80 protein-coding genes (2 of these 80 running past the window's edge) are annotated in these 115,343 nt (G+C 73.2%); 46 read left to right on the top strand and 34 right to left on the bottom strand.

Going from position 1 to position 115,343, the window contains the following annotated elements; genetic code table 11:
* A protein-coding gene (locus EDD29_RS21910) for a hypothetical protein (RefSeq protein ID WP_123666213.1) crosses the window boundary here: on the top strand, window positions 1-279 show its 3' portion. 45 nt of this gene lie to the left of the window's left edge; only the last 279 of its 324 coding nucleotides appear in the window; the start codon falls outside the window, past its left edge; the stop codon is at window positions 277-279.
* A gap of 37 nt (window positions 280-316) precedes the next feature.
* Here the strand turns inward: EDD29_RS21910 and EDD29_RS21905 are convergent, their stop codons facing one another.
* Window positions 317-910: a TetR/AcrR family transcriptional regulator gene (locus EDD29_RS21905; RefSeq protein WP_123666212.1), complete on the bottom strand. Its 594-nt coding sequence runs from the start codon at window positions 908-910 to the stop codon at window positions 317-319.
* A gap of 118 nt (window positions 911-1,028) precedes the next feature.
* On the opposite strand from EDD29_RS21905, the gene EDD29_RS47755 reads away from it, so the two are divergent.
* The 4 genes from EDD29_RS47755 to EDD29_RS21890 all read left to right on the top strand — a co-directional run bounded on the left by EDD29_RS47755 (window position 1,029) and on the right by EDD29_RS21890 (window position 3,732).
* Window positions 1,029-1,163, top strand: coding sequence for a hypothetical protein (locus tag EDD29_RS47755; protein WP_281280918.1), 135 nt, complete (start codon window positions 1,029-1,031; stop codon window positions 1,161-1,163).
* Window positions 1,160-2,146, top strand: a complete 987-nt coding sequence (locus EDD29_RS21900) for a hypothetical protein (RefSeq protein WP_123666211.1) — start codon at window positions 1,160-1,162, stop codon at window positions 2,144-2,146. Before EDD29_RS47755 ends, EDD29_RS21900 begins: the two co-directional genes overlap by 4 nt.
* 159 nt (window positions 2,147-2,305) lie before the next feature.
* A complete protein-coding gene (locus EDD29_RS21895; protein ID WP_123666210.1) occupies window positions 2,306-2,770 on the top strand; it encodes a MarR family transcriptional regulator in 465 nt (154 codons plus the stop codon).
* Window positions 2,767-3,732 carry a patatin-like phospholipase family protein gene (locus tag EDD29_RS21890; RefSeq protein ID WP_170201505.1) on the top strand — a complete coding sequence of 322 codons (966 nt, stop codon included), beginning with the start codon at window positions 2,767-2,769 and terminating at the stop codon, window positions 3,730-3,732. Before EDD29_RS21895 ends, EDD29_RS21890 begins: the two co-directional genes overlap by 4 nt.
* A gap of 71 nt (window positions 3,733-3,803) precedes the next feature.
* Here the strand turns inward: EDD29_RS21890 and EDD29_RS21885 are convergent, their stop codons facing one another.
* The gene (locus EDD29_RS21885; protein ID WP_123666208.1) at window positions 3,804-7,661 is read right to left on the bottom strand and encodes an nSTAND1 domain-containing NTPase; all 3,858 of its coding nucleotides are present in this window, start codon (window positions 7,659-7,661) and stop codon (window positions 3,804-3,806) included.
* 304 nt (window positions 7,662-7,965) lie between these two features.
* Here EDD29_RS21885 and EDD29_RS21880 point away from each other — a divergent pair, with 304 nt between their 5' ends.
* Window positions 7,966-8,676, top strand: coding sequence for a peptidoglycan-binding domain-containing protein (locus tag EDD29_RS21880; RefSeq protein WP_123666207.1), 711 nt, complete (start codon window positions 7,966-7,968; stop codon window positions 8,674-8,676).
* A 60-nt stretch (window positions 8,677-8,736) separates the two neighbouring features.
* On the opposite strand, the gene EDD29_RS21875 is transcribed toward EDD29_RS21880, so the two are convergent.
* Both EDD29_RS21875 and EDD29_RS21870 read right to left on the bottom strand, forming a co-directional pair.
* The gene (locus EDD29_RS21875) at window positions 8,737-10,740 is read right to left on the bottom strand and encodes a carbamoyltransferase family protein (protein ID WP_123666206.1); all 2,004 of its coding nucleotides are present in this window, start codon (window positions 10,738-10,740) and stop codon (window positions 8,737-8,739) included.
* Complete coding sequence (locus EDD29_RS21870) at window positions 10,734-11,738, bottom strand: class I SAM-dependent methyltransferase (protein WP_123666205.1); 1,005 nt, start codon at window positions 11,736-11,738, stop codon at window positions 10,734-10,736. Before EDD29_RS21870 ends, EDD29_RS21875 begins: the two co-directional genes overlap by 7 nt.
* Window positions 11,739-11,983: 245 nt before the next feature.
* On the opposite strand from EDD29_RS21870, the gene EDD29_RS21865 reads away from it, so the two are divergent.
* The 9 genes from EDD29_RS21865 to EDD29_RS21825 all read left to right on the top strand — a co-directional run bounded on the left by EDD29_RS21865 (window position 11,984) and on the right by EDD29_RS21825 (window position 36,654).
* Window positions 11,984-12,829, top strand: a complete 846-nt coding sequence (locus EDD29_RS21865; protein ID WP_123670611.1) for an SDR family NAD(P)-dependent oxidoreductase — start codon at window positions 11,984-11,986, stop codon at window positions 12,827-12,829.
* Window positions 12,830-12,940: 111 nt separating this feature from the next.
* Window positions 12,941-14,524 carry an aromatic amino acid ammonia-lyase gene (locus EDD29_RS21860; protein ID WP_211359828.1) on the top strand — a complete coding sequence of 528 codons (1,584 nt, stop codon included), beginning with the start codon at window positions 12,941-12,943 and terminating at the stop codon, window positions 14,522-14,524.
* Window positions 14,525-14,627: 103 nt separating this feature from the next.
* A complete protein-coding gene (locus tag EDD29_RS21855) occupies window positions 14,628-15,173 on the top strand; it encodes an EF-hand domain-containing protein (protein ID WP_170201504.1) in 546 nt (181 codons plus the stop codon).
* A gap of 101 nt (window positions 15,174-15,274) precedes the next feature.
* Window positions 15,275-16,294, top strand: a complete 1,020-nt coding sequence (locus EDD29_RS21850; RefSeq protein WP_170201503.1) for an SAM-dependent methyltransferase — start codon at window positions 15,275-15,277, stop codon at window positions 16,292-16,294.
* On the top strand, window positions 16,287-17,207 hold the full coding sequence (locus EDD29_RS21845; protein WP_123666201.1) for an NAD(P)-dependent oxidoreductase: 921 nt from the start codon (window positions 16,287-16,289) through the stop codon (window positions 17,205-17,207). Before EDD29_RS21850 ends, EDD29_RS21845 begins: the two co-directional genes overlap by 8 nt.
* A complete protein-coding gene (locus EDD29_RS21840) occupies window positions 17,204-22,519 on the top strand; it encodes a type I polyketide synthase (RefSeq protein WP_211359827.1) in 5,316 nt (1,771 codons plus the stop codon). Before EDD29_RS21845 ends, EDD29_RS21840 begins: the two co-directional genes overlap by 4 nt.
* Window positions 22,520-22,556: 37 nt before the next feature.
* A complete protein-coding gene (locus tag EDD29_RS21835; RefSeq protein WP_123666200.1) occupies window positions 22,557-28,922 on the top strand; it encodes a type I polyketide synthase in 6,366 nt (2,121 codons plus the stop codon).
* Between the two features lie 35 nt (window positions 28,923-28,957).
* Window positions 28,958-35,032, top strand: coding sequence for a type I polyketide synthase (locus EDD29_RS21830; RefSeq protein WP_170201502.1), 6,075 nt, complete (start codon window positions 28,958-28,960; stop codon window positions 35,030-35,032).
* Window positions 35,033-35,058: 26 nt separating this feature from the next.
* A complete protein-coding gene (locus tag EDD29_RS21825) occupies window positions 35,059-36,654 on the top strand; it encodes an aspartate aminotransferase family protein (protein WP_123666198.1) in 1,596 nt (531 codons plus the stop codon).
* 21 nt (window positions 36,655-36,675) lie between these two features.
* Here EDD29_RS21825 and EDD29_RS21820 read toward each other — a convergent pair whose 3' ends face one another.
* Complete coding sequence (locus EDD29_RS21820; RefSeq protein ID WP_123666197.1) at window positions 36,676-37,413, bottom strand: SDR family NAD(P)-dependent oxidoreductase; 738 nt, start codon at window positions 37,411-37,413, stop codon at window positions 36,676-36,678.
* A 404-nt stretch (window positions 37,414-37,817) separates the two neighbouring features.
* On the opposite strand from EDD29_RS21820, the gene EDD29_RS21815 reads away from it, so the two are divergent.
* Window positions 37,818-38,147 carry a hypothetical protein gene (locus EDD29_RS21815; RefSeq protein WP_148086044.1) on the top strand — a complete coding sequence of 110 codons (330 nt, stop codon included), beginning with the start codon at window positions 37,818-37,820 and terminating at the stop codon, window positions 38,145-38,147.
* Between the two features lie 71 nt (window positions 38,148-38,218).
* Here EDD29_RS21815 and EDD29_RS21810 read toward each other — a convergent pair whose 3' ends face one another.
* Complete coding sequence (locus tag EDD29_RS21810) at window positions 38,219-38,890, bottom strand: EthD domain-containing protein (protein WP_123666195.1); 672 nt, start codon at window positions 38,888-38,890, stop codon at window positions 38,219-38,221.
* A 257-nt stretch (window positions 38,891-39,147) separates the two neighbouring features.
* Here EDD29_RS21810 and EDD29_RS21805 point away from each other — a divergent pair, with 257 nt between their 5' ends.
* Both EDD29_RS21805 and EDD29_RS21800 read left to right on the top strand, forming a co-directional pair.
* On the top strand, window positions 39,148-39,993 hold the full coding sequence (locus tag EDD29_RS21805; protein ID WP_123666194.1) for a thioesterase family protein: 846 nt from the start codon (window positions 39,148-39,150) through the stop codon (window positions 39,991-39,993).
* Window positions 39,994-40,241: 248 nt separating this feature from the next.
* Window positions 40,242-41,585, top strand: a complete 1,344-nt coding sequence (locus tag EDD29_RS21800) for an MBL fold metallo-hydrolase (protein ID WP_123666193.1) — start codon at window positions 40,242-40,244, stop codon at window positions 41,583-41,585.
* 45 nt (window positions 41,586-41,630) lie between these two features.
* Here EDD29_RS21800 and EDD29_RS21795 read toward each other — a convergent pair whose 3' ends face one another.
* The 3 genes from EDD29_RS21795 to EDD29_RS21785 form a co-directional block, all read right to left on the bottom strand.
* A complete protein-coding gene (locus EDD29_RS21795; RefSeq protein ID WP_123666192.1) occupies window positions 41,631-42,716 on the bottom strand; it encodes a winged helix DNA-binding domain-containing protein in 1,086 nt (361 codons plus the stop codon).
* Window positions 42,717-43,046: 330 nt separating this feature from the next.
* Window positions 43,047-44,474: a rifampin monooxygenase gene (gene rox / locus EDD29_RS21790; RefSeq protein ID WP_123666191.1), complete on the bottom strand. Its 1,428-nt coding sequence runs from the start codon at window positions 44,472-44,474 to the stop codon at window positions 43,047-43,049.
* 189 nt (window positions 44,475-44,663) lie between these two features.
* Entirely contained in the window at window positions 44,664-45,113 is a 450-nt protein-coding gene (locus EDD29_RS21785; protein WP_246052916.1) for a winged helix-turn-helix transcriptional regulator, read from the bottom strand.
* Between the two features lie 100 nt (window positions 45,114-45,213).
* Between EDD29_RS21785 and EDD29_RS21780 the strand changes: the two genes are divergently transcribed.
* Window positions 45,214-46,461, top strand: coding sequence for an MFS transporter (locus EDD29_RS21780; RefSeq protein WP_170201501.1), 1,248 nt, complete (start codon window positions 45,214-45,216; stop codon window positions 46,459-46,461).
* Window positions 46,462-46,504: 43 nt separating this feature from the next.
* Here the strand turns inward: EDD29_RS21780 and EDD29_RS21775 are convergent, their stop codons facing one another.
* Complete coding sequence (locus EDD29_RS21775; protein WP_123666188.1) at window positions 46,505-48,016, bottom strand: alpha/beta hydrolase; 1,512 nt, start codon at window positions 48,014-48,016, stop codon at window positions 46,505-46,507.
* A 136-nt stretch (window positions 48,017-48,152) separates the two neighbouring features.
* On the opposite strand from EDD29_RS21775, the gene EDD29_RS21770 reads away from it, so the two are divergent.
* The 3 genes from EDD29_RS21770 to EDD29_RS21760 all read left to right on the top strand — a co-directional run bounded on the left by EDD29_RS21770 (window position 48,153) and on the right by EDD29_RS21760 (window position 50,928).
* Window positions 48,153-49,280 (top strand): sensor histidine kinase, encoded by a 1,128-nt coding sequence (locus tag EDD29_RS21770; RefSeq protein ID WP_123666187.1) that lies wholly within the window; start codon window positions 48,153-48,155, stop codon window positions 49,278-49,280.
* A gap of 16 nt (window positions 49,281-49,296) precedes the next feature.
* Window positions 49,297-49,971, top strand: a complete 675-nt coding sequence (locus EDD29_RS21765; RefSeq protein ID WP_123666186.1) for a response regulator transcription factor — start codon at window positions 49,297-49,299, stop codon at window positions 49,969-49,971.
* Between the two features lie 354 nt (window positions 49,972-50,325).
* Window positions 50,326-50,928 carry a tetratricopeptide repeat protein gene (locus EDD29_RS21760; RefSeq protein WP_170201500.1) on the top strand — a complete coding sequence of 201 codons (603 nt, stop codon included), beginning with the start codon at window positions 50,326-50,328 and terminating at the stop codon, window positions 50,926-50,928.
* Window positions 50,929-51,121: 193 nt separating this feature from the next.
* Here EDD29_RS21760 and EDD29_RS21755 read toward each other — a convergent pair whose 3' ends face one another.
* Window positions 51,122-52,048, bottom strand: a complete 927-nt coding sequence (locus EDD29_RS21755; RefSeq protein ID WP_123666184.1) for an NmrA family NAD(P)-binding protein — start codon at window positions 52,046-52,048, stop codon at window positions 51,122-51,124.
* A 108-nt stretch (window positions 52,049-52,156) separates the two neighbouring features.
* On the opposite strand from EDD29_RS21755, the gene EDD29_RS21750 reads away from it, so the two are divergent.
* Window positions 52,157-52,897 carry a TetR/AcrR family transcriptional regulator gene (locus EDD29_RS21750; RefSeq protein ID WP_123666183.1) on the top strand — a complete coding sequence of 247 codons (741 nt, stop codon included), beginning with the start codon at window positions 52,157-52,159 and terminating at the stop codon, window positions 52,895-52,897.
* A 6-nt stretch (window positions 52,898-52,903) separates the two neighbouring features.
* Here the strand turns inward: EDD29_RS21750 and EDD29_RS21745 are convergent, their stop codons facing one another.
* Both EDD29_RS21745 and EDD29_RS21740 read right to left on the bottom strand, forming a co-directional pair.
* Window positions 52,904-53,227: an ArsR/SmtB family transcription factor gene (locus EDD29_RS21745; RefSeq protein ID WP_123666182.1), complete on the bottom strand. Its 324-nt coding sequence runs from the start codon at window positions 53,225-53,227 to the stop codon at window positions 52,904-52,906.
* A 91-nt stretch (window positions 53,228-53,318) separates the two neighbouring features.
* Window positions 53,319-54,539 (bottom strand): MFS transporter, encoded by a 1,221-nt coding sequence (locus EDD29_RS21740; RefSeq protein ID WP_123666181.1) that lies wholly within the window; start codon window positions 54,537-54,539, stop codon window positions 53,319-53,321.
* Between the two features lie 255 nt (window positions 54,540-54,794).
* Between EDD29_RS21740 and EDD29_RS21735 the strand changes: the two genes are divergently transcribed.
* Together EDD29_RS21735 and EDD29_RS21730 are read left to right on the top strand one after the other, a co-directional pair.
* Window positions 54,795-55,598 carry an acyl-CoA thioesterase gene (locus tag EDD29_RS21735; protein WP_123666180.1) on the top strand — a complete coding sequence of 268 codons (804 nt, stop codon included), beginning with the start codon at window positions 54,795-54,797 and terminating at the stop codon, window positions 55,596-55,598.
* A 101-nt stretch (window positions 55,599-55,699) separates the two neighbouring features.
* Window positions 55,700-57,613, top strand: coding sequence for a protein kinase domain-containing protein (locus EDD29_RS21730; RefSeq protein WP_170201499.1), 1,914 nt, complete (start codon window positions 55,700-55,702; stop codon window positions 57,611-57,613).
* A gap of 300 nt (window positions 57,614-57,913) precedes the next feature.
* Here the strand turns inward: EDD29_RS21730 and EDD29_RS21725 are convergent, their stop codons facing one another.
* The 6 genes from EDD29_RS21725 to EDD29_RS21700 form a co-directional block, all read right to left on the bottom strand.
* Window positions 57,914-58,957: an MBL fold metallo-hydrolase gene (locus tag EDD29_RS21725; protein WP_123666178.1), complete on the bottom strand. Its 1,044-nt coding sequence runs from the start codon at window positions 58,955-58,957 to the stop codon at window positions 57,914-57,916.
* A gap of 30 nt (window positions 58,958-58,987) precedes the next feature.
* Window positions 58,988-60,565, bottom strand: coding sequence for a bifunctional 3-(3-hydroxy-phenyl)propionate/3-hydroxycinnamic acid hydroxylase MhpA (gene mhpA / locus EDD29_RS21720; RefSeq protein ID WP_123666177.1), 1,578 nt, complete (start codon window positions 60,563-60,565; stop codon window positions 58,988-58,990).
* Window positions 60,562-62,436 (bottom strand): acyl-CoA synthetase, encoded by a 1,875-nt coding sequence (locus EDD29_RS21715; RefSeq protein ID WP_123666176.1) that lies wholly within the window; start codon window positions 62,434-62,436, stop codon window positions 60,562-60,564. The genes mhpA and EDD29_RS21715 overlap by 4 nt, the downstream gene beginning before the upstream one ends.
* Before the next feature lie 125 nt (window positions 62,437-62,561).
* A complete protein-coding gene (locus EDD29_RS21710) occupies window positions 62,562-63,668 on the bottom strand; it encodes a VOC family protein (protein WP_123666175.1) in 1,107 nt (368 codons plus the stop codon).
* A 26-nt stretch (window positions 63,669-63,694) separates the two neighbouring features.
* On the bottom strand, window positions 63,695-64,531 hold the full coding sequence (locus EDD29_RS21705; protein ID WP_123666174.1) for a fumarylacetoacetate hydrolase family protein: 837 nt from the start codon (window positions 64,529-64,531) through the stop codon (window positions 63,695-63,697).
* A gap of 101 nt (window positions 64,532-64,632) precedes the next feature.
* Window positions 64,633-65,916, bottom strand: coding sequence for a PucR family transcriptional regulator (locus EDD29_RS21700; RefSeq protein ID WP_148086043.1), 1,284 nt, complete (start codon window positions 65,914-65,916; stop codon window positions 64,633-64,635).
* A gap of 112 nt (window positions 65,917-66,028) precedes the next feature.
* Between EDD29_RS21700 and EDD29_RS21695 the strand changes: the two genes are divergently transcribed.
* Both EDD29_RS21695 and EDD29_RS21690 read left to right on the top strand, forming a co-directional pair.
* On the top strand, window positions 66,029-67,021 hold the full coding sequence (locus tag EDD29_RS21695; protein ID WP_123666172.1) for an amidohydrolase family protein: 993 nt from the start codon (window positions 66,029-66,031) through the stop codon (window positions 67,019-67,021).
* Window positions 67,022-67,061: 40 nt separating this feature from the next.
* Complete coding sequence (locus EDD29_RS21690) at window positions 67,062-67,712, top strand: class I SAM-dependent methyltransferase (RefSeq protein ID WP_246052914.1); 651 nt, start codon at window positions 67,062-67,064, stop codon at window positions 67,710-67,712.
* Here EDD29_RS21690 and EDD29_RS21685 read toward each other — a convergent pair.
* Both EDD29_RS21685 and EDD29_RS21680 read right to left on the bottom strand, forming a co-directional pair.
* Window positions 67,691-67,915 carry a hypothetical protein gene (locus EDD29_RS21685; RefSeq protein WP_211359825.1) on the bottom strand — a complete coding sequence of 75 codons (225 nt, stop codon included), beginning with the start codon at window positions 67,913-67,915 and terminating at the stop codon, window positions 67,691-67,693. The two genes, EDD29_RS21690 and EDD29_RS21685, sit on opposite strands and share 22 nt — an antisense overlap.
* Before the next feature lie 33 nt (window positions 67,916-67,948).
* Window positions 67,949-68,620: a GntR family transcriptional regulator gene (locus EDD29_RS21680; protein WP_123666171.1), complete on the bottom strand. Its 672-nt coding sequence runs from the start codon at window positions 68,618-68,620 to the stop codon at window positions 67,949-67,951.
* A gap of 131 nt (window positions 68,621-68,751) precedes the next feature.
* Here EDD29_RS21680 and EDD29_RS21675 point away from each other — a divergent pair, with 131 nt between their 5' ends.
* Entirely contained in the window at window positions 68,752-69,351 is a 600-nt protein-coding gene (locus EDD29_RS21675; RefSeq protein ID WP_123666170.1) for a TetR/AcrR family transcriptional regulator, read from the top strand.
* Window positions 69,352-69,570: 219 nt separating this feature from the next.
* Here the strand turns inward: EDD29_RS21675 and EDD29_RS21670 are convergent, their stop codons facing one another.
* On the bottom strand, window positions 69,571-70,575 hold the full coding sequence (locus tag EDD29_RS21670) for a HEAT repeat domain-containing protein (RefSeq protein WP_123666169.1): 1,005 nt from the start codon (window positions 70,573-70,575) through the stop codon (window positions 69,571-69,573).
* A 6-nt stretch (window positions 70,576-70,581) separates the two neighbouring features.
* Window positions 70,582-71,250 carry a HEAT repeat domain-containing protein gene (locus EDD29_RS21665; protein ID WP_211359824.1) on the bottom strand — a complete coding sequence of 223 codons (669 nt, stop codon included), beginning with the start codon at window positions 71,248-71,250 and terminating at the stop codon, window positions 70,582-70,584.
* 300 nt (window positions 71,251-71,550) lie between these two features.
* On the opposite strand from EDD29_RS21665, the gene EDD29_RS21660 reads away from it, so the two are divergent.
* From EDD29_RS21660 to EDD29_RS21650, 3 genes are all read left to right on the top strand, one after another.
* Window positions 71,551-71,736 carry a hypothetical protein gene (locus EDD29_RS21660; protein ID WP_123666168.1) on the top strand — a complete coding sequence of 62 codons (186 nt, stop codon included), beginning with the start codon at window positions 71,551-71,553 and terminating at the stop codon, window positions 71,734-71,736.
* Between the two features lie 97 nt (window positions 71,737-71,833).
* Window positions 71,834-73,105 (top strand): FxsB family cyclophane-forming radical SAM/SPASM peptide maturase, encoded by a 1,272-nt coding sequence (locus EDD29_RS21655; protein ID WP_123670607.1) that lies wholly within the window; start codon window positions 71,834-71,836, stop codon window positions 73,103-73,105.
* A gap of 195 nt (window positions 73,106-73,300) precedes the next feature.
* The gene (locus EDD29_RS21650; protein ID WP_123666167.1) at window positions 73,301-74,251 is read left to right on the top strand and encodes a glycoside hydrolase family 113 protein; all 951 of its coding nucleotides are present in this window, start codon (window positions 73,301-73,303) and stop codon (window positions 74,249-74,251) included.
* Here the strand turns inward: EDD29_RS21650 and EDD29_RS48145 are convergent.
* A complete protein-coding gene (locus tag EDD29_RS48145) occupies window positions 74,155-74,676 on the bottom strand; it encodes a glycoside hydrolase family 6 protein (RefSeq protein ID WP_425454981.1) in 522 nt (173 codons plus the stop codon). The two genes, EDD29_RS21650 and EDD29_RS48145, sit on opposite strands and share 97 nt — an antisense overlap.
* Here EDD29_RS48145 and EDD29_RS45560 point away from each other — a divergent pair.
* From EDD29_RS45560 to EDD29_RS21635, 3 genes are all read left to right on the top strand, one after another.
* The gene (locus tag EDD29_RS45560; RefSeq protein ID WP_170201222.1) at window positions 74,641-74,835 is read left to right on the top strand and encodes a hypothetical protein; all 195 of its coding nucleotides are present in this window, start codon (window positions 74,641-74,643) and stop codon (window positions 74,833-74,835) included. The two genes, EDD29_RS48145 and EDD29_RS45560, sit on opposite strands and share 36 nt — an antisense overlap.
* Before the next feature lie 246 nt (window positions 74,836-75,081).
* Window positions 75,082-75,570 (top strand): SigE family RNA polymerase sigma factor, encoded by a 489-nt coding sequence (locus EDD29_RS21640; protein ID WP_123666166.1) that lies wholly within the window; start codon window positions 75,082-75,084, stop codon window positions 75,568-75,570.
* The gene (locus tag EDD29_RS21635) at window positions 75,570-76,196 is read left to right on the top strand and encodes a hypothetical protein (protein WP_123666165.1); all 627 of its coding nucleotides are present in this window, start codon (window positions 75,570-75,572) and stop codon (window positions 76,194-76,196) included. Before EDD29_RS21640 ends, EDD29_RS21635 begins: the two co-directional genes overlap by 1 nt.
* A 125-nt stretch (window positions 76,197-76,321) precedes the next feature.
* Here EDD29_RS21635 and EDD29_RS21630 read toward each other — a convergent pair whose 3' ends face one another.
* Window positions 76,322-77,254, bottom strand: coding sequence for a hypothetical protein (locus EDD29_RS21630; protein ID WP_148086042.1), 933 nt, complete (start codon window positions 77,252-77,254; stop codon window positions 76,322-76,324).
* Between the two features lie 117 nt (window positions 77,255-77,371).
* On the opposite strand from EDD29_RS21630, the gene EDD29_RS21625 reads away from it, so the two are divergent.
* From EDD29_RS21625 to EDD29_RS21610, 4 genes are all read left to right on the top strand, one after another.
* The gene (locus EDD29_RS21625; RefSeq protein WP_148086041.1) at window positions 77,372-78,748 is read left to right on the top strand and encodes a tetratricopeptide repeat protein; all 1,377 of its coding nucleotides are present in this window, start codon (window positions 77,372-77,374) and stop codon (window positions 78,746-78,748) included.
* Window positions 78,749-79,008: 260 nt separating this feature from the next.
* Window positions 79,009-80,838: a glycoside hydrolase family 15 protein gene (locus tag EDD29_RS21620; RefSeq protein WP_123666162.1), complete on the top strand. Its 1,830-nt coding sequence runs from the start codon at window positions 79,009-79,011 to the stop codon at window positions 80,836-80,838.
* A 66-nt stretch (window positions 80,839-80,904) separates the two neighbouring features.
* Window positions 80,905-82,236, top strand: a complete 1,332-nt coding sequence (locus EDD29_RS21615; protein ID WP_123666161.1) for an MFS transporter — start codon at window positions 80,905-80,907, stop codon at window positions 82,234-82,236.
* Between the two features lie 85 nt (window positions 82,237-82,321).
* A complete protein-coding gene (locus EDD29_RS21610; RefSeq protein ID WP_123666160.1) occupies window positions 82,322-83,134 on the top strand; it encodes a crotonase/enoyl-CoA hydratase family protein in 813 nt (270 codons plus the stop codon).
* Between the two features lie 121 nt (window positions 83,135-83,255).
* Here EDD29_RS21610 and EDD29_RS21605 read toward each other — a convergent pair whose 3' ends face one another.
* Both EDD29_RS21605 and EDD29_RS48000 read right to left on the bottom strand, forming a co-directional pair.
* Window positions 83,256-84,083: a TetR/AcrR family transcriptional regulator gene (locus EDD29_RS21605; protein ID WP_342774440.1), complete on the bottom strand. Its 828-nt coding sequence runs from the start codon at window positions 84,081-84,083 to the stop codon at window positions 83,256-83,258.
* 52 nt (window positions 84,084-84,135) lie between these two features.
* Complete coding sequence (locus EDD29_RS48000; RefSeq protein WP_211359822.1) at window positions 84,136-84,537, bottom strand: hypothetical protein; 402 nt, start codon at window positions 84,535-84,537, stop codon at window positions 84,136-84,138.
* Window positions 84,538-84,677: 140 nt separating this feature from the next.
* Between EDD29_RS48000 and EDD29_RS21595 the strand changes: the two genes are divergently transcribed.
* From EDD29_RS21595 to EDD29_RS21585, 3 genes are all read left to right on the top strand, one after another.
* On the top strand, window positions 84,678-85,634 hold the full coding sequence (locus EDD29_RS21595; protein WP_123666158.1) for an ABC transporter ATP-binding protein: 957 nt from the start codon (window positions 84,678-84,680) through the stop codon (window positions 85,632-85,634).
* Window positions 85,631-87,217 (top strand): ABC transporter permease, encoded by a 1,587-nt coding sequence (locus EDD29_RS21590; protein WP_123666157.1) that lies wholly within the window; start codon window positions 85,631-85,633, stop codon window positions 87,215-87,217. The genes EDD29_RS21595 and EDD29_RS21590 overlap by 4 nt, the downstream gene beginning before the upstream one ends.
* A 116-nt stretch (window positions 87,218-87,333) precedes the next feature.
* Window positions 87,334-88,284 carry a zinc-binding dehydrogenase gene (locus EDD29_RS21585; RefSeq protein WP_123666156.1) on the top strand — a complete coding sequence of 317 codons (951 nt, stop codon included), beginning with the start codon at window positions 87,334-87,336 and terminating at the stop codon, window positions 88,282-88,284.
* Window positions 88,285-88,518: 234 nt separating this feature from the next.
* On the opposite strand, the gene EDD29_RS21580 is transcribed toward EDD29_RS21585, so the two are convergent.
* The 3 genes from EDD29_RS21580 to EDD29_RS21570 form a co-directional block, all read right to left on the bottom strand.
* The gene (locus EDD29_RS21580; protein ID WP_123666155.1) at window positions 88,519-88,950 is read right to left on the bottom strand and encodes an MFS transporter; all 432 of its coding nucleotides are present in this window, start codon (window positions 88,948-88,950) and stop codon (window positions 88,519-88,521) included.
* Between the two features lie 239 nt (window positions 88,951-89,189).
* Complete coding sequence (locus EDD29_RS21575; protein WP_123666154.1) at window positions 89,190-90,218, bottom strand: hypothetical protein; 1,029 nt, start codon at window positions 90,216-90,218, stop codon at window positions 89,190-89,192.
* A gap of 61 nt (window positions 90,219-90,279) precedes the next feature.
* Window positions 90,280-91,089 carry a TetR/AcrR family transcriptional regulator gene (locus tag EDD29_RS21570; protein ID WP_123666153.1) on the bottom strand — a complete coding sequence of 270 codons (810 nt, stop codon included), beginning with the start codon at window positions 91,087-91,089 and terminating at the stop codon, window positions 90,280-90,282.
* A 210-nt stretch (window positions 91,090-91,299) separates the two neighbouring features.
* Here EDD29_RS21570 and EDD29_RS21565 point away from each other — a divergent pair, with 210 nt between their 5' ends.
* The 4 genes from EDD29_RS21565 to EDD29_RS21550 all read left to right on the top strand — a co-directional run bounded on the left by EDD29_RS21565 (window position 91,300) and on the right by EDD29_RS21550 (window position 95,937).
* Window positions 91,300-91,623 carry a YciI family protein gene (locus tag EDD29_RS21565; protein WP_123666152.1) on the top strand — a complete coding sequence of 108 codons (324 nt, stop codon included), beginning with the start codon at window positions 91,300-91,302 and terminating at the stop codon, window positions 91,621-91,623.
* A complete protein-coding gene (locus EDD29_RS21560; protein ID WP_123666151.1) occupies window positions 91,620-92,852 on the top strand; it encodes an RNA polymerase sigma factor in 1,233 nt (410 codons plus the stop codon). Before EDD29_RS21565 ends, EDD29_RS21560 begins: the two co-directional genes overlap by 4 nt.
* Window positions 92,853-93,019: 167 nt before the next feature.
* Window positions 93,020-94,570: an adenylate/guanylate cyclase domain-containing protein gene (locus tag EDD29_RS21555; RefSeq protein WP_123666150.1), complete on the top strand. Its 1,551-nt coding sequence runs from the start codon at window positions 93,020-93,022 to the stop codon at window positions 94,568-94,570.
* Window positions 94,571-94,738: 168 nt separating this feature from the next.
* A protein-coding gene (locus EDD29_RS21550) for an IS3 family transposase (protein ID WP_123665178.1) occupies window positions 94,739-95,937 on the top strand; the annotation gives its coding sequence in 2 pieces (ribosomal slippage) (window positions 94,739-94,988 and window positions 94,988-95,937; 1,200 coding nt in all).
* 116 nt (window positions 95,938-96,053) lie between these two features.
* On the opposite strand, the gene EDD29_RS21545 is transcribed toward EDD29_RS21550, so the two are convergent.
* From EDD29_RS21545 to EDD29_RS21530, 4 genes are all read right to left on the bottom strand, one after another.
* Entirely contained in the window at window positions 96,054-96,662 is a 609-nt protein-coding gene (locus EDD29_RS21545; RefSeq protein WP_123666149.1) for a hypothetical protein, read from the bottom strand.
* Between the two features lie 477 nt (window positions 96,663-97,139).
* Window positions 97,140-99,332, bottom strand: a complete 2,193-nt coding sequence (locus EDD29_RS21540) for a PLL family lectin (protein ID WP_123666148.1) — start codon at window positions 99,330-99,332, stop codon at window positions 97,140-97,142.
* Window positions 99,333-99,348: 16 nt separating this feature from the next.
* Window positions 99,349-102,585, bottom strand: a complete 3,237-nt coding sequence (locus EDD29_RS21535; RefSeq protein ID WP_123666147.1) for a Tc toxin subunit A-related protein — start codon at window positions 102,583-102,585, stop codon at window positions 99,349-99,351.
* Window positions 102,586-102,602: 17 nt separating this feature from the next.
* Window positions 102,603-109,004 (bottom strand): neuraminidase-like domain-containing protein, encoded by a 6,402-nt coding sequence (locus EDD29_RS21530; protein WP_148086040.1) that lies wholly within the window; start codon window positions 109,002-109,004, stop codon window positions 102,603-102,605.
* A 187-nt stretch (window positions 109,005-109,191) separates the two neighbouring features.
* Between EDD29_RS21530 and EDD29_RS21525 the strand changes: the two genes are divergently transcribed.
* Window positions 109,192-115,343 carry the 5' portion of a SpvB/TcaC N-terminal domain-containing protein gene (locus EDD29_RS21525; protein WP_123666145.1) on the top strand. It continues 1,324 nt past the right edge of the window, so 6,152 of the gene's 7,476 nt are visible here — the first part of the coding sequence; its start codon is at window positions 109,192-109,194; its stop codon lies off the right edge, out of view.

The following is a 115,343-nucleotide window of genomic DNA, read 5'->3' as shown; positions in this document are numbered from 1 at the left end:
ACCGCGCTGACCGTGTCCGCCTGTGGTGGCGATGATCCCCGCCCCGCCCCGACGCCGGTGGCCGAGGCCCCGTCGGCCCCGCCCCCGCCCACCTACCTCCTGGAGAAGGAACGCGACTTCACCTGGGCCGACACCGCCTACGGCAAGTGCCTCACCGACCACGGCGTCGAGGACCTCCCGGCCCTCGCCGAGCGGCTCGCCCTGGACACCGGGTCTCCCGAGACCGCCGCGGCCCTCACCGCCTGCGCCACCCTGTCCCCGGCGCCGTCACCCTCCTGATCGCCGAGCGCGGCGGAGAGGATCTCCGCCGCGCAGGTCACGGGGGGCCGGGGCGGCCTTCGTCGGTGGGGCCCACCGCGTCCATGAGCCGGTGCATGAAGGCGCGGAAGCGGAGCCGGGCGGGGAGGTCGTCGGCGGTGGTCGGGCCGGGCAGTTCCGCGATGATGCCGCCGCTGACGAATCCGGTGAGGCTCCAGGTGACGACGCTGATCCACATGTCGGGATCGGGCAGCTTCTCGAGTTCGCCGACGACCTCGAAGAGCCGGTGCGCCACCGGGCTGCGGTAGTCCTCCTCCGCCCCGGCGATGTCGGTGGCGTCGGAGAGGCCGCGGTGCTGCCAGATCATCAGTTCGAGCCGGTGGTCCAGGTAGAAGTCGAGGAACAGGTCGAGGACCTTGTGCAGCCCGCCGTCGGTGTGCACGGCGGGTACCTCGTCATAGAGGGCCAGCTGCTCGTCCTGGAACCGCTTGAGGATCGCGTGGTAGGCGCCGCTGCGCCCTCCGGGGACCTCGCCGGGCCGCACCCCCGCCGCGGCCGCGATCATCTCCGTGCTGGTGCCGTCGTACCCGAGGCTCGCGAACAACCTCAGCGCCGCACCCAGCACGGCGCCGCCCCCACCCTCATCAGGCATGCCGCCCGCCTTCCCGAGCAGAAACGATCAGCCCAGCCGACCCCCTCCCCTAGAACGCCCGATTCTCGACGGGCATTTCCGGCCGGGGACCACCGGGTGGGGCTTAGGGTCGGCGAGCATGGGCGACGGGCGTGAGAGTTGCGGGTCTGGGGCGCGGGGAGCGGTTCTCGGCTGGGTGGGTCATCCGGTGACCGTCGGGGCGGTGGTGGGGGAGCTGGCGTCGATCTGCTCGGTGCTGGTGACGGCCGCGTGATCGTCAGCGGCACGCCCACCGTCGCGACGCGGGACGGCGGGGCGACCTGGGAGCTCGTCGAGGAGGTCGGCGAGCGTGACGCCGCGCCGTCGGCGGCGCCGGACCGGCCGGAGCCGCGCCGGGTCGCGAGGTCCGGCGAGTCCGGCGGCGTGTGCGTCGTGTCGGCGCCGGACCGCTGCTACCGGCTCGTCCCGGGCAGGGTCGCCGTGGAGGAGTCCGACGACGGAGCGCGCACCTGGCGCACCGCCTGGGAGATCGCGGGTGGCAGGACGGGTTTCCTGCGCCGCAATGCCGTCGGACGGGGGCTTTCGCCGGAGATCGCCGGGCGGGCGCTGGCCGTCCAAGAGGTCGGCGGGGGCCACGCGGTGATCGTCGCCAACGGCGGTGACGGGATCGCGTTGCGGAGCGTCGACGGCACCTGGCGCAGATCGGGGTTCCCCGAGATCATCGGGAGCGAGGTCGCACCCGTCGGCCAGTGGGACGTCCCCGCACTCGTCTCCCCGGCTTCCGCGACGCCCGCCGCGATTCCCCTGGGTCTCGCGGCGGCCGCGCTCGGTGTGGCGGCGGGGCTGGGCGCGGACCGCAAGTTCGCCTGGGGAGGCGTGATCGCCGCCGTAGGACTCTTCCTCAGCGGGATCTCCCCGGACAGCGGATACAGGTCACCGGAGGTCGAGTTCCTGGTCGCCTTGGCGGCGAGGCCCGTGGCGTTCATCGCCTTGGTCGCCGGGTCGTCGTTCCTCGTGTACGCCGCGCTCTCGGCTCCCGACGGCCGCCGCCTCGCCCAGTGCCTGGCCCTCGCCGTCCTGACGGGCCTCCTCGCCCCCCTGCCCCTGACCGGCTGGACGACGGGGATCATCGACGACCTCAGAACCGCCTCCCTCCTGACGATCGTCCTCACGACCGTCGGCATCGCGGCCTGCTACCTCATCGGACGAAGACCCACCGCACGTCCGGATTCGGAGCGGACCCAACGAACGCCATAGCCGGCCCCGCCCAGGACCGGCACCGAAGCGCCTCGCGCCGCCGGGGCGGCGGGAGCGCTCGGCGGTCCAGGGAGGCGTCTGAGGCGTCGTGCGGGCGGGTCAGGTGGTTCATGGAGATGAATAGTTCATCTTGGTGAAGCTTTGGGTTAGTCTTGGCCGGTGACTGACGCGACTCCCCTGGCGGCCGAGGTGGTCGAGCTCGTGCCCGCGCTGGCGGTGCGGCTGCGGCTGTCGGCGCTGTTCGAGGCGGCGGGCAGCGGGCTGACGCCGAGTCAGCTGCTGTGCGCGCTGCTGGTGGACCAGGCCGAAGGCCGGAAGATGACGACCGGGAGCCTCGCGAAGGAGCTCGCGATGTCCGGGCCGTCCACCACGGCGCTGGTGGACCGGCTGGTGAAGGTGGGCCTGCTCGCGCGGGCGCGGGGCGAGGATCGCCGCGTCGTGTGGGTCAGCCTGACCGAGCGCGGCGCGGGCGCCATGGAACGGCTCCGGCAGGGGCTTCGCGATCGTGTCGTGCATGTGCTGGAGGCCATGGACGCCCCCGCCCGCCGCGCGCTGGTCGAGGCACTCGCCCAGGTGGCGGCGTTCGCCGACCAGGTCGCGCTCCCGCATCCGAGCCCGGCGTGACCGCGCGGCGGCCCAAGCCCGACGGCTGCTCCGGCGACGTCCGGCCGCGGGGCACGGAGCCGGCGCGCCGTGCGCCGAGGGGCGGTGCGCCGGGCGGTCCCGATCAGCGGCCCGCGGCGCGGCAGGGCGCGGACCACACCACGCTCGGGCTCGCCCTGGGCGGTGGCGCGGCGCTCGGCGCGGCGCACGCCGGTGTGCTCCAGGCACTGGAGGAGGCGGGCGTCCGCTTCGACGTGGTCGCGGGGACCAGCGCGGGCGCGATCATCGGCGGCGCGTACGCGGCCGGCTTCGGCGTCGAGCGGATCGCCGAGTTCGTCCAGGGAGCCCGGTTCGCGGACTTCGCCGAGTGGACGGCGCGGGGACGGTGGGGGCTGCTCGACACCGGGGCGCTGGAGCGCAGCCTGCACAACGCGGTGGGCCCGGTCGCCATCGAGGACCTGGCCGTCCGGTTCGGCGCGGTCGCCTTCGACCTGCGGACCAGGACGCCCGTGGTGCTCAGCGACGGCCCTCTCGCGACGGCGCTGCGGGCGTCCAGCGCGGTCCCCGGCCTCTTTCCGCCGGTGGTGCTCGGCGAACGCGTGCTCGTCGACGGGGGAGTGGCCGCGAACCTGCCGGTGGCGGCGGCCGGCGCGCTCGGCGCGGACCGGATCCTCGCGGTGAGCCTCACCGGAGGCTCCCGCCGGATGACCGTTCGGCTCGCGGACCGGGCGCGGGTGCTCGCGTTCGGCGACGGGGGAGCCCCCGCGCTCGGCACCCTGCACCTGCTGTGCCCCGAGACGCGCGGCGCGTCCCGGTGGTCGGCGCGTGATGTCCCGCAGCTCATCGCGGCGGGCCGCGAAGCCGTCGAGGCGGCCTGGGCAGACCTCGAACCGTTCCTCACCTCCCCGGGCCGCCCGGCACCGGCCGCGGCCGACCCGCCCACGAGCGCGAACCGGCCCAGAGGCACCACCGCCCGGCCCTGAGCGGTGCACGGACGAGGCCGAGCCCGGCAGCCGGCCGCCGTGCGGGCCGGGGCCGGACGGGGACGGGCCGGTCAGCGGCAGAGAGGCGCGTAGTCCTCGGCGTCGGGGAGATGGGCGGTCCACTCGGCCGGGGTGAGCGGGCCCAGGGCGCGGCAGGCGGTGGAGGAGGGGGAGCCGGGTGGGGCCAGGGGCCAGCGCCAGGTCCGGTCGGTGGCGACGACGAGTGCGGGACCGGGGGCGAACAGCGCGGCGGCGGGGCCGGGGCCGAGGGGGAGGGGGTCGGTGAGCTCGCGGCGCGCGCGCACGTCCCAGAGACGCACATGGCCGCTGCTCTGGACGATGCCCAGGGTGGCCGAGTCTGCGCTGAAGAAGGCCCCTGCCACGGCATCGGAGGCGGCGGACTTCCCTAGACGGAGGGGAGAGCCGAGCGGGCGGGCGGAGGCGGTGTCCCAAAGGGTGACGGCGCTGTCGTCGGAGGCGTCGGAGACGGCGAGGATGCTTCCGTCAGGGCTCAGGCTCGCGCCGAAGACGTCGTGCGTGTCCGTCACGACAAGGGGGTCGCCCAAGGGGGTTCCGGTGGAGGTGCGCCACCGTGTGACGGTGCCCGCCTCGGCCGTCACGAGGGTGTCGCCGTCCCGGCTGAACTCTGCGGAGCTCAGCGGCCGCTCACCGTGGACCGTCTTCGGGCCGCCTTCCGGCGCTCCCGACGCGGTGTCCCAGACCACCAGCTTCCCGCCCGAGGAGACGAGGGCGAGCGACCGACCCCCGTCAGCGAACGCGAGCGCGGCCGGTCCGGTCGAGAGCGCATCGGCCGGGATCTCCAGGGGCGCGCCGAGCGCGGCCCCGTTCGCAGCCGACCAGCGGGTGATCCGGTCGCCGTCGAGCGCCGCCAGGACGCTCCCGTCGGGGCTGAGCGCCACCGTCACCCCGCTCGTCGCCACCCGGAACGGCCGGGCGAGCGGATCCCCGGAGGCGTCGAAGACCGTGGTGTCGCCCTCTTGGTCGCAGATCGCGAGCACCCGTCCGTCGGCGCTCACCGCCAGATGCGCGGTCCCGCCCAGGACGGTCGGGGCCGCCCACACCCGGAGGACGCCTCCCAGATCGGCGCCGGCGATCGAGCCCCCGTCGGGGGCGAACGCGACGGTCACCACCTCCGACCCGTTCCCGCGCAGCACCCCGCCCGTCTGCAGGCGCCGGGCCACGTCCCACACCCGGACGGTGCCGTCGGCGCCGCCGCTCGCCAGTGCGGTGCCGTCCGGGCCGAAGGCCAGCGCGCGGGCCGCTCCCACGTGCCCGCGCAGCGTGCCGAGAACGCGGTGCGCCGTGGCGTCCCACAGCGTGATGACGCCGTCGTCTCCGCCGATCGCCAGGGTCGCGCCGTCGGGGCTGAAAGCCAGGGCCTGGAAGCGGTCCTTGCTCGCCTGGACGAGGTCGAACGGGGAGCCGAGCGCGCGGCGGGTGTCCACGTCCCAGATCCGTATCCGAGCCGGGCGCGTGTCGCCTCCGCCGTCCGGCGGCGGACCCGCGTACTCGCCGACCGCCAAGCGCCGTCCGTCCCGGCTGAACGCCATCGCCCACGGTTCGGCGGCCACGCGCGACGGCTCGCCCACCCGCCGTCCCGTCGCCACGTCCCACACCTCCACGGCGCCCTTCGCGTCGCCGATCGCCACGCTGCCGTCGGCGCGGAAGGCCACGGCGGCGATGTCGGGTGAACCGGGCTTGAGCCTGCCGCCGACCGGGCTGCGCGTCTTCGCGTCCCAGACCCGGACGGCGCCCGTGTCGTTCTCGCCGCCCTCGCCGGTGGCGAAGCGCGAGCCGTCGGCGGAGAAGACGACGGGCAGCACGCCGCCGCTGAAGTCCGTGAGCGGCTCGCCGAGCGGCCTGCCGGAATCGGGATCCCAGGCCTGGGCGACGCCGTCCAGGCCGCCCGTCACCACCGAGCCGTCCGCGCCGAACGCGACCGCGAGGACCTCGCCGTCTCCCGTGTCCACGGTGAGCCGGGTCGGGGAGGCCGCGGAGGATGCGAGTGAGAAGCGGGCCTCATCGGTGTGCGAGTAGTGCCAGGCGGTGAGCGCCAGGCCGCCCGCGAGGTCGGGGTCGGTCGCCCGCGTCTGGTCCGCCTTTCCGGCCAGCAGCAGCGAGACCGCCTCACGACCGCGCGCGCCTGCTTCGTCCGCCGCGCGGTAGGCGATGGCGCCCGCTCCCGCGAGCAGCATCACGAGGGCGGCCAGGGTCGCGATCGCGGCCATCGACAGACGCTTCCGCCGCTCGGCCGCGCGCGCACGCCCGGCCTCCGAGAGCGCCGACCGCTCCAGGAACTCCGCCGTGACGGCCCCGGACGGATGCCCCGACACGGCCTCCTTCGCCTCGTCGAGACGGGCGCCCCGCAGCAGGCCGTCCGGATCGCGGCCGTACTCGTCCCACTCGCGGGCGCGGGCGTCCAGGCGCTGCCGCGCGAGCAGGGCGGCCCGGTCGGCGTCGAGCCAGCCGCGCAGCCGGGTCCACCAGCGCGGCAGCGACTCGTGCGCGAGCCGGACGGCCCCCTCGTCCGCGGTCACCAGCCGGGCCGTCACCAGGAGGTCGAGCACCGCTGAGGCCGCGCTGTGCTCCGGCGCGTCCGGTGCGGGCAGGAGCCGTGCCCGCGGCACGATGCGCCCGGTGTCCGGGGTGCCGTCTCCGATCCGCACCAGACCGGTCAGCAGCCGCCGGGCGTGCCCGCGCTCGGTCTGGTCGAGGCCGTCCACCAGCGCGTCGGCGGTGCGGGCCAGGGCCCGGGAGACCCCGCCCGTCGCCCGGTAGCCCGCGAGCGTCAGCGTGCCGCGCTCGCGCCGCTCCCAGGTCGCCTTCAGCGCGTGCGACAGCAGCGGCAGGACGCCCGCGTCCGCGGTCCGCCCCGGTGCCTCTCCGAGGTCCTCCAGCAGCAGGTCGGCGAGCCCGGGCTCCAGCGTCAGGCCCGCGCGCCCGGCCGGTCCCTCGATCGCCGCGCGCAGTTCGTCCTCGCGCATCGGCGGGACGACCAGGGGGTGCGCCAGCGCGGGCACCAGTTCCGGATGCGCGGAGCAGTGTCCGAAGAAGTCGGCGCGCAGGCCGAGCACGACCACCGCCGCGGGCCGGTCCCCGCCGCACAGCGCGGCCAGTAGCGCCAGGAGGCGCATCCGCTCCTCTCGCGGGGCGGCGAAGACCCGCTCGAACTGGTCGACGATGACGGCGAGCGGCGGCCCCGGCCGTCCGGCCAACGCGGTCTGGACTGCCGCGGGTTCCACCTCGGACGTCCACGGCGCGAGGGCGTTCAGCAGCGTGCGGACGGGCGACGGTCCCGCGTCGAGGAGGACATGGGCAGGGGCGCCATCGGCGGGCGGACGTCCGCGAAGCAGGAACGGCACGAGTCCCGCCCGCAGCAGCGACGACTTCCCGGCCCCCGACGCGCCCGTGACGAGCAGCGGCTCTGCCTTGCCCGACTGGTCGGCGTACCGGTCGCGCAGCAGCGCCACCAGGTCGTCACGCCCGAAGTAGTCCGCGGCGTCCTGCGGCCGGAACGGGTCGAGGCCGCGGTAGGGGCAGGGCGCGTCCGATGGCGCCGGCGTCGCGGTCTGGACGCCGCGCAGCCGTTCACCGACCTCGCGGTACAGCCGGTCCCACACCTGCCGGTCGGCGAACTCCGGCCGGAGCGTCCGGCCCTTCGCGGCCGCCACCCGCAGGCAGGTGTCCACGAACACCTCGAAGTTGGCGGGCTCGGGCAGCACGGGACGGGTCAGTCCCGTCATGTCGGCGATCGTGCTGCGCTTCAACGCGACGGCGGTCTCACCGGGGCGCCGCGCGGGTGTCCGGGCGCTGGCGATCACCAGCCCCCGCACCGAGAGGCCCGCCTCCTCGCGCAGCTCCCGCAACCGCTCGTTCAGCAGGGTCCGGGGGTCGGTCTCCGCACGCACCGGGGCACTCCCGCGTCGGTTCGGTCCCGCCGGGCGGGAGATCCGTCGAGCCGCTCCCAGGTTAGGCACGGATGATCGCGACAGCGTCACAATCACGACTCTTGCCAGCCTTCCTCGCATAGCTGGCAAAGCACTGCGAAGTGTCCGGAGGCGTCGGACACCCCGCCCGGACGGCCGCGTGCGCACGCTCCCACCTGTGTGAACGGAACGCGATCGGCGGGGTGTCCGGCACCCCCTCGCCGGACACCCCGGCGTGCTCCGACAGTCGGCGGCAGAACACGGCGAACCCGACGAGGAGTCCCGCATGAAGATCAAGAGCATCGTCCTGTCCGTCGCCGCCGGCGTCGTGATCGGCGCGGTCGCCGCACCGCTCCTCGAGGACGGCCCGGCGACCCCTTCCGCTCCCGGTACGAGCAGCACGGACCTGCGTGAATGCCCCGACCTGCGTCGCGGCACCGCGGACCCGGTCGACGGCAAGGACTGCGTCCGGGCGCTCCAAGGCGCCCTGCACGCACTGGGGTACGCCCAGCCCGTCACCGGCGGCTTCCGGGAGACGACCGAACAGAACGTGCTCGCCTTCCAGCGGGCGCAGGGCATCGAGCCGAACAGCGGCGTCGCCGGGCCGAAGACCCGCGCCGCGCTGGCGGACGCGGGCACCGTGCCCGCAGCGATCGGCGAGGCCGACTACTCGCTCGTCACCTGCGGCGGCACGTCCTGCCACCTGTACCTGCGCCGCTCCACCACCAAGACCGTCGCCGACTTCGTCGACGCGCACCCGGCCGCGGTGAGCATCGGGTCCGGACTCCTGACGCAGGGCGCCTGCCGGGTCCTGAAGATGCGCAAGGCCGGGATCGTGTGCGATCTGCTCGCCGGCGGAGGCGCCGATCACCTGCTGGCCCGTCTCGACCGGGCCGCCGAGCGCGGCGCCTGCCTGCACCTGAGGATCGGGTTGCCGTCCGGAGAGGCGCGCCTGGTCTCGGCCACCGCCGAGAACGGTGCCCGCTGCGCCGACTAGGGCCTGCCCGGTGAAGAGGGCGCCGTGGTGTGGCGGGCTTCCGCTCGGCGGCGGCCGTGGTCAGGGGGCCGGTGGGCGCAGGGTGATCAGGCGGGCCTGCCAGAGTCTGTGGAGTTCGGCTCGGAGATCGGCTGTCAGGTCGGCTGCGAAGGCCGACAGCGGGACGGGTTCGGTCACCCGCTTGAGAAGGTCGTACAGCTCGGAAGAGAGGGTCATGCTCGGACCGTCGATGTAGTCCAGGGAGATCTCGTGGACGACGGGGTTCCCGGTCCCCTGCCCCGGTGCCCTGCGTTCGACGAGGCGGGTCGTCGGGCGGAACCGGAGGGCCAGGGTGTCGATGGCGGTGGGGGTGGACCTGCGCCGGATGAGGAAGTCCTCGATGACGACGTAGTCGAGGTCGGTGGTGAGGTAGCAGGTCAGGACGTCGTCGATGTCCTGGACGATGGGTTCGGCGTTGTTGTTGAACGAGGTGTTGAGCAGGACCGGTGTTCCGGTGAGCGCGCCGAATTCGGCCACCAGCCGGTAGTACCTTCCGCCGATCTCCGCGTCCACCACTTGCAGCCGTGCCGTTCCATCGACGTGGGTCACGGCCCCGAGTTCTTCCCTTCGCTCCTCCCGCACGGGCGTCACGAAGGACATGAACTCGTGGTCGGCCGCCGTTTCCGGGATGTCGAAGTAGGTGTGCGCGTCCTCGGCCGTGACGACGGGGGCGAAGGGGCGATAGGACTCCCGGTTCTTGATCATCGAATTGATCCTCGTCTGGTTTCCGGCGGGCCGGGGGTCCGCCAGGATGCTGCGATGACCCAGTGCCCTCGGGCCGAATTCGGATCGGCCCTGGGCCCATCCGAGAACGGCGCCGTCGGCGAGCAGCCGGGCCGCGCGGGCGACGACGTCGTCGCATCGCTCGACGTCGACGCAGCCGCCCCACGCCTCGAGCCTGCGCTCGATCTCGTCGGGCGTGCCCAGGGCGGGGCCGAAGTCGGCGGTGCGCAGCCGCCGCTTCGGCAGCGGGGCCCCGGTCAGCGTCTGCTCCGCGAAGAGCGCCGCGCCCTCGGCCGACCCGGCGTCATGAGAGGCGGGGTGGACGTAGACCTCGTCGAACAGCCCGGACCGGAGGATCCGGCCGTTGAGACTCGAGTTGTGGGCCACGCCGCCGCTGAGGACCGCCGCGCGCACCCCTGTCGCGTCCGCCCAGTGCCGCAGCACGTGCAGGACGATGGTCTCCAGCGTCTCCTGGAGCCCGGCCGCCAGGTCCATGTGGGCCTGGGTGATCGGCTCTCCGCTGCGCCTGGGCGGCACGCCTTGGGCGAGGAGCACCGGTGCCAGCGCGCCCTGGCCGGGGCCGCTGGGCCGGAGGTCGTAGTCGCCTTCGGCGCCCAGCGTGTACAGCGAGGCGAAGACCTCGCGGTAGACCTCGGGCCGGCCGTAGGGGGCGAGCCCCATGACCTTGTACTCGTCGCCGAAGCCATAGCCGAGCTGCATGGTGCCGAACAGGTACAGATACCCCAGCGACTTGGACGACGGGTACGTGGCCAGGGACTTCAGCCGGCCGTCCTTGCCGAAGTAGACGGTGATGCACTCTTCCTCACCCTGGCCGTCCACGACGACGACGAGGGCCTCGGCCAGGCCGGAGCGGGCATAGGCGGACATGCCATGGGTGGCGTGGTGCGGCGCGAAGTGCAGCCTTTCGCGGGAGAGCCTTTCGCCGTACTCCGCCTCGAACCATCCGCCGATCAGCTGCCGCGCATAGACCGCGGGAACCTGCGGGTTCTGGAGGTAGAGGTGGTTCAGCGAGTCGTCGACGAACTCCTCGGTGAAGTAGTAGCCGACCGCGTCGACTTCCGCGATCGAACGGCCGGCCGTCTCCAGGCAGGCGCGAATGGCGTGCGCCGGAAACTTCGTCGTCTTCTTGATCCGGTTGAACCGCTCCTCCTCCACGGCCGCCAGGAGGACGCCGTCCTCGATCAGGCAGGCCGCGGAGTCGTGGAACTCACCCCAGTGGAGCCCGGGAACGAGATCGCTGTCTTCCGGCGAGAAATTTCCGCTGAGACCGAGCGTCAGCATGGCTTCACCTCTTCGATCGTGAGCACACGGCGCCGGTGCTCGGGGGCGAGCCGGTCGTAGGCGCCCGGCGCCCACGCCAGCATGAGCAGGCCCATGGGCCGGGCCATCAGCTCGGCGGCCTGCCAGCGCTGCTGCAGGGGCAGCTCCCGGTACAGGTCGACGACCTGAGCGTCGTCGTTGTGGTCGCCGACGTCGAAGCCGGGGAGGTCATCGAGCCCGTCCAGCTCGAAGGACGCGAGCGTGCCGTCGGCGAGGGACAGCCCGGCGAGCTGCACGTGCCGGAAACCGCCCTGCCGCAGCAGCTCGATCATCTCCGCCAGCCGGTAGCCGCGCGCGTACGGGGTCAGGAGCGCGTCGGCGAGGATGGAGTCGTACGCGGCGGACGAGAGGTCGCCGAAGTCATGCCGCTCGTCGCCGTACCAGTTCTCGTTGAGGTTCGGGCAGACCCGCTTGGCGAGGTCGAGCCGCCGGTCGTGGGGCACCTCGCGGCCCAGCGTCAGGACGAGTTCTCTGGTGAGCTGCTCGTTGAGCGTGCCGATGGTGCCGTAGAGCCACAGGATCAGCAGCCCGGTGTCCGCGAGCGCCGACCGCAGGTTGGCCAGGGCCGGGAGCGGGTCGGGGATGTGGTGGAGCACCCCGCAGCACCAGATGAGGTCGAACGGCCCGTCGAGGGGGACCGTGCTGAGATCGCCCTGCCTGACCGTGGCGTTCGTGAGGCCCGTCTCGGCGAGGTACCGGCGGGCGAGGTCGAGCGGTCCGGGCGCGAGGTCGATCCCGGTGATCTTCGCGTCGGGGAACTCCGCGGCGAGGCCCAGGAGCCGGTTCCCCGTGCCGCATCCCGCGTCGAGGATCCGCCCGCCCGACAGGTCGAGCCCATGGAACCCGACGAGCCCTTTGACCGCCTCCATGCCGCTCGCCGGGCGGGCGGAGTCCGGGAGCGGAAAGGGGAACCTCGTGTAGTGCTCGGCCACCTCGGACGCGACATCTCGCAGGGTCATCCGGCTCTCCTCCAGTCGCCACGGGGCTCGCCCGGCGGGCGTCTGCCCTCTCCGGCGGGATGGGGATACCGATACCGGCCCACTCGCACCTTCCGGCAGCGCATCCGCTCGCTTTTGTCATTTCTTGGAAATGCCGTGCGACCTGGAGGTGCGGTGCGGCGCGCCGAGCCCCGCGGCCCCACGGATCCGTTCCTACGCTGATCGTGATCATGGGAGTCGGCGTCGGCCTTCTGGAGGGGTTTCTGATGAGCGGTGGCACAGTGCTGGAGCGGTTCGGGCTCGTGGGGAAGGCGGCGCTCGTCACGGGCGCCTCGCGGGGCATCGGGCGGGCCGTCGCGGTGGCGTTCGCCGAGGCGGGGGCCGACGTGGCGCTCGCCGCGCGGGACCTGGACGCGCTCAAGCGGGTGGCCGGGGAGATCGAGGGCCTCGGCCGGAGCGCCGTCGTGGTCGGCTGCGACGTGTCCGACAGCGTGCAGATCGAGGCGATGGTGGAGACCGCGGTGGACGCCCTGGGCGGCCTCGACGTGCTGGTCAACAACGCGGGCGTCATGCGCTGCGTCGGGCCGTTCACCCAGCTGGACGAGGACGACTGGGCGGCCACGATGGGGGTGAACGTCGGCGGCGCGGTCGCGGCCTGCCGGGCCGCCGCGCCGCACCTGCGGGCCAAGGGCGCGGGATCGGTCGTCAACATCGCCTCGATCATGGGCCTGGGGGGCATGCCGTTCGCGGCGAGTTACGCGGTCAGCAAGGCCGCGCTGATCTCCCTCTCCCAGGCGCTGGCGATCGAGTGGGCGCCGCACGGCGTGCGGGTCAACGCGCTGGCCCCCGGGTGGACGCACACCGCCAAGACGCACGCGGTCAGCAGCGACCCCGCGGGCTTCGACCTCGCGGTGGCGTCCGTCCCCGCGGGCCGCTGGGCCGACCCGGACGACATCGCGGGAGCCGCGGTCTTCCTGGCCTCCGACGCCTCCTCCTACGTCACCGGGCAGTGCCTCGCGGTGGACGGCGGATGGAGCGTCGATCTCGCCGGTCCCGGCCTCCGCGCGATGCTCGCCTCGCTCGGCGGCCGCACACCGGTCGGCGACGCCTGACGCCGCGGGGCGCGACCGGAGCGGAAACGGGCGCGCCTCATGCCTGTGTTTGACCGCCCAGATGATCTTGATGTGGTGCAGTCGAGTCCGGCATACGGACGAGGAGGCGGCGTGACGCATCAGGAAGTGCTCGAAGGCAGGCCGGAAAGCCGGGAGGACAGGAGCGGCGTGGCGGTACTGCCGGTACCGGGCAGATTGACGACCGCGGAACTGGAGCTCGCCGCGCGCGGTCCGGTGCGCGTGGCGATCGCCGACGACGCGGCCGGGGGCGTGGCCGCGGGGCACGCCTTCATGCTGGCGTGCGTCGAGCGGGGGCAGGACATCTACGGGGTGACGACGGGGTTCGGCAACCTGGTCGGTTTCGCCGGACGCGCCACGGCGCACGAGCAGAGCGAGGGCTTTCTCGACTTCCTGACCGCGGGGCACGGCCCGGACCTCCCGCCGGAGGTCATGCGGGCGACCCTCCTGGCCCGCGTGTGGTCGCTCGCCAAGGGGCGTTCCGCGGTGTCCCCGTCCGCGCTGCGGACGCTCACCGCCGTCCTGGAGACCTCGTTCGCCCCGGCCGTGCCCCGGATGGGCTCGGTCGGGGCGAGCGGCGACCTCATCCCGCTCGCCTACGCGGTGCGCGCGATGCAGGGACAGGGCCACGCCTACGTGGACGGCGCGCGCATGCCCGCCGCCGAGGCGCTGGACCGCTGCGGGCTCAGCCCGCTGCACCTGGCCGGCCGTGACGCGGTGGCGCTGGTCAACGGGACCTCCGTGACGGCCGCCGCGGCGGGCCTCGCCCTGGCGAGCCTGGCCCGCTCGGTGAACACCGCGGTCACCCTCACCGCGCTGCTGGCCGACCTGCTCGGCAGCGACCCGGGCTTCGCCGCGGCGCCCACCCTCGCGGCGTTCGGCCACCCGCAGGGCGAGGACGTCGCCGCGGGGCTGCGCGCCCTGCTGAAGGGGACCGTGCCGACCGGCACACGCCCGCTCCAGGAGCCGTACAGCATCCGGTGCAGCCCGCAGCTCATCGGCGCCTCGGCGAGCGCGCTGCACTACGCCGCGACGGTCATCGGCGACGACCTCAACGGGATCAACGACAACCCGCTGTTCTTCGCCGAGGACGAGGTCGTCACGCACGGCGGCAACTTCTTCAGCCAGCCGGTGGCCTTCGCCGCGGACACGATGTCCACGGTCGCCGCCCAGCTCGCCAACCTCGCGGAACGTCAGCTCGACCTGCTCACCGACACCCACCGCAACAGCGGTCTGCCGCCGATGCTGGCGACGGAGCCGGGTCGTCAGCACGGGGTGGTCGGCATGCAGATCTCGGCGACCGCGACGGTCGCGGCCATGCGCCGCGCGGCGGTGCCCGTCTCCAACCAGAGCCTGCCCACCAACGGGCACAACCAGGACGTGGTGCCGCTCGGGACCCAGGCGGCCCTCACCGCGCTGGACCAGGCGGGGCAGCTGCGCTGGGTGCAGGGCGCGCTCGGGGTCGCGCTGCGGCAGGCCGGATATCTCAGCCCGCGCGGGGTCACCGCGCCCGCGTGCGCGGCGGTGCTGCACGAGCTGAGCGCGGCGGTCACGCCGATCGACCCGGACCGGCCGCTCGACGCCGATGTCCGGAGGGCCGGGGACCTGCTCGACAGGCTCGCCGCGGCGCGGGCGCCCTGGCGCGGCGCGCCGTGCGCCGTGCCATCAGGTGCTTGAGAATTACAGCGCACGGTTGTTACATGATCACTGTCCGTGGTCGGCGTCCGACCGGCCAACGTCGATCGGCCTCTACGGAGGCCGCGAGGGAGATCCACACCCCATGAACGACACCCAGCGCCAGCGGTTCGACCGCATCTTCGACTTCCTGGACACCGACGGCTCCGGCGCCATCGGGCGGGAGGACTTCGAGGCCCTGGCGCAGCACATCCTCGCCGCCACCGGCACGGCCCCGAACTCGCCGAAGGCCCGGGCTCTGCACGACGCCTACCGCAAGGGCTGGGAGGCCCTCAGCGACGCGGCCGACCTCGACGGCGACGGGCGGGTGACCCGCCAGGAGTTCCTCTCCCGGATCGCCGACCCCGACGAAGGCGAGCACTCGGTCCGCAGGGCCATCGACGTCGTGGGCCAGGCGGAGTTCCAGGCGATCGACGCCGACGACGACGGCACCATCTCCCACGATGAGCTCCAGCGCGTGCTGGTCGTCCGGGGCGCGTCCGGGCAGCAGGCGGCGACGGCCTTCCACGGCCTGGACACCGACGGCGACGGCTACATCTCGCTGAACGAGTACCGCCGCGCCTGGGAGAGCTTCTACCGGGCCGACGCGCAGGACACGCACGGCGAGAGCCTCCAGGCGATCTTCGCCTGATCCCGCACGGGGCATGGCGCGGACCGCGTGCCGCACGGCCGATCCGCGCCATGCCCGCCGCACGGGTGCCACGGCACGCGACCACCGAGCAGAGGACCCGCATGACCGCCACAGTTCAGCCCACCCTCCCGGACTCCTTCGTGCGGGGACCCGCGGCAGGGCACTTCTCGTCCTACGTCGTCGCGGTCGCGCTCTCCGCGGCCCACGAACTCGGGATCCTCGACCGCCTCGCCGCCGACGGCTCCTACCGCCTCGACGCCGACCGGGAACTCGATCCGGTGGTGGTCGAGCGCCTGCTGAACGGCCTCGTCTGGGGTGACGTCGTGCGACTTGAGGACGGGGTCGCCTTCCCGGGTCCCGGCTTCGCCGACGCGTACGCGGCCCGCGGCTACTTCTACTGGATGGTGCGCGGCTGCGGCGCCCTGTTCAGCGAGGCGCCCCGGGTGGCCCGGCACACAGAGCGCGACGGCGTCTTCTACCGCCGCGACATGCGGGCGGTCGCGGTCGGCTCGCATCTGATCGGCGACACCGCGGTCGAGGGCCTGTACGACGCGTTGCTGGCCGAGCGGGCCTTCGGCACCCTGGCCGACCTGGGCTGCGGGTCCGGCCGGCGGCTGATGCGCGTCGCCGAGCACCGTCCGGGCGTCCGGGGGATCGGGGTGGACATCGCGCCCGCCGCGGTCGAGCTCGCCGGGAGGTCCATCGCGGACGCGGGGCTGGCCGACCGGATCACGGTCTGCCGGGCCGACGTCCTCGATCTGCCCGCGATCCCCGGCGGCGCGGACGTCGACGTGATCACCTGCTCGTTCATGGGGCACGACTTCTGGCCCTACGACCGATGCGTCCGGACCCTGCGCGGGCTGCGCGGGGCATTCCCCAACGCGGGCCGCTTCCTGCTGTGCGACGTCGCGCGCACCACCCGGACGCCCGGCCCGGACACCCCCATCTTCACGCTCGGATTCGAGCTGGTCCACGCCCTGATGGGCGTCTACCTCCCGACCAGGGACGAATGGCTCGGCGCGTTCGCCGCGTCCGGCTGGCGCTGTGTCGCCGCCCACGACGTGACCGCCCCTCCCGGCGGCGTGATGTTCGAGCTCGAACCCGCCGCCGACCATGCCTGATCCCGTCGCGGCGGCGCACGACCGGCGGCCGGTCGCGGTCCTCGGCCTCGGCCTGATGGGGTCCGCGCTGGCCAGGGCGTTCATCAGGCGCGGCCACCCGACCACCGTCTGGAACCGCTCGCGCGAGAAGGCCGGCCCGCTCGTCGCGCTGGGCGCCCGGCCGGCCGGCACGCCCGCCGAGGCGTTCTCGGCGGCCGGCCTCGCGGTGGTCTGCCTCAGCGGCAACGACGCGGTGCTGCGGACCTGCGAGCCCGCGGGCGACGCGCTCGCCGGCCGGACCCTGGTGAACCTCACCTCCGGCACGTCGAGCGAAGCCCGCGGTCTCGCCGCCTGGGCGGCCGGCCGGGGCGCGGACTACCTCGACGGGGTGCTCCTGACGACCCCGGACGCCGTCGGCGCGCCCGACACCGCGGTGCTCTACGCGGGGCGGCGCGAGGTGTTCGACGCGCACCGCCCGACGCTGCGCGCGCTCGGCGGCGGCCTCACCCGCCTCGGTGACGACCCGGGACTCGCCGCGCTGTACGACCTCGCCCTTCTGGACATGCTGTGGGCGAGCCTGAACGGGTTCCTGCACGCGGCGGCGCTCGTCGCCACCGAGCACGTCAAGGCGGGGGAGTTCGCACCGTTCGCCGATCTGCTCTTCGCCGGCCTGCCCTCTTTCGTCGCCCGCTACGCGCGGCAGATAGACGAGGGCGCCTACGCGGCCGAGGACTCGACGCTGGAGACGCACCTCCCGGCGGCCGGGCATCTCCTCGCCGAGAGCCTGGCCAGAGGGGTGGACGCGGACCCGCCCAGGCGGCTCAGGGCGGTCATCGAGAAGGCGGTCGCCGAGGGCCACGGCCAGGACGGCTACGCGCGCGTCATCGAGCAGTTCAGGAAGGCTCCGGTGCCGCTGGAGCCCAGCGCCGGGTGAAGACCGGGACCGGAGGCGAGATTCCCGTGGCCGACGAGGAACGACTGCGCCGCTACCTCAAGCGGGCCGTGGCGGACGCGGTGGAGAGCCGGCGCGGCCTGCGCGAACTTCAGGACCTGACGCGCGCGCCGATCGCGATCGTCGCGATGTCCTGCCGCTACCCCGGCGACGTGGCCTCGCCGGAGGACCTGTGGCGCCTGGTGGCCGACGGCGTGGACGCGGTGTCGCCCTTCCCCGGCGATCGCGGCTGGCCGCCGCCTGCGGACCTCTACGACGCCGACGCCGACGCGCCGGGCAGGTCCTATGTCCGGCACGGCGGCTTCCTGCGCGGCGCCGACCTGTTCGACCCGGGCTTCTTCGGCATGTCGCCGCGTGAGGCGCTGGCCACCGACCCCCAGCAGCGGCTCCTGCTGGAGACCGCGTGGGAGGCGTTCGAACGGGGCCGGATCGTCCCCGGCTCCCTGCGGGGCAGCCTGACCGGCGTCTACGTCGGGACGATGTACAGCGACTACGGAGCGCGCCCGTTCCTGCCCGCGCGCGGATTCGAGGGCCACCTGTTCAGCGGCAGCGCGGGCAGCGTCGCCTCGGGAAGGCTCGCCTACACCTTCGGGCTGGAGGGCCCGGCCGTCACCGTCGACACCGCGTGCTCGTCCTCCCTCGTAGCCCTCCACCTCGCGGTGACCGCGCTGCGCCGCGGCGAGTGCGACCTCGCGCTCGCCGGCGGCGTGACGGTGATGTCCACGCCCCGGGCGTTCGTGGAGTTCTCGCGGCTCCGCGGCCTCGCCGCCGACGGACGGTGCAAGCCCTTCGCCGCGGCCGCCGACGGCACCGGCTGGGCCGAAGGGGCGGGGCTGCTCCTGCTGCAACGACTGTCGGACGCGCGCCGCGACGGCCGTCAGGTCCTCGCCGTCATCCGGGGCAGCGCGGTCAACCAGGACGGCGCGTCCAACGGGCTCAGCGCGCCCAGCGGCCCGGCGCAGGAGAAGGTGATCCGCCGGGCGCTGGCCGATGCCGGGCTGGAGACCGCGGACGTGGACGTGGTCGAGGCGCACGGCACGGGGACGCCGCTGGGCGATCCGATCGAGGCGCGCGCGTTGCTGGCGACGTACGGGGCCGGGCGTGCGGTGGATCGGCCGTTGTGGCTGGGGTCGCTCAAGTCGAACATCGGTCATGCCGCGGCTGCGGCGGGGGTGGGCGGGGTGATCAAGATGGTGCAGGCGTTGCGGCACGGCGTCCTGCCCCGCACCCTGCACGCCGAGGAGCCCACGCCCCGGATCGACTGGGCCGGCGGTCCCCTGTCCCTGCTCGTGCGCGCGCGGGACTGGCCGCGGGCGGACCGCCCCCGCCGCGCCGCGGTCTCCGCGTTCGGCTTCAGCGGCACCAACGCGCACGTCGTCCTGGAGGAGGCGGAGCGCTCCGACGTGCCCGCGCCGCGACCCGCGGAGGGCTCGTTCCCGGTGCCGTGCGTGCTGTCGGCGAAGTCGCCGGGCGCGCTGCGCGAGCAGGCGCGCCGGATGGGGGCGCTGCTCGCCGGGGATCCGGCCGTGGGCCATGTGGACGCGGCGTTCTCGTCGGCGACGACGCGGGCGGCGTTGGCGCATCGGGCCGTGGTGGTGGCGGGGGATCGGGCGGAGCTGATCCAGGGGCTTTCGGAGATCGCCGAGGGCGCTCCGGGGCCGTTGCCGGGGGAGCGGCAGGACGGGCGTCTGGCCTTCATGTTCACCGGTGGTGGTGCGCAGCGGGTGGGGATGGCGGGGGAGTTGTGTGCGGTGTTCCCGGTGTTCGCGGAGGCTTTCGATGAGGTGTGCGCGGCGCTGGATGAGTATTTGCCGCGTGTGTTGCGGGAGGTGATCGAGTCCGGGGACGGCCTGGATCGGATCGACTTCACGTTGGCGTCCACGTTCGCGGTGGAGGTGGCTTTGTACCGCCTTCTGGAGCACTGGGGCGTGCGTCCGGACTTCCTGGTCGGCCACTCATTGGGCGAGATCACCGCCGCCCACGTCGCCGGGGTGTTCTCCCTCGCCGACGCGGCGACCCTCGTCACGACCCGGGGCCGGCTGATGCTCGCGCTGTCCGACGGCGGGGCGATGATCGCCGTCCGGGCCTCGGTGGAAGAGGTGCGCCCGACGCTGGACACGGCGGGACGGGCGGTGATCGCCGTGGTCAACGGCCCGCGCGACCTGGTCGTCTCGGGGGACGAGGACGCGGTGCTCGCCGTGGCCGCCCGTTGGGCGCAGCGCGGCGGCTTCACCAAGCGGCTGCCGATCGGCTGCGCCTCGCACTCGCCCCGGATGGACCCGATGATCGGGGAGTTCCGCGCGGCCATCGACGGCCTCGCGCCGCGCCCGCCGCGCGTCCCGATCGTGTCGACGGTGACCGGTGAGATCGAACCCGACGACCGGTGGGCCTCCGCGGACCACTGGGCCGAGCAGGTCCGCCGTCCGGTCCGCTTCCTGGACGCCGTGCGGACCCTGGAGTCGCTGGGCGCGACGACGCTGCTGGAGATCGGGCCGGACGACGTGCTGGCCTCGATGGCCGAGACCTGTACCGAGGACGCCCTCGCGATCCCGGTCCTGCGCCATGGGGAACCCGAGGCCCGCGCGCTGATGGCGGCGCTCGGCACCCTGCACACGCGCGGTGTGCGCGCCGACTGGGACCGCCTCTTCGCCGGGACCGGGGCCCGCCCCGTCGACCTGCCGACCTACCCGTTCCAGCGCGAGCGCCACTGGCTGCACCCGGCCGCGCGCCCGGCCGCGCCCGGCGCGCACCGGTTCCTGGGCCCCGCCGTCGCCCTGGCCGACCGCGACGAGGTCGTCTTCGCCGGGGCGCTCTCCCTGCGGTCCGCGCCCTGGCTCGCCGACCACCTCGGATTCGGGGTCCCGGTCCTGCCGGGCTCCGTGCTGCTCGACCTCGCGCTGTGGGCGGGCGGTGAGGCGGGCTGCCCGGTCGTGGAACACCTGACCGTCCAGGTCCCGCTCACCCTCCCGGAAGACGGCGAGGTGCCCCTCCAGGTCCTGATCGGCGCGCCGGACGGGACCGGTGGCCGCCCCGTCACCGTGCACGCGCGGCCCGACGGCGGCGCGGGCCCGTGGACGGCGCTCGCCACGGGGCTGCTGCGCGCCGAGGACGCCACTTACTTCCCCGCCCCCGCGGAGAGCGCCGACGCCCTGGAGATCCTGCTCCCCGAGGAGCACGCGGCGGAGGCCGGGGACTTCGCCCTGCACCCGCTGCTGCCGGTGCCGCCCGAGACCGCCGACGCGGGGAACCCGCGCCTCGCCGCAGGCTGGCGCGGCGCTCGCCCGCACGGCGCCTGCGGCCGGGCGGTGCGGGCCCTGCTCACCCCGGTCGGCGGGGGCGCGGTGGCCGCGCTGCTGACGGACCGGGACGGCGCGCCGGTCGCGTCGATCGAGTCGATCGCCGTCCGCGACCTCGCCCGTGCCTCCCTCCTCGGCACGTCCCGCCCGCACGCGCTGCACCGCCTCACCTGGACCGACCGGGCCCTGGTGAGCCCCGGGCGTCCCGTCGTCTGGGCGATGCTCGGCCCTTGCCCGCACCCCGAACCCGGCGTCCCGGGGTACGACGGTCTCGCCGCCCTGCGCCGGGCCGTCGCGTCCGGCGCCCCGGTGGACGCGGTCCTGGCGCACCAGGGACCCGCCGAAGGCGCCGATCCCGTCGCAGGGGCGCACGAGGCGGCCGGACGGTGCCTGTCCCTGGTGCGGGAATGGCTGGCCGACGGCACGGGGTCCACCGCCCCGCTCGTGATCGTCACCAGGGGCGCGGTGGCCGCCACGGAGGCCGACGCGCCCGACCCGGGAGCGGCGGCCCTGTGGGGCCTGGTCCGGTCGGCCCAGGCCGAGTACCCCGGGCGGATAGTGCTGGTCGACGCCGACACCGAGCAGGTCGGACCGGACGCGCTGTCCCCGCTCCTCGGCGCGGACGAACCCCAGGCCGCCCTGCGCGCCGGCCGGATCCTCCTTCCCCGGCTGACCCGTGTCTCCGTCGCGGACGGTGGAACGCCCCCGGGCTGGGCGCCGCACGGCACGGTGCTGATCACCGGGGGCACCGGCGCGCTGGGCTCGGCGGTCGCCCGCCACCTGGCCGCGTCCCACGGGGTCACCCGCCTCCTCCTGGTCGGCCGCGGCGGCGAGGACGCCCCCGGCGCCGCACGGCTGCGCGCCGACCTCGCGGAACTCGGCGCGACGGCGAGGATCGCCGCGTGCGACGTCGCGGACCGGCGGGCGCTCGCCGCGCTGCTCGCCGAGGTGCCCGCCGCCCATCCGCTCACCGCGATCGTGCACACCGCGGGCGAGGCCGACGACCGCCCGCTCGCGGCGATGACCCCCGACCTCCTGACGACCGCGCTGCGCCCCAAGGCCGACGCGGCCCGGCACCTGCACGACCTCACCCGCGACGCCGACCTGCGGGCCTTCGTGCTGTTCTCCTCCGTCACCGGGATCGTCGGCGGGCCCGGCCAGGCCGGCCACGCGGCGGCGAACGCCTTCCTCGACGGGCTGGCACTGCACCGCCGGGCCCGGGGCCTGCCCGCGACGTCCCTGGCCTGGGGGCGCTGGGACGTCGAGGGAGGCATCGACGCGGGGGAGTCCCCCGCCGGGTTCCTGCCCGTCGCGGTCGCCGAAGGGCTCGAACTGCTCGACGCGGCGCTGGCCGCGGACCGGCCCGCCCTGGTCGTCGCCCCGCTCGACCTGTCGGCGGTCCGGGCCGATCCGCCGCCGCTGTTCCAGGACCTCGTTCCGGCGACGGACGCCCGTGCGGTCCCGGCGCGCGCGTCCCGATGGCTCGCGGAGGTGACCGACGCCGCGATGACCGACGCGGAACGCGGGCGGCGCGTGCTCGACCTCGTCCGCGCGGAGGCGGCCGCCGTGCTAGGGCTGCGCGAACCCGCCGCGGTCGACGTGCGGCTGCGGTTCCGGGACCTGGGGTTCGACTCCCTGACCGCGGTCGCCCTGCGCAACCGGCTGGGCGCGGCCTGCGCCGTCCGGCTCCCGGTGACCGCGGTCTTCGACCACCCAACGCCCGCCGCCCTCGCCGACTTCCTCCGCACCCGGATCGCGCCCCGCGAGGCACCGACCTCGCCCGCGCTCGCCGCGCTGGACCGCCTGGAGGAGGCCCTGGCCTCGGCGTCCGGGGCGGACGGCCCCGCCGTCGCCGACCGGCTGCGGACCCTGCTCCACCGATGGTCGGCGAGCGAGGCCGCGCCCGGTTCCGACGATCCCTCCCACGACCTCGCCTCGGCCTCGGCCGACGAACTGCTGGCCCTCATCGACCGCGAACTCGGCAGCGCGGCGCCCTAGCGCCCGCACCGCACCCAGAAGGAGACGAGGCACCGACGTGGCCGACGACGAGAAGCTGACCGAGTACCTGCGGTCGGTCACGACGGAACTGCGCAAGGCACGCGGCAGGATCGCCGACCTCGAACGGCCCGAGCCCATCGCCGTCGTCGGCATGGCGTGCCGCTACCCGGGCGGGGTCGCCTCGGCCGACGACCTGTGGCGGCTCGTCGCCGAAGGCCGCGACGCCGTCACCGGGTTCCCGGCCGACCGCGGCTGGGACCTCGACGCGCTCTACAGCGCGGACCCGGACGCCCCCGGCACGTCCTACACCCGTGAAGGCGGCTTCATCGAGCACGCGACGGAGTTCGACGCGGCGTTCTTCGGCATCTCGCCGCGCGAGGCGCTCGCGATGGACCCGCAGCAGCGGGTGCTGCTGGAGACCGCCTGGGAGGCCGTCGAGCACGCGCGGATCGACCCGGCCGCGTTGCGGGGCACGGCGGTGGGCGTCTTCGTCGGCGCGGTGGAGCAGTCCTACCTGGGGCTGCACGGACCCGCCGAGCTCGAAGGCCATCTGATGACGGGCAAGTTCGGCAGCGTCGCGTCCGGCCGTGTCTCCTACTCCTTCGGCTTCGAGGGCCCGGCGATCACCGTGGACACGGCGTGCTCGTCCTCGCTGGTCGCGGTGCACCTCGCGGCGCGGTCCCTGCGCGCGGGGGAGTCGTCGCTCGCGCTGGCAGGCGGCGTGACCGTCATGGGATCGCCGGGCGGGTTCGTCGACTTCGCCAGGCAGCGCGGGCTCGCCGCGGACGGCAGATGCAAGTCCTTCGCCGCGGCCGCCGACGGCACGAGCTGGGCCGAGGGCGCGGGCCTGCTCGTGCTCCAGCGGCTGTCGGACGCGCGCCGCGACGGGCGCCGCGTCCTCGCGCTCCTGCGCGCGTCCGCGCTGGGCCAGGACGGCGCGTCCAACGGGCTCGCCGCGCCGCACGGGCCCGCACAGGAGCGGGTGATCCGCCGCGCGCTGGCCGATGCCGGGCTGGAGGCCGCCGATGTGGACGCGGTCGAGGCACACGGCACCGGCACCCGCCTCGGCGATCCGATCGAGGCGGCGGCACTGCTGGCGACGTACGGGGCCGGGCGTGCGGTGGATCGGCCGTTGTGGCTGGGGTCGCTCAAGTCGAACATCGGTCATGCCGCGGCTGCGGCGGGGGTGGGCGGGGTGATCAAGATGGTGCAGGCGCTGCGGCACGGCGTCCTGCCCCGCACCCTGCACGTCGACAGGGCGACGCCGCTCGTCGACTGGGCGGAGGGCGGCGTCGCGCTCCTCACCGAGCGGCGGGCCTGGCCGGAGACGGGCCGCCCGCGCCGGGCCGCGGTGTCGGCGTTCGGGGTGAGCGGCACGAACGCGCACGTGATCCTGGAAGAGGTGCCAGAGCCCGAGGCCGAGCCCGGTTCCGCGGTGCCGTTCCCGGTGCCGTGCGTGCTGTCGGCGAAGTCGCCCGGGGCCTTGCGCGAGCAGGCGCGCCGGTTGGCGGGGCTGCTCGCGGGGGATGCGGGGGTGGGTCATGTGGACGCGGCGTTCTCGTCGGCGACGACGCGGGCGGCGTTGGCGCATCGGGCCGTGGTGGTGGCGGGGGATCGGGCGGAGCTGATCCGGGGGCTCGCGGAGATCGCGGACGAGGCTTCGGACGCGCTGCTCGGGCGGGAGCAGGACGGGCGTCTGGCCTTCATGTTCACCGGTGGTGGTGCGCAGCGGGTGGGGATGGCGGGGGAGTTGTGTGCGGTGTTCCCGGTGTTCAGGGAGGCTTTCGATGAGGTGTGCGCGGCGCTGGATGAGTATTTGCCGCGTGTGTTGCGGGAGGTGATCGAGTCCGGGGACGGCCTGGATCGGATCGACTTCACGTTGGCGTCCACGTTCGCGGTGGAGGTGGCTTTGTACCGCCTTCTGGAGCACTGGGGCGTGCGTCCGGACTTCCTGGTCGGCCACTCGCTGGGCGAGATCACCGCCGCCCACGTCGCGGGCGTCCTGTCCCTGCCGGACGCGGCCGCGCTGGTGACCGCACGGGGACGGCTGATGCTTTCCGTGTCCGGTGGCGGCGCGATGATCGCCGTCAAGGCGGGCGAGGACGAGGTGCGCGCGACGCTGGACGCCGCGGGCCGGGCCGTCATCGCCGCCGTCAACGGGCCCCGCGATGTCGTGGTCTCCGGCGACGAGGACGCGGTGCTCGCCGTGGCCGCCCACTGGGCGGGCCGGGGCCGCCGGGTGAAGCGGCTGCCGATCGGCTGCGCCTCGCACTCACCGCGGATGGACCCGATGATCGGCGAGTTCCGGTCGGTCCTCGGCGGCCTCGCCTTCCACGAACCGAGCGTCCCCGTCGTGTCAACGGTGACCGGGGGCGTCGAGTCCGGCCGGTGGACCTCCCCGGACTACTGGGCCGAGCAGGTGCGGCGTCCGGTCCGTTTCCTGGACGCCGTGCGGACCCTGGAGTCGCTGGGCGTGACGACGCTGGCGGAGGTCGGGCCGGACGACGTGCTGGCCTCGATGGCCGAGACCTGTGCCGAGGACGCCGTCGTGATCCCCGTCCTGAGCCACGGAGAGTCCGAGGCCCGTCAAGCGGTTCGTGCGCTGGGCGCGCTGCACGTCCGCGGCACGGGTGTCGCGTGGCCCGCGTTCTTCGCCGGGACCGGCGCCCGCTCCGTCGACCTGCCGACCTACCCGTTCGAGCGGGCGCGCTACTGGCTGCGCCCGCAGGCGGAAGGACAGGTGGAGCAGGGGGCGCACCCGTTCCTCGGCCCGCCGGTCTTCCTGGCGGGCCGCGACGAGGTCGTCTGCACCGCCACGGTCTCCGCCCGATCGGCGCCCTGGCTCACCCGGACCGGTGCCCCGGTCCTCCCCGTCGCCGTGCTGCTCGACCTCCTGGTGCGGGCGGGCGACGAAGTGGGGTGCGCCGTCGTCGACGAGCTGGTGCTGCCGGGACCCGTCGTGCTGCCGGAACGGGGGGCCCTGCGGCTCCAGTTCGTCCTCGGCCCCCGGGACGAGACGGGCGGACGGATGTTCACGGTCCACGCGGGCGGGGAGGGGGACCGGCCGGAGTGGACCGCGTGCGCCTCCGGCACGGTGCGCCGCGGGGTCGGCGGGCCCGACTGGGACCTCGCCGACTGGCCGCCTCCCGGCGCCGAGCGCGTCGGCCTGAAGGCGGACGGCCTGCCGGCGGTCTGGCGGGTGGGCGGCGACGTGTGCGCGGAAGCCGTCCTGCCCTCCGGGACCTCGGCGGACGGATTCGGGCTCCACCCCGCGCTGCTGGACGCCGCCCTGCGCCGCGCAGGGGTGCCGGAAGAGGTGGCCCGGTGCCGCGACGTCCGCCTGCACGCGGTCGGCGCGACCGCGATCCGCGTCCGGCGCACTCCCGGAGCCGACGGCTCGGTGGCGGTCCGCGTGGCCGACGCGACCGGAAGTCCCGTGGCGTCCCTCGGCTCCGTCCGCTTCCGCCCGGTCACGGCGGAGGACGTCGCCGGGACGCGGTCGCGGGCCCGTGCCGCGCTGTTCCAGGTCGCTTGGCACCCGGCCGTCCTCGCCCGGCGGGAAGGCGGCGGCCGCTGGGCGGTCCTGGACGTCGCGGGCGACGACGCCCCGCCGTGCCCGGAGGTGCGCGCCGCGCTGGGCGCCTCCGCGGTGTTCGGCGGCCTGGACACGGCTCTCCGCGCGTCGACCGGCGCCGAAGCCCTGGTCGTCCCCTTCCGGTATCCGCCCGGCGGCGACGTCGCGGCCCGTGTCCACGGCGCGACGCGGCTGGCCCTGGAGCTCGTCCGGGCCTGGGCCGCGGACGACCGGGCCGCGGACCTGCCCCTGGTCGTGGTGACGCGCGGCGCGGTGCCGACGGAGACGGGCGGCGTGTCCGACCTGGTGGCCGCCCCGCTCTGGGGTCTGCTGCGGTCGGCGCAGACCGAGATGCCCGGCCGGGTCGTCCTGATCGACCTGGACGGCGACCCCGCGTCGGCGGCGGTCCTGCCCTCGCTGCTGGCCTCCGGCGAGCCGCAGGCCGCGGTCCGGGGCGGCAGGGTGCTGGTGCCGCGCCTGGCCCGCCTCGGGCCGCCCCCTGGGCCCCCCGCGCGCGCGACGTGGCGGCCGGGCGGCACCGTGCTGGTCACCGGGGCCACCGGGGCACTCGGCGGGCTGTTCGCACGGCACCTGGTCCGCGCGCACGGGGTCTCCCACCTCCTGCTCGTGAGCCGCCGCGGCTCCGCCGCACCCGGCGCGCCGGACCTGGCCGCCGAGCTCACCGGGCTCGGCGCCGCCGTGACCTTCGCCGCCTGCGACCTCGCCGATCGCGCGGCGCTCGGCGCGGTCCTCGCCGCGATCCCCGACGACCACCCGCTCACCGCAATCGTGCACTGCGCAGGCGTCCACGACGACGGCATGATCACCGCGCTGAGCGCCGAGAGGCTCGCCGCGGTGCTGCGGCCCAAGGTCGACGCCGCGTGGCACCTGCACGACCTGACGCGCGGCCACGACCTGTCGGCCTTCGTGCTGTTCTCGTCCGTCGGAGGCGTGCTCGGCGGCGCGGGGCAGGCGAACTACGCGGCGGCCAACGCCTTCCTCGACGCGCTCGCCGAGCACCGGGCCGGACTGGGGCTGCCCGCGACGTCGCTGGCCTGGGGGCTGTGGGCGGGCGTCGGCGGCATGGACGAAGGACTGGGCGAGGCCGACCGGGCCCGGATGACGCGCTCCGGCCTGCTCCCCGTCACCGCGGAGACCGGTCCGCGCATGCTCGACGCGGCGCTCGGCGAGGCGCGGGCGGCCTTCGTGGCCACCCCGCTGGACCTGCCGGTCCTGCGCTCCGGACGGGCCACGGCACCGCTTCTGTTCGGCGATCTGGCCCGGAACACGGGTCGGCGGGACGTGCGCCAGGGCGTCGCCGGAGGCCGGGCGCTGGCCGAGCGGCTGACCGAACTGCCGGAAGAGGGGCGATACGCGGTGGTGTCCGGCCTCGTTCGCACCGAGGCCGCGCTCGCCCTCGGCCACGGCGGCCCCGATGCCGTCGGCCCCGACCGCCCCTTCACCGACCTCGGCTTCGACTCGCGCATCTCCGTTGACCTGCGCAACCGGCTCGCCTCGGCGACCGGGGTCCGGCTGCCCGCCTCCGTGGTCTTCGAGCACCCCACCCCGGCGGCGCTGGCCGAGCGGCTGTGCGCCGAACTGCTCGGCACGGCCGCCGCCCGCACCGTCGATTTCGCCGCCGACGTCCGCCTCGACGAGGACGTGCGGCCCGCCCGCGAACTCCACCACACGGTCGCCGACCCCGGGGACGTCCTGCTCACCGGTGCGACCGGATTCCTCGGCGCGTTCCTGCTCCGCGACCTGATGCGCACGACGCACGCCAGGATCCACTGCCTGGTGCGCGGCGGCGACGGCGCGGACGCGGCGCGGCGGCTGCGCGAGAACCTCGCGTGGTACCGGATCGCCGACCAGGTCGATCCGGCGCGGCTCTCGGTCGTCACCGGCGACCTCGCCGCGCCCGGCCTCGGCCTCGGCGAAGCCGAGTTCGACGCCCTCGCGCGGCGCGTCGACGCCGTCTACCACGCCGGATCCGCGGTCAACTGGCTCCTGCCCTACGCCGGGCTCAGGGCGGCCAACGTCGCGGGGCTCCGCGAGATCCTGCGGCTGGCGGCCCGGCACCGGACCGTCCCGGTGCACTACGTGTCCAGCACAGGCGTCTTCCCCGACACGGCGCAGGGCGGCGCGCCCTTCGCCGCGGACGACCCGACGGGCCCGCCGGAGGCGCTGTCGAACGGGTACCGGCAGAGCAAATGGGCGGCCGAGCAGGTCATCGGGATCGCGCGGGAGAGGGGGCTGCCCGTCACGGTGTTCCGGCCCGACTTCCTCTGGGGCGACCAGGCCGGCGGGGCCTGCCAGACGCGCGACTTCGTGTGGCTGAGCCTCAAGGGCATGATCCAGGCCGGCGGGGTGCCCGCGGGCCTGTCCGGGACCCTGCACATGGTGCCGGTGGACTACGCCTCCGCGGCGATCGTGGCGCTGTCCCGGCGACCGGACGCCGCCGGACGGACGTTCCACCTGTACGACGAGCGGGGCACCGGGTACCTCGATCTCGTGGACCGCCTCAGGACCGCGGGCTACCGGCTCCCCGAGCAGGACGCCGGTTCCTGGCGGGCCGCGGTGCTGGCCGACCCGGGCAACGCCGTCCGCCCCCTGCTCGACACCTTCCTGCGGATCCTGGACGAGGGCATGGGCGCCCCGCCTATCGACGTGACGGAGACCGGGCTCGCGCTTTCCGGCACCGGCATCGGGTGCCCGCCCGTCGACGGGCCGCTGTTCACGAAGTCCGTGGACTTCTTCGTCAGGTCGGGCTACCTGCCCGCGGTGCCGAGTAGCGCCGACCCGGCCCGGGAAAGCACCGCGGCCCGGTGACCTGCGACATGACGACCTTGGAGGCGGGAATGCGGGTGGATCTCAGTCCGGTGGCGGCGGTGCGGCGGCAGGCCGGCCGGTCCTGCGCCGGCCCGGCGCTGCGGTACGAGGGCGCCGAGATCGGCTATCCGGACCTCGTGGACCGCGCCGGGCGCCTCGCCGAAGTGCTCGCCGAAGGCGGGGCGACCCGGGGCTGCCGGGTCGCCTACCTCGGGCTCAACAGCCCGACCCTCCTGGCGGCATACCTGGCCTGCGCCTGGCTGGGCGCGGTCTTCGTCCCGGTGAACCCCATGCTGCGGCCGGACGAGCTGGGGGAGGTCCTCACCGACTGCGACGCGCACACCCTTCTCGTGGAGCCGGCACACCGCTCGGCGGTCGAGGCCGTCCGCGCGGCGGCACGCCTGCTGCTCGTCGACGACGATCACGCGACGGGTCCCGCCGTCCCTCCGGGGCCGTGCTGGACCTCGCTCGGCACCGCGCTGGCCGGGGCCGCCCGCCCGCCGCGGGAGCCCGTGACGTGCAAGGCCGACGACCTTGCGGTCCTGCTGTACACCTCCGGCACGACGGGGCGGGCCAAGGGAGTCCGGCTCACCCACGGGAACCTCTGGTGGAACGGCGCGAACGTCGGCTGGGCGACCGGCACGACGGGCCGCGAGGTCAACCTGGTCGTCACCCCGCTGTTCCACATCGGCGGCCTGAGCTCCTTCACTCTGCGCACGCTGGCCCACGGCGGGACGACGGTCCTGCGCCGGACGTTCGATCCCGACGTGGTCCTGCGGGACCTGGTCGAGCACCGCGTCGGCACGCTCCTCGGGGTGCCCTCGGTGTACTCGGCGGTCGCGCGGACGCCGGGCTTCGCGGCCGCCGACCTGTCCGGGCTGCACACCGCGGTCGTGGCGGGCGCGCCCGTGCCGTGCGCGCTGATCGAGGACTACGCGGCACGGGGCGTGCTGCTCCGGCAGGCGTGGGGGCTCACCGAGACCGCGCCCTTCGCGACCCTCCTGCCGGTGGACCTGACCCTGCGCAAGACCGGGTCGGCGGGCCCCGCCCTGCCGTTCACCCGGATCCGGCTGGTCGACCCGGTCACCCGCGCGGTCCTCGACGGGCCGGGTGCGCGGGGCGAGGTCTGCGTGCTCGGCCCCAACGTCACGCCGGGGTACTGGCGTGATCCCGCCGCAGACGCCGCGGCGTTCGGCGACGGCTGGTTCCACAGCGGAGACATCGGCGAGATCGACGCCGACGGCCACCTTCGCCTCGTCGACCGGTGGAAGAACATGGTCATCACGGGCGGTGAGAATGTCTACCCCGCCGAGGTCGAGCGCGTCCTGGCCGGGTGTCCGGGTCTCGCGGAGGTCGCGGTCGTCGGCGCGCCCCATGGGACGCGGGGCGAAGTGGTGGTCGCGGTCGCGGTCCCGTCCGACGGGGCGGAGCCCACGCTGGACGAGGTCCGCGCCTTCGCGGCCCCCCGGCTGGCCGCCTACAAGCTGCCGGTGCGACTGCGCCTCCTCGCCGCGCTGCCGCGCAACGCGACGGGCAAGGTCGATCTTCCGGCGCTGCGGGCCCTGCCGCCCGACGGGCCGCCGACGATCCCCGTCCCGCCCGGACGGCGGCTCGAAGACCTCGTGGCATCGGCGACCACCGCGGCGCTGGGGCACACCCCTCCCGGCCTGCGCTCCGGGGCGGCGTTCGCCGACCTCGGGGTCGACTCGCTCGCGGCGGTCGACCTCCGCGACCGGCTGAGCGAGGCGACGGGGATCGCGCTGCCCGCGTCCCTCGTCTTCGACCACCCCACGCCCGCCGCCGTCGTCGAGCACTTGCAGTCGCGGCTCCAGGGCGGGACGCCCCGGCCCGATCCGGCCGCCGCCGAGTCCGCGGAGCCGATCGCGATCGTCGGGATGGGCGTGCGGCTGCCGGGCGGGGTGACCGGCCCGGAGGCGCTGTGGGAGCTGCTGGAGCGGGAGGGCGACGCGATCTCGGCGTTCCCGGCGGACCGGGGCTGGGACCTGGCCGCCCTCCACGAATCCGGCTCGCCCGGCGGCTCGTGCACCCGGCACGGCGGCTTCCTGCACGACGCCGCGCTGTTCGACGCGGAGTTCTTCCAGATCTCGCCGCGCGAGGCCCTGGCGATGGACCCGCAGCAGCGCCTGCTGCTGGAGACCTCGTGGGAGGCGCTGGAACACGCGGGGATCGACCCGGTCTCGCTGCGCGGCCGCGAGGTGGGCGTCTTCCTCGGCCTGTTCGCCAACGGGTACGCCGACCGCCTTCCGGCCCGCGCGGACCTGGCCGGCTACCGCACGACGGGCGGCCTGACGAGCATGGCCGCGGGCCGCGTCGCCTACGTGCTCGGGTTGCGCGGCCCGGCGCTGGTCGTCGACACCGCGTGCTCGTCGTCCCTGGTCGGCCTGCACCTCGCCGTCCGGGCCCTGCGGGCGGGCGAGTGCACGATGGCGCTGGCCGGAGGCGCGACGGTGATGGCGGGCCCCGAAGGCTTCGTGGAGTTCTCGCGGCAACGCGGGCTCGCGGCGGACGGCCGGTGCAAGTCCTTCGCCGACGCGGCCGACGGGACGTCCTGGAGTGAGGGCGTGGGCGTCCTGGTCCTGGAGCGGCTGTCCGACGCCCGCCGGAACGGCCACCGCGTGCTGGCGCTCGTCCGGGGCTCGGCCGTCAACCAGGACGGCGCGTCGAACGGGCTCACCGCCCCGAACGGCACCTCCCAGCAGCGGGTGATCCGCCGCGCGCTGGCCGACGCCGGCCTGTCGCCCGCCGACGTCGACGCGGTGGAGGCGCACGGCACCGGCACCGTCCTCGGCGATCCGATCGAGGCCGAAGCACTCCTCGCCGTCTATGGCGCGGACCGCCGCGATCCGCTGCTGCTCGGATCGCTGAAGTCGAACGTCGGCCACACCCAGGCCGCGGCCGGCGTCGCCGGGGTGGCCAAGATGGCGCTCGCCCTGGGCCGCGGCGTCCTGCCCCGCACGCTGCACGTCGACCTTCCCTCGTCGAAGATCGACTGGTCGGCGGGCTCGCTGGCGCTGCTGACCGAGCGGCTCGGGTGGCCCGACCGGGGCCGTCCCCGCCGCGCCGCCGTGTCGTCCTTCGGCATCAGCGGCACCAACGCCCACGTGATCCTCGAACAGGCCCCGCAGGAGGCGGCACGGCCGGAACCCGCCGAGGGCGGTCCCGTGCCGGTCGTGGTGTCGGCCCGGTCGGCCCGCGCCCTGGCCGAGCAGGCGAGACGGTTCGCGGCGGCCCTCGACGCCGGGGCCCGGCTCCCGGACCTGGCCAGGTCCGCGACCGCCAGGACCAGGTGGGAGCACCGGGCCGTGGTCGTCGCGGGCGACCGCGCACAGGCCCTGGACGGTTTGCGCGCGCTCGCGGAGGGCCGGGACGACCCCCATCTGGTCGGCCCGGCGCACGGCGCTCCCGGCCGGACCGTCTTCGTCTTCGCCGGTCCGGCGCAGCCCACGGCGTCGGCACCCGACGCCGCATGGTCGACCGAACCGGCGTTCGCCGCCCGCATGGCCGAATGCCGCATCGCGCTGGCCCCCCACCTGCCCCGCCCGGCCCCCGCCACCACCGACGCGGCGGCCTGGCACCTGCCGGAGTCCGCAGGTCCAAGGGCCTTCGCCACGATGCTGTCTCTGGCGGCCCTCTGGCGCTCACACGGCATCCACCCTGACGCCGTCCTGGGCACCGGCATCGGCGAACTCGCCGCCGCCTGCGCCTCCGGCGCCCTCCCCCTGGCCGACGCGGCCCGCCTGGCCGCCGCCCACGGCGCCCCCGTGCCCGCCGGTGCGGAGACGAAGGCGCTGGGCGTGGTCCTGATCAGTGCTCCGGAGGTGCCGTGGTACTCCACGGCGGAAGGGGACTGGGTGAGCGGCCCTGGGTCGTACCGGTTCGGTGCGGCGGAGGAGGGGGTCGGTTCCGCGGTTCGGGGGCTTGCCGCGAGGGGGTTCGGCGTGTTCGTCGAGATGGGCGCGGGTCCGGCGGCGTCGGGGGCCGCGGGGGTCGTGTGCGGATCGGCGAACGGGGGGCCGTTCGTCCGCGCGCTGGCGGAGGCGTTCGTTGCGGGCGCGGGGGGCGACTTCGCGCCGGTGCTGGAAGGCCGGGGCCGGACGGTGCCGCTGCCGACCTACCCGTTCCAGCGGAGCCGGTACTGGTGGAGTGCCGAGGACGCGGGATCCGCGTCCGTCGCCGACGGCGCCGCGGAGGTCGTCGAGCACGGCGACCATGCCGCGTCGTCCTCCTGCGGCACCGCCGACGTGCTCGGGGCGTCCGGGTCCGGGTCCGGTGCGGACGGCGCCGCGGATCGGGGCGCGGCTCCGGCGCTCTTCCACGTCGCCTGGAGCCGGGTCGGGACGCCCGGTGGCGGACCTCGGCTGGCCGCGGTGACGGGGACGCGGGACCTCGCGGCGGTCGAGGGAGGCGCGCTCCCCGTGCTGATGCCCGGGGAAGGCGGGCCGTCCGCGGACCCGGTCCGGGCGCGGGGCGCGGTCAGCCGGGTCCTCGACGTGGTCAGGGCGTTCCTGGCGGAGCCCCGGGGCAAGGGCCGCCGCCTGATCGTCGCGACCCGGTGCGCGGTGGCCGTCGCCGACGGCGACGTGGTCGACCCGGCCGAGTCCGCGGTCTGGGGCGCGGTGCGCGCGGCGCAGCGCGAGCACCCCGGCCGGTTCGTGCTCGCCGATCTGGGCGGGGACACCGGGGCGCCGCCCGCCGTGCTCGCCGCCGCGGGCTCGGCGGACGAGCCGGAGTTCGCGGTCCGCGCCGGATCGGTCTGGGTTCCCCGGCTCCGCAGGACGGAGTACATGCGCCGTCCGGGGCGGCTCGCCCCCGACGGCACGGTCCTGATCACCGGGGGCACCGGCGCGCTCGGCGGGCTGACGGCCCGGCACGTCGTCTCGGCGCACGGGGTGCGCAGCCTGCTGCTGGCCTCCCGCCGCGGCGAGGACGCGGAGGGCGCGGCCGATCTCCGCGCGGAACTGCGCGCGTTGGGCGCCCGGGTCGAGATCGCCGCCTGCGACGTCGCCGACCGCGCGCAGGTGCGGGCGCTGCTGCGCCGGGTCCCGCACGACGTGCCGCTGACCGCGGTGATCCACACCGCGGGCGTCCTGGACGACGGGGCGGTCGGGGCGATGGACGCCGACCGCGTCGACCGGGTCTTCCGGGCCAAGGCCGACGCGGCGGTCTGGCTCGACGAACTCACCCGAGGTCTCCGCCTCGACGCCTTCGTCCTGTTCTCCTCGGTCGCGGGCGCGCTGGGCACGGCGGGACAGGCGAACTACGCCGCGGCCAACGCCTTCCTCGACGGGATCGCGCACCTCCGCCGGGCCGCGGGCCTGCCCGCGACGTCGCTCGCGTGGGGGCTATGGGACGTGGAAGGAGGTATGGGCGGGCGGCTCGGGCCGGCCGACCTGGAGCGCATCGCCCGCACGGGCCTGCGCCCCGTCACCGGGGCGGAGTGCCTGCGCCTGCTGGACGTCGCGCTGGCCCCGGCTCGAGACAGCCGGGAGCACGCCGTGCTCCTGCCGATCGCGCTGGACCCGTCGGCCCTGCGCCGTCAGGCCGACGCGGGCCGGTTGCCGTCGCCACTCCGGGATCTGGTCCCGTCGGTCCCGCCGCGGCCCGCACCGGCGGCCCGGCCCGGCGACCTCCTCCACCTGGTGCGCACGGAGGCCACCGCGATCCTCGGCCGGGAGGGCACCGAGCGGATCGGGGCCGAGCAGTCGTTCGAGAGCGCGGGGATCGACTCGCTCACCGCGCTGGAACTGCACGAACGCCTCGCCGAGGCGACCGGGGTGGAACTCGCCGAGACGCTGGTCTTCGACCACCCGACGCCCGCCGCCGTCGCCGCCCACCTGCGGGCGCGGCTGGCCGCCGCCGCTCGCCTCGCCGCGCTCGACGGGCTGGAGAAGGCGCTCGCCGAGCCGCCCGCCGACGAGGCGGAACGCCGCCTGCTCGGGATGCGCCTGCACGCGGTCCTCGACCGCCTCGGCGCGGATCCCGGCATCTCCGACGTTCCCGACGCTCCCGCAAGGGAGACCGCGGACCTCGCCGACCTCGCCTCGGCGACCGACGACGAACTGTTCGCGTTCATCGACCACAGCCTCTGAACCGCCTCGCGAAGGAGATTCCGCCCATGTCATCCGCAGTCATCGCTGAGCACGCCGCCGAACCCGTCCCGGCCGAACCGCACCTGGCCGAGCCGTACATGGCGCGGACCCTGGCCGTTCTGGGTCTCTCCGTCGAATACGTGCGGGCCGAGGGCGACACCCTCTACCACCGCGACGAGCAGGGCGCGGAGCGCGCGGTCCTCGACCTGGTGGGCGCCTTCGGGGCCACGATCCTCGGCCACAACGACCCCGACGTCGTCGCGCACGCCAAGGCGATCCTGGACGCCCGGCTGCCGGTGTACGCGCAGTTCTCGCTGCACCCGTACGCCGACACCGTGGCCCGGAAGCTCAACGGCATCCTGACCCGCGAGCTGGGGGAGGCGGAACCCTACTTCGCGGTCTTCGCCAACAGTGGCGCCGAGGCCAACGAGATCGCGCTCAAGCACGCCGAACTCGACAGGGTGACGAGGCTCGCCGAGCTGTGCGGCGCGCTGCACGAGAACCGTGAGAACGCGAGGGCGGCGCTGGTGGAGGGCACCGCGGTCCTCGCGGACGACGCCTTCGCGGTGCTCGGCGTCGACGTCCATGACGCGGACCATCTGCTGAAGGCCGCCGAGCTGGCCAATGCCGAGAGCCTGTCCGCCCCGCCCGTCCTGCTCGCCCTGGAGGGCTCCTTCCACGGGAAGCTCGTCGGGAGCGTCCAGCTCACCCACAACCCGTCCTTCCGGCTGCCGTTCAGTTCGCTCGCCGCGCAGTGCCGATTCGTGCCGGCGGACCGGCCCGAGGCACTCGCCCGGATCGTCGAGGGCGAACGCAGGACGGTGTTCGACTTCACCCTCGACGCCGGAGTCGTCGGCGTCGTCGAACGCGACATGCCGGTCTTCTGTGCGTTCGTCCTGGAACCGATCCAGGGGGAGGCGGGCATCAACGTCCTCACCGAGGAGACCGCGCGGCACATCCAGCAGGTCTGCGCGGCGGTCGGCTGCCCCATCGTCATCGACGAGGTCCAGTCCGGCATGGGCAGGTCGGGGTCCTTCTTCGCGAGCGCCGGGATCGGCCTGCGCGGCGACTACTACACCCTCGCCAAGAGCCTCGGGGGCGGCGTCGCCAAGGCCGCGGTGACCCTGGTGCGCGCCTCGTGCTACCGCCAGGACTTCGACCTCATCCACAGTTCGACCTACGCGAAGGACGGCTTCTCCACCCGGATCGCGGAAAAGGTCATCGACCTCCTGGAGACGGACGGCGGCGCGGCCTACCGACTGGCCACGGCGAGGGGTGAGGCCCTGATGACGGAGCTCCGCGCCGTCCAGGCCGAGTTCCCGGACGTCGTCAAGGAGGTCCGCGGCAAAGGGCTGATGGTCGGCCTCGAGTTCCACGACCAGTCCGTGGCCGCCGCGCCGGCCCTCCGCGAGAAGGCCGACATGTTCGGCTATTTCGCCGCCGGATACCTCATGCGCGCCCACGCGATCCGCATCTTCCCGACCGCGAGCGCCGTGCACACCCTGCGCTTCGAGCCGTCGGTGCGGCTCACCGACGCCGCGATCGCCCGCACCGGCGCCGCGCTGCGCGACCTGTGCGGCGTCCTGCGCGCCCAGGACGCGGCGCGCCTGCTCGGCCTGTGAGACCCGAGGCGGCCTGCCCGGTCACGCGAGCAGGCCGCCGTCCACGACATACCCTGATCCCGTGACGAACCGGGCGTCATCGGAGGCGAGGAACAGCACCACGGCGCTGACCTCCTCCGGTGCGCCGATCCGGCCGAGCGGCGACATCTCCTTCATCATGAGGACGGCGTCGGCACTCCCCGGCGCGTCGTGCAGCAGCGGCGTGTCGATCGGTCCCGGATGCACCGAGTTCACCCGGATGCCTTTGGGCCCGAACTCCTTCGCCGCGACCCTCGTCATCCCGTAGGCGGCGAACTTCGACGCGGTGTAGCCGACCGCGCCCGCCTCGCCCACCATCGACGAGATCGAGCAGACGTTGACGATCGAGCCCCCTCCGGCCCGCGCCATCGGCCCGACCACCGCCTTCATGCCGAGGAAGACCCCGAGCGCGTTCACCTCCCACTCGCGCCGGAACCGCTCCTCGCTCAGGCTCTCGATCGGCTCGTGGTCCGCCACCCCCGCGTTGTTCACCAGGATGTCGACGGACCCGAACGCGCCCTCCGCTCTTTCGACGACCCGCGCCCAGTCGTCCGCGTTCCGCACATCGTGCCGGACGAACAGGGCCCCGTCCCCGATCCGGGCGGCCACCCCCTCGCCCGCCGCGTCCACGTCCGTCAGCACGACCCGGGCCCCTTCGGCGGCCAGCACCCGCGCATGCGACGCCCCCATGCCCCGCGCCGCCCCGGTCACGATCGCCACCCGCCCGCGCACCCTGCCCATGCCGCCCCCCGACGTCCGAAAAATCCCCTGACCGGCCCCGCGGCCGAACCAGGGGATCATCGCGCACCCCGCCCTGCGCCTCCCGCAGGACACGCCAGGCCGCACCGCGCCCGGTCGTCCGAGGCGTCGCGGCAGGCGCCGGACGGCGAACCCACCCCGCCTGCTGGTGATCAGCGAATCCGGCCTGGGCCGCTCCCGCGAACTCGGGCACCACCACCCGCACCTCCACTACGGAGGACCACCACGAGTTCGACGCCGGCCCCGCACCGGTCGTCCCGCCCCTGGGTCCGCCTCAACAACGGGCAGGGCGCCGGGACACGCCGCTCGGCCGTGGTGGCGGTGACGGGGTGGGATCTTGTGGAAGCTTTGGGTGACCGCCCCGTCGATACCCTCTGGAGAAGTCCGTGCGCAGTCGTTCTGTGATCCTGCTCGTTTCCGTTCCCGCGCTGTGCGCGGGGCTGCTCGGCGGGACGGCGGTGCCGGCCGCGGCGGCGACCGGTGCACTGGGCCTGGCGGGGAGCCGGGATGAGCGGGAGGTGGTCGACCCCGAGGCCGGGTGCCATCCGATGCCGATGAACTATGTCCGGCTCGTGGTGAACCACACGGACAAGGACATCACCTTCTATCCCGAGCCGGACTGCCGGGACAGGCCCGTTCCGCAGGCCTTCACCGTCCAGGCCGACTACCTGCACAGATCTGGAGGTTTCGCGCAGTCCTACCGGGTGCCCGAGTAGGCCCGGTCGGGCGGCGGGCCTCTGCCGTCAGGACCCGGCGGCTCGCGCGGCCACCGGGTCCGCGCCGGGCGTCAGAGGGTCCAGGAGTAGCGGCTGGTGGGGACGAGGTCGAGTCCGTCGGTCGCGCCGAAGCGGGCCGAGCTGGACAGCAGCGCGTCGACGCGCCGCTCGAGTTCGGCCCGGTCGCCGCCGCTGCCGTAGAACGCGTGGGGGTCGGTCAGCGCGGCCATCGGGAAGTGCTCCTCCACGATCGCGGCGATCTCCGGCGACGTCGGCGTCAGCGCCTCCTCGACGATGTTCTGGATGTACGCCGAGGTGTTCTGCGTCCGGATGGCGATGGGCGTGTGGTGCACCAGCCAGTACGCCAGATACTCCTCCCGCGTCATCGAATCCGGCCTGCGCAGCACCGCGACCTGCGCGCACACGTCTGACCGCTCGCCGTCCCGCACCGGCGCCGGATCGAGCCGGACCCGTTCGGTCACGCGGTAGGCGTGCGGCTCCGGCTCGTCGGCCGCCTTGGCGACCGCCGCGACGACGGCTTCGGCGTCTCCGCCCGTCCAGACCGACACGAGCGCCGTGATCGCCACTCCCGGACCGAACCGGAGCGCGGGCTCCACCTCGGCGTCGTCGAGATTGACCTGGACGGCGGTCGCCCCGGCCGCCGTCAGCGCCTCCCGGAACGACGGCGCGCGCAGCCGCTCACCGAGGTCGCTCCCGTGCAACGCGAAGATCAGCTTCGTCACCGTGCCGCCCCCTCGTCCCGACCGCTCGCGGCACCGCGCCCACACGACCCAGCAAACCCAGACATGTCCCTCCTCGGGCCAGATGCCCGGAACCTAAGTCACCCATCGGTGATTGGCAAGAGAGGCGGGTGTTCCTCCTGATCACGTGCCATCCGGCCCGCGCGGGGCGGTGGAGCGGGCCTCCCGGTGGTCGTTCGCGGGTAAGGCCGGGGTTACGATCCCTCAGGTTCTTGTCGGGTTCTGGGGATGGGGCGGTCATGGGCGAGGAATTGCCGGGGGTCGGATTCGCCGCGCAGACGGCGGTGGCGGGCGATCCGGTGCGGCCCGGGCGGTATCTGGCGGCGTTCGGCGGGCAGTGGAACGCGCCAGTGGCGCCGCAGGGCGGTGTGGTGACGGCGGCGGCGGTGCGCGCGATGCGGTCGGAACTCGACGACCCGGCGATGGACCTGCGGTCGGTCTCGGTGATGTTCGCTGCGCGGGTCGAGGAGGGGCCCGCGGTCGTGGAGGCGAGCGTGCTGCGACGGGGCAGGTCGATGGCACAGGCGAGCGCTTCGCTGCGCTCGGAGGGCTCGGCGAACGGCCTCGTCGCGCAGGCGGTGTTCGGACGGGAACGCAGGGGCTTCTCCTTCACCGACCCGGACGCGCCGAAGGCCCCGCCCGTCGACGCATGCGTGGACGTGCGTGAGCTGATGGCGTCCCAGGGCGTGACGTTCGCGGTCCCCGTCATGGACCGGGTGGAAATGCGCGTGCCGAAGGCCCTGCAAGGTCGCGCCGGCGCAGGCGAGTCCGTCAGCTGGTTCCGGCTGGCCGAAGGCACACCGCTCCTCAACGGCTTCACGGACCCCCTGGCGTTCCTCCCGATCTGCGACATGATGGCGGGCGCGATCGGCCAGCGAACGGAAACCGCGGCCCGCCCGTACATCTCTCCCAGCTGCGACCTGACGGTCCACCTCGTCGGCCGCGCCACCTCCGAATGGCTCCTGGCCCGCTCCCGCGCCGTCCACGCCGCGGACGGCTACGTCTCGATCTCCCAAGACCTCTGGGACCCCGCGTCCGGCCTGGTCGCCCGCTCCACCCAAACAGCCTTCCTCGTCTTCCCCTGACCGGAGCGGACGCCCCCGGGTGTTGGGGGGCGTGCGGTGGGTCTCACCTGCGGTGATGGGTCGCGGTAGGGGGATGGGGCGTGATATTCATGTATTTCCTACCGGATGTGAAGATTTACTCTCGGGGTGGGTGGTCGCGGCCCCGGGGGTGGATGGGGAGATGGCATGGTGTTGTGGTTCGACCTTGAGCGGGTCTGCGCGGTGTGGCTCAGCGGGGAGCGCTGTTGTGGGGGAGAGGTGCTCGGAGCATGATCGAGATCGTTTCCCTCGAGACGGCGACGCTGGGCGACCGGAGTTATCTGGCGCATGACGGGTCGGTGGCCGCGGTGATCGATCCGCAGCGCGACATCGATCGGATGCAGCGGCTGGCGGCCGATCTCGGGGTCCGCGTCACGCACGTGTTCGAGACGCACCTCCACAACGACTACGTCACCGGCGGGCTCGCGCTGGCCGCCGAGGCCGGTGCCGAGTACCACGTGAACGCGGCCGACGCGGTGGCGTTCGATCGGGTGCCCGTCAAGGACGGGCTGGAGATCGCCGTCGGGGACATGACCGTGCGCGCGCTCGCGACGCCCGGCCACACGCACACCCACCTGTCGTACGTGCTGCACGCCGAAGGCTCGGACACCGCGGTGTTCACCGGAGGCTCCCTGCTCTACGGTTCCACGGGACGTCCCGACCTGCTCGGCCCCGAGCACACCGGCACCCTCGCGCGCGCGCAGTACGCGTCCGCCCACAGGCTCGCCGACGTGCTGCCGGAGAGTACCGTGATCTACCCGACGCACGGTTTCGGCAGCTTCTGCTCGGCGACCCAGAGCCGGGCCACGTCCTCCACCATCGGACGGGAGAAGCTGGCGAACCCGGTCCTCACCGAGACCGAGGAGCGCTACGTCGCCGAGCTCCTGGCCGGGCTCGACGCCTACCCCGCGTACTACGCGCGGATGGCCCCCGCCAACGCCGCGGGCCCGCAGGCCCCCGACCTCTCCGCGCCGCGCCGCGCCGACGCGCGCGAGATCCGCCGCCGCATCGCCGACGGCGAATGGGTCGTCGACCTGCGCACCCGCAAGGCCTTCGCCGCAGGTCATGTCGCGGGTACCCTCAACATCGGCCTGGACGGCCAGCTCGCCACCTACCTCGGCTGGCTCATCCCGTGGGGGACCCCGCTGACGCTGCTGGCCGAGACGCCCGCCGAGCTCGCCGCGGCCCAGCGCGAACTGGTGCGGATCGGGATCGACCGCCCTGCCGCCGCGAACGTCGGAACCCCCGAGGAGTGGTCGGACGGCAGCCCGCTCCGCGCCTACCCGACCGCCACTTTCGCCGACCTGGCGGCGGTCCTCCACCACCGTCACGTGCACGTCCTCGACGTCCGCCGCGACCTCGAATGGACCGCCTCCCACCTCCCGGGCGCCCTTCACATCCCGCTGGCCGAGCTGGCGGACCGTCTGGACGAGCTCCCCGACGGCGAGGTCTGGGTCCACTGCGCGGCCGGCTACCGGGCCGCCATCGCCGCCTCACTCCTGGACGCGGTCGGCCGCCCCGTCGTCGCCGTAGACGACGACTTCTCCAACGCCGCCGCATCCGGCCTCGTCTGACCCGTCGTACCGAAACCCGGGCGGGCCCGCCGGCCCGCCCGGCCGTCAGGGGAGAACCCGTGCCTCGGTGCTCGCGCCCTCGGACAGGAACGACGCCAGCGCGTGGCCTTCTTCGAGCACCGCGGCGCGTTCGGGACGGGAGAAGACCCGCAGGGGGCTGACGGCCACCGTGCCGGCCTCCACCGTCCAGGTCGCCGCGACCCGCCCGTCGACCAGGACGACCCGGGCTCCGGCGACCGACAGTCCGCGGTCCGCGTCGTCGATGATCCGCCCGCGGTCCTGGTAGCCGAGGATCGCGTTGTCGAACGCGGGCAGGAACCGCACCGGGGCCGGCGTCCCGGGATCGGGGCGCGGCGCGGCCGGCAGGTCCAGCAGTTCCCGGCCCCGCTCGTCGCGGAAGGAGACCAGTTCCCCGCGGATCGCCGACACCGCGGCGGGTAGCCCCGCGAGGCCGCACCAGGCCCGGAGGTCGGCCCCGGCGGCCGGGCCGAACGCCGCGAGATAGCGGCGCACCAGCGTCGCGCCCACCGGATCGCCGTCCTCCGCCGGCGGATCGGCCTCCCGGCCCGCCCAGGCGGAGAGCAGGCCGAGACGCACGCCCGCCTTGGTCCGCCACAGTCCGCGCGGCGGCAGCTGCACCACCGGGATCAGGGCGATCAGCATCTCGCCCAGCGCCCGGGGACCCGCGTGCGGCCAGCGTTCGGCCATCGCGCGGCCGAGTTCCGCCTGCGAGCGGGCCGTGCCGTCGGCCAGGACCGCCCGCCCCGCCGCCTCGAGTTCCGCGAGGTCGACCCCGGCCAGCTCGCTCCGGTAGACCCCGAAGACCCGCTGACGCAGCATGGCGTCGTGCCGGGACCGCCAGGCCAGCACGTCCTCGGTCGTCAGGAGATGGACCGTGCGGCGCATCAGATGGGTCCGCGCCACCCGTCGCCCGGCCAGCAGTTCCGACAGCACCCCCGGATCGAACCCGCGCAGCCGCGACCACAGCCCGACGAACGGCTCCTGCGGCTCCTGCGCCTGCAGCCCGCCCAGCCGCGCGACGGCCTCGGCGACCGGTACGTCCACCCGATCCAGCAGCAGCTGCCGGGCGAGCGTCGCCCGGTTGAGCGCCCGGCCGTCCAGCACGGTCATCGCAGTGTCTCCCCGCCTCGCGCCTCTTCACGACCAGGATCGCAGGAGAAGCGGACAACAAGCGTCCTCCTCCGCCCGGGGCGGCACAGAACGACAGCGAATGGTCTTTGGTGCGGTTTCGCCCTATCGGGTGGGGAGATCCGGTGAGGGTGCTCGACCTGCGAGAACACCGCGTGGAGGCCTACCTCCTCACCTGACACGCGCAGCCCGTCCCCGCCGGAACGCACCTTTGGCGGCGGGGATCTCGCCGTCTGATCCCCAGGTCACGGAGCCGCCGTCACCGAGGCCCGGCGGGAGCACGAGGACGGTGCGGCGGCTCCGTTCAGGGGGTCAGGTGGTCGGGGCGCCGAACCAGCGGGTGAGATGGGGCACGAGGTCCTGCCGGTCTTCGCCGGCCCAGGCGATGTGGCCGTCCGGGCGGAGCAGGACCGCGGGGGCCGGGAGGTCGGCGGTCGGGTCGAGGACGTGGTCGACCCGGTCGGTCCAGCCCGTCGCCGAGAGATGGCCGGTGCGGTCGACGAGCAGCCCGCGGCCATGGCGCGTCAGCTCGTAGAGGCGACCGTGCTTCAAGGGGACGTCGCGCAGGCGGCGGCCCAGGAAGTCGGGGCCTTCGCCGAAGTCGTAGCGGACGTTGAGCGCGGTGATCATGCCGGTGATGTGGCGGTTGACCTCAGGCAGGTCCATCAGGTCGGAGAGCAGTCCCCGCAGGGCGGTCGGGCCCGGCTCGGTGCCCAGCAGCGTCATCTGGGCGCGGGTGCTGCTGAGGACGGCGGCGGCCACAGGGTGCCGCTCGGCCTCATAGGTGTCCAGCAGGCCCTCCGGCGCCCAGCCCGCCACCTCGGCGGCGAGCTTCCAGCCGAGGTTGAACGCGTCCTGGACGCCGATGTTGAGGCCCTGCCCGCCGGTCGGCGGGTGGACGTGCGCGGCGTCGCCGGCCAGCAGCACCCGGCCCACCCGGTAGCGCTCGGCCTGCCGGGTGGCGTCGCCGAAGCGGGACAGCCAGCGCGGCGAGTGCACGCCGAAGTCCGTGCCCGCCCACGCGCGCAACTGCCGCTTGAACTCCTCGAGCGTGGGCTCGGCGGTGCGGTCCTCGGCCACCCCGTCGGCCGGCACGCCGATCCGGTAGATGCCGTTGGCGTCGGGGGTCGCGCCGAACCGCAGCTGCGTCTCGCGGACCTTCGCGACGGCGGCGGCGATCGACTCCGGATCCTCGGTCGCCTCCATCTCGCCCAGCAGGGTCTCGACCGTGGAGGGCTCGCCGGGGAAGCCGACGCCCAGCAGCTTGCGGACCGTGCTGCGCCCGCCGTCGCACCCCACGAGGTACCGCGATCGCAGGCGGGTGCCGTCGGCGAGCTCGACGTCCACCCCGTCGGCGTCCTGGACCAGCCCGACGACCTCCCGGCCGCGCCGGATCTCGGTGCCGAGCTCCAGGGCGCGCTCCTCCAGCAGCCGCTCGGTCACCGGCTGCGGCGTGGCGACGCCGAACGGATGGGCGGTGTCCATCCCGTCCGGCCACGGCTTGATGATCCCGCCGAACAGCCCGCCGACCTGGAACTTCTCGCTGACGGCAAGGAACCGCCCGAGCAGGCCGCGCTGGTCCATCACCTCGACGCTGCGCGCGTGCAGGCCCTGCCCGCGCGACTGCCCCGTCGGCTCGGTCAGCCGCTCCAGCACGACCACCCGCACCTCGTGCAGCCGCAGTTCGCAGGCGAGCATCAGGCCCACCGGCCCGCCACCGGCGATGATCACGTCGATCACGCGTATCCCCCATTCACCGAAGTCCCGTCGCGGCCGGTCCGCGCGGGTCCCGGCCACGGCCGCCGATTCTGCATCACGCCAGGGGTCTTGCCGCAAGCCCCGGGGTCCGCTATAAGTTAGGAGTGGCGGGGAGTATCGGTACTCCCCGTTTTCGCGTTTCCGGCCCCACCGGCGCGGGCCGGGCCCGGATCACCGATCTGTGATCTTGTGGACGGCGGTGTCGCCGGGGTCCAGCCGTCGCCCGTCCTCGGCCCGCACTTCCAGCGCGCGGAGCCGGCGTCCGTCGCGGCGGTCGACCAGCTCCGAGTGCGCCTCGCCGGGGGCGAAGAAGTTCTGCTCGCCCCACTGCCGCAGCGCCACGATGACGGGAAAGAGCGCCTCGCCCTTCGGCGTCAGCGCGTACTCGCGGTAGGCGCTGCCGTCCGACGCGGGAACGGATGCGAGGACACCTCCGGCGACCAGGGCGCGCAGTCGCGCGGTGAGGATGTTCTTCGCCACGCCGAGGCTGCGCTGGAACTCACCGAAGCGGCGGCTCCCGTCGAAGGCGTCCCGCACGATCAGCAGGGACCACCAATCGCCGATCGCGTCCACCGATCGGGCGACGGGGCAGTCGCTGTCGTCGAACCGCGTCCTGGTCACCACGGCGTCCCTCACTTCCACAGGCGGTTGCAACATGCTACCAAATCGGGCTACCGTCCCTATTGGTAGCAAGTTAAAACCAGTTAAGCGGGGGATGCCGATGCCCGGCAACGGTGAGATCACGACGGCACGGACCGGGGTCCGCGCCGGGGACGGGCCCGCGTTCGTCCTGTCCCGCGGTGTCGTCCTGCTGTTCGCCGTCGCCTGCGGGGCCGCGGTGGCCAACGTCTACTTCGCCCAGCCGCTCCTGGTGACGATGGGCCGCGACCTCGCCATGAGCCCGGCACTCGTCGGCGGCGTGGTCGCACTCACGCAGGTCGGATACGGGCTGGGACTCTTCTTCCTCGTGCCGCTGGGGGACGTGACAGACCGCAGAAGGCTCATCGTCGCCCAGTTGCTGCTCCTGGTGGTGGCACTGGCCGTGGTGGCCGCCGCCCGCACGGCGGTGATCCTGCTCGCGGGCATGGCCGCGATGGGGTTGCTCGCGGTCGTCACACAGACGCTGGTGGCCTTCGCGGCGTCACTGGCCCCTCCCGCCGGGCGCGGACGGGTCGTCGGCCTCGTCACCGGCGGCGTGGTCATCGGCATCCTGGTCGCGCGCACCGCGTCCGGCGTCATCGCCGACCTCGCGGGCTGGCGCTCGGTCTATCTCGCCTCGGCGGCGCTCACCGCCGTGCTCGCCCTGGTCCTGCACCGGGTGCTGCCACGGCACACCGACGTTCCGCAGCCGGCTCTGCGCTACGGACGGCTCCTGCGCTCCACGATCACACTGTTCGCGCGGGAACGGCCGCTGCGGCTCCGGGCCCTGTTCGGGCTGCTGATCTTCGCCGCTTTCAGCACCCTGTGGAGCGGCGTCGCGCTGCCGCTCAGCGAGGCCCCGTACTTCCTGTCCCACAGCGCGATCGGGGCGCTGGGGCTGATCGGGGTCGCGGGCGCCCTCGCCGCGACCGTGGCGGGGCGGCTGAACGACCGCGGGCTCTCCCGCCGGACCACCGGCGTCGCCCTGGCCCTGCTCGCCGCCTCGTGGCTGCCCCTGGCCTTCACCCGCAGCTCGCTCTGGGCCCTGGTCGCCGGGGTGATCCTGCTCGACCTCGCCGTGCAGGCGGTCCACGTCACCAACCAGACCCTGATCCACGCGCTGCACCCGGACGCGGGCAGCCGGCTGATCGGCGGTTACATGGTCTTCTACTCGGTCGGCAGCGCCACCGGCGCCCTCGCCGCGACCTCCCTCTACACGGTGGCCGGCTGGGGCGCCGTCTGCGCGCTGGGCGCCGCGTTCAGCTGCCTCGGGCTCGCCCTGTGGGCGTTCACGCGAGACGACGCCCCGGACCCGTCCGCTCGTTCTTGAGGCGCGAGGCCGCGACGGGGTGTCGCGGCCTCGGGGTGGTGGGTCAGGGGTGGCAGACCGGGTCGGCGGCGGGGAGGGCGCCGGTGGCGAGGTAGGCGTTGACCTCGGCGTCGACGCAGGGGTCGCCGTATTCGCCGTAGATGCCATGGGCGGTGGCGCCGCGCAGGGTGAGCAGGCGGGAGCCGGTCAGCGCGCGGTGCATGGCCTCGCTGCCCTCGTAGGTGGTGGCGGTGTCGCCGGTGGCGGCCACGATCAGCGCGGGGGTGGAGTTGCCGACGCGGGTGAGCCGCTCGCGTGGCTCGCTCGGCCAGAAGGCGCAGGGCCAGATGTTGTTCTTGAGCGGGCCGAAGAGGGGGTGGCGCGCGCGGCTGCGCTGGACGTCGGCCCAATAGGTGTCGGGGTCGCGGGGCGCGGCGCGGTCGCCGCAGGTGATCGCGGCGGCCGGGCCGGCGAGCGGGGAACCGGCGCTGGTCAGGACGAACGTGAGGAGCCCGTCGAGTTCGGGGCCGGGGTCGGCGGGGCGGCCGTGCGCCGCCTCGTTCAGCGTCCGGACGGTGGAGGCGAACTCCGCGCGGGCCGCGGGCCGGTCGTCTCCTGACCCGACGGACAGCAGGTACGGGACGGTCTGGTCGTCCACCTCGTACGGTCCGACGCGCAGCGGGCGGTCCTCCGCGGCGGCGACGATCCCCTTCACGGTGGCGAGCACGCCCGCGCGGGTGGTGCCGAGGCCGTAGGTGTCGTGCCGTGCCGCGGCCCACGCCGCCCAGCCGCGTAGCGCGCGTTCCGCCTCGTCCTCGGTGCCCTGCGTCGCCCTGGGGCCCCATTTGGCCGGGTCGCCCGCGCTGTCCAGCACCACGCGGTCGGTGCGGCCGGGGAACATCTGGGTGTAGACCGCGCCCAGGTAACTGCCGTAGGAGTAGCCGAGGTAGGAGATCCGGCGCTCCCCGAGCGCGGCGCGCACGAGGTCGATGTCGCGGGCCGTGTCGCGGGTGTTGGCGTAAGGGAGCACGTCGGCGTTGCGCTGGGCGCACCGCTCGGCCAGGTCGCGCTGGACGTCCGCCTGGTGCTCGAACCGGGCGCGGGTCGCGCCCGCCGAGCGGAGCCACAGGCCGATGGGCCAGCCGCAGTCGAGCGGGGTGCTGCGCCCGACGAAGCGCGGGTCGAGCCCGATGAGGTCATAGCGGGCGGCGACGTCCCGCATCGCCGCGCGCACCCGCAGGGGCATGCCCAGCGTGGGCTCGCCTGGGCCGCCGCTGTTGAGGACCATGGCGCCGACACGATGGGCGCGGTCGGTGGCGGGGAGGCGGGACAGCGCGAGCCTGATGGTGCGGCCGTCGGGCCTGGTGTGGTCGAGGGGGACGGCGAGCTCCGCGCACTGCGCGCCCGCCTGATCGAGCTCCCGGCCGACGGCGTCGTCGGGGCCTTGGGCGCAGGGCCTCCAGTCGAGCGGTGCGGGCGTGTCGGCTCTGGCCAGCGGCGCGACCGCGGCGGACAGGGCGATCAGGGCGAGGGCCGGTACCAGGCGTCTGCGGATCCGTGCGGGTTTCGGTTGCATGGTCGAGGACGCTAGATCGGCGGGACGCCCGGCACGATACAGCCGGCCGCAGGCGCGTTGGTACAGCCCGCTGTAGTGCCCGACGGGGACGGGCGGCGGATAATCATCGCATTACCGGCGTCGTGAGGAGGTGCCCGTGCGTTCCCGTGTGTTCTCCGGCTCGGCCTATCTGCTGGGCACGCTGGCGACGGCCGTGGGCACGGTGCTCGCGGTGCCGGTGCTGCTCGCGCCACCGGCCGCGCGGGGCTGGGCTGACCTGCACCGTCGGCGGGCCGCAGGGCTGCTCGGCGTTCCGGTCGGCGGGCGACGGGCCGGGCGGTGGGATCTCCTCTGGGCCCTCGCGCACGTCGCCGTCGGGTTCCCGTTCGGACTCGTGGCGCTGCTGTGCCTGGGCAACATCCTGGTCGCCGCGGTGGCGCTGCCCCTGTGGTGGGCGTTTCCGCCCGACGCGCGGCCCACCCTGTTCTCGTTCTTCGACGTCCAGGTGGGCGACTGGCCGACCGCGCTGGTCGGTGGCTCCGTCCAGATCGCCGTCCTCGGCGCGGTGGCCTGGTGGGTGCTCCCGGTGCTGGCTCGGCTCCACGCGCGGCTCTGCCTGGCGCTGCTCGCGCGGTCGGCCCGCGAGCGGCTCACCGAGCGGGTCGACGTGCTGACCAGGAGCCGGGTCGGCGTCGTCGACGCCCACGGCAGGGAGCTCCAGCGGATCGAACGCGATCTGCACGACGGGACGCAGGCGCGCCTGGTGGCCATCGCGATGCAGCTGGGCATCGCCAGGGAGTCGCTCGCCGACGATCCGGACACGGCGGCGACGCTGATCCGGCAGGCGCACGAGACGACGGAGGAGGCGATGGCCGAACTCCGCGCGGTGCTCCAGACGATCTACCCGCCGATCCTCGCCGACCGCGGGCTCGACGGGGCGCTGACGGCGCTGGCCGCCCGGTCGGGCGTGCCGGTCCACCTCGACCTCACCGACCTGGGCGCGCTCCCGGCGAGCGTCGAGGCGGTGTCCTACTACGTGATCGCCGAGGCGCTGACGAACGTGGCCAAGCACTCGGCCGCCGCGCGGGCCGTCCTCCGGGTCGCGCGCGCCGACGGCGTGCTGTCCATCGAGGTCACCGACGACGGGCGCGGCGGAGCCGACGAGGCACGAGGCACCGGGATCACCGGGATCCGCCGACGGGTCGCCGCCCTGGACGGCGAGGTCCGTCTCGACAGCCCGCCGGGCGGCCCGACCACGCTCACCGTCCGGATGCCGTGCGCCTAGAGATCGAGGAGTTCCCGTGCGGGTCGTGATCGCCGAGGACAACGTCCTGCTGTCCAGCGGCCTCGAGCTGCTGCTGGCGGCGAAGGGCTGCGACGTCGTGGCGGTCGTCACCGACGGCGAGGCGTTCCTCGCCGCGGTCGCCGCGCACCGCCCCGACGTCGCCATCGTCGACGTGCGGCTGCCGCCGTCGTTCCGCGACGAGGGGATCCACGCCGCGCTGCGGGCCCGCCGCGAGCACGGCGCGCTGCCCATCCTCGTGCTGTCGCAGTACGTCGAGCGCGAGTACGCCGGCGAGCTCCTCTCCGACGGCCGCGGCGGCATCGGCTACCTCCTCAAGGACCGCGTCGGCCGGGTCGCCGAGTTCGTCGACGCCCTGCGCCGCGTCGCGGCCGGCGGCACCGCGATGGACCCGGAAGTCGTCGCCCAGCTCCTCACCCGCCGCACCGGCGACCCCCTCGACGCCCTCACCCCCCGCGAGCGCGAGTCCCTCGCCCTCATGGCCGAGGGCCACGACAACACCACCATCGCCGCCCGGATGCGCATCTCCGACAACGCCGTCCACAAGCACATAGGCAACATCTTCCTCAAGCTCGGCCTCGCCCCCGCAGACTCCGGCCACCGCCGAGTCCAGGCGGTCCTCACCTACCTGAACGGCACACCGGCCCTCGGACGCCCCGGAGACCCCCGCTGAGGCGACCATGACGTCGCCCGGGCCGGTACCCGGCTCGGCGGCGTGCCCGGTGATGCGGATGCGCGGTCGGATCCCGGGCCTCGCCGGTAGCCGCGATCGGCGCGTGCGCACCGGCGGGCTCGGCCTCGGTTCCGGGGCTCTGGAGCTGCGGCGAGGCGCGATGGGGCCGGATGGTTCGCCGTCTGAGGTGGGAGAGAATGAGGAGGTGAGGGTTTTGATGGGTGGGCGTGGGACGGGTTCCACGCTCAGGTGGGGGAGGGGCCAGTGAGCGGGGACGGGGCGGAGGGGTTCGAGGTGGCTCGGGGGCTTGCCGGGCGGGGGGACGTGCGGGGGGCTTGTGCGGCGTACGCGCGGGTGATCGCGTCCGGGGATGTCGAGTACGGGCCCAGGGCGGCGGTCGATCTCGGGCAGTTGCTGGCGGAGTGGGATCAAGCGGACGACGCGCGGGCGGCCTTCGCCCAGGCGATGGAGTCAGGGCATGCCGAGCAGGGGCCGCGTGCGGCGGTGCACCTGGCGCAGCTGCTCGAACGGGAAGGCGACGCGGACGGGGCGCGGGACGCCTACGAGAGGGCGATCGGCTCCGGGCATCGCGAGCACGGGCCGAAAGCCGCCTTCGACCTGGGTGTGCTGCTCGGCGCCGCGGGCGACGTCGCCGGTGCGCGGGCCGCCTACGCGCGCGCGATGGACTCCGCCCATCCCGAGCACGCTCCCGCGGCCGCCTTCAATCTGGGGCTGCTCCTGGCCCGCCGAGGCGACGTGCCGGGCGCGCGTGCGGCCTATGAGCGGGCGATCTCGTCCGGCCACGCGGACCACGCCGCCCGAGCGGGCTTCGCCCTCGGCGTCCTGCTCAAGCGCGACGGCGACCCGGAAGGGGCCCGCGCCGCCTTCGATCGGGTCATCGAGTCCGGCCACACCCTCGCCGCAGAGGCGTCCCGCCAGCGGACGTCGTTGGACTGAGACCCGTCCGCGCGCGGGACGGCCTTCGTCCGGCGGAGATCGCTGTACCGAGGCCGTCCACGCGCCGGATCGTCCTTGCGCGGCCGACGTGCCGGGCCGAGGCCCGTCCCCGTCCCCGTCCCACACGCGGGACGGTCTGCGGTGGTGGCCGAGACGAGGCCCGTTCACGTCGGCCGGGCGCGGCCTGCCGGGGTCAGGCGGTCAGGTGGGTGCGGAGGGTGGCGGCGGCGCCTTCGGCCAGCCAGTCGGCGAGGGTGCGGAGGCCGGGGTGGATGACGCGGAGGGCCTCGATGTCGGCGTGCCAGCGCTGCCCGGCGGCCCAGCGGCGGCGGACCTCGGCGATCTCCGGGAGCAGCGCGGCCGCCTCCTCGTGGGTGAACTGCTCGTAGCGCAGCGTGGTTCCGGTCGCGGCGGCGATCGCGGCGACGGCGTCGACCGGGGCCGGGTCGTCGCCCGCGAGTTCCAGGGTGCGTCCGGCGAAGCGGTCGGGCTGCTCGAAGGCGAGTGCGGCGAACTCGGCGATGTCCTCCAGGGCGATGATCTGGAGGGGCTGGTCCGGCGGGAACAGGTGCCGGTGGACGCCGCCGACGAACCCGTCCAGGCCGATGTGGGAGACCCCGAGGTAGTTCGTCATGAACCGCACCGGGCGGAGCACGGTCACCAGCGGGACGTTCTCGTGCAGGTACTCCTCGATGCGGCGCTTTCCCGAGGCCGCGAGCGAGTCGCCGGAGGTCGAGGCGACGCCGGTGAAGACCACCTGCCGGAGGCCCGCGGCCACCGCCGCGTCGGTCAGGGCCCGGCCGCGGGCGAACTCGAGTTCCTCGTCGCTGCCCGCCGGCCCGAAGGCGACCGGAGGCACGGTGAACAGGGCGGTGGCCCCCTCCAGCGCGGGCACCAGGCTCGCCGGATCGTCGAAGTCCGCGAGGGCGAGTTCGGCGCCCGCGTCCGCGAGCGCCGCGGCGGCGGGCGCGGACTTGTCCCGGACCAGCGCGCGCACCGGCCGGCCCGCGGCCAGCAGGCGGCGTGCCGTCGCGCCGCCCTGCTTGCCGGTCGCGCCGGTCACGGCGACGGGTCCATCGGCGGCCGGTCCGGTGCCGGAACGGGTGGGTTCGGTGGTCATGTCGTCCTCCCTGTTCCCCGGAGGCCGGTTGCCATGATGGGTGTGTGATCCCGGGGATATCTGGAATACTCCAACCCGGTTGATCCGGCGCTCAAGGGGTTTCGTGACATGACCGAACCGTCCATCGGCGGTGACCGGGCCGACGCCCGCCGCAACCGGGCCAGGGTGCTGTCCGTCGCGGGCGCGGTGTTCGCCGAACAGGGCCTCGAGGTCCCGCTCGGCGAGATCGCGCGCCGGGCCGGCGTCGGCGCGGGCACCGTGTACCGGCACTTTCCCAGTAAGAACGCCCTGCTCGAAGCGGTGTTCGCCCAGCATCTGCACGACCTGGTCGCCATCGGCGAGCGGCGGACGGCCACCTCCGCGCCCACCGAGGCGTTCTTCGGGTTCCTGCTGGACGTCGTCGAGGGCTCGTACGGGCGCAGCCACATCTGCGATGTCCTCGCCGCAGACGCGAGCTGGCCGCAGCCGATGCTCACCGCGGCCAGGCTGCGTTTCCACCAGGTCATGACCGCGCTGCTCCGGGCGGCGCAGCGAGCCGGCGGCGTCCGCGCGGACCTCGGTCCCGAGGACGTCGGCGCGCTCGCCATCGGGTGCGGCGCGATCCTCGCCGCCCGGCGGGACAGGGCGGCGGGCCGCAGGCTCGTCCAGTTGGCCCTGGACGGCCTGCGCCCGCCCGACGCTGTCACGGAACCCTCGGTCTTTCGTGACAATCTCGGGGTGCTCGGGGAGACCGTCACGCCCTGCGCGGAGTGCGGGGTCGACTTCCCGGTCCGGCCCACCGGCCGCCGCGCCCGCTACTGCGGCGCGGCCTGTCGGCAGCGGGCCCACCGTCGGCGTGTCGCGGGCTGAGTCCCGTCAGCCCGGCGTCGCGGCGGCGAGCGCGGGGATCTGGACGGCGTCGAGCAGGCCGGGGAAGCGCGCGTCGAGGTCCTCGCGGCGGAGCCGGATGACGCGGGTGGTGCCGCGGACCTCGGTGTGCACCAGACCGGACTCGCGCAGCACCTTCAGATGGTGCGAGAGCGTCGACTTGGCGATCGGGTACGCCAACTGGCCGCACAACAGGGGTCCCTCGACGTTGAGGCGGGCGGCGACGTCGCGGCGAAGGGGATCGCTGAGCGCGTGCAGCACCTGGTCAAGGGAGATCTCCGCCCGGTCGGGGTGGAAGAGCGGGGCCCGCATGGGCGCCTCCTCGTCGGGGTCCGGCGCGGCGTCCGGGATCTCCGGCCGCCGTGCGCTCGGACTCCTACGTTAGGGGAAAAAGCCGCATCGCTCACGCGGTCGCCGGGTCGGCCCGGAACAGTCCGGAGGCCGCGAAGACGGCGGTCGAGGTCAGCAGCGTCACGACCGTGAACCCGGCGACGCCGTAGAACCCGTCGAGGCCGGTGATGAGCAGCCCGCAGAGCGCCGCGCCGACGGTAGTCCCGCCGTACATCACCGCGTTGGCGAGCGACGCGACGGTGCCCCGGGCGTCGCCCGCCTCCTGCTGGAGCAGGGTCATGACGACCGGGAACATGAACCCGACCCCGCCGACGATCAGGGACAGCAGGACGAGCGCCGTGGCCAGGTTCGGCGCGAAGGGCAGCGCGCAGAAGAGGGCGACCGAGACGGCGAGGCCGAGCAGGAGCGCGCGGCGCGGCCCGAACCGTCCGGCGACGCGGCCGGTGAGCAGCGAGCCCCCCACGTTGCCCGCGCCCAGCGCCACCATCGCGGCGCTCAGCGAGCCCGTGCTCAGCCCGAAGTCGCGGGTGAGCCAGGTGCCGACGAAGGAGAAGGAGCCGAGGTTGCCCGCCTGGAAGACGAAGTAGCCCAGAAGGAACAGCGCGAGCCTGCGCCTGCCGAGGATCGCGGCGTACAGGCGCGGCGTCGCGCGGAGCCCGCCCGCGGCGCCGGGGGCCGCCGGGACCGACGGGAACATCCGCAGCAGCACGAGCCAGACGACGAGCGCGACCGCGCCGACCGTCCAGAAGGACAGCCGCCAGGAGACCGTCGCGAGCCAGCCGCCCAGGGGGATGCCCGCGCACTGCGCGGTCGACAGGCCCGCCGTCGCCAGCCCCATCGTGCGCACGATCCGGCCGGGCGGCACCAGCGCGGGGATCGACGCCCAGATCTGCGGGGAGACGAACGCGGCGGCGGCCCCGGCCAGGAACCGGAACGCCACCATCGACCAGAAGCCCGTGGCGCATCCGCACAGCGCGGTCGCGGCGCTGAAGGCCAGCAGTCCCGACAGCAGCACGCGCCGCCGGTCGCGGCGGTCCGACAGGGGGCCCGCGACGAGGGCGAGCAGCGCGTACCCGAGCGCGTAACCGCTCACCATCCACCCCGACACCTCCGTGGAGACGCCGAAGGAGCGCGTGAGGTCGGGCAGCAGGGGCGCGACGAGGAAGGTGTCGGTGCCGATCACGAACATCGTCGTGAATCCGACGAGGCCGATCCGGCTGGGAGGGGGATGCGCGGACGGCGCCACGGGTCGGTCCACGGAGACTTTCGCCATGCGAGGGGGTCCTGTTCGTTGTTCGTCGAATATCGAACTAGCGCGGTGATCGTAACAGCGCCGGCGCCGCGGGCACAGGGGAAATGGGGAACGGGGCGGGGCCTCGACGTCGCCGTGGCGTCGTGTGCGTCCGGGCCTCGGAGTCCTCCCGTCCGCGGCTTCCGGGAAGGCCGGATGCGGCCGCGCGATCGGTTCGTGCTACTGCTTGTGTCGATCCCGGCCGCGGCGTCGCGGTCGTGACGGAAGGAGGTCCGGGTGGCGGACGAACTGGGCTTCGGCGAGACCCTGCGGCTCGAGCGGCTGGAGGCCGACCTGTTCCGGGGGCACTGCCATGCCGGATCGCCGCAGCGCGCGTTCGGCGGGCAGGTCGCCGCGCAGGCGCTGGTCGCGGCGGGCGGCACCGTGCCGGACGACAGGTTCGTCCACTCGCTGCACGGCTACTTCATCCGCGGCGGACGCAGCGACCAGCCGATCGTCTACAGCGTCGACCGGGTCCGCGACGGCCGGAGCTTCACCACCCGGCGCGTCGTCGCCGTCCAGGACGGCAAAGCGATCTTCGGCCTCTCCGCCTCCTTCCACGGCGAGGAGTCGGGCCCCACCCACCAGAAGCCCATGCCGGAGACGGTGCCGCCGGAGGACGCCGAACCCGCTCCCGACCGGTGGAGCGCCTACGCGGGCTCCCTGGAGATCCGTTTCAACGACGTCTCCTCCGCCGCCGACCTCCCGCGCCGCCAGATCTGGGTGCGCTCCCGCCACCCCCTCGGCGACGACCACCTCCGCAACGTCTGCGCCCTCACCTACACCTCCGACATCGGCCTCGCCGGCACCGCCTTCCTCGGCCGCCTGAACCCCCGCAACCCCTTCCAGCTCTCCTCCCTCGACCACGCCGTCTGGTTCCACCGCCCGTTCTCCCTGGACGACTGGCTCCTCTTCGACACCGAAAGCCCCAATTACGCCAGCACCCGGGGCCTGGCCCACGGCACCTTCTACACCCGCTCCGGCACCCTCGTCGCCTCCGTGACCCAAGAGGTCCTCATCCGGCCTCTGCCGCGCGACTAGCCCACGGGGTGCGGTTGTCGCGCGGGCCGTAACTTCCGATGCGTGGCGTTCCCGTGTTCTTTCTTGGACACTTGGCCGCACGACGGCGGACAGGGACGGCCATGGATGTTCTGGCGGGACGCTACCGAGTGGAGCGACGGCTGGGGAGCGGCGGCATGGGCGTCGTCCACCGGGCCTGGGATCAGGAGCTGGACCGGGCGGTGGCGGTGAAGGTCCTCTCCGCGGACCTGCTCCGCGACGACGCCCACCTGGCGCGCTTCCAGCGCGAGGCCCGCGCCGCCGCGGCCCTGTCCCATCCCAACATCGTGACCGTGCACGACACGGGGATCGACACCACCGGGTCCCGGCCGGTGCCCTACCTGGTGATGGAGCTGATCGAGGGCGACTCCCTCGACCGGCTGCTCGAGACCGATCCGCCGGCCCCGGAGGAGGCGGCGCGGATCGTGCTGGCCGTGCTCGACGCGCTGGCGCACAGCCATGCCCGCTCGGTCGTGCACCGCGACATCAAACCGGGCAACATCATGGTCCGCCGCGAAGGCGCCCGCCCGCACGTGAAGGTCCTGGACTTCGGCATAGCCCGTCTCCTGTCCGGCGCCGCGACCGTCCTCACCGCCGACGGGACGAGGATCGGCACCCCCGCCTACATGTCGCCGGAGCAGGCCGCGGGAGAACCCGTCGGGCCCGCGTCCGACCTCTACTCCACCGGCTGCGTGCTCTACGAACTCCTGACCGGCCGGACCCCCTTCACCGCGGACTCCGCCGCGGCACTGATCTTCCACCACCTCCACAGCGTCCCCGTCCCGCCCACGGCGCTCGACCCGACGCTGCCGTCCTCCTGGAATCCGGTCCTGGCCACCGCGCTGGCCAAGGACCCCGCGCGCCGCCATCCCGACGCCTCGACGATGCGCCGCGCCGTCGAGGCCGTCGCCTGGCCGCTCGGGGATCCGCCCGCCGCCGCGCCGACCCGGGAGGACCCTCCCGCCCCGAACGTCCCGGCCTCCCGTCGGCTGGACCGCCGCGGCCTGCTCGGCCTGGGCGCCGTCGCCGCGGCCTCGGTCGGCGTGCCCGTCGCCTGGGTGCTCAACCGTGCGCCGCGCGACCGCACCGCCCCGCTGCGCGCCATCAAGCCTCCCGCCTTCCTCCCGCTCGACGGGTTCGTGATGTCCCTCGCGTTCAGCCCGGATGGCGCGACCCTCGCCACCTGCGGCGAGGACGAGGCGGTGCACCTGTGGAGCGTCCCCGGCCTCGCCCGGAAGGGCGAACCGCTCACCGGCCTCACCCGCGAGGTCACGTCGGTGGCGTTCAGCCCGGATGGCACGACCCTCGCCGCCGGCAGCCGGGACGCGACCGCGCGGCTGTGGCGGGTCGCCGACGCCACCCGGCTCGGCGGCCCCCTGACCGGGCACGCCATCTCCATCGAGGCGCTGGCGTTCGGCCCGCACGGGGACCTGCTCGCCACCGGCGGTTCCGACGCGACGGTGCGGCTGTGGCGGCTTGCCGACCGCACCCCGGTCGGCAAGCCGCTCGCCGGGCACGACTCCGAGGTCTACGCGGTGGCGTTCAGCCCCGACGGCACACTTCTGGCCAGCGGAGGCACCGACAGGACCGCGCGGGTGTGGTCCGTTGAAGCGCGGGCGGAGAAGGGCATTCCGCTCGTGGGCCACACCAGCTCGGTCAACGCCGTGGTGTTCTCCGTCGACGGCCGGAGTCTCGTCACCGGCAGCGACGAACTGATCCGTTGGTGGAGCGTGGAGGACCACAACCCGCTCGGCACGCTCTCCACCGGCTCCAGCGGGCACACGACGTCCGTGGTCTTCACCCGCGACGGCAGGACCCTGGCCACCGGTGGATCCGACCAGATGGTGCGGCTGTGGCGCGTGATCGCCGCCGGACAGGCCGAACCGCTCGCGTCCCCCCTCCCGGCCGGAGGGGACGTCTCAGCCCTCGCGTTCAGCCGGGACGGCTCGCTCCTCGCCGCGGCGGGCGGCGATGGCGTCCGGCTCTGGCGCCTCTGACCGCCGCGCCGTCCCGCACCGGTCCGCGGCCCGAGCCCGCGGCGACGCGACGCGCAGCGCGGGAGGCCGTCCTGGGGTCGGCCTCCTCATGGTGATCTCCGCTCGGCCCGACCTCGCCGCGCCCGGCCTTCCCGATCGGGCCCCGATCGTCGTCGCGTTCCGCGTCGGCGACCTCGACGTCAGTGGCGGTGCAGGGGGAAGGCGGAGGACGAGGCGGGCGCCGGGTGCGTCGTCGGTGCGGTCCGCGGCGTGCAGGGTGCCGTGGTGGGACTCGGCGGGTACCGCCGGAGGCGTGGGGTGTCAGACGACGATGAGGAGGCCGTCCTTGCCGAGGGTGATCTCGCCGGCGTAGTGGTCGCTCATGCCTGCGACGAACTGGCGGCGGGGGAGGAGGCCGTCGGGCCAGGGGGTGAGGTGGGTGAGGGCCAGGCGTTTGACGTGGGCCTGCTGCGCCTGCTTCGCGAGCTCGATCGTGTCGGCGTGGTACGGGATGGTGCGTTCGGCGACGTCGGCCTCGTAACTGAGGCCCTCCTCGCGCATGATGGGCAGGGCGCGGCGGACGAGGTGGGCCGCGTAGGCCTCGTGGACGACGAGGTCGGCGTCCTGCATGGCCGGGAGGTTGCGGGGCGTGACCTTCGTGTCGCCGCTGACGAAGACTTTTTTGCCCCGGTAGGTCATGACATAGCCGAACGCGGGCTCCACCGGTTCGTGATCGACGAGCCGGGCGTCGATGGTGATGCCGCCCTCGTCGTAGACGCGGACGGACTCGGCGCCCTCGGGGATCTCGATCTCGTTCGGGGCGGCCTGGGCCGCGGCGGCGTTCTCCGCCTGGGGGCCCATGTGCTCCTCGCGATAGCCGTTGTCGAGCGCGTAGGCCGCGCCCAGGTTCGTCACGACCTCCTCGGTGCCGACCGGCCCCCACACCGGCAGCGGCGCCTTGCGGCCCCAGATCCAGCTCTCGCTGACGAGGGTCGCCAGGCCGTTGAAGTGGTCGGAGTGGAAGTGGGTGAGGAACACCCGGTCGAGTTCGGTGACGGGCACGTCGGAGTCGGCGAGCGACTTGGTGGCGCCCTCGCCCGCGTCGAACAGGAACATCTTCCCGCCCGCCGCGACGAGCGTGCACGCCTGCGCGCGGGCCGCGCTGATCTCGGGCGAGCCGGTCCCGCACAGCAGGACCTGAATGTGCTCCTTGTCCTCCAGGAGGCTCCGGTCCTGTTCCTCGGTCACCTTGGCCCGGATCACCGCCTCGGTGATGGCGTCCTCGCCGAAGTGGACGGTCGCGACCACGGCCATGACCAGGGCGAGGACCACCGCCAGGGCGATCCGGACTCTCTTGCCTCTCATTCGGGGGGTCTCCTCTGCAACGGTGCGCTCTCAGGGGGTGGTGGGAGGAAGGAGCTTCCGCCAGTCGGCGGCGGGGAGCCGGGTGAGCTCCGCGAAGGAGGTGAGGACCGTGCGATCGGGGCGGACCACCGCCGCGACGGCCCGGCCCCCCGACAGCCAGCCCGCCAGGACGTCCTCGTGCCCGGTCGTGCGGGAGCCGTCGGGGCGCAGTATCTCGGTCCGGTCGGGTCCGGCGTGCACGACGACGGCGTTCAGGTCCGCGGCGAGCCCGGTCAGCGACGGCGTGGCCGGGAGGCGGGTGACGACGGTGAACCCGGTCCCGAGCAGGTCGTCCAGCCGGTGGGCCGCGCCGTCGACGGTGAGCGACGGCTGCGGCAGGAACGTCCCGGCCAGCCGCCCGCCCGCCACGAGCGGTCCGCGCCCCAGCGGGGGCGAGACGCTCTTCGTCATCGCGTGCCGCACCGCGGCGATCCGGGTGAGGACGCCGAGGAGGGCCCGGCGCACGAAGGCCGTCTTGTCCTGGCCCCCCGTCATGGCCCGCCCGATCGACACCGCGGTCTTGACGACGGTCGTGACGTGCGGGGCCCGTTCGCTCTGGTAGGTGTCCAGGAGCCCGTCCCCCGCCACGGGATCGGCGCCGGCCGCGGCGAGCTTCCAGCTCAGGTTGGCCGCGTCGCGCAGCCCGGCGCACATGCCCTGGCCGATGAACGGCGGGGTGAGGTGGGCGGCGTCCCCGAGCAGGAACAGCCGGCCGGCCCGCCAGCGGTCGGCGACCCGGGCCTTGAACGTGTAGGAGGCGCTGCGGATGACCTCGAGCTCGGCGAAGGGGAGGTCCCCGGTCCAGGGGGCGAGGAGGCGCGTGAGCGACTCGGGCCGGGTCAGCTCCTCCGGCGTCTCGCCGTCCCGCATCCGGAACTCCCAGCGGTAGCGCTCTGCGCCGATCCGCATGAACGTCGCGGCACGGCGCGGGTCGCAGATCTGGTCGACGCCGTCGTACTCGCCGAGCCGGTGCGCGCACCGCACGTCGATGACGAGCCACTGCTCGGTGAACCGCAGGTCGCGCATCTCCGCGCCGATCGTCGCGCGGACCAGGCTGTTGGCCCCGTCGCACCCGAGGACGGCTTGCGCCTCGACGGTCCGGACCGCGCCGCCGTCCACGTCGCGCAGCACGGCCACGGCGGGCCTGGCGGCGTCGCCCGGCTCGATCTTCTCGACCTCCACCCCGGTGAGCAGCCGCGCTTCGGGATGCCCGGCGAGTTCCGCGCGCAGCAGCAGTTCCAGGTCGGGCTGGTCGAACAGGTTCGACTCCGGCCAGCCGTGCTCGCCGACGAGCCTGTCGCGGTGGAACTCCGCCATGGGGCGCAGCCGCGCGTCGAGCAGCCGCATCCCGGGAGCGGGCCTGCTGATCCCGGTGAACGCGTCGGCGACGCCGAGCGCCTGGAGGACGCGCAGCACCTCGTCGTCCAGGTGGACGGCCCGGGGTAGCCGATACACCTCGGGATGGCGCTCGACGACGAGGCTCGGCACCCCGTACCGGGCGAGGAGGATCGCGCAGGCAGTCCCGGTGGGGCCCGCGCCGACGATGAGGACGGGGGTCCGCTCGCTCATGCCCGCCCCCCGGCGATCTCGTGCGTGAACGGGAACCGGTCGAGCTCGGCGGAGAGCCCTCCGGGGTCGCCGGAGACCCGGACGACGGCGTGCGGCCTTCCCTCGCGGGTCTCGACCTCGACGGTGTCGGCGAGCCCTGCCGCGTCGAGCACCGCGGCGACCACCCGCCGCACCGCGTCCTCGACGAGGGCGGGCTTGAAGATCTTGCCGACGACGGTCACCGGCAGGCTCTCGACCACGTGCACGGACCGGGGCGTCGCGGCGGGCTCGGGGGCGTGCTCCCGCGCCCAGGCCAGCAGCTCGGCCTCGTCCGCGTGAGCGCCCTCGGCGAGGACGAGGTAGGCGACGGGCACCTCGCCGGAGTGCGCGTCCGGCGCGCCGACGACGGCGGCCTCCCGCACGTCGGGGTGCGCGAGCAGGGACTCCTCGACGGGCCGGGGGTCGATGTTGTGGCCGCCGCGGATGATGAGGTCCTTGGCCCGTCCGGTGAGGTAGAGGTAGCCCTCCTCGTCGACCTTCCCGAGGTCGCCGGTGAGCAGCCACCCGTCGAAGATCTTCCCCGCGGGGTCGGGCGCGGGGCCGTCGGGGCCGGGCCGCAGGTAGCCGGGGAAGACGCTCGGCCCGCTGATCGCCAGGACGCCCGGGGTCCCCGGCGGGCAGTCGCCGGTCGGGACCTCGTCCGGGTCCACGGTGACCGCCTTGACCCGCTGGTAGGGCAGCCGCAGCCCGACCGAGCCGGGGCGCGGCGCGAACGCCGGCGTGGTCGAGGTCGCGCACGTCGCCTCGGTCAGCCCGTAGCCCTCCAGCATGGGCACCTTCGCCGAGGACTCGAAGGCGGTGCGGGTCGCGCGCGGCAGCGGCGCGGCGCCGACGGCCCCGGCGCGCAGACTGGACAGGTCGGCGTCCTCGGGGACCGGCGGGAGCGAGGAGTACACGGTCGGCACGCCGGAGAAGCTCGTCACCTTGTAGTGCTCGATGATGCGCCAGAAGTCCGCCATGAGCGCCTTGTCGCGGTAGCCGCGCGGTCCGAGGCTCACCACGGCCGTCCCGTGCAGGAACGGCCCGAGCCCGGTGACGTGGACGGCGTTGACGTGGAACAGCGGCAGCCCGGAGAGCGAGACGGCCCCTTCCAGGAAGACGCCGGAGCAGCCGAGCGCCCAGGCCATGTAGACCTCCATGGCGTGGGTGTGCGGGGCGACCTTCGGCACGCCGGTCGTGCCGCCGGTATGGAAGTAGGCGGCGAGGTCCCCGGGGCCGGGCCGGTGGCCGGTGCGCAGCCGGTCGGCCGGCTGGGCCGCGGCGACGGCGTCGAAGTCGGCCCCGCCTTCGGCCCCGGGCGGCCCGCCGACGGCGGCCAGCGCGCGCAGTCCGGGCAGCCGGGCGGCGATTCGCCGCGCCTTGGCCCACAGTTCGGGGGACAGGTCGGGACCGGGCGCGAGCAGCACGTCGGGCCCGGTCAGCGTGAGGATCTCCACGAGGTGGTCCTCGGCGAGCATCGGGTTGACCGGGGCCGCGATCCCGGCCGCCTGCGCGCCGAGGAGCGCGGCGTAGGTCGCGCCAAGGTTGGGCAGCATCAGCGCGACCACGCCGCCCTCGGCGAGCCCGAGTTCGGCGTAGGCGTTCGCGGCCTGGTGCACGCGCGCCTGCAGTTCGCCGTAGGTCCAGACGGGGGCCTCCCGCCAGGGCGCGCCGTTCTCGCCGAGCAGGTGCAGCGCGGGCCGTTCGGGGTGGGCCGTCGCGGTGCGGCTCAGCAGCGCATAGGTGGTGGCGGGAATGCCGCGTTCGGAAAGCGGGACCGCTTCGATGACCGGGACGTCCTCGGGGAGCAGGACGAGCGGGCGGTCTCCCTGGGTGTGCGGGGCGGGAACCATCGGGTTCTCCTCGGGACGGGTCGGGCCGGTCGCGCCGGGGACGGGGTGGGGACGGGGTGGGGACGGGGTGGGGACGGGGTGGGGACGGGGTGGGGACGGGGTGGGGACGGGGTGGGGAACCGGGGTCAGGAGCTCATGGCCTTGCCGAGGGCGAGGATCCTCGGGAGGTCGAGCTCGTTGTCGGCGCGCAGCGCCCGGACGGCGTCGCGCAGCATCGCGGGGCCGTTGCCGAGGAAGTCGGACGTGGCGGGCGGCCCCCACTGGCGGAGGCCCGAGGCCGTCATGGTGTCCCAGCCCGGCTCCAGGGAGCTGTCGAAGCGGTCGCCGTCGGTGAAGTGCTCCACCAGCAGCCGGTCGGGGTCGCGCCAGTAGTCGAAGATCTGGCTGCCCTGGATGTGCCGCCCGATGCCCCACGAGCGCCGGTGCCCGCGCTCCTTCAGGTGCTCGCCTCCGGCGGCCAGGGCGTCGAGGTCGGCGACCTGGTACGCGGAGTGGACATATCCGGCGGCGGGGGACAGCAGCAGGGCGAGGGTGTGGTGGTCGGCGGGCTCGTCGCCCCGGTCGCACCGGATGAAGGCCATGACGGGGCCCCGGTCGCGCTGCCCGTCGAGGTACAGGAAGTCGCTGACGATCAGGCCGAGATGTTCGAGGAACCAGTCGAGGTCGCGCAGGAACACGGTGCTGGCCAGGACCACGTGACCGAGCCGTTCCACCAGGGCGGGCGCGCGTTCGGGCCGCTGGGCCGCGTTGACGCGGGGGAACCCGCCGCCACTGTTCACGGTCAGAGGGCTCTGCGTCGGGAGGGCGGTGTGTTCGGGCGCGCCGTAGACGACCTGGACCCTCAGGCCGGAGGGGGTGAAGGCGGTGACGGCCCGGCCGCCCGTCTCCAGCTCCTCGACGCCTCCGCCGGTGGCGCGCGCGAGCCGGTCGAGGTCGGCGTCGGCGGCGGCCTGGAACACCGGTCCGGCGAACCGGGAGCGGGGGCCGCGCCGGATGACCAGGCAGTCGGTGCCCGCGAGCGCGCCGCGCAGCCGCAGCTCGCCCGGGGTCCGCTCGACGGTCCTGAACCCGAAGTCGTGGGCGAAGCCCTCGGCGCGGTCGAGGTCGGGCTTGACCAGGTCGAGCCAGGCCAGGTCCCTGACCTTGATCACGGGGTCGGCGGCCCGTCCGGGGTGCTCGCCGCGCAGCGCGCCCTGCTCGCTGTGCAGGTCCTTGTGCGGGTCGGCATGCATGGGTTCGCTCCTTTCTGCCCGGTCCGTCAGGCGAACGTCGTGCGGAGGGCGCCGAGGTGCTCGATCGTGGTGACGAGCTCGTCGCCGGCCGCGAGGAGGCGCGGCGGGGTGCGGGTCGCGCCGATCCCGGCGGGAGTGCCGGTGAAGATGAGGTCGCCGGAGCGCAGCAGCGTGACGGCGGAGAGCTTGGCGATGAGCTCCGGCACGGAGAGGATCATGTTCCCGGTCCTGCCGTCCTGCATGGTCTCGCCGTTGAGCGTGCAGCCGATCCGCAGGTCGCCCGGCTCGGGGATCTCCTCCAGCGTGACCACGGCCGGGCCCGTCGGGCCGAACCCGGGGTGCGACTTGCCCAGCGAGAACTGCTGCGGCGCGGGTCCCGACCACTGGCCGATCCGCTCGGAGAGGTCCTGGCCGACGGTGAGGCCCGCGACGTGCTCCCAGGCCGCGTCCTCCGCGATCCGGTGGCCGCCCCGGCCGATGACCACGACGAGCTCGGCCTCCCAGTCCACCCAGCCCTCGGGCAGGTCGACCCGCGCGACGGGGCCGGTCAGGCAGGACGGGAACTTGGTGAAGGTCACCGGCCAGGAGGACGCGGCCTCCAGCTCGGCCTCCTCGGCGTGGTCGCGGTAGTTGACGCCGATCGCGAAGACCTGGCTGGGCCGCGGGACGGGCGGGCGCAGGTCGTCGTCGGCGTAGGGGACGGCCTCACCTTCCAGGGCCGCGAGGACGGGCAGGGCCTCCTCCCAGCGCTCGAACAGGGCCTGGGGATCGGGGCCGAGGACGCCGCCGGACGCCTTGTGGACGTCCACGGCGCCGTCTCCGGTCAGCAGCACGGCCCGGCCGGCGAGATTGGCGATGCGCATGGTTCCTCCTCGATGACGGGTGCCCCGATTGAACGAGGAACCGCAGGAGGAGTGCTTGGGCCGTCAGCCCAAAGTGATCGGATCCTTTTGGGCCGACGGCGTCATGGCGTCGAGGGACCGCCGGGAGGCAGGGCGGTGGCCGCGCGCAGCGCGAGCCAGACCTCGTGGCCTACGCCGACCGGCCGCCCGAGGAGCTCCTCGGCCCGCCGCACCCGGTAGGTGACGGTGTTACGGCTCACGCTCAGCAGTTCCGCGGCGAGGGCGGGACTGCGGCCCTGCTCCAGATACACCCGGAGCGTCTCGCGGAGTTCCGCCGCGCGCGGGCCCGGGTCGGCGAGCTCGCCCAGGACCTCCGCGACGTACCAGCGCGCCTCCTCGACGTCGGCGGTGGCCAGCACCTCCACGCTCACCTCCGGGTAGGCGCGCACCCGGTCGCCGATCCGCAGGGCGATCCGCTCGGCCGCGCGCGCGCCGAGGTGGCTGCGGCGGAACCCCTCCTGGCCGGACGCCACGGGCCCGGCCGCCACCCGGATGCCCGGTGGAGGCTCCCGCAGCGCGCGGGCCAGAAGGTCGTCGGAGGGCCGGGTGGCCCACCCGGCCCAGGCCCACAGCGCCGACGGGCCGTCCCGCACGGTGAGGGACTGCTCGGCTCCGGTGTCCCTGGCGAACGCGCCCGCGTACCGGGCGAGGTCCGCGGCCCGTCCGTCGGCGTCGTCGGTCCAGACGATGAGCGCGAGGTGGTGCCGGTCGAGCGAGCACCCGAGGACCCGGGCCGCCCGGTCTGCGGTGACGCGGCGCGCGGCCAGCAGGTCCTCCACGACCGCGCGGCGGGCCGCCTCCGTGCCCGCCTGCCAGCGGTCGCGCTCGGCGATGTACTCCTCGGCGAGCCGGCTGGCCTGGACGTCGGCGTACTCGAACAGGGCCTCGGACACGCGGTGGCTCTCGGCCGACCGGACCGGCTCGGGCTCGCGCTCGATCGCGGCCATCAGCTCGCGGTGCAGCCTGGCGTGGCCGATCCGCACCCCGCGCAGCACCCGGTCCAGTGAGATGTTCCGGTGGACGAGCGCGGCGTTCGCCTCCACGGCCTCCGGCGCGACCTCCAGCGGGGACACGCTCCGGTCGGTGAGCAGCCCGAAGAGGGTGAGGAACACCGTCGCCTCGACCGCGCGGCCCAGCGTCCGCTCCGGCACCGCGCCGCCTCCGTGCTCGGGCACCCGCTCGATGACCTCCGCGGTCATCGCCGCGGCGACCCGCACCGACCACCGGACCGGCCCGGGGCCGAGCAACCCGGTCACCGCGCCCAGCGTGGCCGCCCCGCAGACGGGCTCGGGCACGGGTCCGTCCGCGTCGAGCCGCAGCACCCAGGTGCGCGCTTCGTCCAACACGCCTCAAGTACAGCACGCGCGGGGATACGGCCGGGCGGGCAAAATATCGCTAATCCATTGATTTAGCGTTTTTATCGCGGCAGACTGCGCAGACTTTCCCCGAGGAGGACGCATGCCGACCGACCCCACCGCGCTGATCGACGTCCACGCGCATTTCGTCACCGACGCCTACGTCGCCGCGGCCCGCGCCGCCGGGCACGAGCATCCCGACGGGATGCCGTCCTGGCCGTCCTGGGCCGCCGCGGCACACGTCGCGTTCATGGACGGGAGCGGGATCGGCAAGGCGCTGCTGTCGATCTCCTCGCCGGGCACCCACTTCGGCGACGACGCGGCCGCGCGGGAGCTGAGCCGCCACGTCAACGAGCACGCGGCGCAGGCCAGGGCTCAGCATCCCGGACGGTTCGGGCACCTCGCCGCGTTGCCCCTGCCCGACGTCGAGGGGTCCATCGCCGAGGCGCGCCACGCGCTGGACGTCCTCGCCGCCGACGGCGTCGCGATCCTGTCCAACCACCTGGGCGTCTACCCGGGAGACTCCCGCTTCGAGCCCCTCTGGGCCGAACTCGACCGGCGCGGCGCCATCGTCTTCGTCCACCCGACCTCACCGCCACAGGCCGACGCCGTCGCGCTCGGCCGCCCCCGCCCGATGGTCGAGTTCCTCTTTGACTCCGCCCGCGCCGCCGCCGACCTCCTCCTCTCCGGCGCTCTCGCCCGGCACGGCCGCATCCGCTGGATCTTCACCCACTGCGGCGGCGTCCTCCCCCCGCTCACCGAACGCCTCGACCTCTTCCGCTTCCTTCTCCCCGTCCCGCCCGGTGCCTCCGACGCCGCCTCCCGCGACCAGTTCGGCGACCTCTGGCACGACCTCGCCGGCACCCCCTTCCCCCACCAGGCCCCCGCCCTCGCCGCCGCCTTCGGCTCCGAGCGCCTCCTCTACGGCAGCGACTCCTGCTGGACCCCCGACTTCGCCGTCACCGCCCAGATCCACGCCTTGGACGCGGCCCCGCCCCTGCCGGACACGTCATCCTGGCGAGACCTCACCACCCGCAACGCCCACCGCCTTCTGGCCCGGAACGAGACGGTCAATTCGGTCGAACGGCCCTCGTGATCGCCCGTCGAGCCCGGGTCCGCCGTAGTAGCGTGGCCGGGTGGGAGAGCTTCTCGGCGCGGACGAGCTGGCCCGGTCGAGCGTCGTCGCGAACTGCGCGATGAACCGAGAACGCGGGCCGGCCTCGTACCGGCGCGAGCTGGGGTTCGACGTCCTGGGGTTCCTCGCGGGGCGGCTGGAGGAACGCGGCGCGGTGCGGTGGCTCGACCTGTGCTGCGGCGCGGGACGGGCGCTGAGCGAGGCCGCGCCCGTGCTCGGAAGCGCGGCGGAGCTGGTGGGCCTCGACCTCGTCGGCTTCTTCGCCCCGGCCCACCCCCGCGTCAGACTGGAGACCGCCTCGATCGCCGACTGGGCGCCCGACGGCCCGTTCGACCTCATCACCTGTGTCCACGGCCTGCACTACGTCGGCGACAAGCTCGACGCCCTCAGCCGCGCGGCCTCCTGGCTCACCGCCGACGGAAGCTTCCACGCGAACCTCGACCTTGCGGGCATCCACGCCCCCCGACGTCCTCTGGCGGCCTCGCTCCGCGCCAACGGCTTCTCCTACGACGCCCGTCGCCGCCGGATCACCTGCACCGGGCGGCACACCCCCCGGTTCCCGTTCGCTTATCTGGGCGCTGACGACCGCACGGGCCCCAACTACACCGGCCAGGACGCGGTGACGTCCTACTACGACCACTCCCCGTCCTGACCCGCGCGGCGGTCCTCTAGCGCGCCGCCCTCCTCGTACCCCCACCAAGACCCGCTCTGGCCGGGGACGAGCAGCAGGGCGGGGCTGTCCGGTGAGCCGGCCATCGCGTAGTTCATCCGGATCTCGCCGAGGTCCACGATCCGTTCGGGAAACGCGTGCTCGGTGAAGACGTCGGGATGGTCGCTGTGGTCGGGGTACGGCACGGCTGCTCCTGAGAGTGCGGCGTGAAGGGTGCGTCAGCCGGTCGCGTCGGCCTCGGCGACGGCGCGGAGGCCGTCGGCGGTCCTGTCGAGGTGCCGGGCCAGCAGCTCGGCCCCGAGGTCGGCGTTCCGGGCGACCGCGGCCTGGAGCAGTTCCGCGTGCTCACGGGCCACGTCGCGGTCGAAGTCGTGGCCGACGGGGACGGACCAGTGCCGGTAGACGGCGGCGGCGTCGCGGAGCGTCATCGTGACGTTCAGGAGCTGGTCGTTGCCGCAGCCGTCGAGCAGCGCCCGATGGAACCGCTCGTGCACCTCGAACCAGGTCTCGTTGAAGCGCCCGTCGACCATCACGGGGATCGCGGCGAGATGGTGGTGCGCGGCGACGGCCTGCGCCTCCCAGCCGATGCTGCCGCGCTCCATGGCGAGCCGGAACACCACGGGCTCGATCCGCACCCGTGCCTCGGTGAGCTCGTTGAGATGTCTCAGCGACAGCGCCATCACGCTGAACCCCTGCTGTGGGGTCGCCACCACGAGCCCCTGCCCGACCAGCCGCGTCAGCGCCTCCCGCACCACCGACTGGCTCATCGAGAACCGCTGCGCCAGCTCCACGAGCCGGAGCCGCTGCCCGGGCACCAGGACTCCGTGGAAGATCTCCTCCCGGAGCCGCGCATGCACCAGCCCCGCTCGCGTCTCCTTCTCCCCGGCCATGGCCGGGAAGTCTAACAGGACATGGTGCAGGAATATCGATAACAAGGAGATTTAACGATAATCATGGATGGTCGGGAGAGATCTCCGCTGGGGCGGGGTGGGGTTGGAAAACGCGGTCGGATGATGGAGAGATGGGCGGGGAAAGGGACGAGGAGGCGTTCGCGAGGCTGCGGAGGGCGGCGCTGCCGCTGTTCGCGAGCCTCGGCTACGACGGCACGGACACCCGGATGATCGCCGACGCGGCGGGCGTGCCGCGCGAGGTCGTCATCGCGGCGGGCGGACGCCGGGCCCTGTACCTCGCGATCGTCGACACCTACTACCGGGAGCAGATCGCCGCGCTCGACGAGATCGCCGAAGGGTTCACCCCGGACGAGCCCGGCGTCCGCCGGCTTCTCGAAGGCATGCTGGAGTTCTATCTCGACCACATCCCCGAGATCTCGATCTGGCAGCACCGCTACCTCCGCGACGCCGCCGACCTGATCGACATCGACTCCGCCTACCGGCAGCCGATGTTCCATCGCATCGCCGACCTCCTCGGCCCCGAGATCACCGACCGCATCGACGTCCCGATGGTCTTCAGCATCGTCAGCTGGAGCCTGCGCGGTTTCCTCAGCGAGGGCATCGTCCGCCCGGACGGCTCCGCCCTGGGCGCGGAGACCCCCGCGGGCCAACTCCGCTTCCGCTCCTACCTCCCGCACCTGACCAGCCTCTTCTTCGCCAAGGACCCCTGACGGAGCCGCCCCCGGCCACGTGGCCGGGGGCGCGTCGCCGCGCGGGTCAGGCCAGGCGGGGATCTGCGCCTCCTGCGGCTGCACCGGGCTCCACACGACCAACCTCCCCGCCCTCTGGGCGACTTACGCCGAATCCCGCCCCGAAGACCACCTCACCCGCCCCCGACAACCCTGACCCACGCCCGAGGGCCGTAGGCGTACGGCGCGGCGGGAGGAGTGTCAGCGGGTTTCGCGGAGCTTGAGGATGTAGGTCGCGGTGAGGGCCACCGTGCGGTCTTCGTCGTGGGTCAGGGTTTTCAGGGCTTGGGTGGCATTGGGGCCGGGGATGTCGGCTAGGGCCTGGGTCAGGCGCTGGCGGATGGCGGGGTCGGTGGTGGGGGTGGTGAGGGGGGTGACGAGGGCGGTGGTGATCTGGGCTTCCAGTGCGGGGTCGTTCGCCAGGGTGCTGAGGGCGTCGGCCGCGTCGACGTCGTTCGTCTGGTCGACGATCATGGTGATGAGGGTCGGGACTGCGGCGGCGACGCCGCGGGTGCCGAGGGCCAGGGCGGCGTGTCCGCGGACGACCGGGTCGGGGTGTGCGAGGGCGTCCTGGAGCAGCGGGGTCGCGGCGGCCTGCGGGATCTCGGCGATGGCCTGGACGGCGCGTTCCCGGACCTCGGCGGCCGGGGAGGCGAGGCCCTCGGCCAGCGGCGGCAGGACGCCGGCGCCCGATCGCGCCAGGGCCCAGCGGAGGGCCCCGGCGACGTTCGGGTCGGCTTCGCCCAGCGCGGCCTCGACCAGCGCCTCCGGCGGGACCGGCACCTCCGTGACCGAGGACAGGGCCGCGCTCTGACGCGTCCCCGCGCTCTCCGATCCCAGGGCGTGCAGGAGCGCGACGATCTGGAGGACGTTCTCCCAGTCGGCGGGTTCCGCGGCGCCGATCCGGCGGAGCCGGGTGAGCAGCTCGGTCTCGCGCGCGATGCGTTCCCGGGTCTGGCCGATGAGATCGTCGACGAGCTCGGCGGGCGTGAAAGCGGGATCGTCCAGCGCGCGCTTGACCTCGCGCAGCGACAGCCCCAGTGACCGAAGGCTCTCGATGTGGAAGATCCGCCGGATGTCGTCGCTGGAGTACTCCCGATAGCCGGCGCCGGTCCGGCCCGTCGGCCGGATCAGGCCGAGCGCGTCGTAGTGCCGGAGCATGCGGGCGCTGACCCCGGACCGCCGGGCCACCTCACCGATCAGCACTGCCTGTCACCTCTCCTGGGCGGTCGGGCCGAGGGCCACGACGCGCTTCGCCTCCTCGATCGCGAACGCGAATCCGGCGTCCGGGTCGCGCAGCAGCCGTTCCGTGGCGATCGCGTGCTGCCGCGCCCGAAGGCCGGGACCCTTCATCGCCGCGTCCAGGGTAGGCAGCATCACCTCGCCGAGCGCGATCAGCGCGCGGCTCAGGCTGAGCTGTGTCTCGCGCTCGCCCCGCCCGAGCTGCGTCGCGAGCACCGCGGCCAACGCGGATTCCTCCCCTTCGGGCACGAGGCCGACCGCCGTCCGCCACGCGGCCCGCGCCACCTCGTCGTCGGCGTCGGTCAGCAGCGCCCGCGTGATCGCCGGCCACGTGCTCGGGTCCCCGATCTTGGACAGCGTGTGCAACGCCTGGCTCCGCGCCTGAGCCCGCGCCGAGCGGAGCTCGGCGAGCAGCTTCGGCACCGTCAGCGCCGTCGGGTGACGGGTGAGCGCCCATGTCAGCATGTCGCGCACCGAGAACTCGGGCTCGACCCCGCACCGCTCGACGAGCTTGTCGACGAACCGCGGGTCGGGATGCGTGCCGACCGCCAGCGCCGCCCGCAGCCGCACCGACGGGTCGCTCTTCTCCAGCCCCTGGAGACCCCGCGTTACGTACGGGTCCTGTCCTTGCGTGATCACCGAGATCACCTCCTCGGTCCCCAGTGAAGACCTTGCCACCGTGTCAAGGTCAACCGCGATCGACACGCGCGGCGATCCGGTTTCGACGTCGGCGGCCCGGCCGTCCCGTGTCGGTCGACCACGCAGTGCATTCTTCGATGAATGCGGGCTCCCACGTGCGAAGGAAATGAATTCAGTGATCTAAACATGGAACCGCAGCCGAACCACTGACCGTGATCTTGTCAATCGTTGCCATGGGCGGTCGCGGGGGACGCTGCCTACTCTCGCGGAGATCCATTCCTTAGTGAAAAGGAGTGTTAAATGCCCGAGGACTCCAAGCGGGACCACCTGCGTAGAGCCGCCGCCCTTGCGGCGGCGGCCGCCGCCGCGGCGGCGGCGCTCGCCACGGGGGCGGCCACCGCTGGTTCCGGTGCGTTGAGCGTGGCGATCGCCACGGTGGCCGGCGACAGTGACGTCACCGTGGTGGCGGGCTCCTTCAACAGCTGATCCGGATTCAGGCCGAACCGAGTTCCGGCTGCGTGGTGGACGACCGTATTCGCCACGCAGCCTTCCTTCTGCGGGACACGAAACAAGGGTGGTCGAAATGCGGGAACTTCCCCTGGTCAGCCTGGCCTCGAATAAGACCGTGGGCGCCGCCTGCGAGTGGCCGACGAAGGACGTCGTCGACGCGGCGCTGGCGAATCCCCGGTGGCAGCCGAGGCCGTTCATCGAATTCGTGCTCAAAATCCACAGCAGGTGCAACCTGTCGTGCGACTACTGCTACGTCTACGAGATGGCCGACGACAGCTGGAAGGACAACCCGGCCACGATGTCGAAGGCCACCGTGGACCAGGCCGCCGCCCGCTTCGGGGAACACCTGCGGGTCCACGCGAGCGAGGTGCCCGTCGCCAAGATCGTGCTGCACGGCGGTGAGCCGCTCATGGCCGGCCCTGAGATGATCACTCATCTCGCGGAGCGCTTCCGTGCCGAGACGCCGCCGGGCGTCGACCTGGACCTCCGACTCACCACGAACGCGGTGCTGCTCACCCCGGACAACCTGCGGTTGATGCGCGAGTGCGGGATCCGGGCCTACGTCAGCCTGGACGGGGACCGGACGGCGCACGATCGGCACCGCAAGTACGCCAACGGTCGCGGCAGCTACGACGCGACCATCCGGGGCCTCCAGGCGCTCCGTGCCCCGGAGTACCGGGACCTCTTCTCCGGCCTCCTGTGCACCATCGACCTGGCGAACGATCCGATCGACGTCTACGAGGCGCTGATCGCCCACGCACCGCCCATGCTGGACTTCCTGCTGCCCCACGGGAACTGGACCCAGCCGCCGCCCGCCTGGGGAGGCGACTCGGGCGCCACCCCGTACGCCGACTGGTTGATCCCGATCTTCGACCGGTGGTACGACGCGCCGGTCCGGCCGACCTCGATCCGGCTGTTCGACGCGATCATGACCCTCGTTCTCGGGGGCCGAAGCCGCGCGGAGACCGTGGGCCTGTCGCCCTTCCAGTCGCTCACCATCGACACCAACGGTTCGATCGACTTCTGTCACCAGCTCAAGTCGGCCTTCAACGGCGCCGCGATCACGGGCCATCACGTGGCACGCGACGCGCTCGACGCGCTCCTGCTCCAGCCCGGCGTCGTCGCCCGTCAGATCGGGGCGGACGCGCTCAGCGACACCTGCAAAGCCTGCCCCATCCGGGACATCTGCGGAGGCGGCCTCTACGCCCACCGATACAAGGCCGGCACCGGCTACCTCAACCCGTCCGTCTACTGCGCAGATCTCTCGCAGCTCATCGCCCACATCATCGAGCGCGTGGCCGGGGACGTCCTGAACCCGACCGACCCGGCGGCCTCGACCGCATGACCGCGCATGAGGTGCGCGAGGCACCCGGAACAGCGGTGAGCCGCTACGCGCGGCCTGAACCCCCGCCCTGAGGCGGGCGCGAGATGAAGCGGCGAGCTGAACGCGGAGTCAAGGTGGCGGGATTTCGTACTGTGGCTGGATATCGTCCGTTGACGCCTTGTCCGGCCGGGGCGTCGGACGAGGGGAGGGCGTGACGTGCGGGCGCGCGGTATCAACTACGACACCGGGTTTCTTCCCGGGGCGGGGATCTCGCGTAAGACGTTCCGCGCAGAGACGGTGCGGCGTGACATGGAGGTGATCGCCGGGCAGTTGCACTGCGATGCCGTCCGGGTCTCCGGGCGGGAGCCCGAGCGGCTGAGCCTCGCCGCGCGGCATGCCGCGGAGGTCGGCCTTGAGGTCTGGTTCGCCCCGTTTCCGGTGGACCTTCCGCCCGACCGGTTGCTTCCGTTCTTCGCCGACTGCGCCCGCCGGGCGGAGTCGGTGCGGCGGACCGGCGCCGAGGTGGTGTTCGTGACCGGTTGCGAGATGAGCGCCTTCTGCCACGGGTTCATCGCGGGTGACACCTATGGCGACCGCCTGCAGGCCATGGCGACCGCCGACATGGAGTGGTGGTCCTCGCTCGGGCCCGTCCTGGAACGCCTCAATGGCTTCCTCGCGCAGGTCGTCGCGACCGTCCGCCTGCACTTCGGCGGGCCGGTCACCTACGCCGGCGCTCCTTGGGAGTTCGTCGACTGGAGCCCTTTCGACCTCGTCGGCGTCGACGCCTACCGTGCCGCCTACAACGCCGATGGCTTCCGCGAGGAGATACGCGCTCACTTCGCCCACGGCAAGCCCGTCGCGGTCACCGAGTTCGGAACCTGCGCCTACCGGGGTGCGAGCGAACGCGGCGGGATGGCCTGGCGGGTGCCGGCGGATGCGGTACGGGACGAGGAGGAGCAGGTGCGCTACTTCAACGGCCTCCTGGACCTCTTCGAGGAGGAGGGCGTGGACACCGCCCTGTGGTTCACCTTCGCCGGTTACGGCAGACCCGGCGTCCTCGATCTCGGCTCCTACGGCGTCACCCGGCTCATCGACGAGGACCGCTGGGAGCCGAAGAGGGTGTTCCACGCGATGGCCGCCAGGTACCGGCGCGCAACCGGCCCTTGAGCAGCGACCGAACTGACAGGGCGGAGCCGGTCAGGGGAGGGCGGGGTGGGCGTTCTGCATGAGCCGCTGGAACTGGGCGGAGAACCAGTGGCCGGGCTGGCCTGGGGGCGCTCGCCTAGGCCGGCGCCGGATTGGTTGCACCAGTTGCCGGCGTGGATGCGGCGGCCGACCCGGGAGACGTCGAGGACGGTGGAGGTGCTCGCCGCGGTCGGGCGGGCGGTGCCGCCCCAGCCGTTGCGTGAGGTGTCGATGAGCATGCCGATGCCGGACGGGAAGCCGGCCGACACCAGTTTGGTGCGGAACGCCTGGGCGAAGCTCAGTTCGCCGACGTAGTAGTTCCGCAGGATCTGCGGGCCGGCGGCGACCGGCTGGCCGGCTGCCTCAAGGCCGTGAACGAGGCGGGGCTCGGCCCGGTCGTCGCGCACGGCGACATCCTCCAGCCTTCCGGCGAGCACTCGATGAACCGGCTGCTGTCCCGGCGGCCGGACCTCGACGCCGTGCTCGTCGCCTCGGACCTGATGGCGCTGGGCGCATCCGGCTCACCACCGTCCGCCAGCCCGTCGAGGAGATGGGCGAGCGGATGACCCGGGACCTCCTGGCCCGGTCCGTCGCCGTACCGGCGAGGCCGGCAGCGTCCTGCGGACGAAGTCGATCGTGCGGGAGACCGCCTGACCCGTCGCCGGAGTCACCTTGCCAGAGGAGGAGACCCGCCATGCGAGTCGGTCGGCCACGAGCCGGCGATGGCGGACTACGGCCGGCTCTTCGGGGAGTGACACCGTCGGCCCTCTTGCGCTGGGGAGAGGGGTCCGCTTTCTGATAATTTCGCCGATGTGCGGCCGGATAGGGAGTTTCATGAGTTCTTCGAGCTCCATTACCGGTCACTGGGCCGTTTCGCGTATCTGATGCTCGGCGATCCCGACGAGGCCGACGACCTGGTCGCGGACGTGTTCGCGGAGGCGTGGCGGCACTGGGGGAGGGTCCGGCGGGCCACGGACCCCCTCGCGTACGTGCGGAGGATGCTGGTGAACCTGGCGGCGACCAGGGTGCGCGGCCTGGTCCGCGAGCGGCGCGGCGGCCGCGAGCTCAGCGTGCTCGGGCGCGGCCACCGGCACGATCCCGACGTCGCCGCCCTGGTCGACCTCCAGGCGGCTTTGCAGTCCCTCCCGATTCGCAAGCGCGCCTGCGTGGTGCTGCGGCTGGTGCTGGAGATGTCGGAGGCCGAGACCGCCGCGATCCTCGGCATCTCCGTCGGGACCGTCAAGAGCCAGACCGCGCGGGGCCTCGCCCAGCTCCAGGCACGGCTGGGGGTGGAGGGCTGATGGACGATCTGTGGCGCGCGCTGCGCGCCGACGCCGCGGCCCACGAGCCCGACCGCGAGCTGATCCTCGCGCGGATCGAGGCCCGCGAACCCGCCAGGGCGCGGATGCGCCCGCTGCTCGCCGCCGCCGCGGCCGCAGCCGTGCTGGTCGCCACCACCCTCGTCGGCTGGAGCCTGCGCGCCCAGGAGGACGCCCGGCCGGTCGTCACTCCTTCCGACGCCCTCGGCCGGACGACCTCCGAGGTGCCCCCGCCGCCGGTGGGCGAGAGCGCCCCGGCCGCGCGGCCGTTCGATGTCGTGGCCTCGCCCGACTCCTCCGGTAACGGCTACTGGGCGCAAGCCGACGTCCGGGTGACCGTCCGGCGGACGGTCACCGCCCTGACCGTCACGATCAGGATCCGCGCCGCCGCGGGCGAGACCTTCGCGGGCGCCTTCAGCACGGCTTCGACCGTCGTGGCGACGTCCGCCTCCGAAGGCGGCTTCCTCGTCTACCGCTGGACCCTGGGCGACGGCGACACCCTTACCCCCGGCACCTATCTGTTCGCCGCCCAGTTCGCCCGCGAGCCCGGCCCCCGATCCAGCTCCCACGACACCTACGCCGTCGACGACACCACCGGCAATTTCTGAGAAATCTTCAGTCTGACGGCAACCTTTCCCCCTCCCCGATCGACCTGTGAAGACCGGCGCGGGTCAAGACTTGTGGGAGCGGACCCGCGCCGGCCACCCCACCGCCGACGGCACCGCCTGGGGGCTCAGTAGATCTTCCAGGTCGTGTGGGCGGTTTCGTCCAGGTTCCTCAGGTAGTAACTCCCGACGAGCGTGCCCGGCGTGATGCGCAGTGCGAGAAAAGCCGTGCCGTCGAGGGAGCCGGTGACGGTATGGGCGGAGTGGAAGGTGTTGACCTCGACGGAGTCGAGACCTTCGCCCTCGTAGGAGTCGGGACCCGCGTGGTACAGGTAGAACTCCGTCGGCTCGTTCGGCGGAAGGCCGCCGAACGCGACGGTCACCGTGGTGGATTTCGCGCGGTCGTAACCGTAGCTGTACCGGTCGTCGAAGACGGCGAATGCCTTCGGCGAAGAAGGGAGCGAGACCCTGATCTCGCGCGTCACCGTGTGGCCCCCCTGAACGGCGGTGAGGGTGTAGGTGCCTTCAGCCACTCCGGGAAGGAAACGCACAAAGAACGGCTTTTGGTCGCTGACTACGTTGGAGGGGTCGGACAAAGGGGTCACGACCTGCTCGTCCATGGTCTGGCCCGAAGGGTCGGTCAGGGTCACGGTGACCGCCGCGCCGGACTTCGAGCCGACCACGCAGAAGGAATCCTCGAAGGGAATGGTCTCCATGAAAGGGCCACGGGGGTCGAGGGTGTCGTAGACCGTCGCCTCTCCGGACTCGATGGTCCCGTCGGGCAGGCCGAGCGCCTCGGTCTCGAGGTACGTCATCAAGGCGAACTCCTGCTGCTGGTAGCAGTTGAAGCCGCCTCCGCCGACGGGGAATCTCAGTTCCTTGTCGAGGCCGGCGGGCCGCTGCCCCGGACGCGGGTCTTCGAGCACGGCCTCGGCCTGCGGCTGCTCGCTCGCGACGGAGGGCGGCGAAGGCGGCACAGGGGGATCCGCGCTCGGTGCATTGGGGCCGGATCCACATGCTCCGCACAGGAGGAGCAGCCCGAGCGCGGCGAGTCCGAACAAGCGTCTTCCTTCGGCGGAGCCCATCAGCATTTCTTCTCCGGAGCATGTCGTTGCTTTGCCAGAAAGAAGATAATGGGAGTTGCACAGTGATCGCTCATTATTCGTGAGGTCTTCGTGGTGACCGGAACCGGCGATCCTCGGCATGAGGATAGGGATGAAGAGGGCGAAACGGTCGATGAGGGTGGGAGGGTCTCGCAAAGCGAGGAACAACGCGGCTGGGGGAAGCTGCTGCGAGCCGCCGTCGTCTTCTTCGTCGCGGCGTTCGGCTTCCTCGGCGCCGTGATCGCACTGCCAGGTGATCTGCCCGGCTTCTGGCAGAGCCTCCCATGGGTCGGTGCGCCACCGCTCAAAGGCGCGTTGAGAATCGTCGTCGCACCGATCGCCATCGACGCTCCGAAGAAGGCCGATGAGGACGAGGAGGTGGCCGAGGCGTTCGGGGACGCGCTCCTGGAGATGGTGGCGGACGAGTTCACCGAGCCCGGGGTGGTCGCCGTAGGAGGGGCGGACAACGACGACGTCGGCGTCTATCGCACCGAAGCGGGCCGCGCTGAGCGGCTCGGCACGGACCTGTCCTCCCGCCGCGGGCACATCGCGGTCTCCGCGACGCTCATTCCAGGCGTCGTGGACCGGCTCCGCGTCGAGATCTACCTGGACCGGCACCGACTGGGCGAGGCATACGAGCTGGGTGGGTTGCAGTCCTTGTCCGAAGCCGAGTTCGGCGATGTCGCGGATAATCCCTCCGCGCACCGTAATGCCCAGAACTTCCTTCTCGGTAAGGTCCGCCTCTACTCCAGGATGCTCATGGCCGCGGGAGACTATGCGACGGGGGACGAGCGGGGCCTGAAGACGAGCATCAAGGAGATGAGGGCGCTCCAGCCCGATCTCACCGGCGCGGCCGAACGTTCCTTCAGCTGGCTGCTCATCGGGAACGCCGAGGCCCGCGCGCACCGGCGGCACAAGGCGGAAGCGGCCTACCGGAGCGCCCTTGACGCGGATCCGGGCTCCGTGCGCGCCAAGCTGGGACTCGCCGAGATCACCTATTTGCGAGCCGGCGGAACCTTCAGCGGACAGATGTGCACGAGAGAGGTGTCCCGGGAGAAGGTCCTGGACGAACTGGAAGGCCGATACGAAAAGCTCGCCGGAGAAATCAGCCAGGATGACCGGCACGATGTTCGCCCCCGGATACATTTCGCGCTGGCGCGCACCCGCCTGTGCCTGCTGCTGATCCGGGGAAAAGGCCCGATCGACCGGATAGAGATGGGCTTCCGCACCGCGGCCGCGTCCTGGGAGAACGACACGAGGAAGATCTGGCTGCGCACCCTGACCGCCGACTCCTACGCCCTGCTCGGCGAGATCAGCATGCTCGCGCTCGTCGATCGGGCTCCCGACCCGGCGACGGCCGCCCGGTATTTCGAGGCTGCCGCTCGCCTCGCCCCGGACGAGGCCCGCCGCACGGCCTACCATCAGCGTGACGAGGACGTGCGCTCGCCCTGACCGCCTCGCACCGCCAGAGTCGGTGCGGCGGCAGTCCGGGAGACGTTGGCGGTGCGGCGACGGACAAGGTCCCAGGCGGCTGGGACCTTGTCGCGGGTGGGCTCCAGTGTGAACTCTTCGGCACCCAGCCCGACGGAATCCCTCCTCCCGCCTCCAGGGGTTTCATGGGCGAAGGTTCATGGGGGGATGGCCGAGAGGATCGCGGATCCGGGAAGGACGATCTCGAAGCGGGAAGTCGAGATGAGCAGCGAGGTGGCGCAATGGGGACCTATGTACCGATTGCTGAGCATGGGATGGTCGGCGACCTCCAGACCGCCGCGCTCGTTTCCTCCGAGGGGACCATCGACTGGTGGTGCACACCGAGATTCGACTCGCCGAGCATCTTCGCCTCGCTCCTGGACAGCGAGCGCGGAGGGTACTGCCGACTGGCCGCGGCGAAGGACGACGGGGAGGCCGAGGTGGTCCGGCAGCTCTACCTGTCGGACACCGCGATCCTCGTCACCCGGTTCATGTCGCCCGACGGCGTCGGCGAGGTCGTGGACTTCATGGTGCCGATCGAGTCCACGGAGCCGACCGCCCGGCACCGCCTGATCCGGATCGTCCGGGTGGTCCGCGGCACGCTCACCTTCACTTTCGAGTGCCGTCCGCGGTTCGACTACGCGCGGGCGTCCCACGAGTTCGCCTGGACCGGCGACGGATCCGCGGTCTGCCGGGGCCCCGGCCTCGACCTGCACGTCCAGGCGGTGGGGTCCCTCACGCTCCAGGCCGAGGAAGGGGACCTCACCTCCCGCTTCACCCTGGAGGCCGGGGAGACCGCGGCGATCGTCCTGACGAGTGACGAGGCGGGCTCCCAGGTCCCCGCCCTGATGTCGCGGGACGAGATCCGCGACACGTTCCAGTCCTGCAACCTCTTCTGGCTCGGCTGGCTGCGCAAGTCCACCTATCGGGGCCGTTGGCAGGACATGGTGAACCGCTCGGCGATCACGCTGAAGCTCCTCACCTACGCGCCCACCGGGGCGCCGATCGCCGCCCTGACCATGGGCCTGCCGGAGCAGATCGGCGGCGAACGCAACTGGGACTACCGGTACACCTGGGTCAGGGACGCCTCCCTGTCCGTCCGGGCCCTGCGCGACATCGGGTTCGAGGAAGAGGCCAACGCCTTCCGCCGCTGGCTGCGCGACCGCCTCGGCGCAGGGGGCACCGCGTCCGGCGAGCCGCTCCAGATCATGTACCGGATCGACGGCGACCCGCACCTGTCCGAGGAGGTGCTCGACCATCTGGAGGGCTACCGGGGGTCGGCGCCCGTGCGCGCGGGCAACGCGGCGGCCGACCAGATCCAGCTCGACATCTACGGCGAGGCCCTGTACGCGCTCTCGGCGTCCGACGACATCGGCAGCGTCCGGCACTGGCGCGACGTCACGAAGGTCCTCGACTGGCTCGCCGACCACTGGGACCGGCCCGACGAGGGCATCTGGGAGACCCGGGGCGACCAGAAGGACTTCACCTACAGCCGGCTGATGACGTGGGTCGCGTTCGACCGGGGCATCCGTGTGGCCACGGCCACCTCGCGGCCGGCCGACATCGCCCGCTGGACCCGGACGCGGGACGAGATCTTCGACCAGATCCTCGAACGCGGCTGGCATGAGAAGCGCGAGGCCTTCGTCCAGCACTACGACTCCGACGTTCTGGACGCGTCGATCCTGCTCATGCCGAAGGTCGGGTTCATCCCGCCGCGCGACCCCGCCTGGCTGTCGACGCTCGACGCGATGGGCCGGGAACTGGTGAGCGACAGCCTCGTCTACCGGTACAACCCCGAGGCGTCGCCGGACGGGCTGCGCGGCTCGGAGGGCACGTTCAGCCTGTGCAGCTTCCTCTACATCGAGGCGCTCGCGGAGGCCGACCGGCTGGTCCCGGCGCGGTACGGGTTCGACAAGATGCTCACCTACGCCAACCACGTCGGCCTGTTCGCCGAGGAGATCGGGCCTTCGGGCGAACAGCTCGGCAACTTCCCGCAGGCGTTCACGCACCTCGCCCTCATCTCCGCGGCCGTCACCCTCAACGAGCACATCGAGAAGGCGCTGAGCCGATGACCGCCCGGGAGCGCGGCGGTGGGTGAGGCCCGGATCTCTCGGCAGGCGTCGGAAGGCCCGCGACGCGTGCTCTTCCCGCTCGCGCTCGCGCAGTTCATCTGCAGCTTCGCCGGCTCGAACATGAACGTGATGATCAACGACATCAGCCGGGACCTCGACACGACGGTCGAGGGCGTGCAGGTCGCCATCACCGTGTTCCTCCTGGTGATGGCCGCGCTGATGATCCCCGGCGGCAAGCTGACCGACCGGTACGGCCGCAAGCGATGCCTGCTCGCCGGCCTGCTCATCTACGGCCTCGGCGCGCTGCTGTCGGCGGTCTCGCCCGGCCTGGGCGTCCTCATCCTCGGGAACTCGATCCTCGAGGGCGTCGGCACCGCCCTGCTGATCCCGCCCGTCTACATCCTCACCACGCTGCTGTTCACCGAGACCGCCTCGCGAGCCCGTGCCTTCGGCGCGATCATGGCGTTCGGCGGCGTCGGAGCGGCCGCGGGACCCCTCATCGGCGGCCTGATCACCTCGGTCCTCGGCTGGCGGGCGGCCTTCGTCTTCCAGGCCCTGGTGATCGTGCTGATCATCTTCCTGAGCCGGGAGATCAAGGACCCGCTGCCGCCCGATCCGACGAGCCCGTTCGACGTCCGGGGCGCGATCCTGTCGGCCGTCGGGCTCGTCCTCGTCGTGTCCGGCATCCTGGCGGCCAAGACCGACCTGTGGCTCATGCTCGCGCTGCTCGTCGCGGGCGCGCTCGTCCTCACCTGGTTCTTCGGCTGGATCCGGGCCAGGGAACGCGCGGGCGAGGAACCCCTGCTGTCGACGAGCCTCTTCCGGGACCGCACCTCGAATCTGGGGCTGGTCACCCAGAACGTCCAATGGCTCGTGCTCATGGGCACGTCGTTCACGGTGGCCGCGTACCTTCAGGTCGTCCGCGGGTACGACGCGATCCAGACCGGCGTCATCTTCACGGCCGCCACCCTGGGCCTGCTGGCGACGTCACTGATGGCCGAGCGCCTGGCGGAACGCCGGTCGCAGCGGACCCTCATCGTCACGGGCTTCGCGGTGACCGTCGCCGGCATCGTCCTCCTGCTCGCCCTGGTGGGCGGGTCCCCGAGCCCCTGGGCCTTCGCACCCGGGCTTCTGCTGATCGGCCTCGGCATCGGCCTGATGCTCACCCCGTCCGTCAACATCGTCCAGTCGGCCTTCGGTGAGGATCGGCAGGGCGAGATCTCCGGCCTTTCCCGCAGCGTCTCGAACCTCGGCTCGTCCCTCGGCACCGCGATCGCCGGCACCATCCTCGTCGCGGGCCTCACCACGCACGCCTACGCCGCCGCGATGCTGACCCTGGCGGCCTTCGCCCTCCTCGGCCTCAGCACCGCGCTGTTCCTCGGCCCCGGCCCCCGCTGAATCCGGCCGCCCCGGCGCGAGGCCGGGCTGGTTCCGCAGCGAATGATAATTGTATTCTCATTTCCGGCGTATCGGGCTGGCGGTGATGAGCCGCCTCGCTTCCTGGGAGTGGGCCGTGGACTACGAGTTCCTGAAGGTGCGGCGTGCGGGCGCGGTGCTGGTCATCGGGCTGAACCGGCCACGCAAGCGCAACGCGTTCAACGTCGAGATGCTGCACGAGCTGTCCCACGCGTACGCCGAGCTGGACTCCGATCCCGACGCGCGGGTGGGCGTCCTGTACGGGGAGGGCGGGGCGTTCACGGCGGGGCTCGATCTGCTGTCCGTCGCGCCCGCGATGCAGGAAGGGGGCGCGCTCTACCCCGAGGGCGGTGTCGATCCCTGGCGGATCGGCGGGCGGGAGCTGTCGAAGCCGCTGGTCGCCGCGGTCCACGGCAAGTGCCTGACGTTGGGCATCGAGCTGCTCCTGGCGTCGGACATCGTCGTCGCCGACGCCGGGGCGACCTTCGCCCAGCTGGAGGTCGGCCGGGGCCTGTTCCCCTTCGGCGGGGCCACCTACCGCTTTCCGCGCGCGTCGGGCTGGGGCAACGCGATGCGCTGGATGCTCACCGCCGAGGAGTTCGGCGCGGCCGAGGCCCTCCGCATCGGCCTCGTCCAGGAGGTCACCCCCGAAGGCGCCCACGTCGCCCGTGCGGTCGCCATCGCCGAGAGCGTCGCCCGCCAGGCCCCCCTCGGCGTCCAGGCCACCCTGCGCAGCGCCCGCCTGGCCCTCCGCGAAGGCGAGTCCGCCGCCGAGTCCGCCCTCACCCCCGAGGCCCAGAAACTCTTCACCAGCGACGACCTCCGCGTCAGCCTCGAATCCTTCCTCACCGGAACCCCGCCCGAATACCGTGGCCGCTGACACCCGGGGGCGTCGTCCTCGCCGCCGGGGGCGGGCGAAGCCGCGTCCGTCCCCGGCGGGTGTGCCCGAAACAGTCCCCTTGCCCGATCCCGTCACGGGGGTGAGCAGGGAGCCCGGGGCGTCAGTGCCCGGCGGGCGGGAGGGCGGCGGCGCGGAGGAAGGCTTCGGCGAAGTGCTCGCAGACCTGGTCGGGGTCGGGGAGGTCGATTCCGGGGACGGCGCTGAGGGTGGGTCGGGTGAGGAAGTGCATGAACAGGGGGCCGACCAGTTGCTGGACGAGGACGGGAACGGGCATCGGGCGGAGCCGGCCGGCGGCGACCTCCTCGGCGAGCCAGCCGCCGACGGCGGCCAGCAGGCGGGGGATGAAGTGCCGGGCCAGGGAGTTCAGGGCCGGGGCCGTGGGGCGGGCGAAGGCTTCGGCGAACATGGCGGGCATCACGCGTGGTTCGCGGCTGAGCGCGTCGGCGAGCATGCGGTAGACCTTGCGGACGGTGTCGGGCAGGTCCTCGTGGGGGCCATTGAAGATGGCCTCGGCGTCGAGGATCGGGCTGTACTGTTCGAAGATCGCCTGGAGGAGTTCGTCCCGGCCGCCGAACACGGCGTAGAGGCTGTGCACGGAGCATTCGGCACGGGCGGCGACCGCTTCCAGGGTCATGTCCGCGAGGCCGTCGGCGCTGATCAGACGGGCCCCGGCCTCGACGGCGCGCTCTCGTACCGGCCGCTGCCCGCCCGGGTCGATCCCGGTGGCGCGGACCGCGTCGTCCAGCGCCCGGCGTGCGCCGCCGATCCGCCGCAGCAGGGTGCTGCGGGAGATTCCCGCCTCCTGCGCGATCACGCGGGTCGGCACGTCCGCGACGTCCTTGCCCAGGCTCCGCGCGGCACGCACCGCGGCGGCCACCACCTCGGCGGGCACCATGGGACTCGGCTCGGACGCTGCACGGCTGCTCACAACGGTCCATTGTGCCGTGCGGGATCTTGGCCGACGGCCGGTAGGCGGACGTTCACTTCTGCGGCGTGGCGTCGAACTCCATGAAGTCGGTGACGCCGAGCAGCCGCATCATGACCGAGACGGGGTCGGGGAGGTCCGCCCAGGCGTCGGGGCCGCGGCGGCGGGGCCGGGTGAGGGTGTACCGGCGGCCGGCGCTGATCAGACGGGCCCCGGCCTCGAGCGCCCGTTCCCGGACCGGCCACTGCCCGCCCGGATCCACCCCCGTGGCGCTCACCGCGTCGTCCAGCGCCCGGCGTCCGCCGCCGATCCGGCGCACCAGCGTGCTGCGGGAGATGCCCGCTTCTTTGGCGATCTCGCGGGTGGGCACGTCGGCGACGTCCTTGCGCAGGCGGCGGGCGGCGGCCAGGGCGGCCGCCACCATTTCGGCGGGCACCCGGGGATCGGTGTCGGACACTGCGCCTCCCTTCGTACACCCTGATCGATGACGCATGACTCAAGCTATCATTTAATCATGCTTCATGCTCTACACTGTCGGGTGAGGCCGGGTACGGCGGCGGCAGCCGTCCCGCGCCGTTCGCTGCGGAAGGGACGGACATGAGCGTTTCGGCGACCACAGAGCGCGCGCCCGGCGACGGGCACGGCGAGCACGCGGGTGAGGCGGTGATCCAGGTGGAGGGCCTGGTGAAGTCCTATGGGGACTTCCGGGCGCTGGACGGCCTGGACCTGACGGTCAGGCGGGGTGAGGTGCACGGGTTCCTGGGCCCGAACGGGGCGGGCAAGTCGACCACCATTCGGGTCCTGCTCGGGCTGCTGCGGGCGAACGCCGGGCGGGTGGAGCTGTTGGGCGGCGACCCGTGGAAGGACGTCGTGTCTTTGCACCGTCGTCTGGCTTATGTGCCCGGAGACGTCACCCTGTGGCCCGGCCTCACCGGTGGCGAGGCGATCGATCTGCTGGGCAACCTGCGCGGCGGCCTCGACGAGGAGCGGCGCCGCGACCTGCTGGAGCGGTTCGAGCTCGACCCGACCAAGCGGGGCCGCCAGTACTCCAAGGGCAACCGGCAGAAGGTCGCGCTCGTGGCCGCGCTGGCCTCGGACGTCGAACTGCTGATCCTGGACGAGCCGACCTCCGGCCTCGACCCGCTGATGGAGGCGGTGTTCCAGGAGGAGATCACCAAGGAGAAGGAGCGCGGCCGCAGCGTCCTGCTGTCGAGCCACATCCTGTCCGAGGCCGAGGCGCTGGCCGACCGGATCAGCATCATCAGGGCCGGGAAGGTCGTCGAGACCGGCACCCTCGACCAGCTCCGCAAGGGCACCCGCACCACCATCCACGCCGTGCTCGGCGACCCGCCCGCCGACGTCGCGGAACTCCGGTCCGTGCAGGACGCCCGCCTCGAAGGCGGCAGGTTCACCGCCACCGTCGACCCGGCGCAGATCAACGCGGCGATGGCCGAGCTGAGCCGGCACCGGATGAGCGCACTGACCGTGGCGCCGCCTTCGCTGGAAGACCTGTTCCTGCGCCACTACGGCGAGACCGAAGGCGGCGGGGCATGAGCGCCGTCACCGGAGTCCGGCCGCTGCTGAAGGTCACCGTCCGCCAGGACGGGCGCAACATCGCGCCCTGGATCGTGCTGATCACCGCGCTTTCCGCGTCCTCGGTGCTGGCCTACGCCTGGGTCTTCCCGGACCAGGAGAGCCGCCGGCACCTCGCCGCGACACTCGGCACCAACCCCGCCCTCAGCCTCGTCTTCGGCCAAGCCCGCGACCTGATGACCGCCGACGGGTTCAACGCCTGGCGTGCCGGTGCGCTCGGCACCTTCTTCGCCGCGCTCATGGCCGTCTTCATCGTCGTGCGCAACAGCCGCGCGGACGAGGACTCGGGGCAGGCCGAGCTGCTGGCCTCCGGAGTCATGGGCCGCCACACCCGCCTGGCCACCGCCGTCGCCCTCGGCACGGTCGCCTCGCTGGCGCTCGGGGCCGTGTCGTGGCTGGTCACGCTGGCCTTCGGCGGCGGGGCCGTCGACTCCCTGGCGCTGTCATCGACCTTCACCGCCTCCGGGCTCATGTTCACCGGGGTCGCCGCCGTCGCCGCCCAGATCGGGTCGGACGCCCGGACCGCGAACACCCTCGCCGTCGCGGTCCTGGGGATCGCGTTCATCGCGCGCGGCTACATCGACGCCGCCCAGGCGCCGGAGTGGACGGCCTGGCTGACCCCGCTCGGCTGGCTCGGCCAGGTGAAGGCCGCCGCGGGCAACGAGTTCTGGGCGCTGCTGCCCGCCCTCGTCCTCGCCGTGGTCCTGATCGCCTTCGCGTTCGCGCTGAACGCGCGCCGCGACTTCGGCATGGGCCTCATCCCACCCCGGCGCGGCCCCGCGCGCGGAGGCCGTTCGGCGAACGTGTGGGGGCTGGCGCTGCGCCTCAACCGCGGCCCGATCCTGTCCTGGCTCGTCGCGTTCGCCGGGCTCGGCACCATCTTCGGGTTCCTCGCCGGGCCGGTCGGCGACGTGTTCGCCGAAGGTCCCGGTGCCTTCCTGGCCGCGAGCGCCGGAGCCGGACCGGAGGACCTGCTGTTCGGCTTCGTCGCCCAGATCCTCCAGATCATCGCGATCATCGCCGCGGTCTTCGGCGTCCAGATCGTCATGCGGGTGTACGCGGAGGAGACCGACTACCGGGTCGAACCGCTCCTGGCGGGCTCGCTGCGCAGGGCCACCTACCTGACCAGTAACGCGGTCCTGGCCTTCCTCGCGCCCGCGCTCGGCATGCTGCTGGCCGGAGGGGTGCTCGGCCTGGTCGTCACCCGCACCGAACCCGCGATCTCGGCCGTCGACGTCCTCGGCCAGGCCGCGGTCACGGTCCCGGCGGTCTGGGTCCTGGTCGCGCTCGCCTTGGCCGCCGTCGGCGCGAACCCCCGGGTGCGGCTCGTCGGCTGGCTCGGCATCGTCGCCACCTTCGCCCTCACCCTCCTCGGCCCCCTGTTCCGGCTCTGGGACTGGATCCTCGGCATCAGCCCCCTGGCCCACGTCCCCAACCTCACCGCGGCCGACCCAGACCGGATCGGCCTGCTGTGGATCACTCTGATCGCCGTGGCCTTCACCGCCGTCGCCTTCGCCGGATTCCGTCGCCGCGACGTCCTGTGACCCGCCCGTCCGGACGGCCCCCACGGCTCCGATCTGGGTAAACACCCCGGCGTGGCGGGTACCGGTGACCCGACGCGTGGCGCGCGGACGTCTCCCGGCACGAAAGGACCCTTGAGATGAAAGCCTGGTACTTCCACGAGGTCGGCAAGCCGCTGACGCTGGAGGAGATCCCCGATCCGGTGCCAGGACCGGGCGAGGTCGTCATCCGGACGAGGGCGGCCGGGCTGTGCCACAGCGACATCGGCTACATGGACGGCACCCTTGCGAGCCTGCTCGGTCCGCTGCCGATCGTGCTCGGCCACGAGACAGCAGGGGTCGTCGCCGAACTCGGCGCGGGCGTCACCGGCTTCCGGGTCGGCGACCGCGTCGCGATCAACGCCGACGTGGACGGCCCCGGCACCCTCATCGACGGCGGATTCGCCGAGAAGGTCCTCGCTCGCGCACGCGAACTCGTCCGGATCCCCGATGGCGTCGACTTCGACCAGGCCGCGACCGCCACCGACGCCGGGCGCACCTCCTATCACGCCGTCCGCACCATCGGCCGGGTCACCGGGGGCACCCGGGTCGGCCTGATCGGTCTCGGCGGTCTCGGCATGCTCGGCGCGGCGATCGCGGTCTCCGCGGGAGCGGAGGTCCACGCCGCGGAGATCAACGAGGACGTCCACGACCGCGCCCGCGCGATCGGCGTCCGCAAGATCGTCAAGGACGTCGCCGAACTCGCCGACGACGACCTCGAGGTCATCATCGACTTCGCCGGATTCGGCACCACCACCGCCGGCGCCATCGACGCCGTCCGCCGCAAAGGCCGCGTCGTCCAGGTCGGCCTGGCCCGTGAGACCGCGACCATCTCCGTCCAGAATCTCGTCCTCAAGGAGGTTCAGCTCCTCGGCTCGGTCACCGGCTCCAACGCCGACGTCGCCGGCGTCCTCGCCATGATCGCCGACGGCACCATCTCCGCCGAGGTCACTCCTGTCCCCTTCACCGAGATCCCCGCCGGCTTCGACCGCCTCATCCGAGGCCAAGCCCACGGCCGCCTCGTCGCCCATTTCGACGACCGAGGCCGGTGACCCGCACCGCGCCGCCCGTCCGATGAACCTCGAGACCGCCGCCGAGGCCCACGCCGCCGACCTCGGCATCGTCGTCACCGGCCACGACGCTCAAGGAGCGGGAGGCGATGCTCGAACAGCGGCCGGTGGTGGGGTCCGTCGTCGCGGCGTCGACCTGGAGCGCCGCGATACCGGACGAGCCCGGTTCCGGCGCGGGGAGTGCCGGAACCGGGCTCGGAGGGTGAAATCGTGCGGTCAGAGGTGGGCGGGGGTCTTGTGCGGGGCGGGCCGGGGGCCGGTGCCTCGGGGGCGGTAGAGGAGGGCGCCGGTGGCGAAGATGGCCGCGGACCACCAGAAGGCGGTGGTGAAGCTCTGGAGCCGGGCTTCGGCGAGGGTCTGCGGGCTCGGGGCGTGGCTTGCCACGTAGGCGGTGGCGGCGCTGGTGGCGAGGGTGTTGAGGAGGGCGGTGCCGATGGAGCCGCCGACCTGCTGCATGGTGTTGACGGTGGCGGAGGCGGCGCCCGCGTCGGCGGCGGCGACGTCGGCGGAGGCGGTGCCGACCGCGGGCGGCATGACGTGACCCAGGCCCAGGCCGATGACGATGAGAGGGGGCAGGACGTGGGTCGCGTAGGAGGTGTCGAGGCCGATGCCGGTGAGCCAGACCAGGCCGTCGGCCGCTACCAGCATGCCCACGGGGACGGCGGCGCGCGGCCCTAGGCGCGGGACGGTGACGTTCGTGGCGATCTGCGCCTACGTCATCGGCATCCCGATCCTGGCCGCCAGCAGCGCCGAGACCCTGGCCGACGCCGTCGGCCCGGTGCTCCAGCACTACTTCACCGGCCCCCTGCCCGACCCGCGTCAGGACGACCGGGTGCCGTTCGGGGCGGGAGCCGTGGACGGTCGGTTCCCGCCTCGTGCAGGTCGGGTCAGGCGAGGAGTTCGATTTCCTCGAGTCGGCGGCGGGACCGAAGCAGGGGCTTGAGGACGGCGGCGGAGAGGAGGGCGGCCCCGATGGCGAGCCAGGTGAGCATGACGATGAGGGGGCCGGTGGCGCCGCCGCCGTCGTAGAAGGCGGTGGAGCGCAGGAGGGTGCCCGCGGCGCCGGGGGGCAGGAGCCGGCCGAGTTCGCCGGTCCAGCCGGGCAGCATCTCCGGGGCGCTGGAGGTGCCGGACAGCGGGTTGCCGATGAGCATCATCAGGGCGGCGCCGAGCCCGAGCCCGGCTCCGCCGAGGAGGGCCTGCAGGCCCATGAGGGTGAGGGCGATGGCGGAGATGGCCAGTGCGACGACGCCGCTGTTGGCGAGGTAGGCGCCGCCCAGGGAGCCGAAGCCGAACTGGAGGATCGCGGTCAGGGCGAGTCCGCCGGTGACGGCGTAGGCCAGCATGGCCGTCACCTGCCGTCCGGTGCCCTCGACCATGCGGCCGAGCAGGACCGCGCCGAGCATTCCGCCCATGACCAGGGGGAGCCCGGCGGCGGCCAGGCCCGCGCCGCGCGGGTCGTCGGCGGACAGGGGCGCGAGGTCGTGGACGGTCACGGTGGCCGGTGTCGCGGTGCCCTTGGCCTGGGTGAGGTTCTGGGCGAGTGTCTGGAGGGTCTGGGCGGCCATCGGGCTTCCGGCGGTGCCGATGATCACTTCGGGCCGGAGCGTGGTGAGGTCGATGGCGCCGTAGACGTCGCGGTTCTGGACGGCGTCGCGGGCGGCCCGGGTGTCGGTCAGGCGGGTGATGGAGAACGCGCCGGGCTGCCCTTCCTCAAGCGCGGTGATGACGCGTTCGGCGGAGGGTCCCGTTCCCGCGACGCCGATGGGCAGGTCGTGCAGGGAGGACGTGGCGGCGGGCCAGGCGAAGGCGGTGAGGACAAGGCTGACGGCCGCGGTGAGCAGCGCGACGACGGCGGCGGCGCGCGACCACGGCGTGGGTGCGTCGGGGGCCGGGGTGCGGGCGTGTGAAGCCATCGGAGTTCCTTAGGGGTCGGGAGTCTCGAAGGGAGGCGCTGCGCTCGGCAAGGGCCGCAGGTCAGTCGCCGGGCAGGGCGAACGAGCGAAGGAAGGACTCGGCGAAGACCGTGCACGCCTGGTCGAGGTCGGCCAGTCGCAGCCCGGGGATGTGCTCGCCGACGGGCCGGAACAGGAAGTAGTGCAGGAGCGGCCCGGTCATCTGATGGATGAGCAGCGAGGTGGGGAAGTCGCGGAGGCGACCCGCGTCGACCTCGCCTCTCAGCCACCCGTCCAGGCCGCCGAAGAGCCGTGGGCCGAGGTAGCGGGCCATCTCCACTATGCCTTCGTCGGTCTGGAGGGCGAGGGACTGGGCGATGATGGCGGGCACGATCCGGGGCTCGCGCGTGAAGGTGGCGGCCAGGACGCGGTAGAAGCCGTGGACGGCGCGGGCGAGGTCGCCGTCGGCTTCGGCGATCGCCTCTTCCAGGTCGAGTGCGGGGCTGTACCGGTCGAAGATCGCGTGCAGCAGTTCGTCGCGTCCGCCGAAGGTCACGTACAGGCTGTGCACCGAGCACTGCGCCACGGCCGCGACCGCTTCCAGTGTGAGACCGGCCAGGCCCTGTCCGCTGATCAGGACCGCGCCCGCCTCGATCGCCCTCTCCCGGACCGGGCTCTGCCCTCCGGGATCGACGCCCGTCGCGCGCACCGCGTCGTCCAGCGCGTGCCGGGTGCCGCCGAGACGGCGCAGCAGCGTGCTCCGCGAGATCCCGGCCTCCCTTGCGATCGCCACGACCGGCACGTCGGCCACGTCCTTGCCCAGCCGCTCCGCGGCCCGCACGGCGGCCTCCACCAGATCCGGCGTCACCGCCGCGTCCGTCGCACCCGTCATGTCCTCGCTCGCTCTCATAGATACTGGAACATGATTAAAGGTATAGCGTATTCCGGTACCAAGTGTAAGACGGGCGGCGGGCACCGTGACAGGCGGGCCCGGGTCTTTTGAAGAAGTCCGCGAGGCCGTGTCGGATCCGGACCGCGGCGTTCGTAGTAGAAGTGAGAGGCGGCCCGCGAGGGGCGGCCGGAGCACAGGAGACGATCCGACATGCAGTACCTGGTTTCCGTGATCTTCGACGAGCCCGTCCTGGCCACGCCGGACGAGGACGCCGCGATCGACGTGTTCAACGAAGGGCTCGTGGCCGGGGGCCACTGGGTCTTCGCCGGGGGACTCGCGGAGCCCGGCACGGCCACGGTGATCGACGACCGGGGCGGGGAGACGCTGTTCACCGATGGACCCTTCGTGGAGTCGAAGGAGTTCCTCGCCGGCTTCTGGATCATCGAGGCGGCGGACCTGGACGTGGCGCTCAAGCTGGCCGCCGAGGGGTCGAGGGCCTGCAACCGGAAGGTCGAGGTCCGGCCGTTCCTGTGAGCGAGCCCGATGTGCGAGCGGCGATCACCCGGGCCCACCATGCGGAATGGGCGCGGGTGGTCGCGGTCCTGACCAGGCGGTTCGGTGACCTCGACGTCGCCGAGGAGGCGGCGGCCGAGGCGTTCGCGACCGCCGTCGAGCGCTGGCCGGCCCGCGGGGTGCCGCCCAACCCCGGCGCCTGGCTGATCACCACCGCCGACCGCAAGGCCATCGACCGGATCCGCCGTGAGAGCAAGCGCGACGCCAAACAGGAGGAGGCCCGGCGGTTGTACGACGACGACCCGCCCGAGCCTCTCGGCGCCATCGGCGACGAGAGGCTTCGGCTGATCTTCACCTGCTGCCACCCGGCGCTGGCGCCGGAGGCCCGGGTGGCGCTGACGCTGCGCCTGGTAGCCGGGCTGACCGTGCCCGAGATCGCCCGTGCCTTCCTGGTCCAGGAGACCGCGATGGGGCAGCGGATCACCCGTGCGAAGGCCAAGATCAAAGCGGCGCGCATCCCCTACCGGGCGCCTTTCGCGGCGGATCTCCCGGCGCGGGTCTCCGGGGTGCTGGCCGTCCTCTACTCCGTCTTCAACGAGGGCTACCTGGCGACGGGTCCCGACACCGATCCCGTCCGGCCTGACCTGACGGCCGAGGCGATCCGGCTGGCCCGCCTGATCCGTGGCCTCCTGCCGCAGGACGGAGAGGCGGCCGGCCTGCTGGCGCTGATGCTCCTGACCGAGGCCCGCCGCACCGCCCGGGTCTCGCCGAGCGGCGAACTGGTCTCCCTCGCCGAGCAGGACCGCGGAGCCTGGGACCCGGCCCTGATCGCCGAAGGCCACCGCCTGGTGCGCGAACGCCTGGCCTCCGGAGTGCCTCCGGGCCGCTACCAGATCCTCGCCGCGATCAACGCCGTGCACACCTCCGCCCGCGACCTCCGCGACACCGACTGGTCCCAGATCGTCGCCCTGTACGACCGGCTCACCCGCCTCGACGCCTCCCCGATCGTCGCCCTCAACCGGGCCATCGCCGTCGCCGAACTCGACGGCCCGGCCGTGGCCCTGGCCGCCGTCGACCGCCTCGAAGGGAAACTGGCCGCCTACCACGCCTACCACGCGACGCGCGCCGACCTCCTGCGCCGCCTCGGCGACGGCGAGAGGTCCCGTGCCGCCTACGACAGGGCGATCGAGCTGGCGGGCAACACCGCGGAGACCGCCTACCTGAGACGCCGCCGAGACCAACTGAGATAGGAATCGCGGAGCGGTCGGCGGCGCGTGGTGCCGCGCCGGAGGGAGCCGAAAGCGGAGTAACCGGAGAAGAGGCGGTCCGTCCGGCGTGACCTTTTGGGCCGGGGCTCGTTATGCCCAGGGAGTCCCGGTGGCTGGTGGGGCAGTCGTTACGGAGTGGGGTCGGGCGTATGGGGCGGTTGCTGACACGGGTGCTGGACGGGCGGGCCGGGGCGTCCAGGGAACAGGTCGAGCGGCGCACGCGGCGGCTCGTGCTGTCCAGCGTGGTGGTGGCGAACATCGGCGGCGCGCTGGTGGTGCTGGCGCTGGCGATCGTGGTGCTGCCCGATCCGGTGGACCTCGCCGACGCGGAGGCGCTGCGCCGGCTCAACACCGGGCTGCTGCTCGCGTACCTGGCAGTGGCGATCGTGGTCGGCGTCGCCTGGGGACTGCGCATGTTCCGGCCGGTGCGGCGGCTGATGCTCACCGGCCGGCGGCTGGAGGACGAGGAGCGCCGGCTGATGCTGCGCGCGCCGCTGCGCATGATGCGCGTGCACGTCGCGCTGTGGGGGCCCGCCGGGGTCGGCTGGGCGCTGATCAACCTGTGGTTCTCGCCGCTGATGGCGCTCAAGGTCGGCCTTACCTGCCTGCTGGGCGGGCTGACCACCTGCACGATCATCTACCTGCTCACCGAGCGGCTGCTGCGCCGGGCCGTCACCGACGCGCTGAGCACCCGGATCCCTGACGAGTCCGGCGTTCCCGGCGTGGTGGCGCGGCTGGTCTTGGCCTGGACGCTCGGCACGGCGGTGCCGGTCCTCGGCCTGCTGATCTTCGGTGCCGTCACCCTGCTCGGCGCGAACGTCACCGCCCGTCAGATGGCCTGGGTGGCGGTGGCGCTGGGCGCGACGGCGCTGATCGTCGGCGTCGCGGTCACGTTCCTGATCGCCCAGGCCGTCGCCGCGCCGATCGACTCGGTGCGGCAGGCGATCGGCCGGGTCGAGCGGGGCGACCTCGACGTCGAGGTGCCCGTGTACGACGGCAGCCAGATCGGCAGGCTCCAGGCAGGGTTCAACCACATGGTCGCCGGGCTGCGCGAGCGCGAACAGATCCAGGACCTGTTCGGCCGCCAGGTCGGCGAGGACGTCGCCCGCCTCACCCTGGAGCAGGGCGTCGAGCTGGGCGGAGAGCTCCGGGACGTCTGCGTCATCTTCGTCGACCTCGTCGGCTCGACCCGGCTCGCCGCCACCCGGCCGCCGATCGAGGTCGTCGGGCTGCTGAACGAGTTCTTCGCGGTCGTCGTCGAGGTGGTCGAGGAGCACGGCGGCTGGATCAACAAGTTCGAGGGCGACGCCGCCCTCGCCGTCTTCGGCGCCCCCTCACCGCTCGACGACGCGCCGACGCGCACCCTGGCCGCGGCCCGCACGATGGCCGCGCGGCTGGCCGCCGAGGTGCCCGAGGTGACCGCGGCCGTCGGCGTCTCCGGCGGCGAGGTCGTCGCCGGCCACATCGGCGCCCTCCACCGCTTCGAGTACACCGTCATCGGCGACCCGGTCAACGAGGCCGCCCGCCTCACCGAACTCGCCAAGACCACCCCCGCCCTCCTCCTGGCCGCCGCTCCGGTTCTCGACGCCGCCGCCCCCACCGAAGCCGCCCACTGGTACATAACCGGCGAAACCACCGTGCGCGGCCGCACCCGCCCCACCCGCACCGCCACCCTGACGACCGACCGGCGACCCGCATAGGCGGGTCAGCCGCGAGATCTGCCGGTATTCGTGATCGTGACGGACGACGCGATCATCGGAACGGCCACCCGTGGTGGATGGACCTCTCCACCGAACGAGGGATGAGCCGCCCCGAAGGTTCCGGACAGTGGCCCCACTAGAATGGGGTAGTCCGGAAAGGTAAGTGATTTGGCTCGTTCGAAGAGGAATTACTCTCCTGAATATCGGCAGGAAGCCGCCAGGTTGGTGGTGGATTCTTCCCGTCCGATCGCACAGGTCGCGAAGGAGCTCGGCATCAATGCCGGGACTCTGGCGAATTGGGTGAGTGCGTACCGGCGTGAGCATGCCGGGGAAGAGGCTCCTTTGACGCTCGATGAGCGGGTGCGCCTGAAGGAGCAGGAACGCGAGATCCAGGAACTCAAGATGGAGCTCGAGTTCGTAAAAAAAGCGGCGTTGTACTTCGCTCGGGAGCAGCGGTGACCTCGAAGTACGAGTTCATCGACGCGGAGTACGCCAACCCTTCGGTCGTCATCGGCGATAGATCGCCGGCAATCGTTCAGATGTGCGCATGGCTGGGTGTCTCGCGCTCGGGATTCTACGAATGGAGAAGCCGGCCGGAGTCGGCGACCGCGCGGCGCCGCGATGAGCTGAAGGCGTGGGTGAGGCACTTCTTCGACGTTTCCGATGGGACGTACGGGTATCGGCGGATCCACACCGATCTGGTGGAACAGGGCGTGCCCGCCGGGCCGGAGCTCGTCCGCTCGGTCATGCGGGAGCTGGGGCTGGAGCCCTGCCAGCCCAGGCCATGGCGCGTCGGGCTGACCGAGCAGGACGGCCAGGCCCACCACGTGCCCGACCTCGTGCAGCGCGACTTCACCGCGTCCGCCCCCGGCGAAAAACTCGTCGGCGACATCACCTACGTCGAAACATGGGAGGGCTGGATCTATCTGGCGACGGTGATCGACTGCTATTCCAGAGCCGTCATCGGCTGGGCGATCGGCGAGGACTACAAGACCCCGCTGATCGAGAAGGCGATCGGCATGGCGGCCCGAAACCACCGGCTGGCCGAAAGCGCGATATTTCACAGCGACCGCGGAAGCAATTACATGTCCAGGCAGTTCGCCGAGACCCTGCGGCGCCTCCGGCTACGGCAATCGACCGGGCGGACCGGAGTCTGCTGGGATAACGCACTCGCGGAATCCTTCTTCGCCGCACTGAAGAACGAGCGCGTCCATCGGACGGAATATCCCACTCGAGAACACGCACGCCGGGACATCATCAAATACATCGAGCTCTGGTATAATCCCCGGCGACGGCATTCAGCACTCGGCAACAAGAGCCCGGCCCAGGTTCACACTGAGTACCTGAACTCCCAGCTCTCAGCGTGAATTGACCGCAAATAGAGCTGTCCGGAATCAGCGGGGCACATCAGGAAGCCCGGCTGACGCGACGGGGATCCCGGCGGCCGGCCGAACGGGTCGGTCGGCCGGCCGCCGGGGTGGGGTCAGGGGCTGGTGATGGTGAGGGTGGGCGCGAGGGTGTAGTTGGCGGTGTAGGTGACGGCGTCGCCGTTGTGGAGGAGGCCGAAGCAGCCGGAGACGTTCCAGACGTGGAGGTTGCCGCCGCTGACGGCGAGGACGCCGGTGCTGTTGGTGTAGGTGCCGTTGACGGAGCCCGGGGTGGTGGCGGTGGTCCCGCCGACCGACGCCGAGCAGAGCAGGCCGCTCATGGTGGCGGTGACGTTGTCGAGGGTGCCGGTGGTGACGCCGGACGCGTAGGAGACGGCGTTGAGCTGGTAGGAGACGCCGTTGTTGACGACGTTGAACTTGATGCCCAGCGGACCCTTGCAGCTGGTGAAGTTCACGTTGGTGATGGTGGCGATGGCGGTGCCGGACAGCCCGGTGCCGCTCTGCACGGTCGCGTCGGTCGTCGACGAGGTGCAGGTGAGGGTCGCGCCGGAGGTGACGTCCTTCAACGTGGTCGTGCCGGCGGTCGCGGTGACCGCGCCGCCCGGGGTGACGGTCCAGGTCGCGGCGAACGCGGGCGCGCCGACGCAGACGACGCCCGCGGCCGCCGCGGCCGCCACCAGCATCGCCGATGAACTCTTTCGCATGATCTTCTCCTCATTTCAGGGGGGTGGAGACGGCATGGAAAATCCAGGAAACCGGAAATCGCGCCGGTCTCCCGAACTCCCTTCATGACGGGAGGTGAGTTTCGCGTAGATTAAAGATGTATTGCGAGGTGTGCAAGAAACCCGTCGTTGAATTCACATTCCGGTCTAGAGACCCGGCGCCGGTTCATAAAACCACGGTATTCGCCCAGGTCGGAGCCGTAGTCGGGCCGCGACGATAGAACCGAATTAGATTCGGCATGGCGATGACCGGGCGATGGAATTTGATCTTACAGAATGTGTAAATGAAGTGGACGGTAGGTGATAAGTCCAGGTCGCCGACCGATCGGATTCCGTTCTCGCCGGATCCGGAGACCGAGCCCACCGGTCTCCTGCACAGCGGCCGCACCGCCCGCCAGGTCACGCCGGAGATTGGCCGCTCACGGTCAGAAATCGCCACCCCCGGATCGAGGGCGACCGTCATGTGGGAATGGCGGAGGTGACGACGTGGACTCGGTGGTCGCCGTCCAGGATCACGGCGCAGGGGAGCGTGTGGACGAGGGTCTGCGCCTTTCCGCTGAGGACCTTGGTCGTGGGGGACCGCGGGTCCCAGCGGGACCAGCCGCCGCCTCCGGTGGACAGGCGCCAGATCTGGTGGTCGATTCCGACGACGAGGACGAGGGAGGTCGCGGGGGCGGAGGCGTCCTGCAGGGTGCCGATCGGGGCGCGGGGGCGGGCGTCGGCGGGACGGCCGCGTGCGGTCCACTGCGCCGACCCGGCGAGGGACCAGCGGAGGGTCCACACCTGCTCGCTCGAGCCGACCACCGCGATCTCCAGGGAGTCGGCGGGGGACACCCGCGAGACGCCGATGCCGGCGCCGATCCGCTCGGTCGGAGTGGGGGTGCCCAGGTCGATCCAATCGGACACGCTGCCGTCGTAGACGTTGATCCAGAGGTGACCGTCGGCGGTCACGGCGGCGGCGACCGTGAAATCCCCCTCCGCGGATGTGAGGGGTTGCGCGCCGATGACGGCGAAGATCAGCTGGCCCGGAGGAGCCTCGTGATCCGTCCAGGCTGGGCCGCCGGCTGAGGAGTGCGTCCAGAGCCGGCCGTCGTCGGCCAGCACGTGGACCAGGGGGGAGGGCGACGGCCCGGGCGAGATCGGGGCCACGCCCGTCGTGACCGCCGCGCCGGCGGGGGCACCGTGGTCGACCCAGGTCCAGCCGCCGGCGTCGGCCTTTCTCGCCCACAGGTGGCCGTCACTGCCGATCACGAAGATCGAGGTGCCATCGGAAGGGGCGCCGACGGGTGGGGAGGAGATCCCCACACCTGCGGTGCAGGTGACGTTCGGCGCGGGCGTGCCGTGGTCGGTCCAGAAGAGGGCCTGGCTGAAGTACGTGGCGAATCCGCCGGAGACCAGGTCTCCCCACAGCCGGCAGTTCCAGAGCGCGCCGTCCTCGCTGATCACCGGGAATCCGATCGGGAGGAAGTCCGGTTCGTTCGGGTCGGGAGCCTCGTCGTAGGCTCCGACGATCAAGGCCGCGGGGCCTGGCTGGCCGTGGCGTTCCCACCGAGGTTCGCCGGTCCCCGACTCGATGGCCCACAGATCGAAGTTCTCGGCGATGCCCACGGTCAGGACGCGCCCCTGCCCCTCCGCCGCCGCGACTTCGACGGCGGAGACGGGGCGGACGGCGCCCCCGTCCGACAGCGTGCTGCCCAGGTCCTTCCAGGCGCCGGCCGGCGTGCGGGACCAGAGGCGGTCGTCGGCGCGGGCCAGGACGACGGGCTCGCCGGGTCCGGGGTCGGAGCCCTTGACCGCCACGAGGGCCTCGTCGACGAAGTCGGGGCCGCCGGTCGCGTTCGGCCGCCCGAGATCGGACCACTGCCAGTCCCGTCCCGAGCCGACGAGCATCTTGACGGTGTCCGTGACCGCCCTGGACGTCACGACGGCGCAGGCCTGGAGCCGGCCGCTGCCGTCCCGGAAGGAGGTGGCCGACAGTCCGTTGAGAAAGGGCGCCTGGCCACCGGGTGTGATCCAGGTCCAGAGGGAGTTCTCATGCACGGCGATCTGGAACTTCTCGATCTCTCCGAGGCTGTCGGGGTCGAGCGTCACGGCGAAGATGTGCGGTTGCGGAGGCGCCCCCGGCGTGACGGGCGCGGCGGCGACGGCGAGTTCGGCGGAGACCCAGTCGGCGTCCAGGGGGATCGGGAACCACGAGTCGTCGGGATCGAGGCCCTGGCGGATCCACGGCCGGATGGTGGCGTTGGTGATCACGAGCGTGTGCTTGAGCAGGGTGTTCCGGCGGATGGCACTGGCCTGGATGTCGCCGGGCCAGAGGAAGAAGCCCAGGCCCGAGGATCCCGGTGGCGGCCCGGAGATCCCGGTCCACGGAGTGGGCGTCGCGCCCTTCCGGTGCAGCCAGACCTTGGCGTCGAAGTCCACGACCATGGGCTGGAGGCCGTCCGCTCCGTCGACGGGGACGAGCGTGCCGTTGAGCAGCTTCTCGACGCCGGGCGGGACCCCGAGGTGCACCCACCTCCATCCGGTGGCCGCGCGTTCGCGCAGGTAGAGGTGGCCGCCGAAGGTGCCGACGGCGATGGTGGAGGCGTCGCCGACGTGCGCCCACCAGACCTCACCTGGGCTGCCGAGCCTGGTCCAATCGACGGGTGGCATCAGTGCGCTCCTGTCCTCATGGGGAATCCGTCGGTCGGCGGATCGTGTACCGGACGATGAGGTGGGGGTCGGCCTTCCGGTCGCGGACCACCACGGTGTCGTCCGCGGGCACGTCAAGGGTGAACGCCCCCGAGCTCGCGAGCTGGGCGTCGAGTGCCTGGAGCGCGGACTCCTCCACCGGAGACGGCCCCCGCACGAGCTCGTCCCCGGAGATCCCGTAGAGCTCGACCGCGGTCACCTTGATCGTCGCGGATTGGGCGAAGTACGGGAACCAGTCCTTGGCGATCCGCAGCGACGGCCCGGAGCCGCCCGCCAGGAAGGCCGCCCAGTCGTCCGGGAAATCGTGCCGCAGGCTGAACGACCGCCCGAGCGCCCGTCCCGCCGTGGCGGCGAAGCGTTCGCGCAGGTCGGTGACCACGGCGTCGGTCCGCACCCCCGGGCGGGCGGTGTAGCCGATGTGCAGGACGGCGTCGGAGATGCTCGTGTAGTCGAAGGTGCGCAGCTCGGACGGCAGGTTCAGGGCCCAGGTGCTGATCGCGCCCGCTCCCTCGAACGGCAGGTACCGGTCATCGCGCGCCCCGGCGTCGAACAGGCCCGCGTCACGTACCGCGGAGCTGGTCACCACCGACTCCAAGGCGCCGGGATAGTCGAGGAAGCGAGGATCCTCTCCGGACGTCCGGGTGTACTTGTCGGCGATCAGCCCCGGATCTCTGCGCAGGGAGCTGCGCTGGAGGGACAGGGTCGCCGCGACGGACGTGTAGGGGCCCGTCACCGAAGGCAGGCTGAGCGCCACGGTGCGGATGCGGCGCAGGTGATGGCCGGGCACCTCGAGGTCGTACAGCCATTCGGGCACGGTGAACTGGCATGACCCCCGGGACCGCAGTTCGAGCAGGGCCAGCGGGTCGAGCATGCGCAGCGAGACATGGGTGGTCAGCTCGAACTCGCGGCGGTCGTGCTCCAGATAGGCGAGTTGCAGCCGGGTGAGATCGTGGTGCAGCCGCTCGCCCGCCTGGAGGCCGCGCCTGCCGGTCTCCCAGTGCCGGTGGCCGATGAAGGTCTGCTCGTCGAGTTCGGGGCGCATCACCTCACGCTTCACGGCCTGCTCGGCCGAGCGCGCGACGTCGATCGCCATCCGGTAGCGCTCGGCGAAGCTGCGGGACACCTCGCCGCGCAGCCACGTGTACAGCTCGGTGTTGGTGTCCTTGGTGGCGAGGAACGCGTCGACCTCCTGGGCCCGCTGGATCTGGTCTCCGGCCATCTCGTGGTCGCGTCGCGCGACCTGCTCGTGCACGAGAGCGGCGATGAGCTGGCGCCCGTTCTGCATGAGTTCCAGGGCCGCCTGGTTGCTCTGCTGCACGAAGTCGAGATCCCGGCGCTGGTAGGCGGCGATCCGCGAGGCCCGGCCGCCGTCGTGGGCGTCCTGGTCGGCGGCGCCGCGGATGGCGGTGGCGAGCGTCCTGCCCACCGCGGACAGCAGCGGCCCGCCGAACTCCACATGGCCGCCGATGCCGAACGGCTCGATGTCGACGCCCATGTTCGGCAGCATGCCGAGCACCCCGTAGATGATGTCCAGGTCGGTGGCGTCCCGCTGCTTGTCCCGCGACGCCGGCAGGTGGACGTTCAGCTCGGCGAACTCGTTGGGGATCAGGTTCAGGGATCCCTGGCTCTGCGCGCCCGCCTGGATCTGCGGGTCGCCGTCGCGGGCCAGCCGCGGCGCGGGCCTGGTCTCCCGCGCGATCGCGGTCGCGTACTGACCGACCAGCCGCTGGTGCACTTCTTCGAAATTGGCCTGGGTGACCGGCACACGGGTGAGGGCGACGTCGCGCAGCCGGTCGACTTCCGCCTCCGGGCGGCCGAGCAGCAGCTGGAAGTGCCGGTACCGGTCGAAGGTCAGGGCCCGCGTGCGCAGCAGCGCCTCGGTGTTGGCCTCGGCCTCCTTCCAGGCGAGGAAGCGCACATCCCGGCCGAGCCTGGCCATGCCGATCTCGTGGGCCTGCCGCAGCCGGGCGAGTTCCTCGCCGTCGCGCCGGTCCATCGCGGAAAGCAGGGCGGATCCGGCCGCCTTGACCTCCGCGGTGATCTCCAGCGCCTTCTGGATCAGCAGGGCGGCCCGCACCGGCGAGGCGGGCGCCCGGGTGCCGGCGACCGCGCCCGCGACGTCGATCCCGGCGGCGGTGGCCCGGGACAGCAGGCCCGGGTCCAGTGCCGGTGCGAACAGCGCGAGCTGCCGCACGGTGCCGGTGATGTCGCGGCAGGTCCGGATCTTGAACAGGCGGTCGGCGACGGTGTCCCAGTATCCGACCAGCTGGTCGTTGCGCGGGACGCAGAAGTAGAGGCTGCGCCCGATCCCCAGCAGCGCGGTTCCGCCCGCCCCCGCCCCCGCGGCGCCCGGGGGCGGCGTCCTGGAGAACGGCAACTGGTTCTCCAGCTTGACGAGTGCGTTCCCGAAGGCCCCCATACCGGCCTCCTTGAGCCCGCGGTAGCTCATCCGCGGCGCGGCCCGGTGCCGGGGCACCTCCGCCGGACGCGGACCGAGGATGTTCCCGGCGAGCACGTACAGCTGGGTGGCCTCGTTGATCGACTCGGCGGTGTCGAGCCGGAACAGGCTGTCGCCCCAGGCGATGAGGTTCTCCAGGTACTTCATCACCACGTAGTACTGGTAGGCCACCACCCGTGTCCTGGCGACCCGGTGGGGCCGGAAGGGTTCGCGACGCAGTCCCTCGTAGGCGCGGGCGGCCGAGACCAGCAGGATCCGCTCCTCCGGGGTGAGCTCGGCGGGCGGGCGGCTCAGCACGGCCACGAGTTCGTCGACCCGGGGCATGTCGCCGGGCCGGGGGTCGCGGAAGCGGATGAACTTCCAGAACCGGTCGGGCACCGGCGTGCTCGGATCGGTCTCGGTGGGGTCGAAGACATGGTGGAACCAGCGCTGGGCCTCCGCGAAGCGCTGGTTCTTGCTCAGGTGCACCGCGATGGTCACCGGCGCGTGGAAGAACAGTTCCCAGTTGTAGACCGAGTACGGTCCCGCCTCGCTGACGTCGATGTTCTTCGGCGACGAGGTGACGGTGAAACTGGGGTCCTCGCCGGCCGCCAACGGGTCGTTCGGATCGTAGAGCCGGTCGAAGAACGGCTCGGACACCTGCTGGACCGCGAGGTCCAGGAGTCCGTCCACGGACTGCTGGTTGAGCCGCTCCACCAGCATCCCGACGTAGGGATGGAAGTGGTTCTCGAACACGAAGGACGTCGTGTCGGCCATGGCGGGTCCCTTCGTGTTCAGCCGGAGACGATCAGGTCGGGAAAGGCGAGAGGGTCGGCCGCCGGTACGGCGAAGCGCCCGAACGGGGTGGTCCGCAGGAGGTCGGTCGGGTCGGGATGGACGTAGAAGACGTGCCTGCTGTCCTGGAAGAAGAAGGGTGCCTGGTGCGCGTCCTTGAGTCGGTGCATCGGCCCGACCCCCCGGTAGGGCGACTGGCTCTTGCGCAGCACCATCAGGGGGTGAAACGGGTCGTCCCGGTAGCTGACCACGAACGGGCCGGCGCTGGAGAACTGCCGGTCCGCGGGGAATCCCGGCGGACCACCGGTGTCGTCCTGCTTGCGGACCGGCAGGCTGTGCGTGGTGTAGAGCCGGAAGTAGGAGTTCCCCGTGCCTCCCGGGCTGGGGTTGAGCACGACGATGCCGAGGCTGTCGCGCACCCCGGTGCCGTCGGTTTCGATGTCGGAGGCGAGCTGCAGCGTCAGCGGATCGCCGATGACGCTGAACTGGGCGCCCAGGTCGATCGGCCGATCGGGGTCGGAGGTGCGCGGCGACTGCCACCGGTTGTTGTAGTACTCGCTCCAGAACAGGCTCACGGTCAAGGTGGCCGTCGCCTTCAGGGCGAGGTCCTTCACGGCGAGGTCGCCCAGCCGGACACCCGGCTGGGCTGTGGCGGCGAACGGTCCGGGCTGCCGCCGATCGGGCTGCCTGGACACCGACAGCCAGAACAGCAGGAACCTGCCCTTCCAGATCACCGGCAGCACCGGATCATCGGGGATGTCGACGTTGACCCGCTCCCACGGCCGCCACGTCCCGTCGAGGGTGCGGTGGTAGTAGCCGCGTTTGGCGCCGGACGTGCGGCCGATCACGTGGACCAGCGGGTCGGGGACTCCGGTGCCCGCGGCGTCGCGCTCCTGGACGTGCATGCCGGCGATCTCCAGGTGGGCCACCTCGTCGAGGCGTTCGAGGTAGTGGCCGAGCGCGACGGACGCGGCCTGGTCGGTGATGTCGGACTGGAGCAGCTCGGATTCCACCTCCCGGAAGAACGGCGACTTGTCGTCGCGCAGGTCGGGGTCGAGCCAGTTCTCCGGGAAGAGGAACACTCTGCGGTTGGCCTCCCAGATCCGGTACCGCTTCATCGCCTCCCAGCGCTTCGGGTCGATCGACTCGGGCGGGACCTCGAGTTCCAGGTTGAGCAGGAAGCGCGTGACGAACAGCTGCACGGTCGAGATCGCCTGGGCGATCCGGGAGGTCGTCATGCACGGGTCCATCTGCACGTCGATCAGCAGCCGTTCGTAGAGCCGGTCGGGGGTGGCGAACCCGCCGGTGACCTCGTCCAGGGCGAGGTCGGGGTCGGGGTTCTCCTGGTGCATGACCCGCGCGACCAGGGCGTCGCGGGCGGTGCGGCGGAGTGCGTTGTGGATCGGGCGCACCACCTCGGCCCACGCGTCGTCGTCGTAGCGCGCGCGGATGGCGTCCCGCAGATCGCGGACGTCCTGCGCCGACGGCTCGGTCCTGAGGATCCTGGCGAGCACACCGACGGGCAGCACGACGCGCCCCGTCAGATCCAGCACGTCGGCGATCCGCCACAGCCCGTCGAGGGTCCGCTGAGCGTCCCCCGCGAGGCCCAGGTGGGCCGCCACGTCCGCCACGACGGAGGGCACGGCTCCGGTGAGCGCGGCGATCAGCGGACCGGGGGCCGGCGCGGTGGCGGGGGCATCGAGGAGATCTGCGAGCGCGGTGCCGGTGACGGCCCAGCGTTCGCAGAGCTTGCGGTAGCGGGCGAGTGCGGCGATCGCGCCGGCCAGCACGGCCGACGCGGCGGGGCTCGCGGGACCCGGCACCGCGGACAGCCAGCCGACGCCGCCGGTGCGCAGTTCCGGAAGCCGGGCCAGGGCGTGGAGCTCGCGGGGGGAGAGCCGGAACGCAGCCGCGACCTCCAGGGCGGCCAGTAGTCTCCGGTAGGCGGCGGTGAACGCGTCGACGCTGTCGGCCGGGCAGCAGACGGAGCCGGGCAGCGTCGTGCGGGCGACGCCCTCGGCCTGCCACCGCAGCCTCAGCCGCGCGGTGAGCCCGGTCGCGGTCAGCTCGATCCGCAGCGGCCGCAGGGCGGCCGGCGCGACCGGGTCCGCCGTCGTCCAGAGGCCCGCGTCCCGCAGCAGGGGCACCGTGCGGCCGTCGACCTTGAGCGCCACGTCCACGGCGTCCGTCTCGACCGACAGCACGTACGGTCCCGGGACCGCGGGGTCGACGAAGGCGTCCCAGATCCCTCCCACCGGACCGGTGGCCACGCTGGCCGCCTGCCGCAGATCCGCCAGGCCCGGCCCGTAGTCGATCGCGGGTGCGGTCGCGGTCCTGACCGGGGCGCCGGTGATCGGACCCGCCCAGAAACGCGCCCGCAGCCCCGCGGTGGTCACCGCGGCCAGGTCGTCGGCGGCCGAACGCCCCGGCGCGGTGCCCGGCATGGCCACGGGATCCTCGACGAGCACCGCGAGCGCCGCGGGATCCGCGCCGGTCGCGGTGCCCAGCACCTCGCCGAGCAGCCTGCTCCGCAGCTCCGGCCGCAGCTCTTCCAGCAGCGCCTTCCCCAGGGTGTCGCGCTTGGCCTCGGGGTCGCCGGCCGAACCCGCCCAGACCTGCCAGCGCCGCGCCAGCACCGGGTGGGCGCGCAACAGCGGCAGGTACTCGGCCTGCCCCGCGTTGGCCAGGACGGTGACCGCCTCGGCGAGTCCCGCGGGCAGGCCGGGCAGCGCGGCCACCGCGGCGGCAGCCTCCGGGGTGAGGACCCCGCGATGGATCAGCAGCGCGCGGGCGGCGTCGTAGGCCAGGCCGGACGCGACCGCCACCACCGGCTCTGGCAGCGTCGCCTGCTCCTGGGCGTAGGGGGCCGTGTACGTGGAGGTCCCGGAGAGCAGGCCGAGGAACGCGTCGCTCACATCCGGGGGGAGCACCGAGGTCAGGACGGAGCGCAGCGCCGACTCGCTCCACCGCGCCGGCGCGGGCCGGTCGGCGAGCGCGGCGCGGACCGCGCGCAGTACCGGCAGGACGTCCGGGGCGTCCCCGCCGAGGCCCGGCGCCACCACGCGCGAGATCGGGACGCCGGAGTCCCTGATCGCCTGGGCGAGACGCACGAACCGCAGGAATCCGGGGTCGGGCCCGTCGAGCGGCGCGAACGGCCGCAGACCCGTCGCGTCGATCAGCCCGACCAGTTCGGGCACGCTGATCCGCAGTGTCCGGGCCAGGAACGCGTACCGGAACAGTGCGCTGACCGAGGCGACCGACAGGGGCGTCGCGGGGCCCGCCTCGGCCGCGCGCACGACCACGGCGAACTCCTCCGCGGTGAGCTTCAGCGCCGCCTGCAGGGCGGGCCCGTGGTCCAGCAGCTTGGCGTCCTGACGGGCCGGCGGGATCCCGTCCGGGCCGGGACCGAACACCGGGTCGGTCCCGAGCAGCGTGGAGGCGGGGAACAACCTGCGGAACGGCGAGTCCGGCCCACGCGAACCCAGTGGCCCGAAACAGCCGAGCAACCACGGCAGGTCCTCTTCGACATCGAGGCCGAGGAGCTCCGCCGCGGCCAGCAGATGCCCCAGGCGGAGCAGCACGGTGTCAAAACCGGCGTCCAGGTCCCTTCGGACATCGGCGGCGGGCGCGGTGACCGGTCTCTCCGTCGGCCAGAGTGCGGTGACGACCTCGTCGGTGCGCTCGACGCTCCAGCCGAGCCGGGCCCGCAGCCGGACGAACCGGGCGATGCCCAGCAGGTCGACGGGCCGGATCCGGTTGCGCGCCGGGTCGGGCAGCGCCCGCCGCAGTTCGAGCCGCGCGAAACCACCGGTCGCGTCCCCGGCCGGCGGCTCCTGCCCGCTCGGATCGGTGAGCACGATCACGCTCATGATCGGCTCATGGCGCGCGGCCAGCCACTCGACCACGTCCCCGCCGAACGGGGTCAGATCCAGGCCGGGGCGCAGCGCCGCGCGGAACGCCTGCGGCGTCATCGTCCCGTCGTGCAGGGCCTGCACGGCGGAAAGCCCGACCCCGAGGGAGCCGATCTGGACCAGCAGGCCGGTGTGCGGGTTGACGAACCGGGTCCGCAGCAGGCTCACCAGATCCGCGGGGCTGAGGCCGAGGCGGCGGACGAGCCTGCGCGCGTTGCCCACCCCCGCCACGAGCTGGTCCTCGGTCACCCGCGCGGGGTCGTCGCCGAACAGGGCCTGGGCGCTCACCTCCGGCCCGCGAAGCAGGTCGCGTTCGGCGGGGCCGATCCCGGCCCGCTCCCGCGCGAGGTCCTGCCACGACCGGCCGCGTTCCTCGTCGGCGGCGAGCGCGCCCATCGCCTCACCGAGCGGGACCCCCGCCTGCGCGACATACGCGCGCAGCGCGGCCAGTTGCCGGTCCCACGGCAGCGCGAGCGGGAAGGCCGCGCCGCGCAGGACCGAGTACGCGGCGTCGTTCACGAACTGCGGCGATGCGAGGAGTTCGGCCGAACCGGTGCCAGGCGGCACGTCGTGGCCCGCGTACCCGTCGATCGAGGCGTTGACCACGACGTGTTCGAGTATCTCGTTCACCAGGTCCACGTAGGGCAGCTCGGTCTCGGTGTTCTCGCAGCTCAGCGCGATGTGCTGGAGGTCGGGGCGGCGGCTCAGCAGGACTTCGAGCGGTCTGCGGCCGCCGGGCACGGCGGGATCGACGTCGAGGAACTCCAGAAGGTCGACCAGGTACGCGGCGGGGCTGAGCACCGATTCGCACTGCTCACAGGCCCCGGTGTCCAGCGAACCGAACAGGGTCTCCAGGTTCGGCAGCGCGCGCGCCCCGGCCGTGCGGACCGCGGCGATCGGGCCGCTCGCGGCGGCGGGCCCGCCGCGAGGCACCGCGAACACCTCGGGGGCGGTGCGCGCCAGCAGATGGCTGGTGGCCGTGGCCAGGACGCCGCCGTGCACCTGCTCGCTGCGGCGGAACGTCTCCCGCGCGATGTCCGCGCCGCCGAGCGCAGAGGCGAACCGGGCGACGAACGTCCCCTCGCCCTGCAGCGCGACCGCCCGCGCGGAGTCGAATCCGAGTGCGCGCAGCCCGCGGACGGCCTGCGGAGCCCCGGCGACGGCGACGACCCGCTGGAGGGTCGCGATCTCCTCGCGGACGGACGGTTCGAGGTCGATCGCCCGCGCGTCGAGGAACTCGTCGACGGGATGGACCGTCAGCTCGAACCGGTCGTGGTACTCGGCGAGGAACTCCGCGACGGCGCGGTCGGTGCCTTCCGGGCCGCCGACCGGGATCATCCCCTCGGCCACCTCGGCGCCGAGCACGGCGGTGGGGTGCCGCAGCCGCAGTTCCTCGGCGAGGATCCGCGCGTAGGCGTCGCGGCGTGCGTCCTCGTCGTCGCCGGGGACGTCGTCGGGCACCGGCACCTCGGCGGTGAGCGCCTCCCGCCAGCGGCTCGCGCGGTGGTAGCCGGCGGCCGCGAGATCCCCGACCCGTGCGGGGGCCGTGGTGTCGTGGAGTCTTTTGATCAGGGGCGCGTTGTTGCGGGTAAGGGCGGCCAGCGCGCCGTCGAGTTCCAGCCGGGCGGCAGGGCCGGGGAACTCCGCGCGCACGCGGGCCCACAGCGTTGCGGGGGAGTCCCGGTGCTCGCGGTAGATCCGGGCGAAACGGCGCCGGTCGGCCGCCTCGGGCAGGCCGGTCCGCAGCAGGTCCTCCAACCGCACGTCGCCGACCCCGCCGGGCAGGTCGAGCACCTCGCGTTCGGCGAGCGCGCGGGCGGTCTCCAGGCTCGCGGGGATCGCCTCCGCCAGTTCGGGCGCGATGATCCCGTCCGCGGCGGCGCGGGACCAGACGGACTCCAGCACCGCGGACGGGGCGAGCGTCCAAAGCCGTGGTCCAGCGGGGAGCCCCGCCCGGTAGAGCGCGTAGTGCAGCGCGGCGGGGATCCCGGTGCGCTCGGCCTCGCGGCCCGACAGCGAGGCCATGGCGACGGAGCGGGCGTCCCAGCCGCTCTTGGCCGCCGCGAAGGTCACGTCCCTGCGCTCGGCGTTCTCGACGAAGGCGGCGAGCCGCACCGTGCCCGCACCGGTGCGGGCCGACGTCCGGTGGAGGTCGGCGACGAGGCGGCCGTACTCGTCGGCGGGTACGGCGCCCGCCTGGAGTTCGACGTCGATCCGCTCGTCCGGACCCGCGTCGAACCGGGTGTCGGACCGGGCGATCACCTCGCCGTCCCGGACCACCCGCACGAGGAGGTCGAGGCTCGCGCCGGGCGCCGCCCGGACGGGTTCTGGGTCGAATCCCAGCGAGAACGTGCCGTCCGGCCGCAGCTCGGCGGCGCCGACCAGGTGCTCTCCGCCGAGGCGCAGATCCATCACCTCGATGGAGACGCCGTCGACCGCCGCACCCGTGCCGTCGAGCACCGTGCCGCGGACCTGGAAACCAGCTCCCATCGTGCAACCTCGCAGTCCCATGGCCGGACCCGTCGTGTTCCGTACCGATCACATCCCCGCTGACGCGCCCGTGATGTTCATGGGATCCGGCGGGTTAGGGAAACAAAACGGTTGATTCGGGTGGGCATTACGCAAGCCCGCCGCGGCCCGGGTACAACCAGCGGGGAGAGAGAGCCGAGGTGACGCGGTGTCGCATGCAGATCTCCTCGGGCAGGACGGCGGCCACGCGCGCGGGGACCGGCTTTCCCGCGGGCCGGAAGCCCCGGCGGTGACGCTGCCGAAGGGCGGCGGGGCCATCCGTGGCCTGGGCGAGAAGTTCGCGGCGAATCCCGTGACCGGCACCGGGACGGTGACGGTGCCGATCGCCACGAGCCAGGGCAGGTCCGGGCTCGATCCCGAACTCTCCCTGGCCTACGACTCGGGTTCCGGCAACGGCGCCTTCGGATTCGGCTGGAGCCTGTCCCTTCCCTCGATCAGCCGCAAGACCGACCGGGGCCTGCCGACCTACACGGACTCGGACGTCTTTCTGCTCTCCGGAGCCGAGGATCTGGTACCGCTGCACGGGCCGGACGACACGACCACCGATCCGCGGTTCGCCATCCGGCGCCACCGGCCGAGGATCGACGACCTGTACGCCAGGATCGAGCGCTGGACCCGGCTCGCGGACGGCGACACGCACTGGCGCGTCATCACCCAGGACAACCTGCTGTCGCTGTACGGCGGAGATCCAGAGTCGAGGATCGCCGACCCGGAGAACCCCGCCCGCGTCTACTCCTGGCTGCTCGGCGAGACCCGCGACGACAAGGGCAACGTGGTCCGCTACCGCTACGTGAAGGAGGACGGGCTGGGGGTCGACCTCGCCCGCCCGTCGGAGCGGAACCGGGGAGCCGCCGACGATCCGCGCCGTTCCGCCAACCGGTATCTCAAGCGCGTCGAGTACGGGAACCGCCGTCCGCTGCTGACCGAGGACGGGCGCCGGCCCCGTTTCCTCGCCGATCTCCCCGCCGACCGCGTGGCGGACGCCGGATTCATGTTCGAAGTGGTCTTCGACTACGGCGAGCACGACCCGGACGACCCGGCGCCGCGGGACCGGGGTGCGTGGACGTTCCGGGAGGACCCCTTCTCGTCCTACCGCGCGGGGTTCGAGGTGCGCACCACCCGCCGCTGCCAACGAATCCTGACCTTTCACCACATTCCCGGCGGAGACCTGGGCTGTGACGGCCTGGTTCGCTCCACCGACCTGGCCTACTCCGCGTCCGAGGAGACGGGTTCCGGGTACAGCCTTTTGCGCTCGGTCACCCAGACCGGCCACCGGCGCGCGGGGGAGCGCCTCCTCCGGCGAAGCCTCCCGCCCCTGGAGTTCGAGTACTCCAGCCCGGTCGGCCCCCGGCTCGTCCAGGAGATCGACCCGGGCATGCTGCGCCACCTGCCGGCCGGCGTGGACCCCGCCGCGTACCAGTGGGTCGACCTGAACGGGGAGGGCGTTCCCGGCATTCTCACCGAGCAGGCAGGCGCCTGGTTCTACACGCGCAACCTGAGTCCCGCCGGAACCGGATCCGTGTGGTTCGCGCCGACGCGGCAGGTGGACCCCAGACCGCGACCAGGGCTGGACGGCGGCCGTGCCGCGTTCATGGACCTGGCCGGCGACGGCAGGCCCGACCTCGTCGTGCTCGACGGCCCCATGCCCGGCCTCTACGAACGTGACGACGCGGAGGGATGGCTTCCCTTCCGTCCGTTCGACTCCTCGCCCCGTCGCGCGCTCACCGGCGACGAGGTGCGGATGATCGACCTGGACGGGGACGGCCGCCCGGACGTGCTGGTGCTCGAGGACGACGCGTTCGTCCGGTACCCGTCCCTCGGCGAAGCCGGTTTCGGTCGTGCGCTGCGGGTGCCCGTGCCGTCCGACGAGGAGCGCGGTCCCCGCCTGGTGTTCGCAAACCGGAACCGGGCGGTCCACTTCGCCGACCTGAGCGGCGATGGCCTCCTCGATCTCGCCAGGATCGAGAACGGGGAGATCTGCTACTGGCCCAACCTCGGCCACGGCAGGTTCGGCGCCAAGGTGACCATGGACGGCGCGCCGCTGCTCGATCATCCCGAGCAGTTCGACCAGCGGCGCGTACGGCTCGCCGACATCGACGGCACGGGTACCGCCGACCTCGTCTACCTGCACCGCGACGGAGTTCGGCTCTACTACAACCGGTCGGGCAATGGCTGGAGCCCGGCCCGGCCTCTAGACGGGTTCCCCCCGATCGGCTCCGCGGCGTCGATCCAGGTCACCGACCTGCTGGGCGACGGAACCTCGTGCCTGCTGTGGTCCTCGCCGCTGCCGGACGACGGCGGACACCGGATGCGCTACGTGCGGCTTACCGGTGAGCGCAAGCCGTACCTGCTCATCAAGACGGTCAACAACCTCGGCGTCGAGACCCTCGCCGACTACGCGCCCTCCACGAGATTCGCGCTCCAGGACGAGTCGGAGGGCCGCCCGTGGCGCACGCGGCTGCCGTTCCCCGTCCATGTGGTGACGCGGGTGGAGACCAGGGACCGGATCGGCCGCAACCGGTTCGTCACCAGGTACGCCTACCACGACGGCTTCTTCGACGGCGCGGAGCGCGAGTTCCGCGGCTTCGGGACGGTGGACCAGTGGGACACCGAAGAGATCGGCGCCCTCACCGGCGCCGCCGACGAGGACGCCGCCGCGCACCTGCCGCCCGTCCTCACCCGCACCTGGTTCCACACCGGCGACACCGCAAGGCTCCCGGTCGGATCGCTCTCTCCTGCGCTACCGGAAGGGCTGCCGCCAGAGGAGGAACGCGAGGCCCGCCGCGCGCTCAAGGGCACGATGGCACGCCAGGAGATCTATGCCCAGGACGGCGACCCCAGGCAGGAGCATCCCTACAGTGTCGTCGAGCACGGCTTCACCGTCCGGCTGGAACAGCGCAGGGGCGCCGCCGGGCACGCGGTGTTCACCGTGCATCCCGCCGAGACCTTCGAGCGCCTGCACGAGCGCGACCCCGACGACCCGCGCGTGCGGCACTCGATCGTGCTGGAGACCGACCCGTGCGGCAATCCGCTCAAGGAGGTGGTGATCGGCTACGGGCGACGCCGTCCCTCGCCGCTGCCGCACACCGCGGACCAGGACCGGCAGAACACCCCGCTGCTCACCTACACCGAGAACCGCCGCACCGAGCCGATCGATCTCCCGGACGACCACCTCACCCCGCTGCCCGCCGAGACCCGCGTCTTCGAGCTGACGGGATATCCGCGGAACGGGCCGGTCCACCGGCCCGGCGACTTCGTCGATGCGGGCCTCCAGCCGATCTTCGAAGCGGAGATCGGGTACGAGGAGACCGCGCACGGTGTCAGGAGGCGCCGCCTGATCGAATGGACCCGCGTCCTGTACCGCGCCGACGACCTGTCCGCGCTCCTGCCGCTCGGCCGGCTCGAGCCCCGGGCGCTGCCGGGCGAGACGTACACCCTGGCGCTCACGGACGGGCTGCTCGGCCGCGTCCTCCAGCGCGACGGCGTCGCGCTGCTCCCCGACCCCGACACCGTCCTGCGCGGCCCGGGAGGCGACCGCGGCGGGTACCTGCCCGGCCGGGACCTGATGGCCGGCGGCCTCTTTCCCGCCACCGACCCCGATGGGCTCTGGTGGGTCCCGTCCGGGCAGGTCTTCCTGTCGCCCGACGCCGGAGACACCGCCGCGCAGGAACTCGCGCACGCCCGCGAGCACTTCTTCCTGCCGTGCCGGACCAGGGACCCCTTCGGCGGCCTGGGCCTCATCCGGTATGACGACCACGACCTGCTCGTCGTCGAGACGCGCGACGCGGTGGGCAACCGGGTCACTGCGCAGGGGAACGACTACCGGGTCCTGCAGCCCGGCCAGGTGACCGATCCCAATGGGAACCGCACCCAGGTCGCCTACGACGCGCTCGGGTTCGTGGTCGCGACCGCGGTGTGCGGCAGACCGGGCGAGAACGCGGGTGACTCACTCGACGGGCTCGACCCGGACCTGACCGAGGCGCAGATCGCCGGGCTGCTCGACTCGCCGGGGACCGGCGCGCACGCCCTGCTCGGCCGGGCGAGCAGCCGGCTGGTCTACGACATGTTCGGCTACCTGCGGACCGCCGATCTACCGGACCCGCGGCCCGCGGCGGTCTGCGTCCTCACCAGGGAGACGCACGACGCCGACCTGCCCCCCGGCACGCCGACGCGGATCGGGTTCGCCCTCGACTACTCCGACGGGCTGGGCAGGATCATCCAGCGCAAGGAGCGGTCGGCGCCCGGCCCGGTGATGGACGGCGGACCCGTGGCCGACCCGCGCTGGACCGTAAGCGGCTGGACCGTCCTCAACAACAAGGGCCTGCCCGTCCGCACCTTCGAGCCCTTCTTCAGCGCCACTCACCGGTTCGAGTCCGGCGCTGCGGTCGGCGTCGGGCCCGTCACGTTCTACGACCCGCTGGGCCGCGTCGTCGCCGTCGTGCATCCCGACCACACGTACGAGAAGCTCGTCTTCGACCCCTGGCGGCACCTCACCTGGGACCGGAACGACACGGTGCTCGCCGACCCTCGGACCGATCGCGATATCTCCGGGTATGTCGCTGGGTTCTTCGCGGGTCTGCCCGGGTGGCGGACCTGGCACGCCGAGCGCGGGAACGGAGATCTCGGCCCGGTCGAACGCGCCGCCGCCGTCAAGGCCGCCGCCCATGCGGACACCCCGACCGCGGTCCACCTCGACGTGCTCGGCAGGCCCTTCCTGACCGTCGCCGATTGCGGGGGACGCCCGCTGACCACGCGGACGGCCCTCGACATCGAAGGCAACCGGCGCGCCGTCGAGGACCTGATCGGACCCGACGGGCTCGGGCGGGTCGTGCTGCGCCGCGCGTACGACCTGATGGGCGCCACGATCTTCGAGCACGGCGCGGACTCCGGGGCCCGCTGGATGATCGGCGACGTCCTCGGCCTGCCGCTGCGCAGCTGGGACCAGCGCGGACACGGCTTCCACACCGAGTACGACGGCCTGCGCCGTCCGCTGCGGACCTTTGTCGACGCCGTGCTGATCGAGCGCCTCGTGTACGGCGAACAGCACCCGGAGGCGACGGCCCGCAATCTGCGGGGCGCGGTCCACCTGCGGCTCGACAGGTCCGGCGCCGTCGAGACCGAGGTGTTCGACTTCAAGGGCAATCCGCTGCGGACCGTCCATCGCCTGGCGAGCGGATCACGGGTCGCCGACCTCGACGGCACCGGGGTGCTCGACCTCGCGGAGGTGGAGGCGGCGCTCTCCGGGTTCCTGGAGCCGGCGCGCCACCAGGCGTCGACCACTTACGACGCGCTCGACCGGCCCGTCACGGTGACCTCGCCGCACACGCCGGAGATGGCGGCCGCGGTAGTCCGGTACTCCTACGACCGGGCCGGACAGGTCCAGCGCGTCGACGTCGATCTCGGGTCCACCGGGGTGGAGACGCCGTTCGTCACCGCGGTCGACTACGACGCGCACGGGCGCCGCACACGGATCGTCCACGGCAACGGGGTGACGACGTCGTACACCTACGATCCGCGGACCTTCCGGCTCGTCCGGATGCTCAGTACCCGGGACGGCGGACGCCTCCAGGACCTCGGCTACACCTATGACCCGGTCGGCAACGTGGTCCACATCCGCGACGACGCCCAGCAGCAGATCTTCTTCGCCAACCAGGTCGTCGAGCCGAGCACCGAGTACACCTACGACGCGGTGTACCGGCTGATCGAGGCGACCGGCCGGGAGCACCTGGGCCAGAACCTCGCGCCCGTCCCGCATTCGGCGGACGACGCGCTGCGGGTGCGGCTGCCCCACCCCGGGGACGGCGGCGCGATGGCGAGATATCTGGAGAAGTACGAATACGACGACGCCGGAAACCTCCTCGCGATGCGGCATGTCGGGGGATCCGGCTGGACCCGTCGGTTCGCCTACGCCGAGCCCGGCACCAACCGGCTGACCGGCACCACCACCGGACAGGGCGAGGCCGAGCCGTACACCTACGACGCACACGGCAACCTGACGCGGTTGCCGCACCTCAGCGGCGGGACCGACCCGAACCTGTTCTGGGACCACGATGATCGGCTGCGGTCGGCCGACCTGGGCGACGCGGGCTCGGTCGCCTACACCTACGACGCGGACGGGCGCCGGGTGCGCAAGCGGTCCGACACGCTGTCCGGCGGGTCGGAGGAGCGCGTCTATCTCGGCGACCTCGAAATCCACCGGCGGATCCGGGGCGACAAGACCGTCGTCCGCGAGACGCTGCACGTGATGGTCGGCGCGGTCCGCGTGGCCATGGTCGAGACGCGCACCTCCGGACAGGACCG

The sequence above is a fragment of the Actinocorallia herbida genome, from assembly GCF_003751225.1.
Lineage (GTDB): Bacteria > Actinomycetota > Actinomycetes > Streptosporangiales > Streptosporangiaceae > Actinocorallia > Actinocorallia herbida.
Note: the sequence above shows the minus strand (reverse complement) of the source record. Positions and strands in the feature narration are given on the sequence as shown.

What these genes read in the sequence shown, in the direction of transcription:
- EDD29_RS21535 (WP_123666147.1), bottom strand. Translation starts at nt 102,585, where the DNA reads ATGGCCGACACGACGTCCTTCGTGTTCGAGAACCACTTCCATCCCTAC.
- EDD29_RS21565 (WP_123666152.1), top strand. Translation starts at nt 91,300, where the DNA reads ATGCAGTACCTGGTTTCCGTGATCTTCGACGAGCCCGTCCTGGCCACG.
- EDD29_RS21750 (WP_123666183.1), top strand. Translation starts at nt 52,157, where the DNA reads ATGACCGAACCGTCCATCGGCGGTGACCGGGCCGACGCCCGCCGCAAC.
- EDD29_RS21705 (WP_123666174.1), bottom strand. Translation starts at nt 64,531, where the DNA reads ATGCGCATCGCCAATCTCGCCGGCCGGGCCGTGCTGCTGACCGGAGAC.
- EDD29_RS21850 (WP_170201503.1), top strand. Translation starts at nt 15,275, where the DNA reads ATGACCGCCACAGTTCAGCCCACCCTCCCGGACTCCTTCGTGCGGGGA.
- EDD29_RS21710 (WP_123666175.1), bottom strand. Translation starts at nt 63,668, where the DNA reads ATGCATGCCGACCCGCACAAGGACCTGCACAGCGAGCAGGGCGCGCTG.
- EDD29_RS21740 (WP_123666181.1), bottom strand. Translation starts at nt 54,539, where the DNA reads ATGGCGAAAGTCTCCGTGGACCGACCCGTGGCGCCGTCCGCGCATCCC.
- EDD29_RS21780 (WP_170201501.1), top strand. Translation starts at nt 45,214, where the DNA reads ATGCCCGGCAACGGTGAGATCACGACGGCACGGACCGGGGTCCGCGCC.
- EDD29_RS21870 (WP_123666205.1), bottom strand. Translation starts at nt 11,738, where the DNA reads ATGACCCTGCGAGATGTCGCGTCCGAGGTGGCCGAGCACTACACGAGG.
- EDD29_RS21880 (WP_123666207.1), top strand. Translation starts at nt 7,966, where the DNA reads ATGAAGATCAAGAGCATCGTCCTGTCCGTCGCCGCCGGCGTCGTGATC.
- mhpA (WP_123666177.1), bottom strand. Translation starts at nt 60,565, where the DNA reads ATGAGCGAGCGGACCCCCGTCCTCATCGTCGGCGCGGGCCCCACCGGG.
- EDD29_RS21875 (WP_123666206.1), bottom strand. Translation starts at nt 10,740, where the DNA reads ATGCTGACGCTCGGTCTCAGCGGAAATTTCTCGCCGGAAGACAGCGAT.
- EDD29_RS21795 (WP_123666192.1), bottom strand. Translation starts at nt 42,716, where the DNA reads ATGACCGTGCTGGACGGCCGGGCGCTCAACCGGGCGACGCTCGCCCGG.
- EDD29_RS21730 (WP_170201499.1), top strand. Translation starts at nt 55,700, where the DNA reads ATGGATGTTCTGGCGGGACGCTACCGAGTGGAGCGACGGCTGGGGAGC.
- EDD29_RS21715 (WP_123666176.1), bottom strand. Translation starts at nt 62,436, where the DNA reads ATGGTTCCCGCCCCGCACACCCAGGGAGACCGCCCGCTCGTCCTGCTC.
- EDD29_RS21530 (WP_148086040.1), bottom strand. Translation starts at nt 109,004, where the DNA reads ATGGGAGCTGGTTTCCAGGTCCGCGGCACGGTGCTCGACGGCACGGGT.
- EDD29_RS21635 (WP_123666165.1), top strand. Translation starts at nt 75,570, where the DNA reads ATGGACGATCTGTGGCGCGCGCTGCGCGCCGACGCCGCGGCCCACGAG.
- EDD29_RS21610 (WP_123666160.1), top strand. Translation starts at nt 82,322, where the DNA reads ATGAGCCGCCTCGCTTCCTGGGAGTGGGCCGTGGACTACGAGTTCCTG.
- EDD29_RS21655 (WP_123670607.1), top strand. Translation starts at nt 71,834, where the DNA reads ATGCGGGAACTTCCCCTGGTCAGCCTGGCCTCGAATAAGACCGTGGGC.
- EDD29_RS21545 (WP_123666149.1), bottom strand. Translation starts at nt 96,662, where the DNA reads ATGCGAAAGAGTTCATCGGCGATGCTGGTGGCGGCCGCGGCGGCCGCG.
- EDD29_RS21775 (WP_123666188.1), bottom strand. Translation starts at nt 48,016, where the DNA reads ATGCAACCGAAACCCGCACGGATCCGCAGACGCCTGGTACCGGCCCTC.
- EDD29_RS21570 (WP_123666153.1), bottom strand. Translation starts at nt 91,089, where the DNA reads ATGACGGGTGCGACGGACGCGGCGGTGACGCCGGATCTGGTGGAGGCC.
- EDD29_RS21800 (WP_123666193.1), top strand. Translation starts at nt 40,242, where the DNA reads ATGATCGAGATCGTTTCCCTCGAGACGGCGACGCTGGGCGACCGGAGT.
- EDD29_RS21820 (WP_123666197.1), bottom strand. Translation starts at nt 37,413, where the DNA reads ATGGGCAGGGTGCGCGGGCGGGTGGCGATCGTGACCGGGGCGGCGCGG.
- EDD29_RS21680 (WP_123666171.1), bottom strand. Translation starts at nt 68,620, where the DNA reads ATGGCCGGGGAGAAGGAGACGCGAGCGGGGCTGGTGCATGCGCGGCTC.
- EDD29_RS21580 (WP_123666155.1), bottom strand. Translation starts at nt 88,950, where the DNA reads ATGCTGGTAGCGGCCGACGGCCTGGTCTGGCTCACCGGCATCGGCCTC.
- EDD29_RS21845 (WP_123666201.1), top strand. Translation starts at nt 16,287, where the DNA reads ATGCCTGATCCCGTCGCGGCGGCGCACGACCGGCGGCCGGTCGCGGTC.
- EDD29_RS47755 (WP_281280918.1), top strand. Translation starts at nt 1,029, where the DNA reads ATGGGCGACGGGCGTGAGAGTTGCGGGTCTGGGGCGCGGGGAGCGGTT.
- EDD29_RS21825 (WP_123666198.1), top strand. Translation starts at nt 35,059, where the DNA reads ATGTCATCCGCAGTCATCGCTGAGCACGCCGCCGAACCCGTCCCGGCC.
- EDD29_RS21555 (WP_123666150.1), top strand. Translation starts at nt 93,020, where the DNA reads ATGGGGCGGTTGCTGACACGGGTGCTGGACGGGCGGGCCGGGGCGTCC.
- EDD29_RS21590 (WP_123666157.1), top strand. Translation starts at nt 85,631, where the DNA reads ATGAGCGCCGTCACCGGAGTCCGGCCGCTGCTGAAGGTCACCGTCCGC.
- EDD29_RS21905 (WP_123666212.1), bottom strand. Translation starts at nt 910, where the DNA reads ATGCCTGATGAGGGTGGGGGCGGCGCCGTGCTGGGTGCGGCGCTGAGG.
- EDD29_RS21595 (WP_123666158.1), top strand. Translation starts at nt 84,678, where the DNA reads ATGAGCGTTTCGGCGACCACAGAGCGCGCGCCCGGCGACGGGCACGGC.
- EDD29_RS21855 (WP_170201504.1), top strand. Translation starts at nt 14,628, where the DNA reads ATGAACGACACCCAGCGCCAGCGGTTCGACCGCATCTTCGACTTCCTG.
- EDD29_RS21865 (WP_123670611.1), top strand. Translation starts at nt 11,984, where the DNA reads ATGAGCGGTGGCACAGTGCTGGAGCGGTTCGGGCTCGTGGGGAAGGCG.
- EDD29_RS21695 (WP_123666172.1), top strand. Translation starts at nt 66,029, where the DNA reads ATGCCGACCGACCCCACCGCGCTGATCGACGTCCACGCGCATTTCGTC.
- EDD29_RS21540 (WP_123666148.1), bottom strand. Translation starts at nt 99,332, where the DNA reads ATGCCACCCGTCGATTGGACCAGGCTCGGCAGCCCAGGTGAGGTCTGG.
- EDD29_RS21745 (WP_123666182.1), bottom strand. Translation starts at nt 53,227, where the DNA reads ATGCGGGCCCCGCTCTTCCACCCCGACCGGGCGGAGATCTCCCTTGAC.
- EDD29_RS21660 (WP_123666168.1), top strand. Translation starts at nt 71,551, where the DNA reads ATGCCCGAGGACTCCAAGCGGGACCACCTGCGTAGAGCCGCCGCCCTT.
- EDD29_RS21725 (WP_123666178.1), bottom strand. Translation starts at nt 58,957, where the DNA reads ATGAGAGGCAAGAGAGTCCGGATCGCCCTGGCGGTGGTCCTCGCCCTG.
- EDD29_RS21620 (WP_123666162.1), top strand. Translation starts at nt 79,009, where the DNA reads ATGGGGACCTATGTACCGATTGCTGAGCATGGGATGGTCGGCGACCTC.
- EDD29_RS21805 (WP_123666194.1), top strand. Translation starts at nt 39,148, where the DNA reads ATGGGCGAGGAATTGCCGGGGGTCGGATTCGCCGCGCAGACGGCGGTG.
- EDD29_RS21575 (WP_123666154.1), bottom strand. Translation starts at nt 90,218, where the DNA reads ATGGCTTCACACGCCCGCACCCCGGCCCCCGACGCACCCACGCCGTGG.
- EDD29_RS21585 (WP_123666156.1), top strand. Translation starts at nt 87,334, where the DNA reads ATGAAAGCCTGGTACTTCCACGAGGTCGGCAAGCCGCTGACGCTGGAG.
- EDD29_RS21675 (WP_123666170.1), top strand. Translation starts at nt 68,752, where the DNA reads ATGGGCGGGGAAAGGGACGAGGAGGCGTTCGCGAGGCTGCGGAGGGCG.
- EDD29_RS21755 (WP_123666184.1), bottom strand. Translation starts at nt 52,048, where the DNA reads ATGACCACCGAACCCACCCGTTCCGGCACCGGACCGGCCGCCGATGGA.